General features: G+C 47.5%; 88 protein-coding genes and 2 tRNA genes (1 of these 90 only partly in view). 76 read left to right on the top strand and 14 right to left on the bottom strand.

All coding sequences use genetic code 11. From position 1 onward, the window contains the following. The first annotated feature begins 196 nt into the window (after window positions 1-196). Window positions 197-1,402 (top strand): DUF4368 domain-containing protein, encoded by a 1,206-nt coding sequence (locus NSB25_RS14230; protein ID WP_103240305.1) that lies wholly within the window; start codon window positions 197-199, stop codon window positions 1,400-1,402. Window positions 1,403-1,486: 84 nt separating this feature from the next. Here the strand turns inward: NSB25_RS14230 and NSB25_RS14225 are convergent, their stop codons facing one another. Beyond that, window positions 1,487-3,442 carry a bifunctional metallophosphatase/5'-nucleotidase gene (locus NSB25_RS14225; RefSeq protein WP_103240304.1) on the bottom strand — a complete coding sequence of 652 codons (1,956 nt, stop codon included), beginning with the start codon at window positions 3,440-3,442 and terminating at the stop codon, window positions 1,487-1,489. Between the two features lie 303 nt (window positions 3,443-3,745). Between NSB25_RS14225 and NSB25_RS14220 the strand changes: the two genes are divergently transcribed. The 6 genes from NSB25_RS14220 (at window position 3,746) to NSB25_RS14195 (ending at window position 11,393) form a co-directional block, all read left to right on the top strand. After that, complete coding sequence (locus NSB25_RS14220) at window positions 3,746-5,374, top strand: LCP family protein (RefSeq protein ID WP_103240302.1); 1,629 nt, start codon at window positions 3,746-3,748, stop codon at window positions 5,372-5,374. An 11-nt stretch (window positions 5,375-5,385) separates the two neighbouring features. Next, on the top strand, window positions 5,386-5,694 hold the full coding sequence (locus NSB25_RS14215; RefSeq protein WP_103240301.1) for a hypothetical protein: 309 nt from the start codon (window positions 5,386-5,388) through the stop codon (window positions 5,692-5,694). Window positions 5,695-5,708: 14 nt separating this feature from the next. Then, window positions 5,709-6,905, top strand: coding sequence for a CapA family protein (locus NSB25_RS14210; protein ID WP_103240300.1), 1,197 nt, complete (start codon window positions 5,709-5,711; stop codon window positions 6,903-6,905). A gap of 160 nt (window positions 6,906-7,065) precedes the next feature. Then, window positions 7,066-8,202, top strand: a complete 1,137-nt coding sequence (locus NSB25_RS14205; protein WP_103240299.1) for an aldo/keto reductase — start codon at window positions 7,066-7,068, stop codon at window positions 8,200-8,202. A 23-nt stretch (window positions 8,203-8,225) separates the two neighbouring features. Further along, window positions 8,226-9,125, top strand: coding sequence for an AraC family transcriptional regulator (locus tag NSB25_RS14200; RefSeq protein WP_103240298.1), 900 nt, complete (start codon window positions 8,226-8,228; stop codon window positions 9,123-9,125). 72 nt (window positions 9,126-9,197) lie between these two features. Continuing rightward, a complete protein-coding gene (locus NSB25_RS14195) occupies window positions 9,198-11,393 on the top strand; it encodes an RNA ligase (protein ID WP_103240297.1) in 2,196 nt (731 codons plus the stop codon). A gap of 38 nt (window positions 11,394-11,431) precedes the next feature. On the opposite strand, the gene NSB25_RS14190 is transcribed toward NSB25_RS14195, so the two are convergent. Both NSB25_RS14190 and NSB25_RS14185 read right to left on the bottom strand, forming a co-directional pair. Further along, window positions 11,432-12,349 (bottom strand): diguanylate cyclase, encoded by a 918-nt coding sequence (locus NSB25_RS14190; RefSeq protein WP_103240296.1) that lies wholly within the window; start codon window positions 12,347-12,349, stop codon window positions 11,432-11,434. Between the two features lie 3 nt (window positions 12,350-12,352). Continuing rightward, window positions 12,353-13,969, bottom strand: coding sequence for a hypothetical protein (locus tag NSB25_RS14185; RefSeq protein ID WP_103240295.1), 1,617 nt, complete (start codon window positions 13,967-13,969; stop codon window positions 12,353-12,355). Between the two features lie 809 nt (window positions 13,970-14,778). On the opposite strand from NSB25_RS14185, the gene NSB25_RS14180 reads away from it, so the two are divergent. Beyond that, window positions 14,779-16,218 (top strand): LTA synthase family protein, encoded by a 1,440-nt coding sequence (locus tag NSB25_RS14180; protein ID WP_103240293.1) that lies wholly within the window; start codon window positions 14,779-14,781, stop codon window positions 16,216-16,218. A 78-nt stretch (window positions 16,219-16,296) separates the two neighbouring features. Here the strand turns inward: NSB25_RS14180 and NSB25_RS14175 are convergent. Then, window positions 16,297-16,370: transfer RNA gene (locus NSB25_RS14175), tRNA-Pro, on the bottom strand. A gap of 172 nt (window positions 16,371-16,542) precedes the next feature. Between NSB25_RS14175 and NSB25_RS14170 the strand changes: the two genes are divergently transcribed. The 11 genes from NSB25_RS14170 to NSB25_RS14120 all read left to right on the top strand — a co-directional run bounded on the left by NSB25_RS14170 (window position 16,543) and on the right by NSB25_RS14120 (window position 25,996). After that, a complete protein-coding gene (locus NSB25_RS14170) occupies window positions 16,543-18,222 on the top strand; it encodes a TFIIB-type zinc ribbon-containing protein (RefSeq protein WP_103240292.1) in 1,680 nt (559 codons plus the stop codon). After that, window positions 18,215-19,075: a TPM domain-containing protein gene (locus NSB25_RS14165; RefSeq protein WP_103240291.1), complete on the top strand. Its 861-nt coding sequence runs from the start codon at window positions 18,215-18,217 to the stop codon at window positions 19,073-19,075. The genes NSB25_RS14170 and NSB25_RS14165 overlap by 8 nt, the downstream gene beginning before the upstream one ends. 74 nt (window positions 19,076-19,149) lie before the next feature. Then, on the top strand, window positions 19,150-20,352 hold the full coding sequence (locus NSB25_RS14160; RefSeq protein WP_103240290.1) for a class I SAM-dependent rRNA methyltransferase: 1,203 nt from the start codon (window positions 19,150-19,152) through the stop codon (window positions 20,350-20,352). A gap of 98 nt (window positions 20,353-20,450) precedes the next feature. Continuing rightward, window positions 20,451-21,116 carry a DUF6709 family protein gene (locus NSB25_RS14155; RefSeq protein ID WP_103240289.1) on the top strand — a complete coding sequence of 222 codons (666 nt, stop codon included), beginning with the start codon at window positions 20,451-20,453 and terminating at the stop codon, window positions 21,114-21,116. A gap of 207 nt (window positions 21,117-21,323) precedes the next feature. Then, on the top strand, window positions 21,324-22,166 hold the full coding sequence (locus NSB25_RS14150) for a putative manganese transporter (protein WP_103240318.1): 843 nt from the start codon (window positions 21,324-21,326) through the stop codon (window positions 22,164-22,166). 67 nt (window positions 22,167-22,233) lie between these two features. After that, a complete protein-coding gene (locus tag NSB25_RS14145) occupies window positions 22,234-22,671 on the top strand; it encodes a Fur family transcriptional regulator (RefSeq protein ID WP_172455139.1) in 438 nt (145 codons plus the stop codon). A gap of 100 nt (window positions 22,672-22,771) precedes the next feature. Beyond that, window positions 22,772-22,844 (top strand) — tRNA-Lys (locus NSB25_RS14140). Window positions 22,845-23,085: 241 nt separating this feature from the next. Further along, a complete protein-coding gene (locus NSB25_RS14135) occupies window positions 23,086-24,504 on the top strand; it encodes a DUF6709 family protein (protein WP_103240287.1) in 1,419 nt (472 codons plus the stop codon). Window positions 24,505-24,523: 19 nt separating this feature from the next. Further along, window positions 24,524-25,165: a DUF6709 family protein gene (locus NSB25_RS14130; RefSeq protein WP_103240286.1), complete on the top strand. Its 642-nt coding sequence runs from the start codon at window positions 24,524-24,526 to the stop codon at window positions 25,163-25,165. Window positions 25,166-25,185: 20 nt separating this feature from the next. Next, window positions 25,186-25,818 (top strand): histidine phosphatase family protein, encoded by a 633-nt coding sequence (locus tag NSB25_RS14125; protein ID WP_172455138.1) that lies wholly within the window; start codon window positions 25,186-25,188, stop codon window positions 25,816-25,818. Window positions 25,819-25,831: 13 nt separating this feature from the next. After that, window positions 25,832-25,996, top strand: a complete 165-nt coding sequence (locus tag NSB25_RS14120; protein WP_257479267.1) for a hypothetical protein — start codon at window positions 25,832-25,834, stop codon at window positions 25,994-25,996. Window positions 25,997-26,006: 10 nt separating this feature from the next. Here the strand turns inward: NSB25_RS14120 and NSB25_RS14115 are convergent, their stop codons facing one another. Further along, entirely contained in the window at window positions 26,007-26,897 is an 891-nt protein-coding gene (locus NSB25_RS14115) for a hypothetical protein (protein ID WP_103240284.1), read from the bottom strand. A gap of 246 nt (window positions 26,898-27,143) precedes the next feature. On the opposite strand from NSB25_RS14115, the gene NSB25_RS14110 reads away from it, so the two are divergent. From NSB25_RS14110 to NSB25_RS29670, 18 genes are all read left to right on the top strand, one after another. After that, window positions 27,144-27,941 (top strand): TatD family hydrolase, encoded by a 798-nt coding sequence (locus NSB25_RS14110; RefSeq protein ID WP_103240283.1) that lies wholly within the window; start codon window positions 27,144-27,146, stop codon window positions 27,939-27,941. Between the two features lie 162 nt (window positions 27,942-28,103). Further along, window positions 28,104-28,541 (top strand): MarR family winged helix-turn-helix transcriptional regulator, encoded by a 438-nt coding sequence (locus tag NSB25_RS14105; RefSeq protein ID WP_103240282.1) that lies wholly within the window; start codon window positions 28,104-28,106, stop codon window positions 28,539-28,541. A gap of 7 nt (window positions 28,542-28,548) precedes the next feature. Further along, window positions 28,549-29,877: an MATE family efflux transporter gene (locus tag NSB25_RS14100; protein ID WP_103240281.1), complete on the top strand. Its 1,329-nt coding sequence runs from the start codon at window positions 28,549-28,551 to the stop codon at window positions 29,875-29,877. A 153-nt stretch (window positions 29,878-30,030) separates the two neighbouring features. Next, window positions 30,031-30,504 (top strand): DUF2975 domain-containing protein, encoded by a 474-nt coding sequence (locus tag NSB25_RS14095; RefSeq protein WP_103240317.1) that lies wholly within the window; start codon window positions 30,031-30,033, stop codon window positions 30,502-30,504. 46 nt (window positions 30,505-30,550) lie between these two features. Next, the gene (locus NSB25_RS14090; protein ID WP_103240280.1) at window positions 30,551-30,763 is read left to right on the top strand and encodes a helix-turn-helix domain-containing protein; all 213 of its coding nucleotides are present in this window, start codon (window positions 30,551-30,553) and stop codon (window positions 30,761-30,763) included. A gap of 58 nt (window positions 30,764-30,821) precedes the next feature. Then, window positions 30,822-31,559, top strand: a complete 738-nt coding sequence (locus NSB25_RS14085; RefSeq protein ID WP_103240279.1) for a DUF4153 domain-containing protein — start codon at window positions 30,822-30,824, stop codon at window positions 31,557-31,559. Further along, window positions 31,540-32,463, top strand: coding sequence for a DUF4153 domain-containing protein (locus tag NSB25_RS14080; RefSeq protein WP_103240278.1), 924 nt, complete (start codon window positions 31,540-31,542; stop codon window positions 32,461-32,463). The genes NSB25_RS14085 and NSB25_RS14080 overlap by 20 nt, the downstream gene beginning before the upstream one ends. A gap of 197 nt (window positions 32,464-32,660) precedes the next feature. Further along, window positions 32,661-33,395: a PHP domain-containing protein gene (locus tag NSB25_RS14075; RefSeq protein ID WP_103240277.1), complete on the top strand. Its 735-nt coding sequence runs from the start codon at window positions 32,661-32,663 to the stop codon at window positions 33,393-33,395. Then, on the top strand, window positions 33,377-35,170 hold the full coding sequence (locus tag NSB25_RS14070; RefSeq protein WP_242982453.1) for an ABC transporter ATP-binding protein: 1,794 nt from the start codon (window positions 33,377-33,379) through the stop codon (window positions 35,168-35,170). The genes NSB25_RS14075 and NSB25_RS14070 overlap by 19 nt, the downstream gene beginning before the upstream one ends. Window positions 35,171-35,269: 99 nt before the next feature. Further along, on the top strand, window positions 35,270-37,036 hold the full coding sequence (locus NSB25_RS14065; RefSeq protein ID WP_103240276.1) for an ABC transporter ATP-binding protein: 1,767 nt from the start codon (window positions 35,270-35,272) through the stop codon (window positions 37,034-37,036). Window positions 37,037-37,059: 23 nt separating this feature from the next. Beyond that, window positions 37,060-37,611 (top strand): GNAT family N-acetyltransferase, encoded by a 552-nt coding sequence (locus NSB25_RS14060; protein ID WP_103240275.1) that lies wholly within the window; start codon window positions 37,060-37,062, stop codon window positions 37,609-37,611. Between the two features lie 175 nt (window positions 37,612-37,786). Beyond that, window positions 37,787-38,596, top strand: a complete 810-nt coding sequence (locus NSB25_RS14055) for a polysaccharide deacetylase family protein (protein WP_103240274.1) — start codon at window positions 37,787-37,789, stop codon at window positions 38,594-38,596. 19 nt (window positions 38,597-38,615) lie between these two features. Further along, window positions 38,616-40,112 carry a glycerol kinase GlpK gene (glpK, locus tag NSB25_RS14050; RefSeq protein ID WP_103240315.1) on the top strand — a complete coding sequence of 499 codons (1,497 nt, stop codon included), beginning with the start codon at window positions 38,616-38,618 and terminating at the stop codon, window positions 40,110-40,112. 54 nt (window positions 40,113-40,166) lie between these two features. Next, entirely contained in the window at window positions 40,167-41,354 is a 1,188-nt protein-coding gene (locus tag NSB25_RS14045) for a pyridoxal phosphate-dependent aminotransferase (RefSeq protein ID WP_103240273.1), read from the top strand. 93 nt (window positions 41,355-41,447) lie between these two features. Beyond that, the gene (locus NSB25_RS14040; RefSeq protein WP_306817611.1) at window positions 41,448-42,308 is read left to right on the top strand and encodes a patatin-like phospholipase family protein; all 861 of its coding nucleotides are present in this window, start codon (window positions 41,448-41,450) and stop codon (window positions 42,306-42,308) included. 58 nt (window positions 42,309-42,366) lie between these two features. After that, a complete protein-coding gene (locus tag NSB25_RS14035) occupies window positions 42,367-43,245 on the top strand; it encodes an undecaprenyl-diphosphate phosphatase (protein WP_103240272.1) in 879 nt (292 codons plus the stop codon). A 22-nt stretch (window positions 43,246-43,267) separates the two neighbouring features. After that, window positions 43,268-43,399 carry a hypothetical protein gene (locus NSB25_RS14030; RefSeq protein ID WP_257479266.1) on the top strand — a complete coding sequence of 44 codons (132 nt, stop codon included), beginning with the start codon at window positions 43,268-43,270 and terminating at the stop codon, window positions 43,397-43,399. Continuing rightward, complete coding sequence (locus tag NSB25_RS29670; RefSeq protein WP_242982452.1) at window positions 43,381-43,536, top strand: YhcH/YjgK/YiaL family protein; 156 nt, start codon at window positions 43,381-43,383, stop codon at window positions 43,534-43,536. The genes NSB25_RS14030 and NSB25_RS29670 overlap by 19 nt, the downstream gene beginning before the upstream one ends. Window positions 43,537-43,561: 25 nt before the next feature. Here the strand turns inward: NSB25_RS29670 and NSB25_RS14020 are convergent, their stop codons facing one another. The 8 genes from NSB25_RS14020 to NSB25_RS13985 form a co-directional block, all read right to left on the bottom strand. Further along, entirely contained in the window at window positions 43,562-44,686 is a 1,125-nt protein-coding gene (locus NSB25_RS14020; RefSeq protein ID WP_172455136.1) for an ABC transporter permease, read from the bottom strand. Further along, window positions 44,664-45,563 carry an ABC transporter ATP-binding protein gene (locus NSB25_RS14015; RefSeq protein WP_103240270.1) on the bottom strand — a complete coding sequence of 300 codons (900 nt, stop codon included), beginning with the start codon at window positions 45,561-45,563 and terminating at the stop codon, window positions 44,664-44,666. Before NSB25_RS14015 ends, NSB25_RS14020 begins: the two co-directional genes overlap by 23 nt. Further along, a complete protein-coding gene (locus NSB25_RS14010) occupies window positions 45,548-46,336 on the bottom strand; it encodes a hypothetical protein (RefSeq protein WP_103240269.1) in 789 nt (262 codons plus the stop codon). Before NSB25_RS14010 ends, NSB25_RS14015 begins: the two co-directional genes overlap by 16 nt. Further along, entirely contained in the window at window positions 46,320-46,913 is a 594-nt protein-coding gene (locus NSB25_RS14005) for an RNA polymerase sigma factor (protein WP_103240268.1), read from the bottom strand. Before NSB25_RS14005 ends, NSB25_RS14010 begins: the two co-directional genes overlap by 17 nt. Before the next feature lie 844 nt (window positions 46,914-47,757). Beyond that, window positions 47,758-48,108, bottom strand: a complete 351-nt coding sequence (locus NSB25_RS14000; RefSeq protein ID WP_103240267.1) for a hypothetical protein — start codon at window positions 48,106-48,108, stop codon at window positions 47,758-47,760. Then, entirely contained in the window at window positions 48,101-49,408 is a 1,308-nt protein-coding gene (locus NSB25_RS13995; RefSeq protein ID WP_103240266.1) for a DUF1576 domain-containing protein, read from the bottom strand. The genes NSB25_RS14000 and NSB25_RS13995 overlap by 8 nt, the downstream gene beginning before the upstream one ends. A 164-nt stretch (window positions 49,409-49,572) precedes the next feature. Further along, window positions 49,573-51,132 (bottom strand): glycoside hydrolase family 28 protein, encoded by a 1,560-nt coding sequence (locus NSB25_RS13990; protein WP_103240265.1) that lies wholly within the window; start codon window positions 51,130-51,132, stop codon window positions 49,573-49,575. Window positions 51,133-51,237: 105 nt separating this feature from the next. Next, window positions 51,238-52,356, bottom strand: coding sequence for a glycoside hydrolase family 88/105 protein (locus NSB25_RS13985; protein ID WP_103240264.1), 1,119 nt, complete (start codon window positions 52,354-52,356; stop codon window positions 51,238-51,240). Window positions 52,357-52,687: 331 nt separating this feature from the next. On the opposite strand from NSB25_RS13985, the gene NSB25_RS13980 reads away from it, so the two are divergent. The 25 genes from NSB25_RS13980 (at window position 52,688) to NSB25_RS13860 (ending at window position 84,409) form a co-directional block, all read left to right on the top strand. After that, window positions 52,688-54,742 carry a helix-turn-helix domain-containing protein gene (locus NSB25_RS13980; RefSeq protein ID WP_172455135.1) on the top strand — a complete coding sequence of 685 codons (2,055 nt, stop codon included), beginning with the start codon at window positions 52,688-52,690 and terminating at the stop codon, window positions 54,740-54,742. A gap of 236 nt (window positions 54,743-54,978) precedes the next feature. Next, window positions 54,979-56,748 (top strand): type 2 periplasmic-binding domain-containing protein, encoded by a 1,770-nt coding sequence (locus NSB25_RS13975; RefSeq protein ID WP_103240262.1) that lies wholly within the window; start codon window positions 54,979-54,981, stop codon window positions 56,746-56,748. A gap of 74 nt (window positions 56,749-56,822) precedes the next feature. After that, a complete protein-coding gene (locus NSB25_RS13970; protein WP_103240261.1) occupies window positions 56,823-57,779 on the top strand; it encodes an ABC transporter permease in 957 nt (318 codons plus the stop codon). 13 nt (window positions 57,780-57,792) lie between these two features. Then, window positions 57,793-58,692 carry a carbohydrate ABC transporter permease gene (locus NSB25_RS13965; RefSeq protein ID WP_103240260.1) on the top strand — a complete coding sequence of 300 codons (900 nt, stop codon included), beginning with the start codon at window positions 57,793-57,795 and terminating at the stop codon, window positions 58,690-58,692. A gap of 66 nt (window positions 58,693-58,758) precedes the next feature. Next, window positions 58,759-60,783: a glycosyl hydrolase 115 family protein gene (locus tag NSB25_RS13960; RefSeq protein WP_103240259.1), complete on the top strand. Its 2,025-nt coding sequence runs from the start codon at window positions 58,759-58,761 to the stop codon at window positions 60,781-60,783. 185 nt (window positions 60,784-60,968) lie between these two features. Beyond that, entirely contained in the window at window positions 60,969-61,904 is a 936-nt protein-coding gene (locus NSB25_RS13955; RefSeq protein ID WP_103240258.1) for a glycoside hydrolase family 43 protein, read from the top strand. 165 nt (window positions 61,905-62,069) lie between these two features. Next, window positions 62,070-62,522 carry a DUF6465 family protein gene (locus tag NSB25_RS13950; RefSeq protein WP_103240257.1) on the top strand — a complete coding sequence of 151 codons (453 nt, stop codon included), beginning with the start codon at window positions 62,070-62,072 and terminating at the stop codon, window positions 62,520-62,522. Window positions 62,523-62,746: 224 nt separating this feature from the next. Further along, a complete protein-coding gene (gene hrcA, locus NSB25_RS13945) occupies window positions 62,747-63,778 on the top strand; it encodes a heat-inducible transcriptional repressor HrcA (RefSeq protein WP_103240256.1) in 1,032 nt (343 codons plus the stop codon). Window positions 63,779-63,805: 27 nt separating this feature from the next. Next, window positions 63,806-64,489 carry a nucleotide exchange factor GrpE gene (grpE, locus tag NSB25_RS13940; RefSeq protein WP_242982451.1) on the top strand — a complete coding sequence of 228 codons (684 nt, stop codon included), beginning with the start codon at window positions 63,806-63,808 and terminating at the stop codon, window positions 64,487-64,489. Between the two features lie 64 nt (window positions 64,490-64,553). Continuing rightward, on the top strand, window positions 64,554-66,425 hold the full coding sequence (gene dnaK, locus NSB25_RS13935) for a molecular chaperone DnaK (protein ID WP_103240255.1): 1,872 nt from the start codon (window positions 64,554-64,556) through the stop codon (window positions 66,423-66,425). Window positions 66,426-66,716: 291 nt separating this feature from the next. After that, a complete protein-coding gene (gene dnaJ / locus NSB25_RS13930) occupies window positions 66,717-67,895 on the top strand; it encodes a molecular chaperone DnaJ (RefSeq protein ID WP_103240253.1) in 1,179 nt (392 codons plus the stop codon). A gap of 206 nt (window positions 67,896-68,101) precedes the next feature. After that, entirely contained in the window at window positions 68,102-69,031 is a 930-nt protein-coding gene (locus tag NSB25_RS13925; RefSeq protein WP_103240251.1) for a glycosyltransferase family 2 protein, read from the top strand. 71 nt (window positions 69,032-69,102) lie between these two features. Further along, entirely contained in the window at window positions 69,103-69,480 is a 378-nt protein-coding gene (locus tag NSB25_RS13920; RefSeq protein ID WP_103240250.1) for a sporulation initiation factor Spo0A C-terminal domain-containing protein, read from the top strand. A 140-nt stretch (window positions 69,481-69,620) separates the two neighbouring features. Then, window positions 69,621-70,583 (top strand): DUF6077 domain-containing protein, encoded by a 963-nt coding sequence (locus NSB25_RS13915; RefSeq protein WP_103240249.1) that lies wholly within the window; start codon window positions 69,621-69,623, stop codon window positions 70,581-70,583. Window positions 70,584-70,592: 9 nt separating this feature from the next. Beyond that, a complete protein-coding gene (locus NSB25_RS13910) occupies window positions 70,593-71,444 on the top strand; it encodes a hypothetical protein (protein ID WP_146040066.1) in 852 nt (283 codons plus the stop codon). Window positions 71,445-71,530: 86 nt separating this feature from the next. Continuing rightward, complete coding sequence (locus NSB25_RS13905; RefSeq protein ID WP_103240247.1) at window positions 71,531-72,289, top strand: glycosyltransferase family 2 protein; 759 nt, start codon at window positions 71,531-71,533, stop codon at window positions 72,287-72,289. Window positions 72,290-72,338: 49 nt separating this feature from the next. Then, window positions 72,339-73,790, top strand: coding sequence for an exopolysaccharide biosynthesis polyprenyl glycosylphosphotransferase (locus NSB25_RS13900; RefSeq protein WP_103240246.1), 1,452 nt, complete (start codon window positions 72,339-72,341; stop codon window positions 73,788-73,790). A gap of 8 nt (window positions 73,791-73,798) precedes the next feature. Beyond that, on the top strand, window positions 73,799-74,869 hold the full coding sequence (locus tag NSB25_RS13895; RefSeq protein ID WP_103240245.1) for a YveK family protein: 1,071 nt from the start codon (window positions 73,799-73,801) through the stop codon (window positions 74,867-74,869). A 107-nt stretch (window positions 74,870-74,976) separates the two neighbouring features. Continuing rightward, on the top strand, window positions 74,977-75,774 hold the full coding sequence (locus tag NSB25_RS13890) for a glycosyltransferase family A protein (protein WP_103240244.1): 798 nt from the start codon (window positions 74,977-74,979) through the stop codon (window positions 75,772-75,774). A gap of 5 nt (window positions 75,775-75,779) precedes the next feature. Then, the gene (locus tag NSB25_RS13885; protein ID WP_103240243.1) at window positions 75,780-76,916 is read left to right on the top strand and encodes an EpsG family protein; all 1,137 of its coding nucleotides are present in this window, start codon (window positions 75,780-75,782) and stop codon (window positions 76,914-76,916) included. A gap of 63 nt (window positions 76,917-76,979) precedes the next feature. After that, on the top strand, window positions 76,980-78,365 hold the full coding sequence (locus tag NSB25_RS13880) for a glycosyltransferase family 4 protein (RefSeq protein ID WP_103240242.1): 1,386 nt from the start codon (window positions 76,980-76,982) through the stop codon (window positions 78,363-78,365). Next, window positions 78,349-79,581 (top strand): glycosyltransferase family 4 protein, encoded by a 1,233-nt coding sequence (locus tag NSB25_RS13875; protein WP_172455134.1) that lies wholly within the window; start codon window positions 78,349-78,351, stop codon window positions 79,579-79,581. Before NSB25_RS13880 ends, NSB25_RS13875 begins: the two co-directional genes overlap by 17 nt. A gap of 33 nt (window positions 79,582-79,614) precedes the next feature. Then, window positions 79,615-80,601, top strand: a complete 987-nt coding sequence (locus NSB25_RS13870) for a glycosyltransferase family 2 protein (RefSeq protein WP_103240240.1) — start codon at window positions 79,615-79,617, stop codon at window positions 80,599-80,601. Between the two features lie 139 nt (window positions 80,602-80,740). After that, window positions 80,741-83,269, top strand: coding sequence for a hypothetical protein (locus NSB25_RS13865; protein WP_146040065.1), 2,529 nt, complete (start codon window positions 80,741-80,743; stop codon window positions 83,267-83,269). A 126-nt stretch (window positions 83,270-83,395) separates the two neighbouring features. Then, window positions 83,396-84,409 (top strand): hypothetical protein, encoded by a 1,014-nt coding sequence (locus NSB25_RS13860; RefSeq protein ID WP_103240238.1) that lies wholly within the window; start codon window positions 83,396-83,398, stop codon window positions 84,407-84,409. 31 nt (window positions 84,410-84,440) lie between these two features. Here the strand turns inward: NSB25_RS13860 and NSB25_RS13855 are convergent, their stop codons facing one another. After that, window positions 84,441-84,854: a helix-turn-helix domain-containing protein gene (locus NSB25_RS13855; RefSeq protein WP_103240237.1), complete on the bottom strand. Its 414-nt coding sequence runs from the start codon at window positions 84,852-84,854 to the stop codon at window positions 84,441-84,443. A 178-nt stretch (window positions 84,855-85,032) separates the two neighbouring features. Here NSB25_RS13855 and NSB25_RS13850 point away from each other — a divergent pair, with 178 nt between their 5' ends. The 14 genes from NSB25_RS13850 to NSB25_RS13785 form a co-directional block, all read left to right on the top strand. Next, entirely contained in the window at window positions 85,033-86,904 is a 1,872-nt protein-coding gene (locus tag NSB25_RS13850; RefSeq protein ID WP_103240236.1) for a polysaccharide biosynthesis protein, read from the top strand. A gap of 358 nt (window positions 86,905-87,262) precedes the next feature. Beyond that, entirely contained in the window at window positions 87,263-87,802 is a 540-nt protein-coding gene (locus NSB25_RS13845) for a hypothetical protein (RefSeq protein ID WP_103240235.1), read from the top strand. Window positions 87,803-87,815: 13 nt separating this feature from the next. Next, complete coding sequence (locus tag NSB25_RS13840; RefSeq protein ID WP_103240234.1) at window positions 87,816-88,106, top strand: hypothetical protein; 291 nt, start codon at window positions 87,816-87,818, stop codon at window positions 88,104-88,106. A gap of 1 nt (window position 88,107) precedes the next feature. Further along, complete coding sequence (locus NSB25_RS13835) at window positions 88,108-88,665, top strand: hypothetical protein (protein ID WP_103240233.1); 558 nt, start codon at window positions 88,108-88,110, stop codon at window positions 88,663-88,665. A gap of 128 nt (window positions 88,666-88,793) precedes the next feature. Further along, window positions 88,794-88,985, top strand: coding sequence for a hypothetical protein (locus NSB25_RS13830; RefSeq protein ID WP_146040064.1), 192 nt, complete (start codon window positions 88,794-88,796; stop codon window positions 88,983-88,985). 84 nt (window positions 88,986-89,069) lie between these two features. Continuing rightward, entirely contained in the window at window positions 89,070-89,591 is a 522-nt protein-coding gene (loaP, locus tag NSB25_RS13825) for an antiterminator LoaP (RefSeq protein ID WP_103240231.1), read from the top strand. A 47-nt stretch (window positions 89,592-89,638) separates the two neighbouring features. Continuing rightward, window positions 89,639-90,121: a PglD-related sugar-binding protein gene (locus NSB25_RS13820; protein WP_103240230.1), complete on the top strand. Its 483-nt coding sequence runs from the start codon at window positions 89,639-89,641 to the stop codon at window positions 90,119-90,121. Between the two features lie 46 nt (window positions 90,122-90,167). Next, window positions 90,168-91,031 carry a sugar transferase gene (locus NSB25_RS13815; RefSeq protein ID WP_242982450.1) on the top strand — a complete coding sequence of 288 codons (864 nt, stop codon included), beginning with the start codon at window positions 90,168-90,170 and terminating at the stop codon, window positions 91,029-91,031. Next, a complete protein-coding gene (locus NSB25_RS13810; RefSeq protein ID WP_103240229.1) occupies window positions 91,028-91,855 on the top strand; it encodes an NAD-dependent epimerase/dehydratase family protein in 828 nt (275 codons plus the stop codon). The genes NSB25_RS13815 and NSB25_RS13810 overlap by 4 nt, the downstream gene beginning before the upstream one ends. Before the next feature lie 13 nt (window positions 91,856-91,868). Next, on the top strand, window positions 91,869-93,074 hold the full coding sequence (locus NSB25_RS13805) for a glycosyltransferase family 4 protein (RefSeq protein ID WP_242982454.1): 1,206 nt from the start codon (window positions 91,869-91,871) through the stop codon (window positions 93,072-93,074). A gap of 27 nt (window positions 93,075-93,101) precedes the next feature. Continuing rightward, window positions 93,102-94,259, top strand: coding sequence for an N-acetyl sugar amidotransferase (locus tag NSB25_RS13800; RefSeq protein WP_103240227.1), 1,158 nt, complete (start codon window positions 93,102-93,104; stop codon window positions 94,257-94,259). Window positions 94,260-94,450: 191 nt separating this feature from the next. Further along, entirely contained in the window at window positions 94,451-95,518 is a 1,068-nt protein-coding gene (locus tag NSB25_RS13795) for a hypothetical protein (RefSeq protein WP_103240226.1), read from the top strand. Between the two features lie 117 nt (window positions 95,519-95,635). Further along, window positions 95,636-97,147, top strand: a complete 1,512-nt coding sequence (wzy, locus tag NSB25_RS13790) for an O-antigen polysaccharide polymerase Wzy (protein ID WP_103240225.1) — start codon at window positions 95,636-95,638, stop codon at window positions 97,145-97,147. Next, window positions 97,140-98,144: the 5' portion of a glycosyltransferase family 4 protein gene (locus NSB25_RS13785; protein WP_103240224.1), read on the top strand. Its footprint extends 189 nt past the window's final position; 1,005 of the gene's 1,194 nt are visible here — the first part of the coding sequence; its start codon is at window positions 97,140-97,142; the stop codon falls past the right edge of the window. Before wzy ends, NSB25_RS13785 begins: the two co-directional genes overlap by 8 nt.

Genomic DNA, 98,144 nt, shown 5'->3' with positions numbered 1-98,144 from the left:
CCGGAATCAACATTCTCCCTTAGAAACGATATGTGATTGTGCAATAATCTGTCTTTTGTGAGGTTAGCTTTTGAGAGCCATCTCGCCGCAAACCCGCATGAATACTGGATTTTTGCCTGTTTGCTTTCCCTTTCCCCAATAACCTGTGTTTAACGATTTCTACGCACGGGATATTTCAAAGAAAATCCGCAGCACCATGACCACAAAGGCAAGAGCGGGCATCTATCACAGCACCGTGCCGCCGTTCGGCTACCGGAAATCGCCGGAGGACAGCCACAAGCTGATACCGGATGCGGAAACAGCGCCGATTGTACGGCGTATGTATGAGCTTGCCGTGCAGGGCAAAGGCTACAAGGCAATCGGTAACGTGCTGAAAAGGGAGCGCATACCGATACCGGCATACTGGCACCACATCAGGGGCGAACGGACGTGGGCGGGTTTTCAGGGCGAGGGGCATATCTCCAACTATATGTGGAACGAAACCACGATAAAATGGATACTCTCGCACGAGGTGTACATCGGGAGCCTTGTGGCGCAGAAACAGTCAAAGCTGTTCAAGGTCGGCAAGAACTATGTGAAGCCCAAAGACGAGTGGGTGGTGGTAAAGGATATTTTTGAGCCGATTGTTGACCTGGAACTGTGGGAGCGTGTGCAGGAAGTCAACGGGAAGCGCAGGCGGATGTGCAAGGCAAAAAGGGAGCCGAGTATCTTTTCCGGCATCGCCTACTGCCCCGACTGCGGCAGGCGCATTTCATTCTTCCCTGAACGGACAAGCAAAAACAATCCTGAAAAGACGTATTTTGGCTCATGCCAGAACTACAAGGCGAACGGGCCGGACGGATGCACTCCACACCGCATCAAGGAGCAGGACTTGTACGATATTGTCCTCAAAGACATCAGGGAATGGGCAGCAATGGCGCTTGCGGACGAGCAGGCAGTCCTTGGCAGGGTTATGGAACAACAGCAGTTAAACAGTACCGTCGATTACGGCTTGATTGAGGGGAAGAAGCGAACCATAGGGAAAAGGCTTGAGGAGATTGATAAAGTCATAAGCAGGCTGTATGAGGATTACGCACTCGGCAGGCTTGCGGGGACAAGCATAGACAATCTCATGCCAAAGTACCAGAGGGAGCAGGAAGAACTGGGGAAACAGCTTTCCGCATTGCAGGAGCAGTCGGCAGAGCATGACAGCACAGAGCAGAATGCGGAAAAGTGGATAAGCCTGATCCGGCAGTACAGTGACCTGAAGGAATTAAATTCTTGTATCATCGATGAACTTATCACGAAGATTTTAGTGGGCGACAAACGCCGGGTAAATGGTGAGAAAGTTCAGTCTATCGAAATCCATTACCGTTTCATCGGAAATCTGACCGACAGCGGGAATGGGGAAACAATTCAATAAAAAATCCAGTTAAAAACAATTTAGCTGTAAAAACCGTCTTTAACGGTAATTTACAGATGAGAACAGAGTGTATGCCTTAGAGAATCAGTTTTTACGCCGTCGCATAACTTTCTTCACCACTTTTATAATAAACACAATCAGTAATACAATCAGAACCAACGCCAGGAGCACCATGCTCAAGATAATAAAAGTAAATTTATTGGGATTTTTTATCAGATCACCGATGGCCCTGCTGTCCTCCACAATTTTACGTCCCTGCGTGCCTGCATAATATTTCGGTATATCAGAGATACCATCTCCGTCAGTATCTTCCAGGGAATCCAGGTATCCTGCAACAGCGGCCCATGCCTTTACTTCCCGACCGTCAGCGGTGATGATGGCGTCTTCTATATCTTCGATGGGCGTGCCGTCTGCGAATTTGGGCTGGACAGACAGAATGCCATAGGACACATCCGTCACAGCACCCAGCATCTGGCCGCTGTAGAGATCACATACAATGCGGTAGAGCCTGTCGTCTTCGATTTCAATCCGATTCCCCTCATCGTCTGTCATATAGCAGTCTGTCACCTTGTTCAGAATCAGCCGGCTGGGATTGAAGGAAAAATGAATTCCGCTGAGATAAAGCCGGGCAGAAGGCATGAAATCCGATACGGAAGCATCAATTTCCGCACCGGTTTTCAGCTCTGCACCTGTCAGATAGATACTGATCAGGGGATACCCCGGAATGCCGTCCGCACCGATGCCCAGGGAATAGGCATTAAACACGTCTTCTACTGTGATGTCGCCGGTAGCAAAGGTATCCCGGACACAGCCGGAAGGCACAATGGCCACATCCACGGGATGCCCATCCGAATCGTCGGCATTGTCGACTGCAAAGGCAAATGCATCGGCCAGGATATTTCCCAGATTATGTTCAGTATGAATAGAGTATAAATCATCAGAGGTGGAAAACTTGACAGTATTGCGTGCCAGCACCTGGTCTCTTGTATAGCCGAACTGAGACAGATATGAGGAATCCACTTTTTCCATGAGGCTGTCAATTTTCTCCTGTGCCTCCGCGTCCGGCACAATTGTCTCCGTAATGGGCAGCAGCTCGTAATTGTCAATTACCCAGCGTCCGCCGGAGATCTGTGACATGCTGAGCGCTCCCAGATTGCGGGCATAGGAGCCGCATGATACGATATAAGTACTGCCATACAGGAGAGGCTGTTCCAGTGTGGTGTGAGAATGCCCACTGATGATGAGATCAATCTCCGGCACTGCCTTCGCCAGAAGCTCGTCCTCAGATTTGGCTGCGTCTTCATTGGTACCGCTGTGAGAGACACAGACGATCATGTCCACATCTTCCTTTTCCCGGATTTCTTTTATCGTTTTGGCGGCAGCCTCTTTTATATCCTGGAACTTCAATACGCAGGTGGGAGCACAGGCCAGGGAATCTTCGCCGAAGACACCCAGAACAGCTATTTTTACATTCCCTTTGGTGAGGACAGTGTAATTCTTCATCCCGTAAGCTTCGAAAGCATTTTTTAAAAGCCGCTGGTCCTCCGTGAGGCCTTCCTTTTCCATGGTATCCCAGTCAATATTGCACAGCACCATGGCGGGGACAGGATCGCCGCTTTCTATGGCGGCATTCAGTGCTCCGGCCAGCCCGGAGGAACGATAGTCGAATTCATGATTACCCAGTGTAGTCACATCGCATTCCAGAGCGCCCAGCATTCTCAGCTCCGGTGCGTCTGTATGAAAAATGGTCTGCACCAGTGTTCCCATGGAAAAGTCTCCGGCATCCAGAATCAGGGTATCTGGGTTCTCTTCTTTGGCCCGGGTGATCAGGGTTCGGATATGGGCAAATCCGCCCAGAGTTACGTCCTGTCCGTTTTCTACTGTGAGAAAGCTGTTCAGATGGGAGTGCGTGTCATGAAGAAAGAGCACGTCCACCTGTTTGCCGGTGTACTCCGGAGCCGGGGCGGCAGTGCCGGAAAGCGGCAGGATAAAGACAGCAATAAGGAATGGAAGCAGCAGCTTACAGAATATTTTTTTCATAATTGTCTCCTGTCCGGTAATAGGCTTAAAGATACATTGTTACTGCTATTGTAGACAGATTTCAGAAAAAAAGCAAGGTTATGATGCAATTGCCATATGGTACTGCATTTTCATCAGTTTTACAGGAAAAACGGAAAGTTTTAGAAGCTTTGCGCTCAGGAATTACAAAAATAAAAGGAATTTACGAAATTTTAATGTTTCCTTCCGTGACGTATGCTATAATATGTGATATAGTTCGAGGTAATATAACAGACAGCAATGGAAAGAGACAACAGGTGCATGGAAAGGACTATATAACTTTACATGAGTAATAAAAGCAATAATGAGATGGAACAGATCCAGCAGGGGCTGGAGGCTTTTCTGGAGAAAGAACTTGATATCATCGGCACGACGCAGCACGGGAGACGGAAGGAGCGGCCGGAAGAAGGGCAGAAGCGTGGTAATGTGCAGGGAGACGGTCAGGTTTACAGAAGGCAAATGCAGAGGAATGAAAGGCCGGTCGATGGAAACCAGAGCAGACAGGATGTGTACCGGGATCACGGAAACCGTGAGCCGCGGGAAGCGGACTGGGACTACGGAGACAGAGAGCCGCAGGAAGCGGGCTGGGATTACGGAGACAGCGAGCCGCGGGAAGCGGACTGGGATTACAGAGACAGAGAGCCGCAGGAAGCGGGCTGGGATTACGGAGACAGCGAGCCGCAGGAAGCGGATTGGGATTACGGAAACCGTGAGTCACAGGAAGCGGACTGGGATTACGGAGACAGCGAGCCACAGGATGAAGACTGGGATTGTGAACAACTGATACATCACAGAAAAGGCCATACTCATACTGGTCAAATATCTGGTAGTCATGCCGGCGTCCGCAGAAATCAGGGACAAAATGGAACAGGCAGGAAGAAAAAGCGCCCTGAAGTACAGAGACAGGTTCCCCGGGAGGATGTGCAGATGGCAAAAAAGGTTTCGAAGTCTTCAAAGGCTCAGAAAAAGAAGAAAAAGAAATTCCGGCTGGCAAAGTTCCTGGCTGTTGTGGCTGTTCTGGCAGCCTTGCTGGGCGTTGGACTGTACCAGATAGTGGGTGTGGTATACGGGAAGATGAATTATCGGGAGATTGCTTCTTTCTCAGAGAAGCCCATGCAGGAGGACGGCGTGGTCAATATTCTGCTGATTGGGAATGACTCCCGGGAAAACGGGGCGGACGGGCGTTCCGATGCCATGATTTTGCTGTCTGTCAGCAGCAAGACCAAAACAATTTATCTGACTTCGCTTCTGCGGGATATGTACGTGGAGATTCCCGGACATGATGACAACCGGTTAAATGCGGCGTACTCGTTCGGCGGGGCGGAGCTTTTGATGGAGACGGTGGAGAAGAACTTTGATATACCGGTGAATCGTTACGTGCTGGTAAACTTTGAGGGGTTTGCCAATTTGATAGATACGGTGGGCGGCATTGAGCTGGAGCTGACCAGCGAGGAGATAGAATATGTCAACGGCTATCTGGTGGAATATAATATGCTGACCAATCGGCCGCAGGGAACGGACAATATGGATACCTCAGTGAGCGGACTGGTACACCTGAACGGCCCCCAGGCCCTGGCTTACAGCAGGAACCGCTATCTGGGGACGGACTTTGGGCGGACGGACCGTCAGAGGAAGGTTCTGACGGCTGTAATAAAAAAGGTGCCGTCAGTAATGTTGACAAATGCGGGGGAGCTGATGGACGGACTTCTGCCGAATCTGACCACCAATCTGACACAGTATGAATGCTTCCGGCTGAGTCTGATGGCGGGGAAGCTGCTTACTTACGACATTGTGTCGGACAGTATTCCGCAGCCGGGGACTTACAGTAATGCGACCATCCGTAAAATGGCGGTTCTGGAAGTAGACTTCGATACAAATATCAGGTATCTGAAGGAAAAAATATACGGAGAATAGGAGAAGCGAAAATGGATGTAATTTTATTGGCTTTTGTGGCAGTGATGTGCTTCAGCACAGGTGCAAAAATCCTGAGCAGCGAGGAGAGGAACAAGGTGTTCAATAAACGCCCCATTGAAGTGGTAGATATAAAAATGTACAATAAGTACTGCGGCTATCTGGTGATAGGATTTGGTGTGGCTGCGGAGATTACCTTATTTGTCGGCGCTGTCTTCGGGGGCTGGGTCAGCGGAGTATCCACATTGCTTTTGATCGGGGAAGCTGTACTTGTGGTAATAATCTATGGCAAAATTGAAAAGAAATTATTGAAAAAAAGGTAACAGGAAGTTGAAATATGGGAATAAAGAAGACCGGGTTTTCAGTGTTGCTGTCAGTGATGTTCATGCTGACGGCATGTGGAAACCAGGAGAGCGAGTCCGCATCGGTGATGTGGATTTCTCCCACTGAGCTGAAGGAGACAGAAGAGCCGGACAATGGGGAAATTCCGGTTTCCGCAGATGGAAGTCTTTCTGGAGATATGGGTGATGGAGAGGTATCTGACAGTGCTGCTGAAATGCCGGAAGCTGCAGAAACCGGGCCGGAGGAAGTGAATATCACGATTTCTGCCGCAGGCGATGTGACCATGGGGAATTATCGGGGACAGGGGTATGAGGTTTCCTTTCGACAGACCTATGATCAGGGTGTGGGAGACAGTTATTTTTTCGAAAATGTGGCAGATATTTTCAGTGCGGATGATCTGACTTTGGTGAATCTGGAAGGCCCGCTGACCCGGTCGGAGGATGGAAGGGAAGAGCAGACATACTGCATTTCCGGGGACCCGGAATATGTGAACATATTGACGGCAGGAAGTGTGGAAGCTGTCAGTATGGGAAATAATCACAGGCTTGACTATAAGGAACAGGGCACGGCGGACACGGTGGCGGCTCTGGAAGAAGCCGGAATCCTCTATGCCTATGACGACAAGTACTGCATGTATGAAGTAAAGGGGATACATATCGGCATTGTATCAGTCAATGAAGTGGGACAGGGATACGGGGTGGAAAAATTCCTGGAAGAAGGAATTGCACAGCTGCGGGAAGAGGGTGCGGATCTGGTCTTTACCTGCTGTCACTGGGGAACAGAGAGGGAATACTATCCGGAGGATTATCAGAAAAGCCTGGGCAGAAAGTGTATCGACTGGGGGGCGGACCTGGTAATCGGGCATCATCCCCATGTGCTGCAGGGAATTGAGGAATACCAGGGAAAATATATCGTCTACAGTCTGGGCAATTTTTGCTTCGGGGCCAATCGGAACCCTCCGGATAAGGATTGTATGATTTTTCAGCAGACATTTACCTTCACAGACGGTATAAAGCAGGAAGACAGGGAGATCAAAGTCATTCCATGTTCTGTCAGTTCTGTGTCCAGTCGGAATGATTACAAGCCGACTCCGGCCGAGGGCGGCGAGGCGCAGCGGATTCTGGACAGAATCAATGAATTCAGCCGGGATTTTGGTGTGGAATTTGACAGCGAGGGATTGCTTGTAAAATGAATGCGGCGGGAAGCCGAATTTATGCTTTGGCAGACAAGGTCGGAGCAGGCGTAATGACAGTCGGAATGTGCGGTCATTCCGATGGATTAAGGAGTACAAAGTGTCCTGTGGTGCCGAAATGTCAGACACGGGGACGTTAAAAAGAAAAGGAGAGAACGACATGACAAAGAAAAAAATGGAAAAGCTGGGAATTGAGACATCCCTTCTGGGATTTGGGTGCATGAGATTCCCGGTGACTGCTGACGGTGAGATAGACGAGCCGGAAGCAGAGCGGATGCTGGACAGAGCGATTGCGGCAGGGGTAAATTACATTGATACTGCATATCCTTATCATGGGGGGAAAAGTGAAACCTTTGTGGGGAAGGCCCTGCGCAAGTATGACAGGAGTTCCTTTTATCTGGCCACAAAGCTGCCCTGCTGGAATGTGCAGGTAAAGGAAGACGCAGCGAAACTGTTCCAGGAGCAGCTGGGAAAACTGCAGACAGACTACATAGACTTTTACCTGATGCATGCCATGAACAAAGAAAAATTTCATCAGATGGTAGATTTGGGTGTGGTGGAATATCTGGAAGGCCTGAAGGCAGAGGGCAAGATTAAATATCTGGGATTTTCATTCCATGATAATTATGAAGCTTTTGAGGATATTCTGTGCTTCAGAGACTGGGATTTCTGTCAGATTCAGCTGAATTACATGGATACGGACACTCAGGCAGGGTTAAAGGGTTATAAACTTACCGAAGAGAAAAAGATTCCCCTGGTGATTATGGAGCCGGTCAAGGGCGGCTCTCTGGCCACCTTTGCCGATGATATTACGGAGAAATTCCGGGCGCTGAATCCGGAAGCCTCCATAGCTTCCTATGCCCTGCGCTGGGTGGGAAGTCTGCCCAATGTCAAGGTGATATTGAGCGGTATGTCCACCATGGAACAGGTGGAGGATAATCTGAAGACATTTGCTGATTTTCAGCCGCTTTCGGAGACAGAGAACAAGACCATTGACGAGGTTGTGGCACTGATTAACAGCCGTGTGAAAAACGGATGTACGGGATGCAGCTACTGTATGCCCTGTCCGGCAGGGGTAGATATTCCCGGGAATTTCAGAGCATGGAATACCTATCATATGTACCAGAATTACAATATGATTAAAAACAGCTGGGAAAACGGACTGGGTGACGCAAAACAGGCGAAAAACTGTATCAAATGCGGCAAGTGTGAGAAAGTCTGTCCGCAGAATCTGCATATCAGGGAAGACCTTGTAAAGGTGCAGGAAGACCTGGACAAAAAAGAATTTGTTCTGTAAATTTCTGAAAGGCGGTTTTCTGTATGGAGAAGGCGTTTAAGCTGGACTTTGAGAACGATAAAGTCGGAAGTCTGTATGTAAATTGCTGCGGCTGTTCTCAGACAGAAAGCCTCCACAGTTTTGGCCCGGCTTCCAAACCCCATTATCTGATTCACTATGTACTCAGCGGTAAGGGAATTTTCCGGTTTCACGATAAGGAATACCGGTTGGAGGCGGGCTATGGCTTTCTGATTCAGCCCAATGAGCTTGCTTTTTATCAGGCAGACGAGAAGGAACCATGGAGCTATCTGTGGGTGGGATTCGGCGGCAGCCGTGCAGGAGAATATCTGAATTCCATGGGATTGTCGGGAAGACATCCCATCTTCTCCTGCGAGAGGGATCAGGAGCTTTATTCCATAGTCCGGGATATGATGGAACACAATACTTTCGGTGTGGCCGATGATCTTCGCCGGAATGGACAGCTGGGTGTATTTCTGTCCATTCTGGCCCAGAGCGCCGGGGTGGTGGCAAAGGATGAAGAGGATAAGGGAAACCAGTATGTAAAGAAGGCGGTGTCCTTTATCCAGAGCAATTACTGCAATCCCATCAAGGTGACGGACGTGGCAGATTATGTATGTATCAACAGAAGCTACCTCTATACACTATTCCAGAATTATCTGGGGATGTCCCCCCAACAGTTTCTTACCACGTTCCGCATTACAAAGGCCAGGGAACTGCTTGATTCCACATCTTATCCAATAGAAAGTATTGCTTTGTCATGCGGATACAGAGATGCGCTGGTATTTACGAAGGCCTTCCATGCCATGAAGGGAATGTCTCCTTCTCAGTACCGTAAGCAGAGTCACAGGGAAAGTTCCAGGGAGCAGCTGCAGGAAGTGGAACATCTGATTGCGCAGTTGCTGCAATCTCAGGAGAAAATATAGAGGGCCGGAAACTGTTCCGCAGGAGAAGATTTTGTAAGAACATTTACGGAGATAATATCAGGAGATAATATCATGAGAATTTTACTTTTATTAAGAGGCTCGGCCAGCTGTGGAAAGTCTACCTGGATTGAACAGCATGGCTTGAAACCTTATACATTGTCAGCGGACGATATCCGGTTGTTGTGCCAGAGTCCGGTGATGCTGGCGGACGGTTCGGAAGGTATCAGCCAGAGCAACGACGGCACAGTGTGGAAGACATTGTTCAGTATCCTGGAAATCAGGATGCAGAGAGGTGACTTTACGGTAATCGACGCGACAAATTCCAAGACCAGTGAGATGAACCGGTATAGGGAGATGTGCGAGACATACAGGTATCGAATTTACTGTGTGGATTTCACAGATATTCCCATTGAAGAGGTGAAGAGAAGAAATGCGGGCAGGGAGACTTTTAAGAAGGTGCCGGAAGAGGTCATTGACAATATGTACTCCCGATTCAGAACGCAGAAAATTCCTTCCGGAATCAAAGTGATTCGGCCGGACGAACTGGACACTATCTGGCTGAAATTGTTTGACATGTCCAACTACAGGAAAATACATCATATCGGCGATATTCACGGCTGTAATACTGTTCTCCAGAGATATCTGGAAGACAACGGCGGGCTGAAGGATGATGAGATGTACATTTTTGTGGGAGATTACATTGACAGGGGCGTCGAAAATGCGGAGGTGGTAAAGTTTCTTATCTCCATCATGAACAGGAAAAATGTGCTGATGCTGGAGGGGAACCATGAGCGGTGGCTCTGGCTGTGGGCAAATGACTGTACGGGAAGATCGAAAGAATTTGAACTTATCACAAAGCCTGCACTGGACGCGGCGGGAATCAACAAGAAGGATGTAAGGCAGCTGTACAGGAAATTCGGACAGTGCGCTTATTATAAATACGGTGAAATTATCTATCTGGTTACCCATGCGGGACTGAGTACACTGCCGCAGAACTTATCTCTCGTGGCCACGGAACAGATGATTAAGGGTGTGGGAAATTATGATGATTTCGAAAAGGTAGCGGAGACTTTTTTTGATACGACACCGGACAACTGTTATCAAATTCACGGACACCGGAACACGAAACAGATGCCCACGATGGTGAACGACAGAGTGTTCAACCTTGAGGGACAGGTGGAATACGGAGGCTGTCTTCGCTGTGTACAGGTGGACGAATCGGGAATTCACTGTACTGAACTGGAGAACGAAGTATATAAAACGCCGGAAATGCAGGAAGCGCAGGGCGTTGTGGAGAGTTCCATTGCAGACATTATCATTTCCCTGCGCGGCAATAAATACATACAGGAGAAGAAATTCGGTAATATTTCGTCATTCAATTATACAGATAAGGCATTTTATGACAGAGTCTGGGATGCACAGACTACCAAAGCCAGAGGACTGTACCTTGATACGGCTAAAGGGAAGGTGACGGCCCGGGCGTACGATAAATTCTTCAATGTCAATGAACGCCCGGAGACGAAGTTTGAGATGCTGCAACATAAACTGAAGTTTCCGGTGACTGCATATGTGAAAGAAAACGGTTTCCTGGGGATTGTGAGCTACAATGAATATGAGGATGGCCTGTTCGCAGCCAGCAAGTCCACAATTGACAGCCAATATGCAAGGTACTTTCAGGAGATGCTGCAGAAAAAGGTCACCCCGGAGAACCTCGAGCGGATGAAGGAATACTGTAAGGAAAAGGAGGTATCCTTTGTCTTCGAATGCGTTGATATGGAACATGACCCGCATATCATTGACTATTCTGAGAGCAGATTGTTTCTGCTGGATATTGTCTATAACCAGATGGAATTTGCCAGATATGGGTATGATGATCTGTGTCACACGGCAGGGCTCTTCGGCCTGGAAGCCAAAGAAAGGGCATATGAAATTGCCAACTGGCAGGAGTTTTATGACTGGTATTACGACATTATGGAATCGGATTATGAGTATCACGGACGCAAAATCGAGGGATTTGTCATTGAGGACAGCGGGGGATATATGACAAAGATAAAGCTCTCCTACTATAATTTCTGGAAGTTTATGAGAAGTGTGTCTCATGAGGCAGTCAGAAAAGGCTATATCAGCAAAACTTCCGCACTCACCACACCGCTGGCCAACGAATACTACTCCTGGGTCAGGAAGCTGCATGACAGAGAGGACAGGGATACTTTACCCAGGGATATCTGTACTTTACGGAAAATGTTCTATGCTGAAAAGGGAATCTGACAGGATTTTAAAAAGTCCGGAAAAAAGAACAATGGCGGTTATTTCTCCCGCCATTGTTCTTTATTTGCATCAGACCAGACTACCATATTTCTGCCGAAGCGTTTCGCATCGTAGAGCATGATATCTGCAATTTTCAGATAAGTGTCATACAGATCGCTTTCTTTCGGCACAAGAGTCACACCGCCGACACTGACAGTAACCCATTCGGATACAGCAGGATTGTGAGGCAGATGGAGATCTTCCACTGCCTGCCGTATGGTTTTAAAAAAACGGTAAGCGGATTCCGCATCATTGCCAAGGAGAATGGCAACAAATTCCTCTCCGCCATAGCGGCCGAAAAAATCGGTTGCCCGCTGAAGATGGGAGGAAATAGTCTGTGCTACAGTGGATATTACCTTATCACCGGATGGATGTCCGAAGGTATCATTATAGACCTTGAATTTGTCGATATCGAGCATACAAAGGGAGAAAGGAAGTCCCAGACGGACGGCTTCACGCCACTTGGCACGACTTTCGTCTTCATAATGTCTTCTGTTGGCCACGCCGGTAAGTTCGTCTACCATAGCCTGCTGTCTGAACTGCATCTGATACCGATGCAGCTTGATGTGCGTATTTGCACGAGCCTTTATGATTACCGGACTGAAGGGCTTGGAAATATAGTCAACCGCACCCAGCGTCAGCCCTTTTTCCTCATGCTGTACATCCGAAAGGCTGGTAATCAAAATTACGGGAGTATATTTGGTCTGGACTGTTCCCTGTAGTTTCCGCAGCAGCATGAAACCGTCTATGTCCGGCATGACCACGTCCAGAAAGATCAGAGAATATTCTCCGGACATTGCCTGAAGAAAACCGTCTGCTCCGGTCTGACATACGGTTACGTCGTATTCATCCTGCAATATCAGCTTCAGATATTCGGCCTGTACAAGGCTGTCATCAATTACCAATACTTTTTCCATGTGTTATCCCGCATCCTTTCCCGCACTCTGCGTTTGACTTTCGGTCATATTCTGAGCTACATATACTACTGTTTTGGGAAGATCGCCTGCTCCGGTCTGAGCCAGTACGGCAGTGGCACGCACCCGCATATATTCTTCGGGGCCGGCCCCGGGATTATCCGGAATTGTACGATATTCCACAGTCACATAAGGATTCCACCAGCGCAGATGTTTCAGCCAGTTCTGAATATTCATTACCTGCAGATATTTTTCTCTGTCTTCGCTGTGAATAAAATTATTCGCATATACCTGCAAGGCGGCAGTACAGTTTACTTCGTCGCCGAGAATGTCGCCTATCTTACTGAGCTGGGATACCACACGGAAGGTGTCGTGTTCCAGATCAATATAATATGTGGAGAAAAAGAGGCTGCTCAGACTGCCGATGATATAGGCCCGGTCCTGCATGGCCTGCAGCCTCAGCGCTTCCTGCTGCTTTTTTTCGGTAATATCCTGTCCCAGAAGGTTGACCGTCACAGCTTCTCCCTGACGGATATACACTACATGCTGTTCTATCCAGCGGACAGGCGTGCCTTTCATACGATACTGACATCGCTCTTCGGCATATTCCTTTGTTGCCGTTGCCTTTTCGCGGAGATGCTGCAGGGACAATGTGCGGCGATAATGATCTGTATCCTCCGGATGGATATAATCAGCCAGAGCAAGGGCCACATAGTGATCATAGTCTCCCACCAGTGTATTCTGTATCTGGGGGGCATGGGTCAGATCCAGCCGCTCACACTGACCGCTGTCCAGGTGTACCATACTCATCATACTGTAACGGGCTTTCAGAATAGGAGCCATCTGAAAACTATGGTTATCGGAAATCAGTTCCCGGCGAATGATGTCACTGTCTATTCCGTTGAGAATATTGGAACGACTGCTTTCAACGCCGGACCATGGCATATCATGGACATCCCGGACACAAAAAATTGCCGTCTGATTTTCGCTTGTATAATCAAAAGCCGGTATAATTTCCATCATATGCCACCGGAAACCGTCAGCACATCTGCGCCTGTATATACAGGTCAGCAATTTTTTCCCGGTCAGCAGGGCATTCCGCAGTGCGTTGGGCTCAATGAATTCTGTGAAACGAACCACATCTTCGGAATGAATGGCTCCGTTTTTGACAAGATTCTCCAGCTGTGCGGAAATATGAGCGCCTTCCTTCCCGGTCAGCCATATGTCGGAATCTACTTTCAGAACATCATAGGTATCCTCCTCAAGATCAACCCGCAGAAGCTTGCGGTATGTATAGCTGCCTATACGGGGGGTTACGGTGATCACGAAAGCGGGAATGGTATCTTCCCATAATGTCCTGGTAGCAATAATATCAACTACTCCGCCGAAAAGTGCATTGTAACTGATGGAACGGCTTTCCTGTCTGCTCTTAATGGTCAGAAGAGGACAATTCTTACAGGAGCCACCCCAGACTTCATGACAAACCCTGCTTCTCTGTATATCAGGACATACCTGCTGTACCCGTTTGTTAAAATATAATATGCTGTGATCCTCTTCCTGAATGACATAAACACCTGTTTCAGGCATGGCATTCAGGATTTTTTCATAATCTCTGCTGTTCAAATGCACTCCTCCGGATTTTTATAATTTCAGAGTACTCATGTGGTGTTTAATTTGCTTAAGAGATCTGTTTCAGCCTGCTTTTCTATCTTTGCATACTATAGCATGAAATGGAGGGAGAGTCAACGGAGAATAGGGGTGTATTGTATTTATGGAATAAAAATGGAGTAAAAAAGCTGTGAGTATTGACTATCAAGAACTGATAGTGGTATAATAACGTTATTTCGGCCAGAAGATGTCTGCATGGCCATCAATATCAACGTTGCATGTATTTACAGGAGAGAAAAATGCTTGAGTGCTTTCAAAATTACGCGGAAAAAATAATGAGAAGAAAAAAGTGGTTTCTTCCGGCAATTCTTATTTCTGTTATCCTCTTTTCAATATCAACGTATTACCTTTACAGTGGGATAAATAAACGCTTTATACTTTATTCGCTGCTCAGTCTGGGGACAGGCGTGCTTCTGGTCTGCCCGCGAGTCGAAAACATATATGTGTCTTTTCTGTCAATTATATTATATCTGGTAACAGTGCCTTCCAGAATATTCAGGCGTATGGAGCTTCCTCTCTATGATATGACCGGACTTCTGGAAGGTGCAGAGCTGGTCAATGTGTTAATTATTCTGCTTGTGTACGCAATTTTTTTATTGATATTATAGAGGGTACGTTTTGCACTGGGCGGAGCCAATATCTTTCTCCTGATTCTGTTTCTGATAAATTATTATGTCTGCCAGTTCCGGGGCAGCAGTCTGAGCGCTGTCGATCTTCTGGCGACAAGGACAGCATTAACTGTTCTGGACAGCTACAGACTTACTATGAGCAGTGAGCTGTGGTACAGTATTCTGTGGTTCACCTTTTTCATAATATTGGGTTTTTGGTGTGATATTCCTGTAAAGGGGAAAAAGTATCATATATCGGTGACGATTCTCTCGCTGAGCTGTATTCTGGCCTTTTATACATTTTGGAATAAATCAGACTATTTTAGAAAGCATGACTTGCAGAATATTTACTGGACGGTAAATGCAAATGAACTGCTGAATGGATTTTTGCTGAGCTTTGCTTTCAGTGCACAGGATTTTTCCATGGATAAACCGGGAGATTATTCTGAAGAAAAGCTGATGCAGCTGATTGAGGAGGTGCAGGAAGCATTTCAGCCACAGAGCAGCATGACGACAAGCCTTCCGCATATCATTTGCATTATGAATGAAGCGTGGTCTGACCTGAGAGTACTTGGAAATCTGGAGACATCGGAAGATTTTATGCCGCTTTATGATTCTCTGTCGGAGAAGGCAGTCACAGGATATACTTATGTGGACATATTGGGAGGTTTGACTGCGAATACGGAATTTGAGATGTTGACAGGAGACAGTCTCGCATTTCTGTCACCGACAGCAGTTCCCTATCAGCTGCAGGTAAATCATGAGATGTATTCCGTAGCCCGTGTTCTGAGAGAACAGGGATATTCTACGATGGCCATGCATCCAAGTGTGAATTTCGCATGGAACAGAGATAAGGTATATGATTATTTTGGATTCGAAGAATTTGTGGATATATCTCAGTTTGAGACGGAATTGCAGTATGTAGGCGGATATATCTCGGATGAATGTAATTTCAATGAAATTATTCGACAGTACGAAAACAGGGAGAAAGATAAACCGCTGTTTCTTTTTGATGTAACGATACAGAATCATGGTGGATATGGTGGGAATACGGCAATACTGCTGAATGCTGAGAAGATAGGGAATGTACCCGCCAAAGACATTGGCGATGTATATGATCTGGATACCTATCTGAACCTGATAAAGCTTACAGACGAAGCTTTTGAAATGCTGCTTGCATATTTTGAAAAGGAAGAAGAACCAATGATTATATGTATGTTTGGTGATCACCAGCCGAGATTGGGAGATAATTTCTATGATGCGATGTTCAGAGAAAGCAATCTCTCAGAAGAAGATCGTCAGGCACTCAAATATATTACGCCATATGTTATATGGAACAATTTTGAAGCAGACTTTCCGGTGTATGGAGATATGAGCGCCAACTATCTGGGAGCGGCAGTACTGGAATGTGCAGGGACGGAATTGCCGCCTTATTATCAGTTCCTTCTGGAGCTTCAGAAAAAATATCCCGTAATTTCCAGGGGAAAGATGAATGAAATGAAAGGGAACGAAATGATAAAACAATATCAAATGCTGCAGTATAATCATCTGATGGAAAGGAATTATCTGAAAGAGTTGTTCAGCGTACTACAATAATTAATAACCTGCTTGGACAATTTGTCCTGTTTTTGTCCGAAAAAAATTAAAAAGCCTGTAATCACAGGCTTTTTAAAGTCGGCGCGACAGGATTTGAACCTGCGACCTCGGCGTCCCGAACGCCGCGCTCTACCAAGCTGAGCCACGCGCCGCTGTAAAGATATCTCAGTTGAATCTGATACATGATAACTCAGGGATTCTACTATATCCTGCCTGTATCACGAACCGACATTAAAATAATATATAAAAATGGATTGATTGTCAAGTGCAAAAAGAATAAAATTATAATAGTATAGCTAATAAATCCAAATAGAGGTAATATATATGTACGAATGCCTGAACTGTGGGGGGAATCTGAAGTTTGATATTGCCCGGCAGCAGTTATATTGTGAATATTGCAATACAACTGCGGATCCTTATACTGTTTATAAGGAAAAGGATGCGGAAGAAAGTATTATATCCATGTCAGATAACCCAACGGAAAAAGAGTACCGGGTTACCGTGTTCACCTGCCCACAGTGTGGCGGGCAGCTTGTCAGCGAGGACACGACAGCAGCTACATTCTGCAGCTTCTGCGGTTCTTCCACTATTTTGAACAGCCGAGTCAGCAGAGAGAGACGTCCTGGCCTTATTATTCCCTTTATGAGGACAGAGGAGGACTGCAGAAGCGCTTATGCAAAAATGATGCGGCGTGCTCTTTTTGTGCCGAAGGAACTGAAAAATGAAGAGATATTGGAGCGTTTCCGGGGCATCTATATGCCGTATTGGATCTATTCCTTCGAAAAAAGAGGGGAAGTTACTTTCTCAGGAGAGAAAAGTCACAGGGAAGGGGATTATGTAATCACGGACCATTATCGCCTGGAGTGCGGGATAGAGGAGGAGTACAGGGGACTGGCTTATGATGCGTCGGCTTCTTTTTCAGATCATCTGAGCAATGCTATTTCTCCTTTTGATTTAAGGCAGAGTAAAGCATTTACACCATCTTTTCTGAGCGGTTTCTATGCGGATACCAGTGACGTGGAAAGCAGTGTGTATCGCCTTGATGCGGAAGATATGGTAATCAGAGACGGATGTAAATGTCTGTCAGGGAATCCTGTGTGCAGAAAGTATCATGTGGGTCGTGGAGAGAATCAGAATACACTGCGGAACGCTGTGCGACCCTTTCAAAGCGAAACGGAGCTTGCCATGCTGCCGGTATGGTTCCTGGCATACCGCAGCGGAGAGCGGGTGGGATATGCTGTGGTTAACGGCCAGACAGGGAGATCTGCCGCGGACCTGCCGGTAGATTTGAAGAAGTATCTGTCCGGTTCCATGCTGCTGGCACTACCGATATTTGTGCTGCTGAATCTCTTTCTGACAATCACGCCGGTAAAGATTCTGCTGATCGCTGCTTTATTGGCGCTGGTATGCATCATGATTTCAAATGTGCAGGTTACACATATTCTGGCCAGGGAGTCCGGAGAGGATGACAAAGGATTTTCCTCTGTTCATTCCGCAGCCCGGGCGGGGCTGTTCGGAGGGAGAAGAGCAGGAATGCCGCAAAGGAAGAAGACCGGCAGCATATGGGGGAAAATCGGGTGGCTGATGCTTTTGTTTTACGGGACAGCTTTGCTGCCGGGCTTTCTGCTGCAGATGATGAAAGGTGGGTGGGGCGGCACGAGGATCGTGTCTGTAATGGTGATTCTTCTGGCGCTCTTTGCTGTCGGATTTTTCTGTCTACGTCAGTTTCCGGGGCGGGGAAGGAGAGCGCTGCCCCGGAAACTTGCATATACAGGACATTTCAGGGAGAAATGGCCTGTTCTGGTGAAACCATTTGCAGGAATTGTGGCAGCGGCAGTGATTTTTATTGTGAATCCTGTATCTGACGAGTTCTACTATCTGGGCGCATTTGGCTGCATGTGCATGGTGCTTTGGGCGCTTATGGATATCATAAAGCAGCACAATATGCTGACAACCCGGAAGCTGCCGCAGTTCAATCGGCGGGGAGGTGACGAGATTGCATAACCAGTATTTTTGGCGAAGAAGCCGGGGAAAATGGGGGAAGGCTCTGGCTATGCTGGCGGCAGTCCTGACCATTATGTTTATGACAACCATCTCAGAATGCAGAGCGGAAGAAGCCGGGGAGGAAGACCGGAATTCAGAGGAAATGTCAGAACTGGTGGAATATCGGAATCCGGATACCGGTTTCCGGGTTCTGGTGGAAGATGATGCGGAGCTGCTCACAGAGGAAGAGCGCCGGGAGCTGGCAGCATCCATGGAGAAGATTACAGCATATGGCAATGTGGCATTTAAAAGTGTAAGTGAAAACAGTTTATCTGCAGAAAGGTACGCCCGCAATTATTACATGGACCGGTTCGGCACCGAGAGCGGAACTGTGTTTCTGATTGATATGGATAACCGTAAAATCTGGATTCACAGTGACGGCGCGGTCTATAAAGTGATTACCGGGGCGAATGCGGACACGGTGGCAGATAATGTATACCGACTTGCGTCTTCGGAGGAGTATCACGAATGTGCAGAGGAAGCATTCAGGGAGATTTACGCATTGCTGGAGGGAGAAAAGATTGCCCGGCCCATGAAGTATATCAGCAATGCATTGCTGGCGCTGATTCTGGCGCTGCTGCTTAATTTTGGACTGGTGGTCTGTTTTACCCGCCTGCGGAAGCCGGGCGAAGCGGAAATCCTCAGCAGCATTCACAGGAAATTCAGCCATACGCCGCCGAATGTGATACATACGCATCAGACAAAAGTTTATGACCCTGTGTCCAGTGACAGCGGGGGAGGAAGCAGTAACAGCAGCGGGGGCAGCGGAGGAGGAAGCGGCAGCAGCGGCGGAGGTGGCGGACATAGCTTTTGAGCAACGGGAAAAGCTGTCGTGCCTATTGGCAACAGGAACATGCGAAAAGTATAAGGCCATGAAGGGAAGATAAAATGGAGCGGACAACAGTAATTCTGAAAAAAGGCGAGGGACGTAACTTAAAGGCGGGAGGCGCGTGGATTTATGACAATGAAATAGATAAGATTGAGGGGGATTTCGAAGACGGTGATGTGGTGGCGGTTCATGATTTCGACGGCTATTGTATGGGCTGCGGTTTTATTAATACGAAATCTAAAATTACCGTACGCATGCTGTCCAGAAAAAAAGATATGGTCATAGATGAAGCATTTCTGGAGCGGAGAGTCCGGGATGCCTGGGAGTATCGCAGGCAGATTATGGATACTTCCAGCTGCCGCCTGGTTTTCGGAGAGGCGGATTTTCTGCCGGGTATTGTGGTGGATAAGTTTGAGGATGTGCTGGTGGTGGAATCGCTGGCTCTGGGAATTGACAGATGGAAATCAGTGATTGTGGACGCGGCGAAGAAAGTGCTGCAGGAGGATGGCATCCATATCCGCGGTGTCTATGAGCGAAGCGACGCAAAAGTGCGGCTGCAGGAGGGAATGGAGAGAAGCAAAGGGTTCATCGGAGCCCCCTTTGACACCAAAGTGGAAATTGCAGAGAATGGTGTAAAATATCTGGTGGATGTGGCAGAAGGGCAGAAAACGGGATTTTTCCTCGATCAGAAGAACAACAGAGCGGCCATTCACAGGATCTGCAGAGGGAAAAAAGTACTGGACTGCTTTACGCATACGGGATCCTTTGCGCTGAATGCCGGAATTGCCGGGGCGGAGAGCGTGCTGGGGGTGGATGCGTCCCTGCTTGCCGTAACACAGGCTGAGGAAAATGCCAGACTGAATCATCTGGAGGAAAAAGTCCGGTTTCTATGTGCAGATGTATTTGAATTACTTCCGGAGCTGGAGAAAAGGGGAGAGAAATTTGACGTGGTGATTCTGGACCCGCCTGCCTTTACCAAATCCAGGAATTCCGTCAAAAACGCGGTGAAGGGGTATCGGGAAATCAATCTCAGAGGCCTGAAGCTGGTGCGGGACGGCGGATTTCTGGTCACCTGTTCCTGCTCTCATTTTATGGAACAGGAGCTTTTTGCCAAAACACTGCGGGAGGCGGCGACAGGGGCACACAGGAGACTGCGGCAGGTGGAATTCCGTACCCAGGGCCCTGATCACCCGATTCTTTGGGCGGCAGAGCAGTCATATTATCTGAAATTCTACATTTTTCAGGTGGTCAGCGAGAGGTAGTTTGTGGAAGTGGCTGAAATGAATCTATTGAAAGATTTCTGGGAAATGCATATTATAATTAGGGAAGAACAGAAGTCGGGAATAGTGGGAGAACGAAAATGAGAAAAACTGACAGAAGTGTCAACACTATGTTTGGAACATATCAGTCGGATAAGGAAGAAGTGAAGAGAACCTGGAAGATTGTGGTGGTTATGGCACTGTGTGCCATAGGGTTTGTCATTGTGATGTCGTCGGCACAGAACTTCTGGATGTCTCTGAAACCGGAGTATGATGTGGAGTATCTGCTGGATAACGGAGCCCGGGAGGGAATGCATGTAAAGGGAGCGGTACCTTATACGTATGGGTGCTTTGCAGATATGTCGAATATGGACGGAGGAAAGGTCAGCGCATATTATTATACAATTCCGGCTGAGGAAGGGATGATGATTCTGGAGATTCCTGCGGATAGACAGGCAGCAATGGAGACTTTGCTGGAGGAGACGTTGGATTATCTGGATACCGGAGTCTGGCCTGTCTCCACGATAATGCTGGAAGGTTATGTGGTAAAAGCGCAGGGAAGGCTTCCCTATCTGCTCTCGGAATATATGCGTGAAATCGGATATACAGATGCAGAGATTGCGGCTATGGGAGAGCCTCTGATGATTAAAGATGCCTCCAGAAGAATGCAGAGAGCCAGAATCAGCGCACCGGTGGGAATGATTCTTCTGACAGCAGGTATTTTGCTGGGTGTATTTTTTCTGTTTCGGAGCAGGCGTAAGGGGTAATTGTACACGACAGGCGGGAATAATCAGACAGGGTAACAGTGCAGTGCCTGTCTGAACTGTTATGACAGATTACGGAACTATTGTAGAAAGTCAATAAGTGCTTGACAAAAGTATAAAATGTGCTATAGTTCTAAATGCAAATGAATTGCATTTGCATTTGGGCGCCTGTATGATATGAATGCAGGCGACGGAACGGGAGGCACACAGATGCTGCACATTGTTGAACATTCTGTTATAGACAGTATAAAACTGATTCCCTTTTTGTTTCTGGCTTATCTGGCAATGGAGTATTTGGAGCACAGGACAGGGAACGGAATCCGGAGATGGCTTAAAAATGCGGATAAGGCGGCGCCTGTGATGGGCAGTCTGCTGGGAGCGGTTCCGCAGTGCGGATTTTCGGCGGCGGCGTCCAATCTGTATGCCGGACGTGTGATTACACTGGGGACACTGATTGCAATCTATCTGTCCACTTCCGATGAAATGCTGCCCATCCTTATTTCGGAGAGGGCGCCCTTTAAGGAAATTGTGGGAATCCTTCTGGGGAAGGCGCTTCTGGGAATGACGGCGGGTCTGCTGATTGACCTGATACGGCGCAGAAAAAAGGCGGAGGACAGAGGAAGTATCCACGACATCTGTGAGCAGGAGCACTGTCACTGTGAGAAAGGGATTCTATCCTCTGCGTTGACACATACAGCACAAATTGCCTTTTTCATTTTGCTGATAACATTTATTCTGAATCTGGTCCTTCATTTTTCGGGGGATGATATCCTGGAAAAGCTGCTGCGGGACAGAGCTGTGCTTGGCCCTGTGCTGGCAGGTTTTGTGGGGCTGATACCAAACTGTGCCGGGTCGGTGGTGATTACCCGGCTGTATCTGGAAGGCGCCTTAAGCCTGGGAGCCACAATGGCGGGTCTGTTTACAGGGTCCGGCGTGGGTGTGCTGGTGCTTTTCCGGGTGAATCACAACAGAAGAGAAAACCTGAAAATCCTGTTGCTCCTCTATGGAATTGGAGTGGCTGCGGGAATCGTGATGGGATTTCTTCCTGTATAAACCGGCAGCGTAACTTATAAATAACAAAATGAAGGGGCTGCGGAGAGAAGGCAGCGTAACTTGTCATATGATCAAAACAAGAGAAATTGAGTATCCACAGGGAATAAAATGGACGAAACAGCGAAAAAGCGTATACGGCATATTGTGGGAAGCAAAGGAACCTCTGAGCGCGGCGCAGATTTACCATCGTGTGGAGCGGAAAAGTCAGGGGGAGGAATATGCAGTGTCGACTATCTACCGGATTCTGGCGGCCTTTGAAGAGAAGGGGCTTGTGGAGAAGACTGCCTGGATGGAAGACGGTACGACTGTCTATGAACTGAAACGGGACGAACATACACATTACGCGGTATGTCTGGAATGTCACAAAAGGGTTCCGCTGCAGAGCTGTCCTTTCACGCACCTTCATCTGGAGGAAACGGAAGGGTTTACTGTCACAGGCCATAAGCTGGAATTATATGGTTATTGCAGGGCATGCCGGAAAATGGAGCCGGATGTAGAAAATTAATTTTTTTTAAAAAAAGTACTTGCATTTCTTAAAAAAATATAATATAATTCATTTTGTTGTACAGAACAGTATGTTGATGAACATACCCTACAAAGGAAACGCGCCGCTAGCTCAGTTGGTAGAGCACCTGACTCTTAATCAGGGTGTCCAGGGTTCGAGCCCCTGGCGGCGCATGTGAAGAACTGTTTTTGGGGATTTAGAGGCCCTGGGGGCGGTTCTTTTTTCGTGCAAATCTCTCAGAATCAAAAATCAGTTTTCCGAGTACCTTGTCCTGCTGTCGGCGTATCCCGAAAGTAACCTGACATAAATCTGTCATCTAAAATGAATTCCAAATCAAATAAAATCAATTTATTGAAATATCCCGGATTTTTTTGTATAATATAGCAGAAAAAATAATGGTAAGGAGAGGGCATAATGAAAAAACTTTTAAGTATTGTAATAACGTTATGTGCGCTGGCAGGCGCGGCTGTATTCTGGATTCTCGGCGGCTCGCTGTGTACGAAGATGAGGGGAGGGCCGGAGGAGCTGGCTTCAGGCACGACGTTCAGCGAAGCGGAAGGACGTTACATATCATATGAAGCGGCGTATCCGATTGCATCCCGGGTAGAAGAGTATTATTCGGGAGATCCTGACAGGGTGAGAACCATGGGGTATGTGGTATACGATCAGGAGCGACAGGCGTTTATCTACATCGTGGTGTCGGACAATGACAAGGGCAGACTTGAGAATCTCATGTGGGACCTGCATTTGTCGGCAGAGATGAGAGCAGGCAAGGATATGGAGCCGTTTACGGCGTGGGGATCACTGGAGCCCATGGAGTCGGAAGCAGTGGAAGAGATGCTCGCCGCAGTGGAAGACAGTGAGATTGTAGACAGCTACATGAGCTCCGGGGGAAGCGGTTCTCATTATGAAGCTTATTTTAATTCAGATGAATACGGCAAGGTCATGGCGGCTATGGGTAAGGCCCTGGAGGAGGGCTGGCAGCAGTCTGACTGGTATTATATAGTAGACGGCAGTATCAATGGTCTGTCAGGTGGTGATATCTGGATTTGTGCATTCGCGGCAGGGCTCAATCTCCTGATTGCCGTGTTCCGGCTGATTGCTCTGTTACGGGGCGCTGGAAAGCATTCTGACAAGGCAGAGAAATCCGGAAGTAAGCTGGATCGCTTTTTGGCCGCACAGAGAGACTGGGTGGAAGACTGGTGCGATTACAGTCTCAATCGCGGACGCCGTCTGGGCTATCTGTCGGTGCTGGGCGGTGTGGTGATTTTCCTGGCTATCGGCATTTTTGTAAAAGTGCCTGTGCAGAAGTTACTTGTATTTTACCTGTCTCTCGGCGTGCTGCTGGGAGAATTGACAGGATTGCTTTTCTGGTTCGGACAGAAGGGACAGGCGAAACCCGGCAAAATTTTGAAGAAGCTGGAAAAGAGTGTCAAAAAGGAGCTCCCTTCGGCGTCGGAACAGGAAGATTTTGCAGAGGATGTTCTGAATGCGGGCAGTGAGTGGCAATTCAGGGAGAAGACAAAGGATGCCATGCTGCAGGGTGTCGTGGGGAGCCGCTACTGGGTGGCGCTCTCCTGGAACGGACAGGCGACAGTCATTGACTCCGAGCGTCTGGATAAGATTGAGACGGCCACCATATCAGGGCAGGTACGCAGCGGGAAAGTGCGTGTCAGCTATGTTTCCTATGTGGCCAGGTTCTATTATCGCAACGCCACTCCGAAGAAGACCTTTGATAAGGCACTGTCTTTCAACTGGGAAGATTCTCTCGGACTGTTTATGGTGCTTGTGAGAAAGAGAGTCGGCGACAATGTAAAGATTACGGCAGTGTGAGAAGTGGGAGGGGCGGAATATGGTAGGAAAACTGACTTTAAAATATTGGATGAGCATATTGCTCTTTTGTCTGATTTGTCTGGCTTTGAGCGCACCTTTCTGGAAGTACGGGCCTGCTGCTCTTGAGGCCCTGCAGGGAGGGACACCGGAACTGGCTAAAAGCGAGTCCATGAGCAATATTTACGGGTTGGCCGGACTGGGACTTTTTTTCCTGTTGATTGTGGTGGCTCTTATAATCAGAGGTCTTACAAATTCAGTGGGAAAGCGGGCGCGGAAATATCTGGAGGGACATTCGGGAGTCACCATGGAGCAGCTGGACACTGATTTCGCGGCAGCGGAGAAGGTGGGCAATATATGGGTCGGCAAGAGCTGGATATACAGTCATGACCTGAATTGTCTTCTGGTGGGCAATGATATCGTGGTCCTGGTGTATGGTGAAACGGAAAGGTCCAGAAACAGAGTGAATTATTATCTTTGTCTGGGACTTAAAGACGGCAGTGTGGAAAGAGTCCGGGTATCTGAAAGCAATCTGTCACGGATACAGGAGATATATGAGAGATATTCTCATATAGTTGTGGGGAATAATCCTGAGTACAAATACATGTTTAAAAATGACAGAGACGCTTTTCTGAATATAAAGTATCGCCGGAATATGGAATAGAGGCAGGGAAGGGGACAGAGGTGAAAATATACCTTTTCAGACACGGCGAAACAGAATGGAACAGGACGCGCAGGCTGCAGGGACAGAGTGATATTGCGCTGAATGCGTTTGGAAGAGAACTGGCAGTGAAGACAGCGGAAGCACTGAGAGAGATCGCATTTGACAGAGCATTTTGTTCTCCCCTTGTCCGGGCGGCCGAGACGGCACAGATTATTCTCGGGGACAGGCCTGTTTCGCTGGTATCCGATGAACGGCTGAAGGAGATGTTTTTCGGGGAACATGAAGGAGCTGCTTTTGATGAAGCAAAGCAGCAGAAATCCACGCATCCCCTTCATAATTTCTTCTGTGATCCGGAACATTATATCCCGCCGGAGGGCGCGGAATCTTTTCAGGATGTCATGGACAGAGGCAGGGCATTCCTGCAGGAGCAGATTGTGCCTCTGGAAGGAGCCTGTGAAAATGTACTGATTGTGGCTCATGGTGCGTTTAACAGGGGGCTTTTAAGCGCTGTGTGCGGGATTCCGCTGGGGGATTTCTGGCAGCTCAGTCTGCCTAATTGCGCGGCATCTATTCTGACTCTGGATAAGGGAAGATTCCGGATTCTGGAGGAGAGTCGGATTTATTATGCGGATCCGGTAAACGGAAGGCCCTGAAAGTAAGGCGACGGTGACAGGAAAGGCAATGGCCGGCCGGGGAGAAGTGGCAGAAGGAATGCTGAAACCGGAAAAGCACGGAAGTGAAGAAGAGAAAGCGACAAAAAGGAACCACACACCATTGATGGAAGAATGTCCCACAGGTGTTGTGGTTCCTGTTATCTTGTTCCTGTTGTAAAAAAAGCTACTTAAAACATTCTCATCAGAGAACTGATATTGCCGATCCGGTCACGGATGGAACCGGGAATATACAGGGACAGTGCCATTTTGGTGCCAATCAGCCAGAAGAGGAGGATGAATACCACCATCACGCCGAATACCACGTAAGATGCCAGATCGTCCTTTACGCCGGTTAAACCTTTGACTGCACCGAGAAGGAAAACGGTGGCAAGGAAGAAAGAACCATAATATAGTACGAGACCAAGAGAGATGGTGGTGGGGGTGTTAATAATCATGAATACATTGCCAAGAATAATCATGGGAAGCAGTCCGATGGAACGCACGGCTGTCAGAGACAGTATCTGTTCCAGGTTCGTAGATGCTTTCATGATAATGGCTGCACCCCACAGCAGCAACAGCATTATCCCGGAGAAGATCAATGAGAACAACAGAGTCAGGAAGAATGCTTTCAGACCGGAGAATTTATAGTCTTTTCCCAGATCAAGAGCCAGGTTGACTCTGCTTACCATAATAATGCTGAAGAGGCAGGAGAAAAGTGTCTGAACGGCAATAATCCCAATTGCTGCGATTTTATCTCCCTTTTCCACAAACTTTCTGCCTTCTGTGGCTGGCTGCTTTAGCACTGCCAATGTGGTGGACAGAACTTTCTTCAGGCCGCTGGTAAGCGCATCCTTGTCAGGAAGTGTGATGGTGACGGAAGGCTGCGAGGCGGAACCTTCTCCTGAGGCGGCAGGAGCCGGTTGTACCGGAGGTACAGGCGGTGCCTGCGTGGCTGATTCTACAGCCGTATTTTTATCCATGCTTTGAGCGGCAGTTTCCGGAGCCTGTGCGGTGGCTGCCCGGCAGCTGCACACTTCTCCTTCCTGTAACTCTTTTCCGCAAAATTCACAAAATGCCATAATAGTTCTCCTTTTCTTTACTGCGTTTGTTATTATTTTCCTATTCCATATTACGTGAAATTCTGACAAAATGCAACACAATTTATTAAGAATATATAAAAAGCATGAAAAAATAATTTCTTTTTGCTTAAAAAAGTGTGATATAATACCGTGTATCTCAGATGACAGCGACGGAATTTTACGATGAAACGGCACCGCTGAAGGTTTGGAGAGGCCTGAATATTCAGGGCCAGAGAGGGAAACAGAATGACATATATTTTTGATACACATGCTCATTATGATGACAGTGCATTTGACGGGGACAGAGAGGCACTGCTGGAGGCATTGCCGGAAAGCGGAATAGCGAGAATTGTAAATGTGGGAGCCAGTGTGGTTTCCTGCGAGAGAACTGTTGTACTGTCAAAAAAGTATGATTATATCTATGCCGCACTGGGGATACATCCCGGTGAGACCGGAGAAATGACTGAAGAGAAATTTGAGCATCTAAAGAAGATGTGCCTGTGGGAAAAATGTGTGGCAGTGGGGGAGATTGGGCTGGACTATTACTGGGGGGAACCGGAGCGGGAGACCCAGAAAAAATGGTTTGTCCGTCAGCTGAACCTGGCCAGAGAAATCCACCTGCCGGTGGTGATTCATTCCAGGGATGCCGCAAAAGACACTGTGGATATCATGAAGGCAGAAAAAGCCGGTGAAATCGGTGGTGTGGTACACTGCTATTCCTACACAAAGGAGACGGCGAGGACATTTTTGGAGATGGATTTCTTCTTTGGCGTGGGAGGTGTTCTGACTTTTAAAAATGCCAGGAAGCTGAAGGAGGCCGTTGCCTATATTCCCATGGACAGGATTGTGCTGGAGACAGACTGTCCCTATCTGGCGCCGGTTCCGCACAGAGGAAAGCGCAACAGCTCTCTGAATCTCCCTTATGTCATTGCCGCATTGGCTGAGGTAAAAGGGATTTCGGAAGAGGAAGTGCGGAAAAAAGTGTGGGATAATGGAATGCGGCTGTACCGGATGCAGGAATCCCAGGACTTTCAGGTGAAGTGAAACTGTCCAGTTCAGGAGGATTTACTGCAATAATGCAGGGTCTTGACATTTGTACGAAATCGTACTAAACTACTTGAAGTACGATTTCGTACTTTTTATATGTCAGACGTGTTGTATGCCATATGACGGGACGAAAGAAAAGAAGAACAGGAGGCGGCGGTGATGAAGGGATTTACAACGGCGGAAATGAAGCGCTTCAATTATCTGGTGGGAGAGACAGATGCGGCCTATCATGAAGCGGCTCAGAAGCTGGGATTATCTGACAGTGTAATGCAGATTTTCTATATTATCTGTGATAACGGAGATAAATATCCCATCAGTGATATCTGCAGGCTGTCCGGAATCAGCAAGCAGACGATCAATTCCGCATTGCGCAGGCTGGAGACGGAAGGAATGGTCTATCTGGAAAATGCCAGCGGAAAGAAGAAAAGAGTATGCCTGACGGACAAAGGAAAGAAGCTGGCGGAAGACACGGTAGTGCGGCTGATTGAGATTGAGAACGGTATACTGGATTCCTGGCCTGAAGAGGAAGTGGAGCAGTATCTTCAGCTGACGGGAAAATATCTGCAAGAGTTCAGGGAAAAAATAAAGGAGTTGTGAAGGAATAATGAAAATTCAATTATCAGATCATTTTAATTACGGGAAATTGCTGCGTTTTACGCTGCCATCCATTATCATGATGATTTTTACGTCGATTTACGGTGTGGTTGACGGCTTTTTTGTATCTAATTTTGTGGGGAAGACTCCTTTTGCGGCGGTGAACTTTATCATGCCGTTTCTGATGATTCTGGGAGCCATAGGATTTATGTTCGGTACAGGCGGCAGTGCTATCATTGCGATTACCATGGGAGCGGGAGAGAAGGAGAAGGCGCAGAGACTGTTTTCACTGTTTGTGTATCTGTCCTTTGGCTGCGGTATTGTGATAGCAGTGCTGGGAATCGTCTTTATCCGTCCGGTAGGGGCACTGCTCGGGGCGGAAGGCGTCATGCTGGATAACTGTGTGCTATACGGCAGGATTATTCTGGCAGCGCTTCCGGCGTTTATTCTGCAGTACGAATTTCAGAGCTTTTTCATCACGGCAGAAAAGCCGCAGCTGGGGCTTGCCGTCACTGTGGCAGCAGGAGTGAGTAATATGGTGCTGGATGCTGTCTTTGTAGGGGTATTCCGCTGGGGCCTGGTGGGAGCAGCGGCAGCAACAGCATTCAGCCAGCTGGTGGGAGGGATTGTGCCGGTGGTTTATTTTCTGCGTCCAAATACAAGTCTTCTGCGGCTGACCAGGACGAAATATGACGGCAGAGCTCTGTTGAAAGCGTGTACAAACGGCTCCTCCGAGCTGATGTCAAGCATCTCCATGTCCATTGTCGGCATGCTCTATAATGCACAGCTGATGAAGTACGCAGGAGAGGATGGTGTGGCGGCATATGGAGTACTGATGTATGTGAGCATGATTTTCCTGGCTGTTTTTATCGGGTATTCTGTGGGTGTGGCACCGGTAATTAGTTACCATTACGGCGCGGGAAATCACGGAGAATTGAAAGGGCTGCTCAGAAAGAGCCTGATTCTTGTGGGCACCTTTTCTGTGGGTATGGTAGCGTTGGGAGAAGTACTGGCCAGACCGCTCTCCATGATTTTTGTAGGATATGACCAGGGGCTTCTGGAACTGACGCTGAGAGGGTTTCTGGTGTATTCCTTTTCCTTCCTTTTTGCAGGGCTGGCGATTTACGGCTCGTCCTTTTTCACGGCCCTGGGAAACGGACTGGTGTCCGCACTGATTTCGTTCCTGCGGACCCTTGTGTTTCAGATGGCGGCAGTGCTGCTTTTACCGCTGATTTGGGGAATTGACGGAATCTGGGTTTCCATTGTGGCGGCAGAACTGATGGCGGCAGTGGTGACGATTCTGTTCCTGGTGGGAATGAAAGGAAAGTATCATTATTGACAGAAAGACAGAACAGGCAGAAGATTTATTGAAAAACAATAAAAATATATTGACATTCGGATTTCGGAGTGCTATATTACCTTACAGAAGAGCAGAGGCATAACAGTTCGGATGTATCCGGGCTATGGTGCGGAACTGATAATTGAGGTGATTATGGAAGAGAAAAAAGATATCCGGACGAAGAAGAACTGCCTGACCACATGGACAAAATACCTTCTGGACTTTATGTTTTATGCGGGGATTGCCGTGACGGTGACTTTGCCGTTCAGCATCCGGAAAATCGGAGAACAGTTTCCGTATATGGTGGAGCATTACGAGGAGTCGGTGATTATTTATTTCGTGCTCGGTGTGGCTGCGATGGTTCTGGTGAGAGAGCTGCGGAAGATTTTCAGGACTGTGCTGGAGGGAGACTGCTTTGTGCAGGAAAATGTCATCAGTCTGCAGAAGATGGGAAACTGGAGCTTTTTCATTGCAGTCATGTCGGTGGTAAGAAGCATTGTATATATGACTGTGGCCATGGGTGTGGTGATCCTGGTGTTCATTATTGCAGGATTGTTCAGCAAGGTGCTTGCCTGTGTGTTTGCGGAGGCAGTGCGGTATAAGCAGGAAAATGATCTTACTATATAGTGAAGCATGATATGTGATGCCTTGATGGCAGGCAGGGAGTGTGAAGATGGGAATTGTGGTAAATCTGGATGTCATGATGGCAAAGCGGAAAATGGGCCTCACCGAGCTGGCAGGTAAGGTAGACATAACCCTTGCCAATCTGTCCATCTTAAAGAATAACAAAGCCAGAGCAGTACGCTTTTCCACACTGGAAGCAGTCTGCAAAGCGCTGGACTGCCAGCCCGGAGATATTCTGGAATATGTGCCGGACGGGGAGTAAATAAATATTCGGTACAGGGAAAAGCTGTGCTGATGAAGTGAAAGGAGTGTAAGAAGAGATGGAAAGAACAGAACAAAGACCGCCGGTACCGCCTGTGCCGCCGGTACCCCCCATGCCGCCGGTTCCTGCGGAGACGGAAGAGACAAAACGATTGAAGGAGAATTTTGGTTTTATCGGGCCGCTGGCATTCGGATATGCGGTGCTGTACGCATTCTGCATGTACAGAAACGGCTCCGGGGTGACATTCCCTTTTTTCGTGGCAGGCAGCCTCTTATTTTTCTTCTTGTCCTTTGCAAGACTGGGGATTTCTGTAAAAAAAGGAAGCGGATTTTACATGGCTGCCATGCTTCTGCTGGGGATTTCCACGTTCTGCACAGATGACGGGTTCCTGATTTTTTTTAATAAGCTGGGGATATTCCTGCTTCTGATGAGCCTGTTGCTGAGGCAGTGCTTTCAGACTGCACAGTGGAAGCTGGGGAAATATCTGGGCAGTATCTGTGTCCTGATTTTTGCCAGTATCGGAGAACTGGGCCGGCCCTTTACCGATGGAGCGGCCTGGCGGCAGGGCAGAGGGAAAAAGGTGGACAAGAGAGTCTGGTACGCTGCGCTGGGGCTTGTGATAGCCCTGCCGCTGTTCTTAATCGTGCTTCTGCTCCTGGCCAGCGCCGACGCCGTATTCCGTCAGATGACGGCGAGGCTGCTGCAAAGCATCAGCCTGGGAGGAATTATAAATATATTTTTCCGGATAACAGTCCTGTTTTTTTGCCGCGTATGCCGTGACCGCGTATCTGTGTAAGAAGAGAATCCGGGAAGATGTGGGGGATGTGCGCAGGGGAGAGCCTGTTCTGGCAATCACCGTGACAGGAATGCTGACTCTTTTGTATCTGTTATTTTCCGGGATACAGATTGCGGGACTTTTTTTCGGAAGCCTGAGACTGCCGGAGGGGTACACCTATGCCATGTATGCCAGAGAGGGCTTTTTTCAGCTGTTGGCAGTCAGTCTGCTGAATCTGATAATTGTGCTGTGCTGTATGGAATTCTTCAGGGAAAGCACAGTGCTGAAGATTATTCTGACGCTTATGTCACTTTGCACCTTTGTGATGATTGCATCCAGTGCGGTGAGAATGATTATGTATATTCGCTACTATTATCTGACCTATCTTCGGATTCTGGTGCTGTGGGCCCTGGTACTGCTGACCTTTCTGTTCGCGGGTGTGGTGGTGAATATATTTAAGGAGAAATTTCCGCTGTTTCGTTATCAGGCAGCCGTAGTGGCAGTGCTGTATCTGATATTATCCTTTGCACATCCGGATTATCTGATTGCGAAGGTAAATGTGGCGAACGCCCCCCGGGAAGACGGGATGGTATATCACTCCTTTTTCCTGGCGAAGGAGCCCTATAATGATTATTACTATCTGAGAAGTCTGAGTGCGGATGCGGCGCCGGTTCTGGTTCCCTACCTGAAGGAGCTGGGCTATGATATGGAGGCCTTTTACACGGAGGATGCCGTACAGTATGCTGCTGACACAAGTGCATGGGGGGCATGGGATTTGGATGCCGGGAATGCCCGTCACGTACAGATGGGTTTCGGATACTACTGGATGCGGAAAATGCAGCGGAATACAGAGAACATGGGAATTCGAACCTACAATGTGTCGAGACATCTGGCGCTGACGCATTTTCGGGATTGCCGGGAATAACAGTTCGGCAGAACTGCTGCGGCAAGAAAATATCAGTTACTGTATTGACGCATGTACCAGACGTGGAGTACAATAGATGTCAATGCCTGAACGGGATTGGCAAAGCCGGACAGGAGAACTGTGTGCCTGGAGACGGGGAATTCAATGACAAGAAGGACAGCAGAGAATCGACGGTTTGAAAGGTCTGGGAAGATGAGATGAAGTTGGAAGGTTTTTGGTACGAGACACATATGCATACCAGCGAAGGAAGCGCCTGCGGCAAGAGCAGCGGAGCGGAGATGGCAAGGGCCTATGCAAAATGCGGCTATACCGGCATTATAGTGACAGATCATTTCTTTTATGGGAATACAGCTGTGGACAGGGCTCTGCCCTGGGAGGAATGGGTGGAAGGCTTCTGCCTGGGATATGAACATGCCAGGGCGGAGGGAGACAGACTGGGGCTTCAGGTATTTTTCGGCTGGGAGTCCGGCTATCACGGGCCGGAGTTTCTGGTCTATGGGTTGGATAAAGAATGGCTGCTGGCGCATCCGGAAATCAGGGATGCCACAGTGGAGGAACAGTTTCAGCTGGTACATGAGGGCGGAGGCATAATCAGCCATGCCCATCCGTACAGAGAGGCTTCTTACATATCTGAGGTGCAGCTGTTCCCCGGATATGTGGATGCGGTGGAAGGTCTGAACGCAGCACATACGGGCAGACTGACCGGAAAAAGGCATCCGGAGTATAACGAAATGGCAATGGCTTATGCAGAAAAGCAGCATTTGCCCATGACAGCCGGGTCGGATCAGCACAGTACACAGATGCTGTACGGAGGAATGATATTTTCCCGGAAATTGAAGGATATTCATGATTTTACCCATGCCGTTATGAGGGGAGAGGCACAGCGCCTGCTGGACGGTAAGGAGGTTGTGGAATGCACAGTACAAATATGAAGCAAAAGAAATTTTCTCTGTTTCCCTATCTGTGGAAATACAAGTGGTATTATCTGGCTGGTATCGTAATTCTGCTGGCAGTGGATGCGGCAAATCTGTATATTCCGCAGTTTATAGGAGAAGTGATTGACGGCTTGACGGAAGGCATACTGGACAGGGAAGGTGTGCTTTTTCTGCTTGTGAAAATTTTCACGGCAGGCGCGGTGATGATGCTGGGGCGCTTTGGCTGGAGATTCTGCATCTTCGGTTCCGCCAGGGGAATTGAATATCGTCTGCGCAACGATATGTTCGGGCATCTGGAGATGCTTTCCGCCCGCTATTTCAACGCTCATAAGACGGGGGATCTGATGGCACGTTTTACCAATGACCTGGGAGCCATCCGTATGGCGGTGGGACCTGCGGTGGTTACAGCCTTTGACGCCATTGTGATGACGGTTATGGTCCTGATGAAAATGATATGGGATGTGGATTTTAAGCTGACAGTTATGGCATTCGTCCCGCTGACACTGGTGGCAGTGGGATGTTATTTCTATGGAATAGAGGCCAAAAAGCGCCAGACCAGGCGTCAGGAAGCCTTCTCGGGATTGTCCGACAAAGTGCAGGAGAGCATAGCGGGAATTCGTGTGGTTAAGGCTTTCGTACAGGAAGAAGAGGATTTCAGAGCCTTTGAAAAAGCCAGCGAGAACAGCATGGAGAAGAATCTCTCCATGGTAAAGCTTCGGGCTATGTTCGGACCGGCGCTGGATACTGTCACAGGAATCAGCCTTCTTCTGACGTTAGTGTTTGGAGGAAAGATGGTTCTGGCGGGGCAGATTTCCATCGGTCAGTTTGTGGCGTTTAATTCTTATATCGGAATGCTGGTATGGCCCATGATTGCCTGCGGAGACTGTATTAATAATTTCAGCCAGGCGGCGGCAGCATTTCAGAGGATCGCCAGTATCTTCCGGGAGGAACCGGATATTGTGGATAAGGTGCCGGAAGATTGCGTGAACAGAGATGTACATATCAGAGGTGATATCGTTCTGAATCATCTGACGTTTACCTATCCGGACGGTGAAGATCCGGTGTTAAGGGATGTGAGTCTCCATGTGAAAGAGGGAGAAATGCTGGGGATTCTGGGACGAACCGGAAGTGGAAAGTCCAGTCTGGCTGACTTGCTGCTGCGGGTCTACGACTGCGAGGACGGGGCCCTTCTGGTGGACGGCAGGCCTATCACGGAGTTTCCGCTGGCGGTACTGCACCGGGATATGGCCTATGTGCCCCAGGATAACTTCCTGTTCTCGGATACGCTGGAGGAAAATATTGCCTTCGGCCTGGAGGAACGGCTCAGAGACCATCCGCAGATTCGCTCCAGTATCAAGAGAGCGGCAAAGGCAGCCTGTATTCATGATAATATCATGGGTTTTCCGGAAGAGTACAGGACGCTGGTAGGTGAGCGGGGAGTGACGCTGTCGGGCGGACAGAAGCAGAGAAGCTCCATTGCAAGAGCGCTTCTGATGGATGCGTCGGTGCTGATTCTGGACGATTCCCTGTCTGCCGTGGACACGGATACCGAGGAGCAGATTCTGGAGAATCTGATGGAGCTGCGCAGGGGGAAGACCACGATTATCATTGCGCATCGTATCTCCACACTGCAGAAAGCGGATCATATCGCGGTGCTGACAGAAGGGGAGCTGACGGAGTATGGCACACATGAAGAACTGGTGGAGCTGAAAGGATTCTATGCCCATATTTATGAGAAGCAGCAGCTGGAGCAGGAGCTGACAGCCATGTAAGCAGGCGGAGAAGCTCTGAAGCTGTGGGGCAGATTTCGGAAGTGGATTTGGAGTCTCAGGAATGGCTTTAAAGGGTAGAAAGAAGAATTGGAGGGTGTTATGAGCACGTTAACCGATGATAATATAGAGTCCAGTTACAAGGGCAATGCCCTGCTGCACCTGCTTTCTTATATGAAACCTTACGTGGGGTGGGTGGTTATCTGTCTGGCGCTGGTGCTGGCGCTGACCGGTTTTGATCTGTACCGTCCCATGCTGATCGGTGATGCCATCGACTTGTTCAAAGAGCAGGGGAATTTCGATGTAATTGTGGAGACTACCATAAAGTATGCCATTGTGCTGGTGCTGAGCTTTGTGTTCAACATTACCCAGACCTGGCTGCTGCAGAAGATGGGGCAGAGTATTATTCTCACTGTTCGCAAGGAGCTGTATGCCCATATTCAGTCGCTGAGCAGCCGCTATTTTGACCTGACACCGGTGGGCAGGCTGGTGACCCGCGTCACCAATGACGTGGAAGCACTGGATGAAATGTATTCCGGCATTCTGGTTCGGCTGTTTCGCAACATTGTGAAGATTGTGGGACTGGCCGTGGTGATGCTGATGATGGACAAAAAGCTGGCGCTGATTTCCTTCATACTGCTACCCATTGTGGCGGTGCTGACTGTGGTATTCCGCCAGATTGCACGCAAGACCTACCGTATCTCCAGGACGCGGCTGACGGATGTGAATACTTTCCTGTCGGAGAACATTTCCGGTATGCGCATCATTCAGATATTCGGCAGAGAGAAACGGAAGTATGAAGAGTTTAATGACAAGAATTATAAGCTGTTCCGTGCAGGCTACAGGGAAATGATGGTATTCGCCATCTTCCGGCCGCTGATATACATTCTGAGCATTATTTCCCTGATGATTGTCCTGGGTGTGGGCAGCAGCGAAGTCATGGGAAATGTGATATCCATCGGTACACTGTACATTTTTGCCCAGTATATTCAGTCCTTTTTTGAGCCCATACAGGAGCTGGCGGAGCAGTTTTCCACTTTGCAGTCCTCCATTGCTTCGGCGGAGAAGATATTTACCATCATGAGCGAAGAACCGCTGGTAAAAGAGGATGAGAACCCGGTTATTCTGCCTGAGATCAGGGGAAGGATTGAATTCTCCCATGTGTGGTTTGCCTATGACAACGAGAATTATGTTCTGAGAGATGTGTCCTTTGTCATTGAGCCCGGCGAGAAAGTGGCTTTCGTGGGTGCGACGGGCGCCGGAAAGTCGTCAATCTTGAATCTGATCGGGAGATATTACGACATACAGAAAGGAAATATCTACATTGACGGAGTGGACATCCGCAGGCTCAGCAAGAAGCAGCTGCGGGGCGCCATCGGTCAGATGCAGCAGGATGTGTTTATCTTCGAGGGAGATGTGGAGTACAATATCCGGCTGCATGATGAAGACATTACACTTGATGATGTGAAAGAGGCCGCGGAGTATGTGAATGCTTCTCATTTTATCGAGAAGCTGCCGAACGGTTATCAGGAGCCGGTATCCGAGAGGGGCTCCACCTTTTCCGCAGGGGAGAGACAGCTGCTGTCCTTTGCCAGAACCCTTGCCCACAAGCCCAGCATCCTGGTTATGGACGAAGCGACCGCCAACATTGATACGGAGACGGAGCTGCTGATTCAGGAGGCATTGGAAAAGCTGATGCAGGGGCGTACTACCATCATGGTGGCCCATCGTCTCTCCACCATTCAGCATGCGGACTGCATTATGGTCATGCAGAAGGGAAAAATCAGAGAGCAGGGGACCCACCAGGAGCTGCTGGCCCAGGATGGGATTTACAAGAAGCTGTATGAGCTTCAGATTCATCAGACCTGAAAAGCAAAAAGGGAAGGATTATTATGTCGTTCAGGATTAAGGAAGCGAACACGAGAGAACAGCTGGAATGTGTCAGAAAATTATATGAGGAATCCTTTCCGAAATCGGAGAAGAAGCCATTTTCCATGATACTGAAAAAACGTGCGGAAGGATTTTTCGACATCCTGGCTATAGAGAATGAGGAGGGACAGTTCTGCGGTCTGGCAATTATGCTGCTGGCCGGTGGTCTGGCACTGCTGGATTACCTTGCCATTGCTCCGGAATACCAGGGCGGCGGAGCAGGGAGCAGTACCCTTCGGGAACTGCGGGAACGTTATGGCCTCGGAAGCCTTGTGGTGGAGATTGAAACCACGCTGGGAGAAGAAGCGACGCAGGCGGAGAATGCGGAAGAACGTCTGCGCCGGAAAAGGTTTTACCTGCGAAATGGAATGAAGACTATGGATTTTGTCGTGAATTTGTTCGGGGTGGAGATGGAGATTCTGACTTTTGGCAGGACAGTGACATTTGAGGAGTATTACGGCATTTATGAAGCAGTATTGCCGAAGGGGATGATGGATAAGATCAGGCTGGCGTGATGCCGGCCTTTATTCATATTGAACTATTGAAAAAGTCTGTTCGAGAGTATAAACTATATAGTACATAAATAAGGCGGCAGAAAAGCGGTGTGTTACTTCAGAGAGTCTGGTTTTGTATTGTTGCGAAGAATGAGAAGAGCTGCATAATTGTGAACAAAGGAGAGGACAAAAGGCAATGAAAGTGTACACATGTTTTCCGGAGGGAAAGGCAAAAGCGCTCACCATGAGCTATGACGACGGTAAACTTCAGGATGAGCGTTTGGTTGAAATTTTCAATAAATATGGTATAAAGGGAACTTTTAACCTGAATTACGGGTTAATGGAACAGGATCCGCGCCGTATTGTGAGAGAGCGTATCAGGGAACTGTATCAGGGACATGAAGTGGCAACACATACCATGACACATCCCACTATTGCGCGCTGTCCTCTGGTAGAAGTGGCGAGAGAAGTTCTGGAAGATCGGATTGGGCTGGAAGGACTCACAGGCGGCCTGGTCCGGGGTCATGCCTATCCAAACGGTTCTTACAGTGAAGAAATCAGGCAATTATTTCGACAGCTTGGCATTGCATATGGCCGGGTAGTGGAGGCAAGGGCGGATTATGAGCTGCCCGCGGACCCTCTGGAGTGGCATCCCACCTGTCATCACAATGATCCTGAACTGATGAAGAAGGCGGAATTTTTTGCTGAGTTTCAGAAAAAGCAGTATTTAAAGCTTATGTATGTCTGGGGACACAGTTATGAATTTGATGACAGAGATAACTGGAATGTAATAGAAGAATTCTGCAGGTATATGGGCGGAAGGACAGACATCTGGTATGCCACTAACATTGAAATCATTGATTATATGGATGCGGCAGGGAACCTGAAATTTTCCGGTAATAACGAAATGGTTTATAATCCCGGTGCCGGCAGTGTGTGGCTGAAAGTGAATGATGAGAAAATTGTAGAGGTAAAGGGCGGTACGGCAGTCAGTTTAAATGATTAAACGGAGGAGGCAGAAAGATATGCGGAAGTACATTATGGCCCTGGATCAGGGCACCACAAGTTCCCGCTGCATTTTGTTTGACAAATTGGGAAAGATTCATTTTATGTCTCAGAAGGAATTCACTCAGATTTATCCTCAGCCCGGCTGGGTGGAGCATAATCCGAAGGAAATATGGTCTTCTCAGCTGGCGGTGGCCACGGAATGCATGGCCATGGCGGGGGCGGGCGCAGAGCAGATAGCTGCTGTGGGCATCACAAATCAGCGGGAAACCACGATTCTCTGGGATAAAAATACCGGTGAGCCGGTGTACAATGCCATTGTATGGCAGTGCCGGCGTACTGCCGATATGATTGAGGCGCTAAAAGCGGATGGCTTTGACCGGAAGATCAGAGAGAAGACGGGACTGGTGCCGGATGCTTATTTCAGCGCTTCCAAAATTGCATGGATTCTGCAGAATGTGCCCGGGGTAAGAGAAAAGGCGGAAGCAGGAGAGCTGCTGTTCGGCACGGTGGATACCTGGCTGATCTGGAACCTCACAAAAGGAGCCGTACATGTGACGGACTATACCAATGCCTCCCGGACTATGCTTTTTGACATCCACAGGCTCTGCTGGGATGAGGAGATAATGGAGCGGTTCGGGATTCCGGCGGAAATACTGCCGAAGGTGCGGCCATCCAGCTTTGTCTTCGGGCATACGGACAGTTCCGTTCTGGGAGGAGAGATTCCCATTGCCGGGGCAGCCGGAGATCAGCAGGCGGCATTGTTCGGACAGTGCTGCTTTGAGAAGGGGGAAGTAAAGAATACATATGGAACCGGCTGTTTTCTGCTGATGAATACAGGAAATGACGCGATTGTGTCCAGGTCCGGACTGCTGACCACCATTGCCGCGGGGACATCTGAGGAACCGGAATATGCGCTGGAGGGCAGTGTATTTGTGGCGGGCGCTGGAGTACAGTGGCTTCGGGACAGCATGAGAATGCTGAAAAGTGCCGCACAGTCCCAGAGCTACTGCGACGCGGTGGAGGATACTGCCGGTGTGTATGTGGTACCCGCTTTTGCGGGCATGGGGGCGCCCTACTGGAACCAGTACGCCAGAGGTACTGTGGTGGGTCTGACAAGAGGCTGTGCGAAAGAACATTTCATCCGCGCCACCCTGGAGTCCATTGCCTACCAGACGGCGGATGTGCTGCAGGCCATGGAGCAGGACAGCGGAATCTTCCTGAAGAATCTGAAGGTGGACGGCGGCGCCAGCGCCAATGATTTCCTGATGCAGTTCCAGGCCGATATTGTGAATACCCGGGTGCAGCGGCCGGAATGCATTGAGACTACGGCGCTGGGGGCGGCTTATCTGGCAGGCCTGGCGGTGGGCTACTGGGAGGATAAGGAAGAAATCAGGACGAACTGGCAGATTGGAAGAATATTCGAGCCCATGATGGAAAAAGGTAAGAGAACAGAGCTGCTGAAAGGCTGGAAACGGGCTGTAAAATGTGCTCTTGTGTGGGCGGAAGAGGAATGACGGAGTTAAGTGTGGTAAAATAGTCAGAAAGAGCTTAAGAAAGGATAATGGATTATGTTAGTTCAGAAATATAAAGATATGCTGTCAGGCAAATCCGTGATCAGAGAATTGTCGGAGTTTGCCACAGCCAGAGGGCAGGAAATCGGGTATGAGAATGTGTTTGACTACAGTCTTGGGAATCCTTCCGTGCCGGCTCCCCGGGAATTTACGGATGAAATGATCCGTATGCTGACTCAGATGGGAACAAATGAGCTGCACGGCTACAGTCCCAGCCTGGGAATTACCGGCGTCAGAGAGGCTGTGGCGACGTCTCTGGAGAAACGCTTCGGACTGCCTTATCGCAAGGAACACATTTTTATGGCAGTGGGAGCAGCCGGAGCGCTGGCCCATGCTTTCCGGCTGGTGACGGAGCCCGGGGACGAGATTCTGACCTTTGCACCTTACTTCCCGGAATACGGCCCCTATGTGAATCTGACAGGAGCGGTGCTGAAGGTGGTGCCGCCGGATACGGAAAGCTTTCAGATTCATTTTGCAAAATTCGAGGAAATGCTCACGGAAAAGGTGATGGCGGTGCTGATCAACACGCCAAACAACCCCTCAGGGGTGGTATATTCTGCGGAAACTTTGGAGAGGATGGCAGATTTGCTGCGGAAGAAATCCGCGGAATACGGGCATACTATTTATCTGATATCAGATGAGCCCTATCGTGAGATTGTGTTTCAGGGAGTAGATGCCCCCTGTGTGTCCGCATTTTATGACGATACCATCATGTGCTATTCCTTCTCAAAGTCTCTGTCCATTCCGGGAGAGCGTATCGGCTATGTGGCGGTGAACCCGGCCTGCAGGGATGCGGAAGATATGGTATACATGTGCGGTCAGATTTCCAGGGGCATCGGGCATAACTGTCCGCCCTCCATCATACAGATGGCTGTGGCTAAAGTGCTGGATAAGACAGCGGATTTAAGTGTCTATGAGACGAATATGAATCTGTTGTATCACGAAATGACAGAACTGGGCTTTACCTGTGTGAAGCCGGGGGGGACTTTTTACATTTTCCCCAGAGCTCTGGAGGAAGATGCGAAGGAATTCTGCCGTAAGGCATTACAATATGATCTGATTCTGGTGCCTGGGGATACTTTCGGTGCGCCGGGCTATTTCCGCATGGCGTATTGCATTGATACGGAAAAGGTGGAGCGGTCTCTGGAAGCGCTGAGGAGATTTGTAAAGGAAATATATCGTTAAAGAGATGTTCGTCCTGAAGCGGAAAACCTGCAGGATGAATATATCAGGCCGGAAAGACAGGAAGGAACCGGCCGAAGGATATGGAAAGGTGGGATGAAGATGTATCAGGCAGGACTGATACTGGAAGGCGGCGGAATGAAAGGTGTCTATACCGCCGGTGTGATTGATTTCTTCCTGGATAAAGGAATTGAATTTTCCAGTGTATATGGTGTGTCGGCGGGGGCATGCAGCATGTGCAGCTATCTGTCAAAGCAGAGGAAACGTGCGCTGGACGTCTGCATTGACTATCTGGACAACAGGAAATACTGCAGCCTGGAAAGCCTGCTGACCACCGGCGATTTGTTTAATGTGGAGATGTGCTATCATCTGATTCCGGAGTATCTGAATCCGTATGATTATGATACCTTTAACCAGTATAAGGGAAAGGCATACAGTGTGGCCACGGATATTGCCTCCGGAAGGCCGGAATATTTCCGCATCCGGGATATGAGAAAAGATATCGACAAAATCCGGGCTTCCGCCTCTCTTCCCCTTGTGTCAAGAAATGTGAAAATTAACGGGAAGTATTATCTGGATGGAGGAATCAGCGACTCCCTTCCGCTGCAGAAGTCCATTATGGATGGGAACCGTAAAAATGTGGTTGTCATGACCAAAGAGACAGGCTATGAGAAAGGGCCTGTGGGATGGCTTTCTTTCTGGCTGACAAAATTAAGATACTGGCGCTATCCCAGGGTGGCAAGTATGATGGCGGAGCGGCATATGCATTATAATGAACAGGCCGCATACATTGAGAGACTGCGGAAGAGTGGAGAGGTGTTCGTGATACGGCCGAAAAAGACAGGCAACGTAGGTCGTGTGGAGAAGGATGTGAAGAAGCTCAAAGCACTTTACCGACAGGGGTATGCGGACGCGAAGATGTGCTATGGGGAAATGAAGCGGTTTCTGGAGAGCTGAAGAAGACGCGGCAGAAAAGTGATATAAGACAGAATTAAGAAAGAAATGGAGATAAAATATGATCGAAATTATCAAAGCAATCATCTATGGCATTGTGGAAGGAATTACCGAGTGGCTGCCAATCAGCAGCACAGGACATCTGATTCTGGTGGAAAGCCTGATGCCTTTTCAGTCAACCGAAGCCGGCGGTACCGTCAGCGAAGCCTTTTTCGGGATGTTCGATGTGGTCATCCAGCTGGGAGCCATTCTGGCGGTGGTGGTGCTGTTCTGGAGTCAGATATGGCCTTTCGCACTGACGAAAAAGGAGCGGGAGAAGCAGAGTGGAACCGGAATCATGACATATTTTAAAAAGGATATCTGGGTCCTGTGGTTTAAGATTCTGGTATCCTGTGTTCCTGCGGCGGTAATCGGGATTCTGTTTGACGATGTATTTGATGCATTGTTCTACAATCCCGTCTGTGTGGCCATTGCATTGATTGTGTTCGGTGTGGCGTTTATTATCATTGAGAACTGGAATAAAGGAAGGCAGCCGAAGGTGAGGAAATTGTCACAGATTACATACCAGACGGCTTTGATGATTGGTGTGTTCCAGGTGATTGCAGCCGTTTTTCCAGGTACTTCCCGTTCAGGTGCCACCATTGTGGGGGCTTTGTTGATCGGTGTGTCCAGGACCGTTGCCGCGGAGTATACCTTCTTCCTGGCCATTCCGGTGATGTTCGGGGCGAGCCTGCTGAAGGTGGTGAAGTTCGGCTTCGAATTTACATCTCTGGAGCTGACATTGCTGACTGTGGGCACTGTGGTATCCTTTATCGTATCTCTGTTCGTGCTTCGGTTCCTGATGGGCTATATTAAAAAGCATGATTTTAAGGTGTTCGGCTGGTACCGGATTGCGCTGGGGGCAGTGGTGCTGCTGTATTTTGGGCTGATGGCGAAGTAAGATAGGATGGAGGAATTCAAGTATGATTTTTTCAAGCATTTATGCGAATGATGATCTTTCCAGGTATCCAGAGGCAATTCAGAAGGCGATTCGCTTTGTGGCGGAGACGAGGAAGACCTGTATTTTTATGATCAAGTGGAAAATGAGACATTGATTCATGCCGTAAAAGGATGTTATGCAGTGTTTTTCCCCAATGATATTCACAGACCGGGAATCTGGATTGACAGACATCCTGTACATTACCGGAAAGTTGTAGTGAAAGTCGATGTAGATTTGCTCCGAAAAGTATAATTCGGAGCAAATCAGAAGAAACTTATTATCCCATAACCTGATGACGGGCAAAGGCACGTCTGGCATAAAAGACACAAATAAGAGTGGCCGCCAGCGCAACGGGAATTGACAGCCATATGATATTCAGCTGAAAGGCTCCGGCTTCCAGAAGGGGACAGGTAAAAATATCCGCAAGCTGCATCTGCCGGACAGGGAAAAACTGTGCAGGCAGGTTTAAAAAGCGCCACTTCCGCCATGGGAGAAACATGGGTACCACGAACAGCGCAAAGGAGATAACCAGGCTGGTGAAAGTACTTTTGGCCACGGCAGATATGAGAATGGCCACCGCTGTCAGCGTCAGCCCTGCGGTAAACCACAGGAGAAGGGCATACAGGATCCCCTGACCGTAGGTCATGGGATAGGGGACGGCTGTGAAAGCACTTATCTGGCCCAGCTGGATGGAGGCATTCCAGCCGTCTGTTCCGTAATGGAAGAGGAAGACTGCTCCGAAAAGCAGGATAACCAGAGCTGTCAGGCTCATAGAGACTGTAAAGCCTGCAATGATTTTAGCCCATGCGCATTTTGTCTTGCCATATGCGCCGGTCAGTATCAGTGCGTCCGTTCTTTTGGTGTACTCTTCGGAGAATAACGGGGCCAGGATGATGGTCACTACACAGCCCAGAGAAAGCAGGGTGTTGACCACGGCAAAAAGAAGTCTTTCCCAGCCGGAGCCATAACCCAGTGTGAGGTCAGGAGCCAGCTCTCCGTAAACCTCCTGTACGGTCATTCCATTCCAGGATCCGTCCGCCGTGTAAAATTGATTCAGCGCGGAATAGAGAAAATTATGTGAGTAATAGCTTTCTATGGAAGGATCCAGGCTGTGTTCCGTCATATCTTCGTCCGACATGGTATATTCGGCCAGAATGGCCTGCACTTTCCCGTCTGTCAGGGGACCTTCGTATCTTTTCCCGATGGCTTTGGCGGCACGGATGGCATCTTTTCCTTCCAGAGCCACCAGGCTGCCATCCTGAAAATACTGAACGACTTCCGGGCCCGGATAGATCCACTCACAGGTCATGGCAATCTGCATGAGTGCCATTCCCACTATAAAGGCCCACACAAGCTTCTTTTTCATCAGCTTTTGTAATTCATATTTTATCAGTTCCCACATGTTTTTCTCTCCCTTCTTCATCGTTAAAGTAATACATGTACAGATCCTCCAGATTGGGGGCTGCCTCCCGGGCGCCGGGCATGGGAGAATCATCGGCGAGCAGGCGCAGGATGGTTTCTTCTCCCTCATTCCGCAGGTTGATTACATCGAAGGATGCCGATATCTGTCCGACCAGGTCGGAAGTCGCGCGACATTCCCAGACCCTGCCCTGGATGGTCCGGATAATCTCTTCCGGCTTACCGGAGTGAATCAGCCTCCCGTTCTTCATGACCAGTATCTGGCTGGCAATATATTCTACATCCGATACGATATGGGTGGAAAGGAGAACAATTTTATTTGCGGCAAAGGAACTGATGAGATTCCGGAAACGCACACGTTCTTTCGGGTCCAGTCCGGCTGTAGGCTCGTCCAGAATCAAAATCCGGGGATTATTCAGCATAGCCTGCGCGATTCCCAGACGCTGTTTCATGCCGCCGGAGAAAGTCTTTATTTTCTTATCCTTTACCTCCAGGAGTCCCACAGTGTCCAGCAGCTCCAGCGAACGCTGCCTGGCGTATCCTCTGGAAAGCCCTTTTACCGCGGATATATAAAGCATGAATTTATATGCGCTGAATTCCGGGTAATAGCCGAAGTCCTGCGGCAGGTAACCCAGCAGATTCCGGTATTTTTCGCCCATTTGCTGAATTTCCTGATTGTCATAGAGGACTTCCCCTGCGGTGGGCGTCTGGATATCGCACAGCAGACGCATCAGCGTGGTTTTTCCCGCGCCGTTGGCGCCCAGCAGTCCGTACACGCCTCTGGTAAGACACAGATCTATCTGGTCCACTGCGATTTTACTGCCGTATTGTTTTGTCAGTTTTTCTACTCTAAGTTCCACTTTGTTACTCCTTCCTTTCTCTTCAGATTGGTGCACAGTCTGACAGCACTGTAAACTGCGGCTGTGCTGAAGGCGATGACAGCTGTCATGGTGAACGCAGGAATCCACTGGAGGCGGCCTGTCTGAATCAGATGGTAAATATGCTGTAATCCGCTGGAGCCGATGATACACAGCATGGTTCCGGTTGCACTCAACATGTAAATATTGCACTTTCTGGAAAAATGATTCAGCTCCCAGAGATAAATGCAGCTGCTGATGAGAAACGGCAGGATAATGTACAGGCTGAACTCCCATGTTGCACTCAGCCTTTTTCCATAGAGACAGCACCCGAATATCAGAATAAAGATGTCCCCGCTGCCGATAATACAGAGGTGCATGGCTGTAATCTGTCTGAAGTCATAACGACAGGCTGATTCCATTTCCCACATATTGCAGCCAAAGCTCCTGATAATGTCTGCCATGGGCAATATGGCCAGCAGGGGACCGGTAAAAGACAGCAGTATCAGTGTCTCCATGCCGACTGCTTTCTGACGCAGCAGCAGGAAAAACAGAAGGAGCACGAGAAGCTGTATGGGCCATATCCACAGAGAGATATAGGGAAGCTGACGCAACAGTCGGTCTGGCAGACTGGAATTCTGCGGAAGGGCAAAAGCCATGGATTCTGCCCGAAGCCTTACTTCCTGCTTCAGGTGAGCAGCTTTTTCCGGCAACGGTTCCGGCGCCTGATTCAGCGCTAAAAAATCTTTCATTTTCTGTTCACCAGTTTTCTTCATGAATACCCTCCTCCCGAAAGAACCTTTTTAATTTGTCCAGTCCCTGTTTTAACCTTGACTTGGCGGTGGGCAGGTTTACCCCCGCGATTTTTGCGATTTCCCGTACTTTAAAGCCCAAATAGAAATGCAGGATAATCACCTCGCGCTGATACTCCGGCAGACGCAGGAGACATTTTTGGATGACACAGGAAATTTCGATTTGCTCATAGGCGTTTCTCCGGCTGTCATTTTCTTCGGAACAGAGAAATTGTCCGCTGAACCGTCCTTCTTCATCGTACTGCTCCCAGTTGTCCTCCGCCAGGGAGACTGTGGGGGGAGGATTGGCGCGGTAATAATCCCGACAGACGTTCAGAGCGATTCGAAGAAGCCAGCGTTTAAATTTATGGGTCTCCACATAGCTGTCCATAAAGCGCAGCATGCGCAGAAATGTATCCTGCGTGCAGTCGTAAGCAGCCTGCTCGCTTCCGGTTCTGTAGTAACAGAAACGGAAGATTTCCGGATAGTATTTGTCTATCAGCGGATCCAGGAGGGCTTTGTCGCCCTGCTGGATTCGGCTGATCAGTTCTTCGTCGGACATGGTGTGCACTGTGCTTTCTCCTTTTGGTGTTGTAGACAAATTTCGCGTTTAAGCCATAAGGGGCAGGCTCCTGCAAGGACTTAGGGGGGCCTGCTGCCGCCTGAGTCCAGGAGTCTTGCAAGGACCAGCAAAGGCCTTTTTCTAAAGCGAAGGGACGTCGGAGAAGGGGTGGGAGGTTCTTTTCTCGGCAGGGGTAACGCGCCGATGAACTAACTGCCAACAGAAACTAAGGAGCGAAAGTACCGCCCCTAAGTTTCAGTAGGCAGTGGATTTCATCTCTGCTAAGGGCACCCCTCAGTGCTGTCGGAAAGAGCCTCCCACCCCTTCTCCGCCTGTCTTTCCGCAAGGTTTAGTAAGGTAATACTACAGGCCGACTTATGGCTGCAGGGGACTTGAACTTCACAAAATGCCAGAAAGTTTAGTCTATATCTACATCAGGCACTGGAACTTTCACGAACTATACCGCTTAGTCCATATTTACCCCCAGGCCAGTATAACCAGTGGAGAAACAGGCAGAGGAGGCCGGTGGCTCTTTCCGACAGCACTGAGGGGTGCTTTTAGCAGAGGCTTAGTTTACCGGCGCGTTACCAAAGAACCACGGCCTCCTCTGCCGTACCTTTGCATTCATCCTGCCTCGCTGCCGTAACCTGGTTTCAGGCGTCAGGCCCTCTGTAAGTCATTGCAGGGAAGCGGATTCTGGCCCAGGGACCTTTACAGGTCCTTGCAGGAGAACGGCGTATTTACCTTGCATCCCCTATAGTATATAAAACGGAAGAAACCGGAAAAAGGATTTAAGGAAATGAAAAAATCATCCGGCAGTTCAACCGAATGATTTCTTCAGGCATCAGCTTTCAAGCTTCTTGTACAATGTCAGATTTACAAAACCGTTCTCTACATGGACCTCCGCTTTATCCACCATCATCCCCACCAGCAGCAGTTCGCTGGTTTCCCCAAAATTGCCGGAACCGGCCAGCTCCCAGTAGATATCTTCAATCCCGTCATTTCTCTGTTCATTCAGACAATGAAGTGCATCCAGTTCCCTTTCATTATCCGGGTGGTAATTGGCGTGGAAGGTAATCCGTTCATATTCTTCTGTCCTTTCTATATTGGAGCTTATCTGGTCAGCTCCCACCGACAGGAAGAACATGGTCAGTTCTGCCATAATTTTTGATACTTTCCTCTGCTCGTCATACATTTTCGTTTTTCCTCTTCTTCTTTTTGTCTTTTTCCAGCATAAAACTTTCCAATGCCGGCAACATGATTATAGCCACCCAGCCGGCGCTGAAACCGTTGTTATACAAATTTAATCCGCCGTACATCTGGGAAGTACACATAACAATAGCCACATGCAGCATTCCGGCCAGTATCCCGGCAACGACGCCGAACCGCCCGGCAATGGGGGCAAGGCCCACTGCAAAAATTGCGGCCAGCTGAATCCCGGGAGTTGTGGGCGTAAACTGATTCAGAAAGGTGGACAGAAACACGCCGCAGAGTATCGGCCAGTAATTCCTGACATGGGCGCCGAAGGCAGAAAAGCCGAAAGCCGTCAATATAGCGCCTACCACCGGACCGGATAAGTCGCCCCCGATCAGGTAGATGTAAGTGACACAGATGGAACCTACCAGAGCCATATTCATCAGGGTACCGCCCACACCTTCCATCAGAACGAAATCTGCAACTGCTCTGCCGGGATGTTTCCAGATCTTCAGAAGGTCCTTTACTTTGCCCTGATTCAGGTACAGGCCATAGAGAAAAGTCAGCAGGAAAAAGATATAGAGTCCGGCTCCAATCCATAAGGGTCTTCCTGCTCTCCAGATCATTGCCGGCTGACTTTCCAGGCCGAAAGATTTGAGAATGCATACCATCACAAATGCCAGTGTGCCGGCAGAAAATCCCACATTGAACAGGTTAAATCCCATGTGCATGGAGGCTGTATGTACGGAAAGCTCGGGTAAAATAAAACCGATGGAAATGCCTGCGCCGATGGAAATCAGCAGATTGATTTTCCAGTCAAAAGGCAGCAGATAAACAAGTTCTGTAATAAGCGGAGAGAGACTGGTTCCGAACAGGGCAGTGTAAAGGTATCGGCTCAGCCGGGAACCGTGCAGCTTTGCATAGAGGGAGGAACCTGCAAGAATCGGCAGGATATTTACCGGATTCTTGCCCCAGAAGCCATAGCCCACATAGATAAACACGGCTGCCATGGTCAGACCTGTGAATTTGACCTGCTCTCTGTGCAGCAGGAAGAGCCCCATGGTGAGCACCAGGCAGGCATTCAGCAGTGCCGTGCCATAGCCGGCCAGCTCAAAGTAATCCGTTATCAATGCGTCCCGGGAAATGATGATTGTCCATAATCCACGGAAGACAGTGGCGGGATTCTGACCGTCCTGTGCCATGCCGACCAGCGCCGCCATAAACAGGAACAGCAGGAAAGCAGTGGTGAATACTTTCAGTTCTCTGTCTTTCAGTTTGTCTCGGATTGTTTTCTCTTTCATTTATACCTCCGATTTCTGATTTACTTCAGTGTACTGTCTCTGCTCTTTCGCGGCAAGCCATTTCAGCTGCCTGATAAGTAAGGGCACTTCAAAAAGCAGCATCACAACTGTATTCCTGTAAGTTTCTATGGGGTAATCTCGTTTTCGGATGTATCATTGGATATTCAGTCCCAGCTCCACTGGTCCACACCCTCGATATCCAGAGCTTCCCCGCTGTTTCCTTCCAGAATGACATTCTTCAGGGTTACACGCTCTGCATTTCTGACGAAAATACCTTTCCTGCTGTCCACCTCGCAGCCGGTCATCATGGCTGCGACTCCGGGCCGGGCATTTTTGGCATAGGAAATGAACACGTTTTCCATCTCCACGCTTTCGATTTTCGACTCCGGCAGTCCGTAAAAGTAGAGCCCGGCCACATGGCAATTGGTACATCTCACATTGTGTATGGCGATTTTGCCCACTTTGGGGGTTCTTTCGTCCACAGGGAGAGGATCCTTGCAGGCCACATATTCTGATTTCCCGTCGGGTCCGCAGTAATAGAAGCAGTTGATGACAAAGGGACTCATGACACCGTCCATTTTCACATGCTCAAAGGTAATCCCTGTGAGATAAGAATCCTTTCCGCGTCCTCTCCTGCTTTTGACCCGTAAGCCCCGGTCAGTGTTGACGAAATAACAGTTTTTTACAAGAATATTGTCCACGCCCCCGGCATTCTCGCTGCCGATTGTCACACCGCCGTGTCCCCGCTCCATCCAGCAGTTGCGCACCAGGATGTCTTTGGAAGGTGTGCGGTATGTTTTTCCCAGATACATTTTGCCTGACTTGACGGCGATACAGTCGTCGCCGACGGAGAAATATACCCCTGCAATTTCCACATTGGTGCAGGATTCAGGGTCGATGCCGTCTGTGTTGTGTGAATTGTCCGGCGACTCAATCCTGATATCCAGGTAACGGAGATTCTGAGAGAAATAAGGGTGCATGTTCCAGGAGGGAGAATTCCGGAAGGTGACTCCCTGTACCACAATGTCTCTACAGTGATTCAGGAACATCATCCGGGGCCTTGCTGCCGGAGCATTTTTCCGCTTTTCCAGATCCCACCAGTTGTCGAAATCTGCGGCGCCGTCTATGACGCCCTGTCCACAGATGACCACATCTTCCACATACATACCGGTGATGATGCTGGCATAGGTGTCCGTGGGGCTGCCTTCCCAGCTGGCGGGAAGAAATTCGCCATCTTCATCATAACTTTCGATTCTTCCCGGGAGAATAGGATATTTCTCACTGTCGGGAATGGCCAGCAGCAGAGCGTCCTTTGCCAGCTCAAGCTTCATATGACTTTTCAGGAAGAGATGGGTAAAACGGTAGGTTCCCTTCGGCACATAGACGCGGCTTTGCTCGGGAACTGTCATGATGGCGGCCTGGAGACAGGCGGTATCGTCAGTGACACCGTCTCCCTTTGCGCCGAAATCTTTTACATTCAAAGTGACATATTCGTAATCCGTATGCAAAGCGATGATTTCAGAGACATCATTTCCGCATTTCAGCTGTATTTCATAATCTGTGTCGGGCTTTAAGCCGTACACGGACAGGATGGTCTGGTCGGTAGTCACATAGTAGGTTCCGTTCAGATAAAGTGTGTATTCTTTTGTCCGATAATCCGCTTCCGGGTCCAATATTTCCAGGACGAAATTCCGGGCTGTCTTAAAGATGATTTTTCCTTCCATAATATATGCCTTTCTGTAATCGGTAAGTTAGTGTGGCAGCAGCTGTTTTCCGGGATTCCGGCCGAACAGACTGTGCAGTGGTTCTGCAGTTGTTAAGCCGGACAGCTACAGCGCCTGCAGCTTCAGGTACTGTGCGTATGCCATGAAGGTGGCGGCGATTCCCTTTCTGTCATCGGCGGTTACAGGTTCCGACAGGTAGTATTCCACACTGCCGTCTCTTCTGCCTTCCTGAGGGCCCAGACCGGCTACGCTGCAGTTCCCCAGCAGGGTCAGTACGCCGTCCTTTTCCTGAAGCTTCCGCTCAATTACAGATTCCAGAATCGCCTCTCCTGTGGGCTGATATTTTTCGGCCAGCAGGGCTTTGAGACGGCAGGCTTTCAGGATGGAGGCTGCTGTCATGGACGAGCCGGAGGTCTCGAGATAATTGCCCGGAATGTCGGCCCGGTCTACCACCTGATAAAATAGGCCGCTTTCCGGATGGCGATAATCGAGGATACCGCGGATGCTTTCCTTATAGATATCCTGCAGCTGGCGGTAATAGTCGTAAGCCCAGCTATCCATTTCCTCCATGGTATCCACCAGAGACATCAGGAACCATGCGATGGACCTGAGCCAGAAATTGGCGGAGCAGCCGGTCTCTCTGTCTGCCCAGAAGATGCTTCTGGATTCATCATAGCCATGATAGTAAAGCTTTTTCTCAGGATTGAACATCTTTTTATGTACCAGTGCAAACTGATCAGTGATGTCCACATAGCGGACCTTGCCGCCGTATCTGGTGTCGTAAGCGGCGTAAAAGGGCTGTGCCATGAACAGACCATCCAGCCATACCTGATTGGGATAAATCAGCTTATGCCAGAAATTCCCCGCCTTAATCCGGGGCTGCTCCGCCAGCTGGCTGAGCAGGAGCTCCATGGCCCTGCGGTAGCGCTCTTCCCCTGTCTGTTCATATGCGAAAATCACTGCTCTGCCCGGCGCTATATTATCCAGGTTGAAATCTTCCTTTTTATAATGAAGAATTTCTCCCTCTGCCGTCACATAGGAATCCATGTATTCCAGGATAAAATCCCGGAACCGCTCTTTTCCGGTGGCTTCATAGAGCTGAATGGCCGCTGTCAGGATGCAGCCGTCCTCATAATTCCACTTATCCATTTTTACTTTGCTTAAGTCCTGGTAGAAATCCTCAATAAACCTTTCCAGTTTTTCTGCGTTTTCACGCTTCAGCATTTTTCGCGCCTCCTTTATATTTTTTTATGCTCAGCCTGATGTCCTGTCTGAATGTCTGTTGTAAGGTGATGATTCCCTCACATAATTTTTACCCATCGGCAAAGCCTTTTCCGATGGACAGTTCCATAATTGGATTCCTATCTTATAGTTTAAGGGAAACGGGGGCGGAAAGCAAGAGAAGAAATTATTCTTTCAATTGTGCATTGTGCATTCCGAGAAATATTGCTATAGTGATTATAACAGTAATTCTGTAAGAAATGGAAATTTATGAGGGATGGGCAGGAGAACCTGCGGAACATATGATTTTACGGATGAAAAAGGAGAAATAAAGGTGAGTGAACGAATCAGAAACGTCAGAACCTTTTCGCATTATGTGACGGCTTATTTTATGGTACTTTTAGTGGTTTCAGGTGTAATTCTGGTGGGAACGCTCTGGTATTCCTCCAATATGCTGCTGCAGGCGGAGCGGCAGAGTGAACAGAAAAACATGCAGCTGGCAGCCGATAACCTGGAGAAGCAGTTTCAGATGCTGGAAAGTATTGCGGTACAGATTGGCATAACGACTAAGTATCGGCCCAATGTCTTAAGCCGGAACCAGTACAAAGAGATTGTAATGCTGGAAGATTTCACTAAATTTACCAATTATTCCCCACTGTCAGTCAATTACTTTCTGGCGTATCGTTCGGAGAAGAAAATATATACATTTACAGGAAATACCACTTATTTTGAATATTATGGACCATCTGTTCTTGGAATTCCCTATGAGCAGGCAGATGAGATATTTGGACAGATACTGGATAAAAAGAAGGCTTCTTTCTTATATTCAGAGCCTTATGTTCTGTCGGTTTTTCCTGTCCGGTTTTATGGATATGACAAAACCAATGCCTATAATGCCGTGCTCTGTTTTGTGCTGACAAAACCACAGATTCAGCGATATCTGGAGCAGGTGTGTGCCGGATTGCCGGAACAATATGCCGTTATGGTGAATGGAGAAGTTATCTTGGACAAAACGGATATGGAGATTGAGGTGCTGACCGGGGCTTCGGATTGTATGAACGTCATTTCTTCTGACGGGAAAATCAGGCTCTATGCGCCGGTGCGTTTGAAGGGCTGGCAGCTTCTTCTGGATTGGGATTCTGCGATTTTTTATATTGGAGTTGGCTTCTGTGGGGTGCTGATTCTTCTGATTGCTTTTGCCATGGCTCATATCAGCCTTCTTCCGCTGAACCGGCTGATTGAAAAGTATGTGCCGAACAGTTCAAAGTTTGAGCGGAATTTCCGGCAGCTGGATTCGATTCTGGGTAATATGACGCAGATGAATGCCGATATTCGTTTCCAGCTGCGAAATCATCTGCTGAATCTGATTCTGCGCGGCGAGTACAGTGAAGGGATGCTGGAACGCTGGTCTATGACAGGCATTGTATTTGACAGATCGCTGTACTGCGTTTATCTGATGAAAAAAGAAGGGCAGGCGGATGTCGGCAATCTTCTGGGAGAGGAGCTGGAAAAGCTCAGGGACCTGGATATAGACTTTTACATAGTGGTAATGGAACATATTGATATGACGGCGGTCATTGCGGGTTATGACAGCAGTGTCACACATCAGCAGGTCACAGAGATGCTTCGGCTGGCTGCTTCGGAATGTACACTGGAACTCTGCGTTGGCCGTCCGGTAGATTCTCCGAAGCGACTGCCGCTGTCCATGATGTCCGCACAGACTGCCGGCAGCTACCGGGGAAGCACTTCTGCCTCTCAGAAGCGTATCCAGACGGATTTTCTGGCTGAGAGGCTGGTTGCCGCTGCTGAATGCGGCTCTCAGAGTGCGATGGAGGAAGTCAGCCGGGATATTGACCGTTTTCTTATGGATTCGGCTACAGAGAATCTGCTGAGAAAGCAGAATCTGTATGAATTTCTGCAGAATGTACTTCGAAAAGCGGACGAGCACGGAGTGGAAGTAGACAAATCGGAGGTGAATTCCCTGGTATTGCTGTCGGACATTTCCATGACACTTTGTGATCTGCAGAAATTATTGCTGGAAGCGGCAGATAAAACTTCACAGAACCGGCTCACCGGCAATGATGCCTCCAAGCTGTTGGTGGAATATGTGATTGCCAACGCCTATGATCCGGATATCAATTTACAGGAATTGTCTGACCGTTTCGGACTGAGCTCCGACTATATCAGCAGTATGATTAAAAAGGAAACGGGATTTTCATTTAAGGAGTACCTCACGATGCTGCGCATTGCGGAAGGAAAGCGTCTGCTGACAGAAGAAAAATCTCTGACAGTAAATGATGTGGCCATGCGGGTGGGCTATCGGAAAGCCTCTAATTTCAGCAAAAAATTCAAAGAGCTTACAGGAATGCAGCCTTCTCAGGTGAGATGAATCAGCGGAATTCCTGATTGAGACAGCGGATGTCCCAAAATCCCCAGAACTCCCAAAAACCGGATTTTAGCGGTTTTTTGGGAGTTTTCCCGTTTTTTGGGATTTGAATAAGCAGATTGGATAATGTTATGATGACTGCGGGCTCGAAACTGTGAAATAATATATAACAGAGATAAGGGCTTTAGTGAGAAAATGTGGCAAAAACACAAAAAGGGAAAAGAGAAAGGAGAGGTATTATGAAACGGAAACGTGCAATGGCTTTGCTGTTGGCCGGAAGTATGGTCATGGGGCTGGCAGCCTGTTCTTCGTCAGAGCCTTCGTCAGAATCAACAGGAGGCTCTGCTTCGAATTCTTCTGGTGCGCAGGACTCTTCAACGGCACAGACAGAGAGCGGGGGAGCGGAATCATCAGGTGAAACACCGGTTCTGCGTCTGGCTACTTATCTGCACACGGAGCAGACAGTGGCGCTTGAAGACCTCTGGTTCTTCAAGCATTTGGAGAAGAAATTTAATGTCAAATTTGAGTTGGAAGATATGGGTGCGGACAGTGCAACCCGTGTCAACCAGTTTTTCCTGGCAGACGATCTTCCGGATATTATGTGGCTGGGATTGTCCACTACGGATGCAATGACCTATGGCGTCAGTGAGGGAATGCTCCTTGACTGGACGCCGTATATGAATGAAGAGACAATGCCGAATCTCATGAATGTTCTGAAAGATTATCCGGATGCACTGGTGGCATCCACAACACCGGACGGAAAGGTGTACAGTCTTCCTTATATCCGCGGACCGGTTTATGCCAACAATACGGGTGCATTTTCCGGCACAATCCGGGTAAACATCAATAAAGTATGGCTGGACAAAGTAAATATGGATATGCCTGCCACTCTGGATGAGTTCGTTGAGGTTGCCCGTGCATTTAAACAGCAGGATCCCGGAGGCGTGGGCGAGCAGCTGATTCCGGTTTCAGACAATCAGAATAAGATTAAGGATTATATCTGGAATGCGCTGGGATTCTATGGAAGCGGACAGACATACGGGACGAATTTCGCTATCAAGAATAACCAGATTACGCTGCCTGCCTATACACCGGAAGCGAAGGAATTTATGCAGACTCTGAATACCATGCTGAAAGAAGGATTGCTGTCACCGGATTACTTTACTTTGGATCAGGATACCAACCGGGCAAATGTGGCCGCCGGCTATGTAGGCATCTTTGGAGACAGTACTCTGCAGCCTGCAGAGAACAGCTGGCAGGACTGGCTGGCGCTTTCTCCGCTGTCCAGCGATGTGAATGACACTCGTGTCGCACATGTTAATGCCGGGTACTCTCTCGGTACTTATGTATCTTCCAGGACAGAATATCCGGAGCTGATTGCTTCCATCATTGACTATATGTACAGTGATGAAGGAGGCTGCTATTATCACAACGGCCCCATGAAGGGGAGTGCGGATGAAATGGACGGCAACGGATGGTGGATTAAGGAGGACGGCAGCTTTACCAATGCCAGAATGGAAGCAGATCCTGTAGCCACACTTGCGAACGGCAATACGGCATGTTATTATGTGGCCGGACGCTTCGATCATATGGAAGCCTATCGCTATGATTTGGCAGGCGTGGATAATCCCATGGAATACCGTACGGTCAGGGATGTACTGACAGGAAAAGAGGTGGAGATGCCTGTCACGGATGTGTCGATTTTTGACGACGACAACTGGGACCATCACTGGCGTGTAATTCAGACGGAAGCAATGAAGGATTACCTTACATTTATCGTTCTGCCGCCGGTTTATCTGTCTCTGGAACAGAAGGAGGAGGCCGACAATTATGCAACGGTTATCAATGATTATGTGACGCAGGAGACGGCGAAGTTTATTGCTGGCGAACGTCCTCTGGACGAATTTGATGCATATCAGAACGAGCTGAAAGACCTGGGTGTCGAAGACTACATCAATATCTATAAGGATGCGTATTCGGGCTTTATCGATGCAACCTTCGGCAACTGATTTGAGAGCATTTTTCATGGCGGGTGGGAACGTATCTTCCTGTCCGCCATTTTTACATTACAGGAGGAGAAAAGATGGCTGCATTATCTGCGAAACCTGAAAAATTTAAGAAAAAAATAACAGCCGCCTATGTGATAAAACGCCTGAAAGAGAGCTGGCAGCTGTATCTGCTGCTTTTGCCGGCCTTTATTTATGTAGTGATTTTCAGCTATGGTCCCATGTACGGCATACAGATTGCATTTAAAAATTTCAAACCAAGCATAGGGATTACCGAAAGTGAATGGCTGGACCCGCTGTTCAAGAACTTTATCCGTTTTTTTAAATATCCGGACTTCTGGAAGATGATTCGGAATACCTTATCGATTACCCTGTATTCCCTTGCAACCTTCCCCTGCGCCATCATATTTGCACTGATGCTGAATGAAGTCAGACGGATTCGGCTGAAGAAATCCATTCAGATGATTACTTATGCCACACATTTTCTGTCAGAAGTGGTGGCCTGTTCCCTGGTACTGATGATGCTGGACCGTGCCAACGGTCCTGTCAACAACCTGATCGCAGCGCTGGGCGGGGAGAGGATTCCTTTCATTACCAATCCCAGAGCTTTTTCCTCTATCTATGTGTGGTCCGACGTGTGGCAGAATCTGGGATGGAATTCCATTCTCTATATCGCGGCCCTTGCTTCCATATCTCCGGAGCTGGTGGATGCCGCCAGGGTGGATGGGGCCAATCGGATGCAGATTATCCGGCACATCAACATTCCCGGTATTATGCCGACAATTGCGATAACCTTTATTATGAGACTGGGCGGCCTGCTGTCGGTGGGCTATTCCAAAATCTATCTGCTTCAAAATGATTTAAACCTTTCTGCTTCTCAGGTGATATCAACCTATGTTTACGATATCGGTATTCTGGGAGGGCAGTACAGTTACTCAACTGCAATCGGCCTGTTTAACAATATTGTGAATATCATATGTCTGCTGATTGCAAACAAAGTGGTCAGGCGTCTGACGGAAACAGGATTGTTCTGAGAGGAGAAGGAAAATGAAAGGTAAAAAAATCAGACTGTTTGATGTGATAAATACGATACTTTTGCTGTTGCTTGCATTTGTATGCATTTATCCGCTGTATTATACGGTTATTGCATCTTTTTCTGATTATATTCCGGTGGCAACCGGTAAAGTAAGCTTCTGGCCCATTGACTTTACAACCCTTGCGTATGAGGCGATTCTGGATAATAAAGAAATCTGGCTGGGTTACCGGAATACGATTATCTATACGATACTCGGGACATTGTTCAACCTGTTTCTGACTGTGCCCACAGCTTACGTAATGAGTAAAAAGCGGATGTTTGGCCATACACTGCTCACCTGGTTTTTCCTGATTACCATGTATTTCAGCGGCGGTATGGTTCCGACTTATCTGCTTTACAGGAACCTGAATCTGATCAATAATCCCATGATTATGATTGTCACCGGAGGATTGAGCGTTTATAACATGATTGTGGCCCGTACTTACTTTTCCAGTTCCATACCGGAGAGCCTCTATGAATCTGTGAAGATTGACGGGGGAAGTGAATTTGACCAGTTCTTCCGCATTGCGCTGCCATTGTCAAAACCAGTGGTGGCAGTCATCACACTATATTATGCAGTAGGTCATTGGAACAGCTATTTTAATGCCATGATGTACCTGAGCAATCGAAAATATCATCCGCTGGCGCTTGTGCTTCGCCGGATTCTGATTCTGAATGAGAGTATTGTAAGCGATGACCGGCTGGCTAACATGGACGCCAGGATTCTGGCGGATCTGACCCAGAAAGCCAATATGGCAGTGGTCATGAAATATGCGCTGGTGCTGATTTCCAGTCTTCCGCTGCTGATCGCCTATCCCTTTGTACAGAAATACTTCGTCAAAGGCGTTATGATTGGCTCGGTCAAAGGGTGAGGGAGAAGACAGCGGATTGCGCAGAAAGGGCTGAGATCAGGAACGAAGAAAAGCGGAGGAACAGGGATGATTACAGTATGGGACAAAGATAAAACAGCGGGATTGTATTATGACGGGGAAGAGAATATCTGTATTCGGATGGCGATACAGGATCTGGAAAAGGATCTGGCCAGGGCGGGGGCGCAGAATGTCCGGACCGTGGATCTGCTTCCCACAGACCCGGGCGGGAAACTGCTGATTGGAACGCTGAAGAACAGAAGGTTTGCGGAGTATCTGGAGCGTATGGGAGTCAGCGTTCCGGAAGTGGAGGGAAGCTGGGAACATTATGCCATTCGGACAACAGGAGCGGAAGATGATACGCTTTTGATTGTCGGAAGCGATAATTGCGGAACCATGTGGGGAATTTATACATTCTCGGAGAAGTTCCTGGGAACAGACCCGCTGTATCTGTTTACGGATCATTTTCCCAAAAGGCTGGATTCGCTTCTTCTGGAGAAAATCAATATCACTGACGGACCGGAACACTTCCGCTTCCGCGGCTGGTTTATCAATGATGAGGATCTGATAAAGGGATTTGGCAGAGGCGGAAAGCTGCCGGACGGCTATGACTTCCATGGAGAGTATGCCCGTGTGCTGGAAATGCTGGTGGAGACAGGACTGCGCCTGAAGCAGAATCTGCTGATTCCCTGCTCTCACCTGGATATCTGCAGGCCGGAAGAGGAAGAACTGGTGCTGATTGTGACCCGGCGCGGCATGTATATTTCCATGCACCATCAGGAACCGGTGGGCGTTCACCAGTTTACCATGGACCGCTACTGGAAGGAGCGCGGAATTACAGATATCAATTATTATACATATCGGGAAGAATACGAGCAGCTTTGGAGAGAATATGTCCGCAGATGGTCCCGGTATCAGAATGTGATATGGCAGCTGGGGCTGCGGGGCCGGGGAGACCGGCCGGTATGGTATCAGGAAAATGGAGTCCCGGACAGTATGGAAGAACGGGGAAAGCTGATTTCCGATGCAATCAGACGACAGTATGAGATCGTGAAGGAGGAAAACCCGGGCAGAGAAGTGCTTTGCTCTTCTACTCTGTGGATGGAGGGAATGGAGCTGTACGGAAAAGGGCTGCTTGCCTTTCCGGAGGATGTAATTGTGGTATTTGCCGATTATGCGCCGGAACAGATGCCGGGGCAGGATTACTTTGACACGCCCAGAGAGGCGGGAAGGCACTACGGACTGTACTATCATGTGGCATTCTGGGGCTGCGGTCCGCATCTGGTACAGGGAAATCCGCCGGAGAAGATCGATTATGTCTATCGGAATGTGGTATCCCGGGGAGATAGTGATTATTCGGTGCTGAATGTGGCAAATTTCAGAGAGCATGTTTACAATATCCGCTATGTGGCGGAGCTGACCTGGAATGTGGAGTGTTACCATCCGGATACCTATTGTGAAGAATGGTGCAGACAGGAGTTTCAGACGAAAAATCCGGCCCGGCTTCAGGATATTTACAGGGAATATTATCAATGCTTTTATGAAATGTCCGGCGAGAAGATTTCGGGACAGATGCTCTTCATGGATGGCATGACGCGCAGGGTGGCCGTGAAGCTGATGGAGCTGATACAGGGAAAGCCGTTTACACAGGCTGATATCCAGAACAGGAGACTGTTTGACTTCCAAAATGCAGAGGATTTCATCGCATATTATCGGCATGCCTCCGAAGAAGGGAGCAGGCGTTTCGGAAAGCTGCACGAGAAGGCTGTGATGGCATTGTGCACAATAACGGAAGAGAGAAGACAGTTTTACATTTCTCATATGATTGTACAGATTGAGATTATGATGGGGCTGTATGACTGGGTTCTTGCCTTAAGTTATGCGGCGGAAGACCGGTTGGGAGAGCGCAGTGAGAAAAAGTATGAGAGCTTTATTGATGCTGCGGTCCGTGCATTGTCCAGACTCTGCATTGACAGGCAGAAGGCTCTGACAGGGAAATGGGAGCACTGGTATGATAATGATGCGCTGATGAATCTTGAAGAGATGTTAATGACAACAGAACACCTGCGCCCGGGAGCGGCGGAAAGGGGATAACGGATTCCGGTTTCCCGAAGTGGCCTGCCGGAAATAGAAGCAGGAAGACATTGACGGGGAAATGGAAACACTGATATGATAAAATATGTGAATAACTCTGCGGCGCTGTGACACAGCAAAGGGATGAAAGTTGGGAATTTTTCTGAAACCAGAGCAGAGCGAAGGAAGAAGAGAAGGAGAGTTCTATGAAATTGTATAAACGCAAAGAGGAGGATACGGCTCCCGTGGGACAGGCAGATCCTTATATGATTCAGGCAGATGACGGAAGATATTATCTGTATGCTACCGGCCCTGACGGGGCTTCGCTTTTTTCCAGCGATTCGTTGCTGGACGGATGGGAATATGAGGGGGAATGTCTGGATATGACCGGACAGAAAAGCTGCTGGGCGCCCTCTGTGATTTATATGGAAGGAAAATATTATATGTATTATTCCAGTCTGGATGAGGACGCGGAGAGTGAACATCAGCAGACTCTGCGGGTTGCAGTATCAGATTCTCCCCGGGGGCCGTTTCAGATGGTGAAAAAGCTGGCAGCACCCTTTTCCATAGACCCGCATGTGGTTATAAACGATTCCGGAATCTATCATTTCTATTGCAGGAATGTGCTGGACGCAGAGCGTGTGGGTACATATATATTCTGTGACAGAATGACGGACCCGCTTACTATGGAAGGGAATCCGGTATGTGTGGTAAAGCCCACGCTGGACGAAGAGATTTATATGAAGGACCGGTTCAGAAAAGGGGAAGACTGGTACACGGTGGAAGGCGCGTTTTACTTTCATATGGGACAGACACATTTCCTGATGTTCTCGGGGGCGAATTATACGAATCCTACTTATTTCATCGGATACTGTGTGGCCCACGGTCCGGAGGATGCGGATCTCAGGACGCTGGACTGGAAAAAGTACCCGGACGAACATACCTATGCGCCTTTGCTGTGCAACACGGATTTCATTGAGGGTATGGGGCATAACAGTGTGATTTTTGACAGCGGTGAATGCTATATTGTCTACCATGGCAGAGATTTGAGAGATGTGGGAACCGCCGGAGATGCACGTTCCGCAAGAATTGACAAAATGAGTATAAACGGAGATGTACTGGAGGTCAGTCTTACAAGATAATGAGAAAACAGCTGTTTCCTGCCATATTTATGTGAGGAAAATCACTATATAGTTGACAAATTATCAAAAGTGGAATACAATACATCAGGGCAGGCGGAGAATGAAACCATCCGCATGTTCATATATATAGATGATTTCAATGTTTGAGAAAGGAAGTGGGCTATTATGGCAGGAAGGAAATCTACAAAACCTGCGGCGAAAGCTGTGGAAACAGCAGAGGTTGAAGCTATGAATCCTAAGACAGAAGAGATAAAAGCAGAAGAAAAAGTAGCAGAACCCAAAGCGACAGAGGTTAAGGATGCGGAAGTGAAGGCGGCTAAAAAGGCACCTGCAAAGAAGGCGGCAGTTAAGACGGAAACAGTGAAAAAGGAAACGGCAAAGAAGGCACCGGCCAAAACGGCTGTAAAGAAAGTCGAGCAGAAGTGCGAGATGCATATTCAGTATGCGGGTAAGTCTTATTCCCAGGAGGATCTGGTGAAGATTGCCAAAGACGTATGGAAATACGACCTGAAGCGCAAGGTCGGAGAACTGAACACTGTGGAGCTTTATGTAAAACCGGAAGAGAACAAGGCTTACTATGTAATGAACGGTGAATTTACCGGGAGCTTTGACATCTGAAACTGTGATGAAAAAAGGAACATAAAAGAGAGCAGCATCCATACCGGCACGGGAGTGCGGGACACAGGATGCTGTTTTTTAATGGAAGAATTATGATTTAGAATTTTTTTAGAATTATTTTTGGGGAAATTGGTTGACAATGAATAAGGTAAGTGATATTTTATGGTTAACGATGTTAGCACTCCCTGCAAATGAGTGCTAATAACAAAAGGGAGGAAGCCTGGATGGAGCTGGATGAGAGAAAAAAGAAAATCCTGCAGGCTGTCATCCGCAATTACCTGGAGACAGGGGAACCGGTTGGCAGCAGAACCATTTCCAAGTATACCGACCTGAACCTGAGTTCTGCCACCATTCGAAACGAGATGGCTGATCTGGAGGAGATGGGATACATTTTTCAGCCTCATACCTCCGCAGGCCGGATCCCTTCCGATAAAGGATATCGCCTCTATGTGGATACCATGATGGAAGAGAAAGAGCGGGAAGTGGTGGAGATGAAGGAGATGCTGGTGGAGCGTCAGGACAAGATGGAGACGCTGCTGAAGCAGGTGGCCAGAGTACTGGCACAGAATACCCAGTATGCCACCATGATTTCCGCACCGCAGACGAAACGCAGCAAGCTGAAATTCATCCAGCTTTCCCGGGTGGATGCCCGTCAGCTGCTGGCAGTGATTGTGATAGAGGGAAATGTAATTAAGAACAACATTCTCTCTGTGGAGCAGGAGCTGGATGACGAGACGCTGCTGAAGCTGAATATTCTGCTGAATACACATCTGAACGGTCTGGCCATCGATGAAATCAATCTGGCCATGATAGCGGTCATAAAGCAGCAGGCAGGAATTCACAGTCATCTGGTCAGCGAGGTGATTGATGCGGTGGCCGAGGCCATCAGAGCTGAGGAAGATCTGGAGATTTACACCAGCGGAACCAATAATATATTCCGTTATCCCGAGCTGGCAGATCAGCAGAAAGCAAGCGAGCTGATCAATACTTTTGAAGAAAAGCAGCTGCTGGGAGAGCTTCTTCAGGAGACGCATACGGGAACTGAGGAGACGGGGATTCAGGTCTATATAGGGGCGGAGACGCCGGTAAAGAGCATGAAGGATTGCAGCGTGGTCACGGCAACCTATGAACTGGGCGGAGGCATGAAGGGGACCATCGGCATTGTGGGCCCGAAAAGAATGGATTATGACAAGGTAGTGGTTACGCTGAAAACCATACAGACACAGCTCGATGAGCTTTACAGGGCTGAAACTTAAGAAAGGAATGGAGCAGGGAACAGGAATATGGCAGATCAGGAACGTGGAACAGAAATAGAAAAAGAGCAGGAGATGGCACAGCCGGAGACGGAGGAAGTAAATAAGGAAGAAACGGCCAAAACGCAGAGTCCGGAAGAGGATACCGGGCAGGAAGAGCAGACGGCGGACAACGGCGGAGACGAAGAAGAGCAGGGACCGCCGGAGGGAGAGGATCCCAAAACCTGGGCGGAGAAAAGAGCTGCGAAAAAGCAGGCGAAGCTGGATAAGAAAGCACAGGGCTATAAGGACCAGATTGAGCTGCTGGAAGATAAGGTGAAACGTCAGCTGGCCGAGTTTGAGAATTTCAGAAATCGGACGGAAAAAGAAAAGCATGCCATGTTCGAGACAGGAGCGAAGAGCGTCGTTGAGAAGATACTTCCTGTGGTGGACAATTTTGAGAGAGGTCTGGCCACAGTGCCGGAGGATAAGAAAGAAGATCCGTTTGTGGACGGGATGATGCACGTTTATAAGCAGCTGCTTACCGAACTGGAAAACCTCGGCGTGAAACCTATCGAGGCCGTTGGTCAGGAATTTGATCCCAACCTTCACAATGCGGTGATGCAGGTAGAGAGCGAAGAGTATGAAAGCGGTACGGTGGCCCAGGAGCTGCAGAAAGGATATACCTACAGGGACAGTGTAGTGCGGCATTCCATGGTGGCCGTAGTAGAGTGAAAAAAGAGCAGGGCAGTAGAAAATAATTCAGATAGAAGAAGAACAAATTCAGGAGGATATAAAAATGAGCAAGATCATCGGTATTGACTTAGGTACGACAAACAGCTGTGTGGCAGTGATGGAAGGTGGAAAACCTACTGTCATCGCAAATGCGGAGGGCGCGAGAACGACTCCTTCTGTAGTGGCTTTTACGAAAACAGGTGAGAGACTGGTAGGTGAGCCGGCAAAGCGCCAGGCTGTAACCAATGCAGAGAAGACGATTGCTTCCATCAAGAGAGATATGGGTACGGATAACGGCCGTTCCGTCGATGGCAAAAAATATTCACCGCAGCAGATTTCCGCTATGATTCTTCAGAAGCTGAAGGCAGATGCGGAGAGCTATCTGGGTGAGAAGGTAGCGGAAGCGGTTATTACGGTTCCGGCCTACTTCAATGATGCTCAGCGTCAGGCTACCAAGGATGCGGGTAAGATTGCAGGTCTTGAAGTAAAGCGTATCATCAATGAGCCCACAGCGGCGGCGCTGGCTTACGGCCTGGATAATGAAAAAGAGCAGAAGATCATGGTCTATGACCTGGGCGGCGGAACCTTTGATGTCTCCATCATTGAAATCGGCGACGGTGTTATAGAAGTTCTGGCGACGAACGGTGATACACATCTGGGCGGCGATGACTTTGACAACAAGGTGATTCAGTGGATGCTTTCCGAGTTCAAGAAGGCGGAAGGCGTGGACCTTTCCAATGATAAAATGGCTATGCAGAGACTGAAGGAGGCGGCCGAGAAAGCGAAGAAAGAGCTTTCCAGCGCCATGACAACCAACATCAACCTTCCTTTTATCACAGCAACGGCAGAAGGGCCGAAACATTTTGACATGAACCTGAGCCGCGCGCAGTTTGACGAGCTGACCCATGACCTGGTGGAGAAGACGGCCATTCCCGTTCAGAACGCCATGAAGGATGCGGGGCTGACCAATTCGGATCTGGGTCAGGTGCTTCTGGTAGGCGGTTCCACCCGTATTCCTGCGGTGCAGGATAAGGTGAGACAGCTGACCGGCAAGGAGCCCGGAAAGTCCCTGAATCCGGATGAGTGCGTGGCAATCGGCGCTTCCGTACAGGGCGGAAAGCTGGCCGGCGATGCGGGCGCAGGGGATATCCTGCTTCTGGATGTAACGCCGCTGTCCCTGTCCATTGAGACCATGGGCGGTGTGGCCACCAGATTGATCGAGAGAAATACTACCATCCCTACAAAGCACAGCCAGATATTCTCCACAGCAGCAGATAATCAGACAGCAGTGGATATCAATGTGGTACAGGGTGAGAGACAGTTTGCCAGAGATAACAAATCTCTTGGACAGTTCCGTCTGGATGGAATTCCGCCTGCAAGGAGAGGCGTACCTCAGATTGAAGTTACTTTCGATATTGATGCCAACGGCATTGTGAATGTATCTGCAAAGGATCTGGGAACCGGTAAGGAACAGCATATCACCATTACGGCAGGCTCCAATATGTCTGATGACGAGATTGAGAGAGCAGTAAAGGAAGCCGCGGAGTTCGAAGCACAGGACAAGAAGAGAAAGGAAGCCATAGAGGCCAGAAATGAAGCCGATTCCTTTGTCTTCCAGACGGAAAAGGCGCTGGGAGAAGTTGGAGATAAGATCAGCGACAGTGAGAAATCAGCAGTTCAGGCCGAGCTGGATGCAGTGAAAGCCATCCTGGAGCGGACGAAAGACCAGGAAATGACCGACAGCGATGTGGATGAGCTGAAAGCGGCAAAGGAGAAGCTGATGAACAGTGCGCAGAGCCTGTTTACCAAGATGTACGAGAATATGCAGCAGGCTCAGGGCGGTGCAGCAGGTCCGGATATGGGCGGTGATATGGGTGCCGGAAGCGGTTCCGCTCCCGAGGACGATGTAATAGACGGAGATTTCCGCGAGGTATAAGGCTTGAACGGTGCCGCAGCTGCGGCGCCGTTTCGCCGGTTGTGGAATTTCCAGGGACTGCGCTGCATTTCCATGCATGGCAGTCCCCGGCTTTTATGCAAAATGGGAAGAGTTGAGCTTCCGCACAATTCTTCAGGGGGAAACGGGATTACCGGAGAGGCAAATCCGGTTTGTAATAAAGGTTGAAAAACAGCGGGAAATGTGATAATTTAGTATAGCGTGAGGATGATTTCCCGATAGTGGAATTTTGAATCCATATAGAAGAACGAAGCACAAACATGAGGTGTTACTATGGCAGAGCAGAAACGGGACTATTACGAAGTCCTTGGAGTGGATAAAGGCGCAGATGATGCTGCAATCAAAAAAGCATATCGTGTTCTGGCGAAAAAATATCATCCGGACATGAATCCCGGCGATGCGGAAGCAGAGAAGAAGTTTAAAGAAGCTTCAGAAGCGTATGCCGTGTTAAGCGATCCGGATAAAAGACGCCAATATGATCAGTTTGGCCATGCTGCTTTTGAAGGCGGTATGGGCGGCGGAGGCGGTTTCGATTTCAGCGGAACAGATTTCGGTGATATTTTTGGTGATATATTCGGTGATCTCTTTGGAGGCGGGCGAAGCAGATCCAGAAGTAATGGGCCTATGAAGGGGGCAAATCTTCGAACCAGTGTCAGGATTACTTTTGAAGAAGCTGTCTTTGGCTGTAAGAAAGAGATAGAATTGAATGTGAAGGAAACCTGTAAGACCTGTAACGGTTCCGGGGCGAAGCCGGGAAGTAACCCGGAGACCTGTTCCAAGTGCGGCGGTAAGGGGCAGGTGGTATTCACACAGCAGTCGCTTTTCGGAACGGTTCGGAATGTACAGACCTGTCCGGATTGTCAGGGCAGCGGCAAGATTATACGGGATAAATGTGCAGATTGCCGGGGAACAGGATATATATCCATGAAAAAACGGTATTCCGTGGATATTCCTGCAGGTATTGATAATGGTCAGTCCACCAGGATGCCTGGTCTGGGAGAGCCGGGAATCAACGGTGGTCCCAGAGGAGATGTGCTGATTGAAGTGATTGTGGGACGACATCCGATTTTTCAGCGTCAGGATTTCGACATCTATTCTACAGTTCCGGTATCTTTTGCGGTAGCGGCGCTGGGCGGAGAGATTCTCATTGACACGGTGGACGGCAAGGTCATTTATGATGTAAAGGCAGGGACACAGACGGATACCAGAATTCGTCTGCGCGGCAAAGGTGTGCCCTCCTGGAGAAACAGGGATGTCCGCGGTGACCACTATGTAACCCTGGTGGTTCAGGTACCTGACCGGCTAAAGCCGGAGGCGAAGGAACTACTTCGCCAGTTTGACGAACTGACAGGGAACTCGCTGAATGCGGCGAAGGCAGCGTCGGAGCAGGATCATTCCGGTGAGACCAAGGAAAATGCCAAAGAAGGAAAAAAGAAAAAATTTTGGAAATGATGCCAGCTGCATGGACTCCGGGGGAAACTCCGGAGTTTTTAATGTACTTTTGCTGCCTGTGAGCTGCACTATTGACAGAAAAGTACGAAACTATGCGAATAATAGGAAAAAATTCACATCAAGGCTTGCGAATTGCGGAATAAAATTGTATACTGTTAAACAAGATATTTGTCTGACTGTATTATATTAAGAAGAAAGGGAATTTCATGGCTCTGTTAAGTGTAATTGTGCCTTGTTATAACGAGGAGGAGAATGTAGCTCTTTTCTATAGGGAACTTCTGAAGGTACATCCCTTTTTTTCCGAAAATGATATAGAGTTGGAGCTGCTGTATATTGATGACGGTTCCGTAGACAAAACAGCATCAGAAGTGAAGAAGCTTCGGGAAGAAGACGACAGGGTACATCTGATTTCCTTTTCCAGGAACTTTGGAAAAGAAGCGGCCATGTATGCGGGTCTGGAGAATTCGAAGGGTGATTATGTGGTGATGATGGATGTGGACCTGCAGGACCCTCCTTCATTATTGCCGGAAATGTTTTCCTATATGCGGGAAGGCTATGATTCTGTGGCTACCAGAAGGGTATCCAGAAAAGGGGAACCTCCCGTGAGAAGCTTTTTTGCCAGGGCGTTCTACCGTCTGATGAAGAAGATCTCGCGGACGGAGATTATGGATGGAGCAAGGGACTATCGTCTGATGACCAGGCAGATGGCAGATGCTATTCTCTCCATGCAGGAATACAATCGGTTCACCAAAGGGATATTCGGATGGGTAGGTTTTCAGACGAAATGGCTGGAATATGAGAATGTGGAACGGGCAAAGGGAGAGACCAAGTGGAATTTCTGGAAACTGTTTCTGTATTCGCTGGATGGAATTGCTGCTTTTTCCACAGTTCCGCTGATGCTTGCATCGGTAATGGGTGTGTTTTTTTGTGTGGTGGCGTTTCTGATGATTATTTTTATCATCGTCCGTAAACTGATCTTCGGGGATCCTGTATCGGGTTGGCCCTCTCTTGTGTGTATTATTCTGATGACCAGCGGAGTACAGTTCTTCTGTACGGGAATTTTGGGGCAATATCTGGCAAAAACATATATGGAGGTAAAAAAACGGCCTATTTATCTGGTGCGTGAAAAATTTTGACATATATGGATCTTTCTATATATGTTCTCGCAGCAAAGAAGCAGCAATCAACATAAGGAAGGGGAATTCATATGGAGATTACTGCTATAAAGGATTGTGAATTGGAAAGGTATATTACAGATATCATGTTGGATATAGGAGTACCGGCACATCTAAAAGGGTATCACTATCTCCGGGATGCCATTCTACTGACCGGAAGGAATATGGAAGTGGTGACCAGTGTGACAAAGCTTCTTTATCCAACGATTGCCAGAAGATTCAAGACTACTGATCAGAAGGTAGAGCGAGCCATTCGTAATGCAATAGAGGTATCATGGAGCAGAGGAAATGTGGAAACGTTCGAGAAAGTATTCGGATATTCCGCATTATCAGGAAGACCCAGACCTACAAACAGCGAATACATAGCCCGCATTGCTGATAAAGTGCGGCTTGATTTTAAGGCCATGTAAGATATACAAAAGATGAAATAGGAGACAAATGTGCTTCTTACTGCGAGAATAAAGCAGCCGGGTTAAAATCCGGCTGCTTTTGTAGACTTAATGAAATAATTGTGTTACAATGCACGTATGCATTATGGAACAGGGGAATATTGGCAATAAAATCGGAAGAGGGCAGGGAAAAGGCCCCGGATAAAGAGGGAGTCAGGATGAAGGGAAATTATCTCGGTGATTATCTGATTATGGGAATCATTAGTATCATCGGACTGGCTGAGGTCGTACATCTGGCGGCAATGTTTCTGGGATTGCCTTTCGGCAGATGCGCCATGCTTTGGGGAGGCCTGTCAGGCACTGCAGTTTTGGCCGTGGCGGGTATGTTTTTTTATCATTGGAAAAAAGGCAGCAGAAATCCTGAAAAAGTGGAAAAAAGAAATGCCCTGGAGGGTATTTTATTTCTTGTATTTGCAATATTGGTAATATCACAGCTTATATTTGTGTGCACAGGAAATACCGCCTGTCGTGAAGGTGACATGACACTGGAGACGGTAAAAAGCTTTCTTGCCGCGGACGGCATATACCGGATAAATCCTATGACCGGTGCAGCATACACTGCAGGAATGCCGTTCAGATTGAAAATATTGTGTCTGCCCACATTGTATGCCTGTATCTGCAGGATAACAGGATTAAGCCCTGATTTTGTGGTCAGAATCCTGATTCCCGTTATTGTTCTTGTGAGTTGTTATGCGTCGTTTGGTGTATTGGCCTGCAGTCTCTTTCCGGCGGAGGAGACGGTATCCGGCAGGAAGAGAGCCTGCTTCCTGGCGGCCGCGGCGCTGATTATGTGGGTGGGAACTTATCGGTATGGAATGGATGGGTTTCAGCTGCTGTACTGCGGATGGAGAGGTGTAACCATTCGCAACTGTGTACTGCTTCCCTGGTTATTATCCCTCTGCATTCGGGGGAAATGGATGTCTGCAGTGCTGTGTATTCTGGCGGAAGCCTGCATGGTCTGGACACTGTATGGCTGTGGCTGGTGCCTTTTCGCAGCTCTTGGAATGGCTGCGGCGGGACTGTATCGCCGGAAGCGTGCGGAGAAAAGCCTGCGGGAAAGGTAGATTATGTATATGACGGAACTGTTGAGAAATGCATGGATGGGATGGCAGGATTATACGGAGGACGGGAAGCTGGTGGCTTTGCTGCTGGCAGTTCTGTTGTTTTTATGGCTGACTGGAAAGGGGAAGAAGCAGGGGACCCTGGTGCTTTATTCGTCCCTGGCGGTATTTTGCTGTATATTGCCCGTTCCTGCGGTATTTCTGATGCTGTATCAGACAAAATTTTATGATTATGAATGGATTTGGAGTATGGTGCCGCTGACGGCGGTAATCGCTTATGGAATTGCTGTTTTCTGGGCAGAATATTGTGGAGAATACAAAAACGGCAACTGGGGGAAAAGTGTACCGCTGACTATGTTGTTGCTGCTGACGATGCTGCTGTGTGCAAATCCAGGCAGAATGTTGTCTGACAGCAGGGAAACGAAAGTGGAAAAGCAGCAGGCGCAGGAAGTATTGCAGCTGCTTTTGGCAGCTGTACCGGAGAGCGGCGTCTGTCTCTGGGCACCCCGGGAGATTATGGAATATGCCAGGGAGACGGACGCAGCGTTCAGGCTTCCTTACGGCAGGAATATGTGGGATGCTTCTCTGAACGCCTATGCATATGATATCTATGATGAAGAGACAGGCTTATTATATCAGTGGATGACGCAGGCAGAGGCAGCCGAAGGCGTAAATGCGGAAACAGAGTCCGGGGAGAAGACGATCACTGTGGAGGAAGCGGTGGTTTACGCTTTGAGAGCAGGAGTGGACTGTGTTCTGCTTCCGGATGAAGTGGCGCCGGAGGTGATAAGACGCATGGAGGCGGCATTGGGAGTGGAAGCGCAGCCCCTGAAGGACTACTATCTGTTTGCCTGTTATGAGTGACGGACTGCCGATAAGCTCAAATGAAAGAATTGACGGAGATACGAGAGTCGAACGGCTGCAGGTTCGGAGATACGGGAAGGATTTCTATGGATGAACTGGTCAGTATTATAGTACCTGTATATAATGTGGAAAAATATATTACAGAAACTTTGGACTGTGTGGAGGCACAGACCTGTCCGTACTGGGAGCTGCTTCTGGTGGAGGATGGCAGCGGAGACGGAACTGTGGAGAAGATAAGAGATTATCTGGAACAGCGAAAGGACCCGAGAATCCGGGTGATTCATCAGCCTTCCAACGGAGGCGCCGCACGGGCCAGGAACCGTGGACTGCAGGAGGCGAAGGGCAGATATATCGCCTATCTGGATGCCGATGATCTGTGGATGCCGGAAAAGCTGGAACGGGAACTGGCATTTCTGAAGGAAAAGAATGCTGCGTTTGCTTTTACCGGATATGAATTTGCAGATGAAAACGGCCGGGGAACCGGAAAGGTGGTGCATGTGCCTGAGACTTTGAGTTACAGGCAGGCTTTGAGTAATACGACAATTTTTACCACCACGGTGATGTTCGACACAGAGAAGATTGACAGAAAGCTGCTGGAGATGCCTGTAATGAAGAGCGAGGATACGGCACTGTGGTTTCGTGTGCTGCGCAGCGGCTACACAGCCTACGGGCTGGATGAGAATCTGGTGAGATACCGTCGGGCGGGGAAGAGCCTTTCTTCCAATAAGCTGGAAGCACTTCGACGTATCTGGAATCTGTACCGTCGGGCGGAAGGACTGAATCCTGTGCGCAGCGCATATCATTTTTTCTTCTGGGCGATACGGGCTGTGAAGAGAAGAGTGTAGTCCGGGGACGGATGTTTTGAGACGGAGAGTTAATCAGGAGGACCCTGCTTTGAATGCAGACAGGAACGAAAGAAAACTAAGACAACGGGAAAGTCTGAAACGACTGGTGAATTTATGCCTGTCCGGGATATGTCTGGGGCTGGAGGCAGGTGTGTTCGCCTACTGCTGGATGAATCATTTTCGGTACAGTATCATAGAAGAAGTCTGGAGGCAATTGTGGTTCAAGGGGAATATGCTGGAAATAGCCATATATGCGGTAATTCTGGTATTTCTGTCCTCCATGTACGGAGGACTGCGCCTGGGGTATCTGAAAAATGTGGAACTGATTTTTTCCCAGATATTTGCTACTTTAATCGCCAATATCCTGATTTACTGCGAACTGTCCGTTATGGCCACACAGCTGTTTGTCCCGGATGTATTTATAACAATGATGTTTTACCAGACAATTATTGTGATGGTGTATATCAATGCGGCAAACCGTATTTATCGCTTTATTTTTCCGCCGCGCAGACTGCTTCTGGTCTATGGTGACAGGCCTACGAACGGAATCTACAGCAAATTCGAGAGCCGCAGAGACAAATATATCATAACAGGAGCTGTTCATGTGCGGGAAGGCTTTGACGCGCTCTGTGCAGCTATTTTGCGGGCCTATGAGGCAGGAGAGTGCAACGCGGTTCTGCTTGGGGACATATCTGTGAAGGACAGAACGCCCCTGATCAAATTCTGCTATGCCAGATCAATTCGATTTTATATGCTGCCTAAGATAACGGATGTGATTCTGATGGGGGCGGAGGAGCTTCATGTGTTTGACAGTCCTCTCCTGCTGACCAGGGAATACAGCCTTACCATGGAACAGCGCTGGATTAAGAGGTGGATGGATATAGTATTTTCATTGGCTCTGCTGGTGATTGCATCTCCCGTTATGCTGCTGGCGGCGATTGCCATCAAGATATATGACGGAGGACCTGTATTGTACAGACAGGTGCGGTGTACCGTGAATCAGAGACATTTTTATATTATGAAGTTCCGCAGTATGAGAACGGATGCGGAGAAGGACGGGGTGGCCAGGCTGGCCCGGAAAAATGACGATCGCATTACTCCCATCGGCAGATTTATCAGAAAGTGCAGAATCGACGAGCTGCCGCAGCTGCTCAATATTCTGAAGGGAGATATGTCCTTTATCGGTCCCAGGCCGGAACGGCCGGAAATTATTGCACAGTATATGGAGGTTATGCCGGAATTTATCTACCGAATGAAGGTGAAGGCAGGGCTGGCCGGTTTTGCCCAGGTATACGGAAAGTATAATACTTCGCCCTATGATAAGCTGAAGCTGGACCTGACTTATATTGAAAATTATTCCGTGTGGCTGGATCTGAAACTGATGTTGCTGACGCTGAAGGTACTGCTCTGGCCTGACAGTACCGAGGGGATTGAGAGCGAACAGATTACGGCGCTGCGGGAAGCGAAACAGAGAAAGCAGGGGAATGAGGAAGAGGAATAGGGTGCAGAATGAGATATTATGGGAAGGAACCTTTTGACTTAAAACTTACGATACTTCGCATGCTGTACAGACTGCCGGTCATAGGGGGACTGACGATTCTGGGAACCCTGCTTTTCGGAGGCGGATATTATGTGAAAAATGTACTGCTGCAGGGGCCGGCTTTCTATCAGGTGGTCTCTGTCTATCGGGTGGAATATGATGTCCAGGATGAGAAGGATGTGGGGCAGGTGTATATCAACCAGGCTACCTGGACGACCTATATCCGATCCGGAATGTTCCTGGAGCATCTGCAGGCTTATCTGGCGGAAGACGGAGAAAGCGGGGTAACAATGAGTGAGCAGGAACTGGCAGAAGCTCTGGGGGCCGATCTGGCGTCGGATCTGAGGATACCGTCCACCATTGTCACCACAGATGACCCGGAGAAGAGTATGCGGATTGCCGCCGGAGTGGAAGCGGTGATGACCGGAGCTCTGGCATCGGAAATCAGGGAGATCAAATCCATCCATGTGGTTGATCCGGGGGACACGGCTGTGGAAGTGGTCCCTGATGTCAGAGTGGGAAGGGCATTGATTCTGAGTGCGGTGCTGTCCTGCTTTTTTGCTGTAATCATTTTCCTGTTGAAGGAGACAGGGGACGACAGTATCTGGCTGCCGGCTTCTCTCTGGAGGAGATATGGGCTGAAGACGGCGGGGACTCCGAAAAGCGGGGAATTTGCCGAAAATATGAAATATTTTTTCCGGGGAGAAGACGGGAAAGGAAAAGGAGGCTCTGTGGCTGTCTGTCCGGTGCAGGAGAAGCTGGATGGGGAGGAAGTGCTGGAGATGCTGAAGGCTTCCTGCCTTGAAACAGTGGGTGAAGGATGGTTTGCTGTGCAGTCTCCTGTCATTTGCCCGGAGGTCTGTGAAAGGCTTCGGGAAGCGGAAGGAATTCTGCTGGCGGTAAAGGCGGGCAGCCATGCAGGGAGGAAGCTGGAGCATGTGCTGGAATACCTGGAGCAGCAGGACTGTAGGGTGACGGCTGCAGTTCTGTGGGGGGCCGACGAAAGACTTATCCGCAGGTATTACCGCCTGCACATTTAAATGTGACAGAGCCGATTTTGGCTGAGGCAGAAGGATACTGACGGGAGACAGAATGAAAAAACGTCGGGTGGTTTACGAAGAGACAGAGGAACAGAAGGGGGAAGGAAATGAGAGTTCAGGTGCTGGCATCAGTTATGAACGAGGAGCCCCGGGAGCTGATTGGCCGGATGCGGCTGGCATCGGACGCAGTGATTATTAATCAGTGTGACAGGCTGGGGGCTGAAGAAATAGAACATGAGGGGTATTTGATAAAATTTTATTCTTTTCCTGACAGAGGTGTAGGCAGAAGCCGAAACGAAGCGATTATGCGGGCAGATGGTGATATCTGCCTTTTTTCCGATGCGGATATTGTATATGAACCGGGGTATGCAGAGGCTGTGGCGGAAGAATTTCGGCGGAATCATGATGCAGATATGATACTTTTTAATGTTACGGTAAATGAAATGCGCAAAACTTACCATATTACGGAGCGAAAGAGAGTGCACTGGTATAATTGCGGCAGATATGGAGCTGTGAGCTTTGCGGTGCGTCGCAGCAGTCTGCTGTCTTCCGGGGTGATGTTCTCTCTGTTGTTCGGGGGCGGAGCAAAGTATAGCAACGGGGAAGACAGCCTGTTCCTGAAGGAATTCATGGACAGGGGATATTCGGTATATACTGCGCCGGTTACCATTGCCCGGGAGACGGAGGGGGAGTCCAGCTGGTTTGAAGGGTATTCCCGGAAATTTTTTCAGGACAGGGGTGTGCTGTATCGATATCTGTACGGCCGGCTGTACGGCATCATGGCGCTGCGCTTCCTGTTGGCTCACAGGGATAAACTGTGCAGAGAGGTACCGCTGAAACAGGCATACAGGTGGATGTGCAGTGCCGCAAAAGAAGGAAAGCGGTCCGAGAGTCTGGAGGGATAGTGCCTATGGAGCGAAGCGCATTGGTTTATGTGGGACTGACGATAGTCACGGCAGCGCTGGGGCTGTGTGTGGATAATGTCGAATATGTGCCGGCCCGGGTGGGAAAGGAAACATATTGGGAGAAGGGAAGCATTTTATGTGAGCGGAGGCTTGCACGGAACCGAATCGCCATATTTGCAGTTTACTGTCTGCTGACAGGAGTGTCGGCATGCCGGATTGCCGTGGGAAATGACTATTGGGTATATCGGTTTAATTTCAACCTGATTGCCCAGAGCCGGCATGTGTCTTCAGAGTTTGGCTTTAATTATATTGTAAAGTGGATTCAGCTATTGTTTGGTTATGACGAATATCTGCCTGTATTCGCCTTTTTTTCGTTGATAACTGTTTTTTTCTTTGTGAAAGCGCTGAGTGACCAGGGAAGCAGATTTGCTTTTTCTCTGTATTTGCTGATGACAGGAGGGTATTATTTTAACAGCCTGAATTCAGTCAGGTATTATCTGGCGCTGGCCATTGCACTTTATGCCATGAAGTATGTACTTCGTGGGGAATATGGAAAATTCGTGTTCTGGATATTGCTGGGAGTCCTGTTCCACAAATCTATTCTGCTTGTGATCCCGGTGTATCTGGCGGCCCGATATCTGGCGGCTGCGCCTTTAAAAAAGTGGCATTATACTGTGGGAGGCATTTTTCTCTGTACACTGATTTTCGGGCAGAATCTGTACCGGGCGGTTATATTCTGGTTCTATCCCTATTATCGGGACTCGGCTTTCGATAATGGGCAACTGTCCTATGCGAATATCCTGAAATGTATCTGTGTGTTGGGGCTGTGTGTGATTTGCTATCGGCGGAGTCTGCGGGAGGATGTGCAGAATCGCTTTTATTTCTTCCTGAATCTGTTCGGGTTGGTTGTGTATTGCTGCGGTTCCTTTATACCGGAGGTGTCCAGAATCGGATATTATCTGATTATTTCGCAGATATTTCTGCTTCCGGGGATTTTGGCACAGATGAAGGCAGGATGGTTGCGGAGGATCTGCCATGTTGGGGTAATCGGTGCTTTTGGGGTGTATTTTGTATTTCTTCTGAGAGAAATGTATGCAGTGGACGTAAGGCTTCTGCCTTATCTGAACTGGATATTTGACTGATGGAAAGGGATCTGGCAGAAGCTGCGATGATTGGGGTTCGTGTGGAGAAGGAGGAAAGAGCGGATGAGGGTTTTGTGGCTGTGTAATATTATTCTGCCTGCGGCGGCAAAGCAGATGGGCGTGGAGGCCTCCAGTAAAGAGGGATGGCTCAGCGGCCTGGCGGATGTGGTGCTGGCCAATCAGAAGAAAAACGGAATCGAGCTTTCCGTGGCTTTTCCCATGGGTAATATCCACACAGATATGGCAGGGGAAGGAATCCACAGAGGACAGGCGGCTCTGGGGGAGGCATCCTTTCAATATTATGGTTTTCCGGAAGATACTCGAAATCCTGAGAAATATGATGAGTCACTGGAACTCGTTCTGAAAAAAATCGTTGATATGGTCAGACCGGATGTGGTTCACTGTTTTGGCACGGAATACCCTCACACATTGGCCATGTGCAGGGTATTGCCGGAAAAAAGGAAATTGTTGGTGGGACTGCAGGGGCTTTGCACTCTGTATGCGCAGGCGTATTTTTCTGATTTGCCGGAGACGGTAATTTACTCTGCCACATTGCGGGACTGTCTGCGGAAGGACACGCTGCGGCAGCAGCAGGAAAAGTTCAGACTCCGGGGAAATATAGAGCGGGAGAGTATACGCCTGGCCGGGAATGTGACCGGACGCACGGAGTGGGACAGGAAGAATGCGGAGAACTGGAATCCCAATGCCTGCTACCGCAAAATGAATGAGACGCTCCGGCCGGAATTTTACGGACCTGTGTGGGCAGAGGAGCAATGCATTCCCCATTCCATTTTCCTCAGTCAGGGAGATTATCCGTTGAAGGGGCTGCATTATATGCTTCTGGCACTGCCGGAAATCCTTGTCCGATATCCGGACGCGAAGGTATATGTGGCGGGAAACAGTCTGGTGAGCTATAAAACCTTAAAGGAAAAGCTGAAAATATCCGCGTACGGAAAGTATCTGAGGAAACTGCTGAGAGCAGGAGCGCTGGAGGAGAAAGTTATCTTCCTGGGTAAGCTGGATGCGGCACAGATGTTGGACAGGTATCTGAAGAGCAGTGTCTTCGTATGCCCTTCAGCGCTGGAGAATTCTCCCAATTCGCTGGGAGAGGCCATGCTTCTGGGGATGCCCTGTGTCAGTGCGGCTGTTGGGGGGATTCCAAGTATCTTTACAGGAGGGGAGGACGGTCTGCTGTATGAAGGACATATTCTGGCAGGAGATGCAGACGGAGCAGAGCCGGAAAGGCGCCGGGAAGGCGCCGGGGATGGACTGAGAGGCAGCAGGCTGGAGAAAATAGCCGGAAATCTCAGAGATGCAGTGCTGGAAATGTGGGGAGATTCGGGAAAAAGGAAACAGTATTGCGAAAATGCCAGAAGACATGCAGTGCGGACACATAACAGGGAAGAAAATTATCGGAGGCTGGTGGAAATATATGAAGACATGTTATAAGCTTGCTTTCGTGTCAAATTACATCAATCATCACCAGATTCCATTCTGCAATGCCATGAACCGGCTTACCGGAGGTAATTTTACCTTTATTCAGACGGAACCCATGGAGGAACAGCGGGTACGTATGGGCTGGAATCAGGAGGACAGGCCGTCTTATGTGAAGTGCTTCTATGAGGAAGAAGCAGCCTGCCGCCGGCTGATTCTGGACTGCGATATGGTGGTGTTCGGCGGGACAGACGAGGAATCCTACATTGTTCCCAGGCTGAAGGAGAGAAAGCCCGTTATCCGTTACAGTGAGAGACTGTATAAGACAGGACAGTGGAAAGCAATTTCTCCCAGAGGTCTGAAAAAGAAGTATCACGATCATACACGTTACCGAAAAGAGCAGGTATACCTGCTCTGTGCAGGTGCGTATGTGGCTTCCGATTTCGGAATTGTCAGAGCCTATCCGGGGAAAAAGTATTGCTGGGGGTATTTCCCGGAGACGAAGCATTATGATGTGGACCGGCTTCTGGCGGAAAAGGGATATGGAAAGGAAAAGGTTCCCTGCCTGCTCTGGGCGGCCCGGATGATTGACTGGAAGCATCCGGAGCTTGCTCTGAAGACGGCAAAGTATCTGAAGGATAAAAAGCTTTCCTTCCATATGAATATTATCGGTGACGGGGAGCTGTACTCTCAAATGGAAGAGATGCTGGAAAGAGATGAACTGGAAGACTGCGTCAGCCTTCTGGGCTATAAAGCTCCCGCCGATGTACGCCGATATATGGAAGAAGCGGACATCTTCCTGTTTACCAGCGACAGACAGGAGGGATGGGGGGCTGTGGCCAACGAGGCTATGAACAGCGCCTGTGCATTGGTGGCGGACCATCTGATCGGAGCTGTCCCTTTTCTGGTGGTGAACGGAGAGAATGGGTTTATCTACAGAGACGGAGATGCAAAGCAGTTGTTTGCCCTGGCGGAGAAGCTGGTAAAGGACAGAGCGCTTTGCAGGAGCGCGGGAAGAAAGGCCTACGCAACGATTGCGGAAGTCTGGAATGCCGAGAATGCGGCGGAGCGGCTGATGGAGCTGATTCGGGGTATCCTGAATCCGGAAGAGGAAATGGCGGGGGATAAAGCTGCCTCAAAGGCTGTGACAGGCAACCTTGAGGGTCAACTGCCTTATACACCCTGTATGCCGGCGCCTGTGCTGGGGGAGAGATACCGCAGGAAATCGTGAAAACTGTGAAAAGGAACGGAGCGGTGAGAACATATGAAGGATACCCCTTTGATTACCGTCATTGTGCCGGTGTATAACATACTTGAATACCTTCCCCGGTGTGTACATTCCATAACGGCCCAGACATATCAGAACCTGGAAATCATTCTGGTGGACGATGGCTCTACGGATGGTACGGGAGCTCTCTGTGATGAGCTGGCAGCAGAGGACAGACGGATTCGAGTCTATCACAAGGAAAACGGGGGCTCCTCCTCTGCGAGAAATCTGGCGCTGAGGTATGCTGCCGGAGAATACGTGGGCTTTGTGGACAGCGACGATTATATTGCCCCCGGCATGTATCAGCGTCTGATGGATGGAATACGGAATTTTTCCGTATCTGCGGCTCAGACAGGAAGGGATGAGATAGATGAAAAGGGAAATGCCCTTCCCAATATATGTGAGCCGCCTGAAGAGCCTGTGGTGATAGAAGACAGACACTTTATGGAAGAGCTGCTTCTCCACAGAGGAGACTGTTCCTTCTGTACGAAATTAATTCGCCGGGATTTATTTCCGGAAGACGGGTTTCCGCCTGACCGGCTGAACGAGGACTTTCACCTTCTGATCAGAATGCTGCCGGAGATGGGAGAAATTCTGTCTCTTCCCGGGCAGGACTACCATGTATTCTACCGGATTGGAAGTAATTCGCGGAAGGCGGACAGGGAAACCTTTTCCCGGGTATATGGAGACAGCGTGGAAAATGCGGATATGGCGGCGGAACTGGTGAAACGCAATTATCCGGAACTGGAGAAAACCGCATTTCGTTTCGGAGTGTTCCAGCGCCTGGAATACCTGCTGCATATTCCCATTTCCCAGATGCGGCGAGACAATGGATTATATATGGAAGTGGTATCTTACCTTAGAAAAAACTGGCTGATGGCCATGAAAAATCCGATTTTGACCGGAAAAAATAAAATTTATCACACGTTATTCGGCATTGCGCCGAAGAAAATAAGACAGTTGCATGCAGCATTGCGGCGGTGAATGCACGAATGGGAAAAACTACCGGGAGACAGTACGAATAAAACGTGTTAATCTGAATTCCGGAAGCAACAGAAAATGGCTGCTGTGGCAGGTCACAGAGGAAATGTTGACAATACTTTGGAAAGGTATGAGATACTGTATGGGAAGATATAGAAAACGTATATGTGGAATATTGTTTGCGGCGGCTTTGCTCTGCGGAAGTATCATGCAGCCGGTGACTGCCGGGATGAGCGGAGAAATGGACGGAACAGAAGGGCTTTTTCCGGGTTATGTGCAGTCGGGAGATGTACAGGAGGACGAAGCCGCGCCGGAGAGCGGAGATGCACAGAAGGAAAATGCGGAGTCGGACGAAGAGCAGGTGAGCAGTACACAGCCGGGCCAGTTCCAGGAGAACGAAAACGTGTGGACGGACGAAGCCGCAGAAGAAGGTGATGTACAGCCGGGCGGCGTACAGGAAAACGGCACGCAGCCGGAAGGTGAGCAGACAGAGGGGATGCAGCCAGGAAATATGCAGACTGAAGGAAGTGGACCCACAGGCGGGAAGCTGGAGACAGTGTCGGAGGAGGGGAATGTAACGGCACAGAAGGAAAGTCTCGGACAGGATGGCCGCACAAGGGTTTCGACATTCATGGACGCGGAGACAGCGGAATGGGTGGAGGCTGCGGGAGAAGCTCTGACTGTACTTGCTGCAGAGAGGGAGATCATGGCGCTGGTGTATCTGAGCGACGAATATCCCGTGCGTACGTCTCCTGACTATGAGGGAGGCACGGCAGTTACGGTCCTCAGCGGACATACTGTGAATATTCTGGATGTCTATGTGGATGACAATATGGAGATCTGGTATTATGTGGGGCTGGAGTACAAAGGGCAGGAAATCCAGGGGTACGTTCCCCGGATGTATCTGGCCAGTTCGGATTCACGGTTCCTGGAATGGGAAGAGATGTATGGAATGAACTTCCAGGATTCCGCCTATGCCACAGATGGGGAAGAAAAGGCAGCTTATCCGGACATAGACCAGTTCCCGGAAAGCTATCGTCAGGCTTTGCTGGCGCTGAAGCAGAAGCACCCGAACTGGCGCTTTGTGAAAATGAACACGGGGCTGGACTGGGATAATTCCGTTTATCAGCAGCTTCAAAACGGCAAAAGCCTGATTGAATACACGCAGGAAGAGTGGGCAAAAGAGGGACTTTATGATGACGGACAATGGTATTATGCCTCCGAGGCGGCGCTGGAAGTGTATATGGATCCCAGAAACGGCCTCACAGAAAACGGCATTTTCCAGTTCGAGCAGCTGACTTATAATGAAGAATGTCATACACTGGAGGCAGTAACGGCATTTCTGCGCAATACCTTTATGACTGACAGCAAGCCGGCACCCGGCACCAATACTACTTACGCACAGCTTTTCTGGGATATTGGAAGGGAGGAAGGACGGAAGGTAAGTCCTTTCCATCTGGCAGCAAGAGTACTTCAGGAACAGGGAAAGGGAACTTCTCCTTTGATTTCGGGAACTTATAAAGGATATGAAGGATATTATAATTTCTTTAATATAAAGGCTTCCGGAACTACAAGCCAGCAAATTTATGAGAATGGTCTGAAGTATGCGAAGGAGCAGGGCTGGTATGGCGTGGAGAACGCGCTGCGGGGCGGGGCGGATTTTATTTCCGCCAACTATATCAAAAAGGGACAGGATACTCTGTATCTGCAGAAGTTTAATGTGAATCCCAATGGTACCTATGCGCCTTACACGCATCAGTATATGCAGAATATTATGGCACCCACTTCGGAAGCCTCCAGCATGAAAAGGCTTTATGAAAGTGCAAGTGCGGTGGACAGTACTTTTGTGTTCAAGATTCCGGTCTATGAGAATATGCCGGAGGCACCCTGCACAAAACCAAGCGCTTCCACCAATGTGGTGTTAAAATTGCCTTCGGGCTACAGTGATACTACCGTATGGCTGGATGGAGTGGCCTATCAGGGAGAACGGAGAGACAGCAGGCTGATTGTGGAAGCACCCGACGGAAAGGCAGGTACCGCGGTTGTATATCAGTATAATGCCTCCGGTGTGCCGGTGGGAATGGCGGTCTGGAGTCTGCGCTATAACGGGGTGGCCTATACGGCCACGGAGGAGCCGGGGCTGGCGGACCTGCTGACATATCACGGTTTTTCCATTCGTGTCACAGGGAAGACGGGAATACGGTTTAAAACAGGTATATCCGCAGAACTTCGCGGGAAACTGATTTCCGCAGGAGTAAACGGTTATAAACTGAAAGAATACGGCACTCTGGTAATGAATAATGCCAACAGGGCACAGTATCCCATGATCAGAGGCGGAGCAAAGGTGGCCGGCGGTATTTCCTATGGTATGGACAGCAGCGGAAACATGCAGGATGTGGTCTTCGAGACAGTGGACGGAAGATATCGATATACCTCTGTGCTGGTGGGCCTGCCGGTGGAGCAGTATAAGACGGAATACGCTTTCCGCGGCTATATTGTGCTGGAAAAGGACGGCGTGGAGACTACCCTTTACGGACCTGTGGTGGCCAGGAGCATTTATAATCTGGCACAGCAGCTGCTGAGCCAGGGGAGCTATCCTGCAGGTTCCGCAGCAGAAACATTCCTGAAGAAACTGGTGAGCGATGCGGATGCACTGTCAGGAGGGAACTGAGGGAAATTCTCAGACAGGAAGTTTCGCGGTATTTTCCGGGAATGCGGAAATCTGACGGAGAGTTGAAGCCGGCAGCAGAAAACGGAGGCAGTGATAACTGCCAGTATAAAAATGAAAGGAATGAGTATGATGGCTATAACGAAGCGAATATACGGCATGGCAGCGGGAATCCTCATGGCGGCAGCCCTCACAGGCTGCGGAGATGGAACCGATGAGGTGATGTCGGAGAGCAGTATCAGTGTGGTGGAAGCAGTCACAATCACCAATGAGCCGGTGAACGCGGAACCGGAATCTGCGGGATCAGAGCCTGCGGGAATGGAACTGCTGTATGGCAGCGGGCAGCTTACTGCTGAGGAAGAGGGAGAAGTGCAGGAAGCCATGAAGACGCTGTATCAGAATCTGGAGGTACCGGAATATGTGGGAGAAGGCATTCACATGGTAAGCAGCGCGGAATGGGAAGAAACCATGTCCCGCGGACTTTATGAAGGCAGTAGAAGTTACACGCTGCAGGAGGGAGAGCGTGTGCTCCTCTCCGTGCATGTGGGTTATGATATCCCGGGAAATTTTTATGCCAACATTTGCTATCAGGGGGAAGATGGCAGTCTGATTCTGCTGAAGCAGGCAGACGGTATCACTTGGATAATGCAGACAGGTGTATCGGAGGGAGAATATGACGGGGCATTTGAAATATGGCTGATTGACAGCAAAAACGGGTATATCGCAAAGGAAACCGGAACCTATTCAAAAGGTGTTATTACAGGTGAGTATACCAAATCCGAATATACCGGAGCGCCTGGGGAAGCCTTTGATTTGTGGACGAACAGAGAAGGATTTTCCTATGAGACGACAACTGTGAAATACGACGAGCAGGGAGAGATTGTTCCGACGCCGACTCCTGTGCCGACGGCGACGCCTACACCGAAGCCGACAAACAAACCTGCGGCAACGCCAAAGCCGGTGAAGACGCCGGTACCTACCCAGGCACCAACGCCGGAACCGCAGCCGGACCCTGAGCCAGAACCGGATCCCGAGCCGGAACCACAGCCAGATCCGCAGCCGACGCCGGAACCTCCCCAGGAGCCGACACCGCCTTCAGCCGGTGGAGATACGGATATTGAATGGTCTCCGGATCTGATGTAACCGGCAGAACGCAGAAGGACATTCGACGCCTTTATTCTGTTGGCTGCTGTGTCTGGGCCAGCGGCTGTGCGATACACGGGGCGGTATTGGCTGACTTGACTGTGATTTCATAATCCGCAAGCAGCCTTGTGATCCATTCCAGCGTATGAAGACTTTCTGGAGACAGATTTGCCGTCTCCAGAAAGATTCTTTCCCGGAGCTCCATATAAATATTACATTCCTGATAATTCAGCGGAGAAGCCGAATGAGCGGTTCTGCCCAGCAGATAATCTATCGTTACATCGTAATATTCTGCAAATCGGCACAGGGTATCCAGGTCCGGCTGATGAACTCCGTTTTCATAATTGGATATGGTGCCGATGGAGACTTTCAGGTGGGAAGCAAGTACTTTCTGTCCAATGTCTTTGATCTGACGCAGAGTGGCTAATCGTTCTGATAAATTCATGTTGTTTTCTCCTTTGTGAAATATATTTTTTAAAACAGAGCTATTACTATAGGGTTCGCGAAGCGAGTCCTATAATGGTATTATAATGGCAATGGCCGGTTATGCCAATTTTTTCTTGCGGAAAGCAGATGGGTGGTATATACTAGGAAAAGGATTTGGTTTAGGGAGGAGACTGCCGATGGTAGAAAAAAATACAAGTTTCCTGAAAATACCTGTAAACAGGATAATTGCTCTGATTCTGATGGATATAATGGCTGTTATGGTATCTTCCTTCGGAGCAATTTTTCTGCGGTTTGAATTCAGCTTCAAGGAAATTCCAAAAGAGTATTTGGAGAGATACGAGAAGTTTCTTCCGTATACGATTGTTCTGACGCTTTTTTTCTTTCTGATCTGGAAGCTTTATAAGAGTGTATGGCGGTATGCCAGTGCCACGGAGCTGATTAACATTGCGTTTGCCACCAGCTGTGCCGCACTGGGCCAGACGATTCTGTGCGTTATCATGGAATGGGTCATGCCCAGGAGTTACTATGTGCTCTATTGGTTCTTCCTGTTTGGACTGACCTGTGTCATCAGATTCAGCTATCGAATCATGCGTGTGCTGAATTCCCGGAGAAGCAGCATCCTGGGGAGAAAGCCCAGAATCAATGTGATGGTTATCGGAGCGGGCGCTGCGGCGAATATGATTCTGAAGGAGATTGAGGTCAGCCAGTACATCAACCTGCGGGTGAAATGCATTATTGACGATAATCCCGGATGCCACGGAAAGCTGCTTCGGGGGATTCCCATCGCAGGAGGGAGAGACAAGATTCTGGAGGCAGTATCGGAGTACGGAATTGATGAGATTATCTATGCCATTCCTTCTGCCAACAGGCAGACCAGGAAGGAAATCCTGGAAATCTGTAAGGAGACGGGCTGTAAGCTTCGGGCGATTCCGGGGACCTATCAGCTGATTAACGGAGAAGTATCTGTATCCAAACTGCAGGAGGTAGAGATTGAGGACCTGCTGGGCAGGGAGCCTGTGAAGACCAACATCGAGGAAATCATGGGTTACGTGAGCGGTAAGGTCGTGATGGTGACGGGCGGAGGCGGCTCTATCGGCAGTGAGCTGTGCAGGCAGATTGCAGGACATCATCCAAAGCAGCTGATTATAGTAGATATCTATGAGAACAATGCCTATGATATTCAGCAGGAGCTGGTGAGAAAGTACAGGGATCTGGATCTGAAGGTACTGATTGCATCTGTGCGGAATACCAACCGTATGGAGCAGATATTTGAGACCTATCGCCCGGATATTGTGTACCATGCGGCAGCACATAAACATGTGCCTCTGATGGAGGACAGCCCCAATGAGGCGGTGAAAAATAATGTGCTGGGAACATGGAAGGTGGTTCAGGCGGCAGACAAATGGAAAGTAAAACGTTTCGTGATGATTTCCACAGATAAGGCGGTGAATCCCACTAACATCATGGGAGCTACCAAACGAATCTGTGAGATGATTATACAGACATACAACAAGCATTCGGAGACGGAATTTGTGGCGGTGCGTTTCGGCAATGTGCTGGGCAGTAACGGGAGCGTAATCCCTCTGTTTAAGAAGCAGATTGCAGAAGGCGGTCCAGTGACAGTGACAGATCCCGGCATCATCCGTTACTTTATGACCATTCCCGAAGCAGTATCCCTGGTGCTGCAGGCGGGAGCCTATGCCAGAGGCGGAGAAATCTTCGTTCTGGATATGGGGGAGCCGGTGAAAATTCTGGATCTGGCCCAGAACCTGATCAAACTGTCCGGATATAAGGTGGGCGAAGATATCGAAATCAAATTTACAGGGCTCAGGCCCGGGGAAAAATTATATGAAGAAATGCTTATGGCGGAGGAGGGAATGAAGGATACCGCCAATAAGATGATTCATATTGGACAACCTATAGAGCTGAACGAAGAGAAGTTTATGGCGCAGCTGGAAGAGCTGAAGGAATATGTGGTCCGGGAGCCGTATGACATCCGTGAGTATGTGAAACAGATTGTACCGACTTATGTGCCGAAGGAAGGGTAGAAGAGGATTTTTGTTGTCTTTTTACACAAAAAACATGATTTTCATTCCGCTTTTTAACAGTATAATCATAAAAATATTGTGAAAATACACAAAAACTTTATGAAAAAAAGGAAATATTTGTATATATATTGATAATCTGGCAAAAATGCTATATAATAAAACGGCAATAGAAAGGACAATTGTCAAATACACAGTAGAAAACAAAGTTTGTTAACTTTGCTACGAGGTTGGCTATGATTAAATGAAAATCAGGACAGGTAGAGAAAGGTAAAGGATGAGCAGGAGATTTCTGCTTGTCCTTTACTTGATTATTCTTAACAGGTAAAGAACTATAAAAACAGAGGGGATAAAATGGAAGATGCTGGCGAACTTTGATAAATGGATTTTAACGAAGTTTTCTTATGAAGTCAAAAATACAGCCGGAAACAAGCACAAATGGTCTTATAAATCGGATCTGGTGTTTTTGTATATATATACAGGGTGTTCATTATATAATGCCGTGATGATGCTGTTTCCGAATGCGGCGCTGGCAAACAGTCCAGGGGCTTCTCCTTCTTTACTTGTGGTAATTTTGAATATAATTGTCCTTGTCCGGTTGAATATCAGCATATATATAAAGAAAAAGGAAAGTATAAATGCTACAGTAAATACTCTGCTGAATAAAGGAGTCATTAAAAAAATAGATATTAAGGCCTGGCAGTCAAGGCTGGGGATTATATATATTGGTTATGCAATAGATATAGTAATTTCAGTATATTACTTTTTTTATGGGCAGGCTGTTTCGGAATCTTTAGCAGTTATTGGTATTATTGCAATTATGGAAACCTTTATTAACAGTTTTCTCGATAATTTAGTTGCCAGATATGAAGCAATTCCGGAAGTTTTTATGAAAATATAAGGAGATATAGATTATGAATGAAAAGTTATTAATGGTGTCGGTATTTCTGTTTTTCTCTGCTTTGCTGCTTGCAAACGGTTTAATTTCCATTAAGCAAAAACGCTTTCTGAAAAGTGAGTTGGAAAATCATAATCGAGAAGTGATTTTTTCAGACATCCCTTCCGGTATCGGTGAGGAATGCTACAAAACAAAGGACTTTTTTAAAATGCATAATACAGGTAAAGCACCATGTGAATGTATGGGAGAAATTGAGTATATTAAATATAGTAAAAGAGAAGACTATTGGATGAAGAGGAAGAGATAAAATGACACCATTAATTAATGAGATGTGGGATATTGTCAAAATCGGTGCAGAAACAATGTGTGCAGAGGATTCGAATATTCTGTTTGAAGAATCTAAAAAGCAGGCATTTGAAGCTTCATGTAGAAAAATATATGACGATCTTCTGGAATATATGGAAGATAAAGAAAAACCGCTGGATCGGCATAAGATGACTGCCATTTTTATGATATCAGTTATCAGGGCCGAAGTCCTGGAAGGGGCAAGGGAAGATGTGGTTTTTGTGGGAAATTATGTGTTGGCTGCAGAAGTGGGATTCTCCTATTTGCGAAAAGCGCTCAATGAAAAGTTAGGAGAAAAGCTTAAGGATAAGATGAAGCCGATAAAAGAATTCTATTTTCCGCAGGCGAATTCCTGCCCAACAGATTATTTCAGGATTTTCTATCGAAATCTGTATTTTGCTAATACAAATCCGGAGTGGAACCTGAATCCCCTTGACATTGCTGAACGACTGTTTCTGCTTGAGTATTTGACCTTGGAGCATAATGGGATTCAGCCGAATGTATTAAAAGAGTACGAATAATATTTTTTTCTTGCGCAATTCGGAAAGGTGGTATATACTACTATAGGAATTATTTTATATTCATATAGTCATAAAGATGATTACTTTTGGGAGCGTCCTTGAAGCGTGGGCACCTGGACCTTCGGAGTATGACATATTTGGTGTACTGTGTCTCCGCAGATATTCCTGAAATGCGGAGATATGGTATTCGTCACTGCGGCTGGAGATTTTTTGTTCTGTGGGCGGAGATGGCGAAGCTTACCCATTTTCGGTATCGGACAGGCATTGGATTGTCCGGTGGCGAAGGTATGGCTGTTGCAAATAACCGATACAGGATATAGACAGGCTGGGAGGAGAAAGACCGAATATGAATACAGATTTTCGGGAGTGCGGAAATCTGTGCCCGCGGACACGGGAGAAAAACAATGTACTATGTAATTCAGGTTGCACCGGGAACGGAGCAGAAAACGGAAACGTTAATTAAAGAGAGGGTGGAAACAGAGCTGTATGATCGCTGTTTCCACCCTCTGCGTCATGTCCGGAAGAAATTCCGGGGAGAGTGGCGGGACTTACACGAAAAGTTGATGCCGGGATATGTATTCATTACCAGCGACACCATTGCCGATCTGTATCCGGAATTGCGGCGGGTACCGGCATTGACGAAACTTTTGGGCAGAAGTGAAGGAGAAGTATTCATACCTCTGGCCCCGAAGGAAGCAGACTGGCTGGAAAGAATCACAGAGGGCGGTACGGAGGCAGAGATATCCCAGGTGGCAGTGGCAGAAGGGGATACGGTGACGATCCTGTCTGGACCATTGAGGGATATGGAAGGGAAGATCAGGAAGATTCATCTCCACAGACGGATTGCGGAGGTGGAGGTGGATTTCATGAACCGGAAGACGGTTATTCATCTGGGGATTGAGTTGGTGGGGAGGGAAGAGGCGTAGAGAATATGAAGCAGAGATTATTGCTGTGTGAATAAGTGGAGCTTTAAATGAAAAGTTTATTAATTATCGGAGCTGGTGGATATGGACAACATATCAAAGAAATAGCTGAATTGTGTGGATATAGCAAAATTGAATTTCTTGATGACAACAGCCCCTGTGCCATCGGGAAGATTGATGAATGGAATATTTTGCAGGATATGTATAATGGATGCATAATTGCTATTGGCAATCCTGAAACCAGAAAAGCTATAACAGAGAAGATTAATCACCTACATACACTGATTCATCCGGATGCCACTATCAGTAGATCTGCTATAATTGGCGATGGATGCGTAATAGAGGCATATGCTGCCATAAACAGCAATGTAAAGATCATGAAGTCCTCTTATATTTGCGCAGGAGCTATTGTCAATCATGATGCGGTTGTGAATTCATATTGCCAGGTTGATTGCAACGCTGTTGTTGCATCAGGGACGATAGTTCCAGAAAAAACAAAAGTACAGAGTTGTACTGTATGGACTGATAAATAGTGAAGGTTGGACAATTAGTATGTCATATGTGGGTCGAGAGCTTTCTATGGTAGTTGTAACTGCTGGCATTGCAGTTAGTTTTGTTCTGGGAATGCTGGCTGTTGTGGCTGTAATAAAAAAAGGGGATTCTGTATATGAAAATGACACGGAACAGAAAAATCCTATGGAAAATAAAAAGGTTATTTTTGTTGAAAATGACCAAGATGAAGAAAATGCAGATGGTGTTTGCGGACACTTAGAAGCAGTTGATGATACGGAATATAAACCAGGATTGTATGATAAGTGTATCAAGCGGGTAATTGATATAGTAGTCTCATTTTTTGGCCTGATTGTTCTATCACCAGTTTATTTGGGAATTGCGATTGCTATTAAGATTGATGATCCTGGTCCTGTGTTTTTTACTCAGAAAAGAATAGGAAGAAATAAACAGTACTTTAAGCTGCATAAATTTCGTTCCATGAAGATGTCCACACCTCATGATATCCCAACTCATATGCTGGACAATCCAGAGCAGTATATTACGAAAGTAGGCCGATTCGCACGATGTCACAGTATTGATGAGCTGCCACAAGTATGGGATATATTCATAGGGAATATGAGTATTATAGGTCCGCGTCCAGCCCTCTGGAATCAGGACATTTTAATAGCAGAAAGAGAAAAATGGGGAGCTAATGATATTAAGCCGGGTCTTACCGGATGGGCGCAGATTAATGGGAGAGATGAGCTGGAAATTCCTGTAAAAGCACGGCTTGATGGAGAGTATAGTGAAAAATTAAAAAATGGTGGGTTTAAGGCCCTGTTATTTGATTGTAGATGCTTCTTTGGAAGCATCTTTTCTGTTGCACGCGGAGCGGGGGTCATTGAGGGCGGAACTGGTGAGATGAAGAAACATGTGGGTAAGATGGAATGAAAAATGTACTCATTACCGGGGCTAATTCATATATAGGGGAAGCGATAAAAAAATATCTTCTTATGTTTCCAGAACAATATTCTGTAAACATTAAAGACACTTTGGGATGGGAACCAAGAGTTGAAAATTTTATATCATATGATGTTGTTTTTAATGTGGCCGGAATAGCACATATCAAAGAAACAGAACAAAACCGTCATTTATATTTTGCTATTAACCGAGACTTGGCTGTCAACATTGCCAAGGCTGCAAAAAAAGCAGGGGTAAAGCAATTTATACTCTTATCTTCCATGTCTGTGTACGGATTAACAGTTGGTCATATTAAGAAAGACACGCCAGTCAATCCAGTGAATGCCTATGGTAAATCAAAAGCAGAAGCAGATGAACAAATAGAAAAACTTCAGGATGAGAATTTTGGATTTGCCTGTCTAAGACCACCACTGGTATATGGAAAAGGGTGCAAAGGTAATTACCAGAGTCTGAGATCTTTTGCCTTGAAGTCTCCTATATTTCCAGACTACAGAAATCAGCGTTCTATGATTTACATTGGCAATCTGTGTGAATTTGTAAAAAAATGTATAGATTTTGAAAAACGGGGGGTATTCTTTCCGCAGAATGACAAGTATGTAAACTCCAGCGAGATGGTGAAACATATAGCACGAGAGCATAACAGACCCATAAAACTAACAAAAGCATTCAATTGGGCAGTGAGTATTGCGCCTGTGAATATTGTGAAAAAGGTATTCGGAGATCTGACTTACGAGCAAGTGGACACAGTAGATATTTACGATTTTGAAACGAGCATAAAATTAACTGAGGAATAATTTTGTGGACAAGATGAGAATATTAGCAACATGTCAATACGGATGGCCTGAGCCATACCCTTCTTTATATCCTATGGAAGAAATGGCAAAACGTGGCCATCATGTTCATGCAATAACAGGAACACCGAACTATCCAATGGGCGACATATACAAGGGATATGAACATAATAAAATAAAGGACGAAGACCATAATGGAGTACATATTACACATGTACCAGTCGTATCAAGAAAACATGATTCTATCCATAGACTTTTGAATTACCATAGCTACCCTATATCAGCGAAGAACAAAATAAAAAAATTAGATGGTAGCTATGATGTTGTTTTTGCTAATCAGTCATCTCCGGTCATGATGGTCGAGCCGGCTATCGCATATGCAAAGAAATGGAACAAGAGAGTCGTTATGTATTGTATGGATTTGTGGCCGGCAAGTCTGTGTATTGGTGGAGTAAAAAAGGAGTCTGCAATTTACAAGTTTTATTATGGAATATCAAAAAAGATTTATCAAAATGTAGACATGATTCTTGTGACATCGAAATTATTCAAAGAGTATTTCGTTTCAGAGTTCGGGATACATGAGAAAAAAATAGACTATTTACCACAATATGCTTTGTCTGAGTTTGATAACATACCCAAGCCAAAAGAGAAAGACACAACAGATTTTGTGTTTGCCGGAAATATTGGATCAGCGCAGAACCTGGGTGTAGTCTTAAAAGCGGCAAAAATTATTGAAAATAAGAAGACATATGACAAGGGAAAGAAAATACTTTTTCATATTATAGGCGATGGACAGGAACTTGATAATCTTCAGAGTTGTGCGAGGAAATATAAGATAAATAATATTATCTTTCATGGAAGAAAATTACCAAGAGAGATGCCTAAGTATTATGCATTAGCAGATGCAATGATAGTAACATTAACAAACGATTCTCTAATTTCATTAACATTACCTGCTAAAGTGCAGAGTTATATGGCGGCAGGCAAACCAATTGTTGCATGTGCAAATGGAGAAATACCCAATGTAATAAAAGAAAGTGGCTGTGGCCTCTGTGCAAGAGGCAACGATGAAAAAGATTTCGTTGAAAAAATAGAAGAATTTCTAAAATCGGAAAATAGAGATGAATTTGGGATGAATGCCAAGGTATATTATAATGCCAATTTCTCTGTTGAAACGGTTATGGATAAATTAGAAACTATACTCTTTGAGAATTGTAGATAGAAAGGTATTGAATGGAGAAAGAAGTAAATGATCAAAAGTAAATATAATAGACCATATAAGATTTGTAAATGTTGCGTAATGGATACCAGCGACGAGGATATTATTTTTGATTCCAATGGCGTATGTATGCGTTGTAACGAGTACAAAGAGCGCATTTTACCGGAATGGAATCATGGAAAAGGACATGAAAAAGAACTTGACATACTGATTAAACAGGTTAAGGAAAGTGGAAAAGGGAAAAAGTATGATTGCATTTTAGGCTTATCTGGCGGTCTGGACAGCTCATATATGCTTCATCTGGCAGTTAAGGAGTGGGGACTGAGACCGTATGTTTTCCATATTGATGCTGGCTGGAATCTTCCTGTGGCAGAAGAAAATATCAGGAGACTTACAGATAAGCTTGAGGTTGAATTGCACATCGAAAAGATGGACTGGGAAGAAATGCGGGAATTACAGTTAGCATGGTTTCGTACAGGACTTGAATCTTTAGATGTACCTCAAGATCACGCATTTATAGCACTGATTGATAAACTATCAAGAAAGCTTGGTATTAAATATATCTTGAATGGATATAACATTGCTACAGAAGCTGTAGCTGATCCGGCGTCTTGGGGAAGAGGGGGAGGACCCACTGGCGATGGGACTTATTTAAAGGATGTAATCAAGAAACATTGTAAGAAGCCAATTAAGCATTATGAATTTACAACAGGTTTTAAGCACAAATTTTGGATTCCGTATGTATTAGGAGTCAAAACATTGAAGCCATTAAATCTGGTTCCCTTTACAAAGAAGGAAATGACAGAGACATTATGTCAGGAATATGGATATATTCCATATGGACAAAAGCACTTCGAGGATCTGATCACAAAGTTCCTTGAAGGATATTGGGTGCCGACCAGGTTTGGTCATGATATCCGTAGAGTATGGCTGTCTACATTAGTAATCACAGAACAGATGACCAGGGATGAAGCGCTTAAAATTCTGGATCAGCCGCCGCTGAGTGAAGAAGAAAGCAGAGAATTGTTTTGTGAGGTGGCAAAACGTTTAGAGATTACTGAAGAGGAGCTGTGGTCATATCATGAGTTGCCGGAATGCGTGGAGAAATTCAAAAGTCAAGAGAAGCTTTATGACTTTGGAATTAAGATATATGAGAAATTGGGGATTGAGAAGAGGATTAGGCGTTGAAGAATTCCTATTTGTTGAAGATTTTTGAATATTCTAACATAATCAAGAAGAATATAACAGAACGATCGGAAAAATCAAGAAAAGAAGATAGTGAGGAAGTTGACTTTTAGTGGTAGCCAGTAATAGCGTTTGCACTCCCACTTTTTAGGTGTGTAAGTAATAGTGGTCCATTGGGGTTATTCGATTGAGTTATGAAAAGAATTCTTATTAAAAAATGTGATTATGAAAATATAAGTAAGATAGTTGAAAACGATAAAGCAGTTGGCAGAGCGAAAAACGGGACGAAGGTCTGTTGGTACTCTCTTTTTATCTGTCTTTTTAATAAGTACCATAAAGCAGATTCCTCAGAATTGTTTGTTGTCAGCGGTAAGGCGGAAATGAGGCGCAAAGGTCATGAAGACATTCTTACACTACAATACGCATTAACATCAAGGAGTATATTTGATTATCACAAGATGTTGACACATGTATCATATATTGGGTATTTTTCGAGAATAAAGCTTATAATCATGGCATGTAGGCTAAAGAAAAATAAAGAGATCCCTTTTGGATATTTTTTGGATTATATTCTTTGGAGAGAATTTTTTTCTATATATAAGGCTGATCAAATTTGGGGATATGGACATTATGATCGACTGACGACACAGATTGCTCTTCTGTCAGTGCAATTTGGGAAAAAATATTGCATGAGGCAACATGGGCTGTTAAGTAATAACATGAAGTTACCTCATAAAATACCTGTGAATAGAATTATAGCTTTTGATGAAAATGAAGTTGAGAAATTTAAAAATCAGATAATATTGAACTCAAATTGTGAATATCAAACTGAATATGTCAGTTCTGTAGATTTTCAATATACTGAAAAAAGTGGTAAGCGAATTGGAATTATTGATACCCCGATTGAGGAGATGACCGAGCTCATTCGACTGGTAGAAAAGTATTGCTTTAATGCAGAATATATTGTAATGCTCCATCCTTTATCTAAAATTAGAAAGAATTTTCTAAACAGGGAAAGGATGAAGCTTGTGGAGGGAAAAAAGAAGGAAATGAATTTTGATGTTATTTTTTCCGGACCAAGTACCTTGGCATATGATTATATTAGAGCAGGATATGATAATCCAATTATTGTATATGAATTAAAAGATTTTAAGGTGTTATCTGATTTGCAGGAAACACATGAGAATGTAAAAGTATGTTATACATTGAGTGAATTTGAAAAAAATTGCCAGCAAATTGTGAGTAGTATTAATATAACATAAGCTCTGTCCTCAAGCTTGTATATATCGTTCATCAGCGTCAGAAGAAATTATAAAGGTTTGCTTATATGGTATTTTATCAGTTTTTATGATTTATCGTTTGCAGAAAATATCCGCAGGATGAGAGACAAGAAAACAAAAATAGAGGTAGGGTATTGCCGGATGCATATTTCTAGTTCAAAACTTTTTACAATAGTAATTTTGATCTGTATAAATGTTATTAATTTTTTAGGGGCAGAATTAAGTAGATTTAATCCTATCGTATTAAATTTACTTCAGATAGAATTATTTATTATATATATATTTGTTTTATATGTATCAATAAAAAGATATGGTGTATATAGTATAAAAACAGGTTTTTTGCTTACTTTGACACTGTTTTCATTAAATGCAGTATTTTTTACAGTATTTGGGCTAACAGATTTTGGAGATACTGCGCTGGGAATTCAGTACTTTACGTGGGAAACAAAAACGAAAATGGTGATAATAGAGTATTATATCCTGTTTTTATCTGTTTTTTATTCCATTGCCCTGTCAGACAAAGTAGAAACAAAAGAGAATAAACCTTTATTGGAATTGTATCCAAATGACAAAGCCATTTTATTATGGGCGAGAAGGGCCTTTTATTTTACCTACTCGTTTGCAATTCTGTATAGTATCAAGTATGCATTAGCTGTTTTAAATATTGGATATGTTGCTTCATTTCAAAATGGTGTTACAATGACAGGGCCTGTTAATTTCGTATTAAAGGTGTTGTACAATATTTTTATATTGTCATTTTATCTAATATGTTCATCAGAAGAAGACGGGAAAAAATTTGACAAATGTGGTCTATTGTATATAAGCTGTATGGCAATTCATTTTATGCAGGGATCCCGCGCTGCTGCAATTATACCGATACTTTTTGTCCTGATATTTAGATATGAAGTATATAGGAAAAAGTTTAATACGGTTGCGATTGGAATATTTGCAGTATTGTTAATTATTGCTATGCAGGCGATGACCTTTATAAGGGTAGGCACAACATTTGACTATGGAGGATTGCCAGATACAATATTTAATTTTTTGAAAACAACTGCCAGCAGTTTAAATATTGCCGGTTATTATTATCAATATCGTGATTTGCTGAATATAAATAATCTGCCGTATGCATTGGAACCAATTGTGAGGGTAGTATCTATTGTTTTGTTTCCGGATATAATGGCGAAGGGGCAAAATCTTGAAATGGTTAAGATGAGGGCGAGTCTGAATCATCAGATTACTTATTCATTATCTGAAGAATATTATTTGTCCGGTGCCGGTGTGGGTAGTAACTTTATCGCGGAAATGTCTGAGTTTTATTTTCCCGGGGTTTTAATTGGATCAATCATATTTTCATTATGGATTGTGTTTGTTTCGAAGAAGATAAGAACAAGCCGATTTATACGGTATTTTTCTGCTCTATTTATTAACCAGATACTATTTGCACCCAGAGCCGAGATGCTATTTGATTCTTATACCTTTGTAAAATGGGCTTTTTTTTATGTTGCTGCAGTGTGGCTGCTTACAGGGAAAATTCATTTAAAGAGGGGTATACACGGAGTCATGGAAGGCGGAAAACTTGACAATGCAGTAGGAGGTACTTATGGTTAGGGCAGCAGTGTTGTGTTATGCGGAATTAAATGGATTGAATGGATTATCATATTATGTCAAGAAGTTTAAAGATAATCAAGATTACTTTTATACGAAGGGAATACAGCTAAATATCTGCATTAGAGGAATGAATGAAAATCATGCGGATGAAAAGGAAGCCTTACAAAGTGAACTCAGGTATGTTAATAGCACAAAATATAAATTGAAGCAGAAAGTAATAAAGGTACTTAAGAAGCTTCAATTAGGAAATAGAATTATTCTTAAAAAAAGTGGTTTAATGCCTGCAAAAGAAGTTGTGGATGTTTATGATAAAGAGATAACTTCTGCGGATGTAGTTATTATAAATGATACAAATACTGCTTATTACGTGTTAAAAGACGGACTAAATAAAAAAATAATCTATGTAATGCATAATAGTGGTGAATTATACGGACAGCTTTTTGCACAGTATCCGGGTATGCAAAAGGGGAAGGTATATCAATTTCTGAAAGAACTGGAGGCGAAAATATATAAAAAATCCACGGCTTTAGTATTTGTATCTGAAACGGCAAAAAAAAAGTTTGCGCGGGAACATGAGGATTATGCCTCTAAATGTATTTATATACCGGTAGGTAGGGAAGATATCGAATGCAAATACAGACACAGCTATGATTATATTCACATTGTAACTACGGGTACGGTATGCAGGAGAAAAAACCAGATGGCCTTATTAAAGGCTATTCGGGAAATAAATGATCCGACAATAAAATTAACTGTTGTCGGAGGTGGTCCGGAACTTGATCATTGCAAGGAGTATGTTATGGCACATAATCTTCAGAATGTGGAAATTGCAGGTTTTGCAAATGATGTTGTAGAATATTTAGACCGAGCTAACTTATTTGTTTCTCCTTCGTTAGATGAAGGGGTTCCGGCTACAGGCGTTGAGGCATTACGCAATGGACTGCCAATTATCATTAGCGATGTGGGCGGATGCAGAGAACTTATAAGAAATAATGGG

Source organism: Acetatifactor muris, assembly GCF_024623325.1.
Taxonomy (GTDB): Bacteria; Bacillota; Clostridia; order Lachnospirales; family Lachnospiraceae; genus Acetatifactor; species Acetatifactor muris.
The sequence above is the reverse complement of the archived record's forward strand: the minus strand, read 5'-3'. Positions and strand labels throughout refer to the sequence as shown.

What these genes read in the sequence shown, in the direction of transcription:
- NSB25_RS14230 (WP_103240305.1), top strand. Translation starts at nt 197, where the DNA reads ATGACCACAAAGGCAAGAGCGGGCATCTATCACAGCACCGTGCCGCCG.
- NSB25_RS14225 (WP_103240304.1), bottom strand. Translation starts at nt 3,442, where the DNA reads ATGAAAAAAATATTCTGTAAGCTGCTGCTTCCATTCCTTATTGCTGTC.
- NSB25_RS14220 (WP_103240302.1), top strand. Translation starts at nt 3,746, where the DNA reads ATGAGTAATAAAAGCAATAATGAGATGGAACAGATCCAGCAGGGGCTG.
- NSB25_RS14215 (WP_103240301.1), top strand. Translation starts at nt 5,386, where the DNA reads ATGGATGTAATTTTATTGGCTTTTGTGGCAGTGATGTGCTTCAGCACA.
- NSB25_RS14210 (WP_103240300.1), top strand. Translation starts at nt 5,709, where the DNA reads ATGGGAATAAAGAAGACCGGGTTTTCAGTGTTGCTGTCAGTGATGTTC.
- NSB25_RS14205 (WP_103240299.1), top strand. Translation starts at nt 7,066, where the DNA reads ATGACAAAGAAAAAAATGGAAAAGCTGGGAATTGAGACATCCCTTCTG.
- NSB25_RS14200 (WP_103240298.1), top strand. Translation starts at nt 8,226, where the DNA reads ATGGAGAAGGCGTTTAAGCTGGACTTTGAGAACGATAAAGTCGGAAGT.
- NSB25_RS14195 (WP_103240297.1), top strand. Translation starts at nt 9,198, where the DNA reads ATGAGAATTTTACTTTTATTAAGAGGCTCGGCCAGCTGTGGAAAGTCT.
- NSB25_RS14190 (WP_103240296.1), bottom strand. Translation starts at nt 12,349, where the DNA reads ATGGAAAAAGTATTGGTAATTGATGACAGCCTTGTACAGGCCGAATAT.
- NSB25_RS14180 (WP_103240293.1), top strand. Translation starts at nt 14,779, where the DNA reads ATGAGCAGTGAGCTGTGGTACAGTATTCTGTGGTTCACCTTTTTCATA.
- NSB25_RS14170 (WP_103240292.1), top strand. Translation starts at nt 16,543, where the DNA reads ATGTACGAATGCCTGAACTGTGGGGGGAATCTGAAGTTTGATATTGCC.
- NSB25_RS14160 (WP_103240290.1), top strand. Translation starts at nt 19,150, where the DNA reads ATGGAGCGGACAACAGTAATTCTGAAAAAAGGCGAGGGACGTAACTTA.
- NSB25_RS14155 (WP_103240289.1), top strand. Translation starts at nt 20,451, where the DNA reads ATGAGAAAAACTGACAGAAGTGTCAACACTATGTTTGGAACATATCAG.
- NSB25_RS14150 (WP_103240318.1), top strand. Translation starts at nt 21,324, where the DNA reads ATGCTGCACATTGTTGAACATTCTGTTATAGACAGTATAAAACTGATT.
- NSB25_RS14145 (WP_172455139.1), top strand. Translation starts at nt 22,234, where the DNA reads ATGATCAAAACAAGAGAAATTGAGTATCCACAGGGAATAAAATGGACG.
- NSB25_RS14135 (WP_103240287.1), top strand. Translation starts at nt 23,086, where the DNA reads ATGAAAAAACTTTTAAGTATTGTAATAACGTTATGTGCGCTGGCAGGC.
- NSB25_RS14130 (WP_103240286.1), top strand. Translation starts at nt 24,524, where the DNA reads ATGGTAGGAAAACTGACTTTAAAATATTGGATGAGCATATTGCTCTTT.
- NSB25_RS14115 (WP_103240284.1), bottom strand. Translation starts at nt 26,897, where the DNA reads ATGGCATTTTGTGAATTTTGCGGAAAAGAGTTACAGGAAGGAGAAGTG.
- NSB25_RS14110 (WP_103240283.1), top strand. Translation starts at nt 27,144, where the DNA reads ATGACATATATTTTTGATACACATGCTCATTATGATGACAGTGCATTT.
- NSB25_RS14105 (WP_103240282.1), top strand. Translation starts at nt 28,104, where the DNA reads ATGAAGGGATTTACAACGGCGGAAATGAAGCGCTTCAATTATCTGGTG.
- NSB25_RS14100 (WP_103240281.1), top strand. Translation starts at nt 28,549, where the DNA reads ATGAAAATTCAATTATCAGATCATTTTAATTACGGGAAATTGCTGCGT.
- NSB25_RS14095 (WP_103240317.1), top strand. Translation starts at nt 30,031, where the DNA reads ATGGAAGAGAAAAAAGATATCCGGACGAAGAAGAACTGCCTGACCACA.
- NSB25_RS14090 (WP_103240280.1), top strand. Translation starts at nt 30,551, where the DNA reads ATGGGAATTGTGGTAAATCTGGATGTCATGATGGCAAAGCGGAAAATG.
- NSB25_RS14085 (WP_103240279.1), top strand. Translation starts at nt 30,822, where the DNA reads ATGGAAAGAACAGAACAAAGACCGCCGGTACCGCCTGTGCCGCCGGTA.
- NSB25_RS14075 (WP_103240277.1), top strand. Translation starts at nt 32,661, where the DNA reads ATGAAGTTGGAAGGTTTTTGGTACGAGACACATATGCATACCAGCGAA.
- NSB25_RS14070 (WP_242982453.1), top strand. Translation starts at nt 33,377, where the DNA reads ATGCACAGTACAAATATGAAGCAAAAGAAATTTTCTCTGTTTCCCTAT.
- NSB25_RS14065 (WP_103240276.1), top strand. Translation starts at nt 35,270, where the DNA reads ATGAGCACGTTAACCGATGATAATATAGAGTCCAGTTACAAGGGCAAT.
- NSB25_RS14060 (WP_103240275.1), top strand. Translation starts at nt 37,060, where the DNA reads ATGTCGTTCAGGATTAAGGAAGCGAACACGAGAGAACAGCTGGAATGT.
- NSB25_RS14055 (WP_103240274.1), top strand. Translation starts at nt 37,787, where the DNA reads ATGAAAGTGTACACATGTTTTCCGGAGGGAAAGGCAAAAGCGCTCACC.
- glpK (WP_103240315.1), top strand. Translation starts at nt 38,616, where the DNA reads ATGCGGAAGTACATTATGGCCCTGGATCAGGGCACCACAAGTTCCCGC.
- NSB25_RS14045 (WP_103240273.1), top strand. Translation starts at nt 40,167, where the DNA reads ATGTTAGTTCAGAAATATAAAGATATGCTGTCAGGCAAATCCGTGATC.
- NSB25_RS14040 (WP_306817611.1), top strand. Translation starts at nt 41,448, where the DNA reads ATGAAGATGTATCAGGCAGGACTGATACTGGAAGGCGGCGGAATGAAA.
- NSB25_RS14035 (WP_103240272.1), top strand. Translation starts at nt 42,367, where the DNA reads ATGATCGAAATTATCAAAGCAATCATCTATGGCATTGTGGAAGGAATT.
- NSB25_RS14030 (WP_257479266.1), top strand. Translation starts at nt 43,268, where the DNA reads ATGATTTTTTCAAGCATTTATGCGAATGATGATCTTTCCAGGTATCCA.
- NSB25_RS14020 (WP_172455136.1), bottom strand. Translation starts at nt 44,686, where the DNA reads ATGTGGGAACTGATAAAATATGAATTACAAAAGCTGATGAAAAAGAAG.
- NSB25_RS14010 (WP_103240269.1), bottom strand. Translation starts at nt 46,336, where the DNA reads ATGAAGAAAACTGGTGAACAGAAAATGAAAGATTTTTTAGCGCTGAAT.
- NSB25_RS14005 (WP_103240268.1), bottom strand. Translation starts at nt 46,913, where the DNA reads ATGTCCGACGAAGAACTGATCAGCCGAATCCAGCAGGGCGACAAAGCC.
- NSB25_RS14000 (WP_103240267.1), bottom strand. Translation starts at nt 48,108, where the DNA reads ATGTATGACGAGCAGAGGAAAGTATCAAAAATTATGGCAGAACTGACC.
- NSB25_RS13995 (WP_103240266.1), bottom strand. Translation starts at nt 49,408, where the DNA reads ATGAAAGAGAAAACAATCCGAGACAAACTGAAAGACAGAGAACTGAAA.
- NSB25_RS13990 (WP_103240265.1), bottom strand. Translation starts at nt 51,132, where the DNA reads ATGGAAGGAAAAATCATCTTTAAGACAGCCCGGAATTTCGTCCTGGAA.
- NSB25_RS13985 (WP_103240264.1), bottom strand. Translation starts at nt 52,356, where the DNA reads ATGCTGAAGCGTGAAAACGCAGAAAAACTGGAAAGGTTTATTGAGGAT.
- NSB25_RS13975 (WP_103240262.1), top strand. Translation starts at nt 54,979, where the DNA reads ATGAAACGGAAACGTGCAATGGCTTTGCTGTTGGCCGGAAGTATGGTC.
- NSB25_RS13970 (WP_103240261.1), top strand. Translation starts at nt 56,823, where the DNA reads ATGGCTGCATTATCTGCGAAACCTGAAAAATTTAAGAAAAAAATAACA.
- NSB25_RS13965 (WP_103240260.1), top strand. Translation starts at nt 57,793, where the DNA reads ATGAAAGGTAAAAAAATCAGACTGTTTGATGTGATAAATACGATACTT.
- NSB25_RS13960 (WP_103240259.1), top strand. Translation starts at nt 58,759, where the DNA reads ATGATTACAGTATGGGACAAAGATAAAACAGCGGGATTGTATTATGAC.
- NSB25_RS13955 (WP_103240258.1), top strand. Translation starts at nt 60,969, where the DNA reads ATGAAATTGTATAAACGCAAAGAGGAGGATACGGCTCCCGTGGGACAG.
- NSB25_RS13950 (WP_103240257.1), top strand. Translation starts at nt 62,070, where the DNA reads ATGGCAGGAAGGAAATCTACAAAACCTGCGGCGAAAGCTGTGGAAACA.
- hrcA (WP_103240256.1), top strand. Translation starts at nt 62,747, where the DNA reads ATGGAGCTGGATGAGAGAAAAAAGAAAATCCTGCAGGCTGTCATCCGC.
- grpE (WP_242982451.1), top strand. Translation starts at nt 63,806, where the DNA reads ATGGCAGATCAGGAACGTGGAACAGAAATAGAAAAAGAGCAGGAGATG.
- dnaK (WP_103240255.1), top strand. Translation starts at nt 64,554, where the DNA reads ATGAGCAAGATCATCGGTATTGACTTAGGTACGACAAACAGCTGTGTG.
- dnaJ (WP_103240253.1), top strand. Translation starts at nt 66,717, where the DNA reads ATGGCAGAGCAGAAACGGGACTATTACGAAGTCCTTGGAGTGGATAAA.
- NSB25_RS13925 (WP_103240251.1), top strand. Translation starts at nt 68,102, where the DNA reads ATGGCTCTGTTAAGTGTAATTGTGCCTTGTTATAACGAGGAGGAGAAT.
- NSB25_RS13920 (WP_103240250.1), top strand. Translation starts at nt 69,103, where the DNA reads ATGGAGATTACTGCTATAAAGGATTGTGAATTGGAAAGGTATATTACA.
- NSB25_RS13910 (WP_146040066.1), top strand. Translation starts at nt 70,593, where the DNA reads ATGACGGAACTGTTGAGAAATGCATGGATGGGATGGCAGGATTATACG.
- NSB25_RS13905 (WP_103240247.1), top strand. Translation starts at nt 71,531, where the DNA reads ATGGATGAACTGGTCAGTATTATAGTACCTGTATATAATGTGGAAAAA.
- NSB25_RS13895 (WP_103240245.1), top strand. Translation starts at nt 73,799, where the DNA reads ATGAGATATTATGGGAAGGAACCTTTTGACTTAAAACTTACGATACTT.
- NSB25_RS13890 (WP_103240244.1), top strand. Translation starts at nt 74,977, where the DNA reads ATGAGAGTTCAGGTGCTGGCATCAGTTATGAACGAGGAGCCCCGGGAG.
- NSB25_RS13885 (WP_103240243.1), top strand. Translation starts at nt 75,780, where the DNA reads ATGGAGCGAAGCGCATTGGTTTATGTGGGACTGACGATAGTCACGGCA.
- NSB25_RS13880 (WP_103240242.1), top strand. Translation starts at nt 76,980, where the DNA reads ATGAGGGTTTTGTGGCTGTGTAATATTATTCTGCCTGCGGCGGCAAAG.
- NSB25_RS13875 (WP_172455134.1), top strand. Translation starts at nt 78,349, where the DNA reads ATGAAGACATGTTATAAGCTTGCTTTCGTGTCAAATTACATCAATCAT.
- NSB25_RS13870 (WP_103240240.1), top strand. Translation starts at nt 79,615, where the DNA reads ATGAAGGATACCCCTTTGATTACCGTCATTGTGCCGGTGTATAACATA.
- NSB25_RS13865 (WP_146040065.1), top strand. Translation starts at nt 80,741, where the DNA reads ATGGGAAGATATAGAAAACGTATATGTGGAATATTGTTTGCGGCGGCT.
- NSB25_RS13860 (WP_103240238.1), top strand. Translation starts at nt 83,396, where the DNA reads ATGATGGCTATAACGAAGCGAATATACGGCATGGCAGCGGGAATCCTC.
- NSB25_RS13855 (WP_103240237.1), bottom strand. Translation starts at nt 84,854, where the DNA reads ATGAATTTATCAGAACGATTAGCCACTCTGCGTCAGATCAAAGACATT.
- NSB25_RS13850 (WP_103240236.1), top strand. Translation starts at nt 85,033, where the DNA reads ATGGTAGAAAAAAATACAAGTTTCCTGAAAATACCTGTAAACAGGATA.
- NSB25_RS13845 (WP_103240235.1), top strand. Translation starts at nt 87,263, where the DNA reads ATGCTGGCGAACTTTGATAAATGGATTTTAACGAAGTTTTCTTATGAA.
- NSB25_RS13840 (WP_103240234.1), top strand. Translation starts at nt 87,816, where the DNA reads ATGAATGAAAAGTTATTAATGGTGTCGGTATTTCTGTTTTTCTCTGCT.
- NSB25_RS13835 (WP_103240233.1), top strand. Translation starts at nt 88,108, where the DNA reads ATGACACCATTAATTAATGAGATGTGGGATATTGTCAAAATCGGTGCA.
- NSB25_RS13830 (WP_146040064.1), top strand. Translation starts at nt 88,794, where the DNA reads ATGACATATTTGGTGTACTGTGTCTCCGCAGATATTCCTGAAATGCGG.
- loaP (WP_103240231.1), top strand. Translation starts at nt 89,070, where the DNA reads ATGTACTATGTAATTCAGGTTGCACCGGGAACGGAGCAGAAAACGGAA.
- NSB25_RS13820 (WP_103240230.1), top strand. Translation starts at nt 89,639, where the DNA reads ATGAAAAGTTTATTAATTATCGGAGCTGGTGGATATGGACAACATATC.
- NSB25_RS13815 (WP_242982450.1), top strand. Translation starts at nt 90,168, where the DNA reads ATGGTAGTTGTAACTGCTGGCATTGCAGTTAGTTTTGTTCTGGGAATG.
- NSB25_RS13810 (WP_103240229.1), top strand. Translation starts at nt 91,028, where the DNA reads ATGAAAAATGTACTCATTACCGGGGCTAATTCATATATAGGGGAAGCG.
- NSB25_RS13805 (WP_242982454.1), top strand. Translation starts at nt 91,869, where the DNA reads ATGAGAATATTAGCAACATGTCAATACGGATGGCCTGAGCCATACCCT.
- NSB25_RS13800 (WP_103240227.1), top strand. Translation starts at nt 93,102, where the DNA reads ATGATCAAAAGTAAATATAATAGACCATATAAGATTTGTAAATGTTGC.
- NSB25_RS13795 (WP_103240226.1), top strand. Translation starts at nt 94,451, where the DNA reads ATGAAAAGAATTCTTATTAAAAAATGTGATTATGAAAATATAAGTAAG.
- wzy (WP_103240225.1), top strand. Translation starts at nt 95,636, where the DNA reads ATGAGAGACAAGAAAACAAAAATAGAGGTAGGGTATTGCCGGATGCAT.